This window comes from Proteus sp. LHD240705 (genome assembly GCF_047921555.1).
GTDB lineage: Bacteria > Pseudomonadota > Gammaproteobacteria > Enterobacterales > Enterobacteriaceae > Proteus.
On record NZ_JBLRMI010000006.1, the window covers coordinates 1 to 115,343 of the forward strand.

Annotated in this window: 108 protein-coding genes and 1 tRNA gene (1 of these 109 running past the window's edge); 51 read left to right on the forward strand and 58 right to left on the reverse strand. The window is 38.6% G+C overall.

Going from position 1 to position 115,343, the window contains the following annotated elements; genetic code table 11:
* Positions 1-68 precede the first annotated feature (68 nt).
* The 7 genes from fusA to ACNART_RS12120 all read right to left on the reverse strand — a co-directional run bounded on the left by fusA (position 69) and on the right by ACNART_RS12120 (position 5,136).
* Positions 69-2,183, reverse strand: a complete 2,115-nt coding sequence (gene fusA / locus ACNART_RS12090; protein WP_198620034.1) for an elongation factor G — start codon at positions 2,181-2,183, stop codon at positions 69-71.
* A gap of 78 nt (positions 2,184-2,261) precedes the next feature.
* Positions 2,262-2,732 carry a 30S ribosomal protein S7 gene (gene rpsG / locus ACNART_RS12095; protein ID WP_004246897.1) on the reverse strand — a complete coding sequence of 157 codons (471 nt, stop codon included), beginning with the start codon at positions 2,730-2,732 and terminating at the stop codon, positions 2,262-2,264.
* Positions 2,733-2,831: 99 nt separating this feature from the next.
* Positions 2,832-3,206: a 30S ribosomal protein S12 gene (rpsL, locus tag ACNART_RS12100; protein WP_004236497.1), complete on the reverse strand. Its 375-nt coding sequence runs from the start codon at positions 3,204-3,206 to the stop codon at positions 2,832-2,834.
* Positions 3,207-3,333: 127 nt separating this feature from the next.
* On the reverse strand, positions 3,334-3,627 hold the full coding sequence (gene tusB, locus ACNART_RS12105) for a sulfurtransferase complex subunit TusB (protein ID WP_198620035.1): 294 nt from the start codon (positions 3,625-3,627) through the stop codon (positions 3,334-3,336).
* A 31-nt stretch (positions 3,628-3,658) separates the two neighbouring features.
* Positions 3,659-4,027 (reverse strand): sulfurtransferase complex subunit TusC, encoded by a 369-nt coding sequence (gene tusC, locus ACNART_RS12110; protein WP_198620036.1) that lies wholly within the window; start codon positions 4,025-4,027, stop codon positions 3,659-3,661.
* On the reverse strand, positions 4,027-4,422 hold the full coding sequence (tusD, locus tag ACNART_RS12115; RefSeq protein WP_109374252.1) for a sulfurtransferase complex subunit TusD: 396 nt from the start codon (positions 4,420-4,422) through the stop codon (positions 4,027-4,029). The genes tusC and tusD overlap by 1 nt, the downstream gene beginning before the upstream one ends.
* A gap of 9 nt (positions 4,423-4,431) precedes the next feature.
* A complete protein-coding gene (locus tag ACNART_RS12120; protein ID WP_069369616.1) occupies positions 4,432-5,136 on the reverse strand; it encodes a helix-turn-helix transcriptional regulator in 705 nt (234 codons plus the stop codon).
* A 347-nt stretch (positions 5,137-5,483) separates the two neighbouring features.
* Between ACNART_RS12120 and ACNART_RS12125 the strand changes: the two genes are divergently transcribed.
* Together ACNART_RS12125 and ACNART_RS12130 are read left to right on the forward strand one after the other, a co-directional pair.
* On the forward strand, positions 5,484-5,642 hold the full coding sequence (locus tag ACNART_RS12125; RefSeq protein WP_198620037.1) for a hypothetical protein: 159 nt from the start codon (positions 5,484-5,486) through the stop codon (positions 5,640-5,642).
* Between the two features lie 146 nt (positions 5,643-5,788).
* On the forward strand, positions 5,789-6,670 hold the full coding sequence (locus ACNART_RS12130; protein ID WP_198630390.1) for a DMT family transporter: 882 nt from the start codon (positions 5,789-5,791) through the stop codon (positions 6,668-6,670).
* 112 nt (positions 6,671-6,782) lie between these two features.
* Here ACNART_RS12130 and fkpA read toward each other — a convergent pair whose 3' ends face one another.
* Complete coding sequence (gene fkpA / locus ACNART_RS12135) at positions 6,783-7,535, reverse strand: FKBP-type peptidyl-prolyl cis-trans isomerase (protein WP_198626321.1); 753 nt, start codon at positions 7,533-7,535, stop codon at positions 6,783-6,785.
* Between the two features lie 333 nt (positions 7,536-7,868).
* Between fkpA and ACNART_RS12140 the strand changes: the two genes are divergently transcribed.
* Positions 7,869-8,087, forward strand: coding sequence for a SlyX family protein (locus ACNART_RS12140; RefSeq protein WP_023583298.1), 219 nt, complete (start codon positions 7,869-7,871; stop codon positions 8,085-8,087).
* Between the two features lie 80 nt (positions 8,088-8,167).
* Here the strand turns inward: ACNART_RS12140 and slyD are convergent, their stop codons facing one another.
* The 4 genes from slyD to kefG form a co-directional block, all read right to left on the reverse strand.
* Positions 8,168-8,803, reverse strand: coding sequence for a peptidylprolyl isomerase (gene slyD / locus ACNART_RS12145; RefSeq protein WP_109401561.1), 636 nt, complete (start codon positions 8,801-8,803; stop codon positions 8,168-8,170).
* Positions 8,804-8,891: 88 nt separating this feature from the next.
* Entirely contained in the window at positions 8,892-9,095 is a 204-nt protein-coding gene (locus ACNART_RS12150; protein ID WP_109374248.1) for a YheV family putative zinc ribbon protein, read from the reverse strand.
* A gap of 13 nt (positions 9,096-9,108) precedes the next feature.
* Positions 9,109-10,962 carry a glutathione-regulated potassium-efflux system protein KefB gene (kefB, locus tag ACNART_RS12155; RefSeq protein WP_198620040.1) on the reverse strand — a complete coding sequence of 618 codons (1,854 nt, stop codon included), beginning with the start codon at positions 10,960-10,962 and terminating at the stop codon, positions 9,109-9,111.
* On the reverse strand, positions 10,962-11,513 hold the full coding sequence (gene kefG, locus ACNART_RS12160) for a glutathione-regulated potassium-efflux system ancillary protein KefG (RefSeq protein ID WP_109374247.1): 552 nt from the start codon (positions 11,511-11,513) through the stop codon (positions 10,962-10,964). The genes kefB and kefG overlap by 1 nt, the downstream gene beginning before the upstream one ends.
* A 121-nt stretch (positions 11,514-11,634) precedes the next feature.
* Between kefG and ACNART_RS12165 the strand changes: the two genes are divergently transcribed.
* The 3 genes from ACNART_RS12165 (at position 11,635) to ACNART_RS12175 (ending at position 17,875) form a co-directional block, all read left to right on the forward strand.
* Entirely contained in the window at positions 11,635-13,569 is a 1,935-nt protein-coding gene (locus ACNART_RS12165) for an ABC transporter ATP-binding protein (protein ID WP_196534030.1), read from the forward strand.
* 331 nt (positions 13,570-13,900) lie between these two features.
* Complete coding sequence (locus ACNART_RS12170) at positions 13,901-15,589, forward strand: methyl-accepting chemotaxis protein (protein WP_198620041.1); 1,689 nt, start codon at positions 13,901-13,903, stop codon at positions 15,587-15,589.
* A 540-nt stretch (positions 15,590-16,129) separates the two neighbouring features.
* Positions 16,130-17,875 carry a methyl-accepting chemotaxis protein gene (locus tag ACNART_RS12175; protein WP_368927579.1) on the forward strand — a complete coding sequence of 582 codons (1,746 nt, stop codon included), beginning with the start codon at positions 16,130-16,132 and terminating at the stop codon, positions 17,873-17,875.
* Positions 17,876-17,974: 99 nt separating this feature from the next.
* Here the strand turns inward: ACNART_RS12175 and ACNART_RS12180 are convergent, their stop codons facing one another.
* The 3 genes from ACNART_RS12180 to ACNART_RS12190 all read right to left on the reverse strand — a co-directional run bounded on the left by ACNART_RS12180 (position 17,975) and on the right by ACNART_RS12190 (position 21,860).
* Entirely contained in the window at positions 17,975-19,519 is a 1,545-nt protein-coding gene (locus ACNART_RS12180; RefSeq protein WP_198626320.1) for a methyl-accepting chemotaxis protein, read from the reverse strand.
* Positions 19,520-19,668: 149 nt separating this feature from the next.
* Positions 19,669-20,529, reverse strand: coding sequence for an SIS domain-containing protein (locus ACNART_RS12185; RefSeq protein WP_109374242.1), 861 nt, complete (start codon positions 20,527-20,529; stop codon positions 19,669-19,671).
* Positions 20,530-21,254: 725 nt separating this feature from the next.
* Positions 21,255-21,860, reverse strand: coding sequence for a LysE family translocator (locus ACNART_RS12190; protein WP_198620044.1), 606 nt, complete (start codon positions 21,858-21,860; stop codon positions 21,255-21,257).
* Positions 21,861-21,959: 99 nt separating this feature from the next.
* Between ACNART_RS12190 and ACNART_RS12195 the strand changes: the two genes are divergently transcribed.
* From ACNART_RS12195 to ACNART_RS12205, 3 genes are all read left to right on the forward strand, one after another.
* Positions 21,960-22,940 (forward strand): hydrolase, encoded by a 981-nt coding sequence (locus ACNART_RS12195; protein WP_109374240.1) that lies wholly within the window; start codon positions 21,960-21,962, stop codon positions 22,938-22,940.
* Positions 22,937-23,158 (forward strand): YheU family protein, encoded by a 222-nt coding sequence (locus ACNART_RS12200; protein WP_023583288.1) that lies wholly within the window; start codon positions 22,937-22,939, stop codon positions 23,156-23,158. The genes ACNART_RS12195 and ACNART_RS12200 overlap by 4 nt, the downstream gene beginning before the upstream one ends.
* A gap of 65 nt (positions 23,159-23,223) precedes the next feature.
* Positions 23,224-24,093, forward strand: a complete 870-nt coding sequence (locus ACNART_RS12205) for a phosphoribulokinase (protein WP_198626319.1) — start codon at positions 23,224-23,226, stop codon at positions 24,091-24,093.
* 89 nt (positions 24,094-24,182) lie between these two features.
* Here ACNART_RS12205 and ACNART_RS12210 read toward each other — a convergent pair whose 3' ends face one another.
* A complete protein-coding gene (locus ACNART_RS12210) occupies positions 24,183-24,590 on the reverse strand; it encodes an OsmC family protein (protein ID WP_023583286.1) in 408 nt (135 codons plus the stop codon).
* A gap of 312 nt (positions 24,591-24,902) precedes the next feature.
* On the opposite strand from ACNART_RS12210, the gene crp reads away from it, so the two are divergent.
* The gene (gene crp, locus ACNART_RS12215; protein ID WP_004246872.1) at positions 24,903-25,535 is read left to right on the forward strand and encodes a cAMP-activated global transcriptional regulator CRP; all 633 of its coding nucleotides are present in this window, start codon (positions 24,903-24,905) and stop codon (positions 25,533-25,535) included.
* Positions 25,536-25,632: 97 nt separating this feature from the next.
* Here the strand turns inward: crp and argD are convergent, their stop codons facing one another.
* The 3 genes from argD to ppiA all read right to left on the reverse strand — a co-directional run bounded on the left by argD (position 25,633) and on the right by ppiA (position 28,484).
* Positions 25,633-26,847 (reverse strand): bifunctional acetylornithine/succinyldiaminopimelate transaminase, encoded by a 1,215-nt coding sequence (argD, locus tag ACNART_RS12220; protein WP_198620046.1) that lies wholly within the window; start codon positions 26,845-26,847, stop codon positions 25,633-25,635.
* Between the two features lie 117 nt (positions 26,848-26,964).
* A complete protein-coding gene (locus ACNART_RS12225; protein ID WP_100159719.1) occupies positions 26,965-27,540 on the reverse strand; it encodes an aminodeoxychorismate synthase component II in 576 nt (191 codons plus the stop codon).
* Between the two features lie 374 nt (positions 27,541-27,914).
* On the reverse strand, positions 27,915-28,484 hold the full coding sequence (gene ppiA, locus ACNART_RS12230) for a peptidylprolyl isomerase A (RefSeq protein WP_069369599.1): 570 nt from the start codon (positions 28,482-28,484) through the stop codon (positions 27,915-27,917).
* A gap of 270 nt (positions 28,485-28,754) precedes the next feature.
* Between ppiA and yihA the strand changes: the two genes are divergently transcribed.
* Positions 28,755-29,387, forward strand: a complete 633-nt coding sequence (gene yihA / locus ACNART_RS12235) for a ribosome biogenesis GTP-binding protein YihA/YsxC (protein WP_099075959.1) — start codon at positions 28,755-28,757, stop codon at positions 29,385-29,387.
* A gap of 485 nt (positions 29,388-29,872) precedes the next feature.
* Positions 29,873-30,391 carry a peptide deformylase gene (gene def / locus ACNART_RS12240; RefSeq protein ID WP_151436305.1) on the forward strand — a complete coding sequence of 173 codons (519 nt, stop codon included), beginning with the start codon at positions 29,873-29,875 and terminating at the stop codon, positions 30,389-30,391.
* Positions 30,392-30,498: 107 nt separating this feature from the next.
* On the opposite strand, the gene polA is transcribed toward def, so the two are convergent.
* The 4 genes from polA to ACNART_RS12260 all read right to left on the reverse strand — a co-directional run bounded on the left by polA (position 30,499) and on the right by ACNART_RS12260 (position 35,858).
* Entirely contained in the window at positions 30,499-33,297 is a 2,799-nt protein-coding gene (polA, locus tag ACNART_RS12245) for a DNA polymerase I (RefSeq protein WP_234980093.1), read from the reverse strand.
* Positions 33,298-33,934: 637 nt separating this feature from the next.
* The gene (gene dsbA, locus ACNART_RS12250) at positions 33,935-34,558 is read right to left on the reverse strand and encodes a thiol:disulfide interchange protein DsbA (protein WP_109374234.1); all 624 of its coding nucleotides are present in this window, start codon (positions 34,556-34,558) and stop codon (positions 33,935-33,937) included.
* A gap of 20 nt (positions 34,559-34,578) precedes the next feature.
* Complete coding sequence (locus tag ACNART_RS12255; RefSeq protein ID WP_109374233.1) at positions 34,579-35,574, reverse strand: serine/threonine protein kinase; 996 nt, start codon at positions 35,572-35,574, stop codon at positions 34,579-34,581.
* Positions 35,575-35,588: 14 nt separating this feature from the next.
* Entirely contained in the window at positions 35,589-35,858 is a 270-nt protein-coding gene (locus ACNART_RS12260) for a YihD family protein (protein ID WP_023583277.1), read from the reverse strand.
* A gap of 220 nt (positions 35,859-36,078) precedes the next feature.
* Between ACNART_RS12260 and mobA the strand changes: the two genes are divergently transcribed.
* Positions 36,079-36,663 carry a molybdenum cofactor guanylyltransferase MobA gene (mobA, locus tag ACNART_RS12265; protein WP_198620050.1) on the forward strand — a complete coding sequence of 195 codons (585 nt, stop codon included), beginning with the start codon at positions 36,079-36,081 and terminating at the stop codon, positions 36,661-36,663.
* An 11-nt stretch (positions 36,664-36,674) separates the two neighbouring features.
* Positions 36,675-37,193, forward strand: a complete 519-nt coding sequence (mobB, locus tag ACNART_RS12270; protein ID WP_198632400.1) for a molybdopterin-guanine dinucleotide biosynthesis protein MobB — start codon at positions 36,675-36,677, stop codon at positions 37,191-37,193.
* 59 nt (positions 37,194-37,252) lie between these two features.
* Here mobB and ACNART_RS12275 read toward each other — a convergent pair whose 3' ends face one another.
* Complete coding sequence (locus ACNART_RS12275; protein WP_368927573.1) at positions 37,253-38,911, reverse strand: alpha-glucosidase; 1,659 nt, start codon at positions 38,909-38,911, stop codon at positions 37,253-37,255.
* Between the two features lie 216 nt (positions 38,912-39,127).
* Between ACNART_RS12275 and ACNART_RS12280 the strand changes: the two genes are divergently transcribed.
* Positions 39,128-40,108, forward strand: a complete 981-nt coding sequence (locus ACNART_RS12280) for a LacI family DNA-binding transcriptional regulator (protein WP_198632402.1) — start codon at positions 39,128-39,130, stop codon at positions 40,106-40,108.
* 215 nt (positions 40,109-40,323) lie between these two features.
* Here ACNART_RS12280 and ACNART_RS12285 read toward each other — a convergent pair whose 3' ends face one another.
* The 4 genes from ACNART_RS12285 to ACNART_RS12300 all read right to left on the reverse strand — a co-directional run bounded on the left by ACNART_RS12285 (position 40,324) and on the right by ACNART_RS12300 (position 45,247).
* Positions 40,324-40,818, reverse strand: coding sequence for a RidA family protein (locus tag ACNART_RS12285; RefSeq protein WP_198620055.1), 495 nt, complete (start codon positions 40,816-40,818; stop codon positions 40,324-40,326).
* Between the two features lie 45 nt (positions 40,819-40,863).
* Positions 40,864-42,285 carry an NAD(P)/FAD-dependent oxidoreductase gene (locus ACNART_RS12290; RefSeq protein WP_100159709.1) on the reverse strand — a complete coding sequence of 474 codons (1,422 nt, stop codon included), beginning with the start codon at positions 42,283-42,285 and terminating at the stop codon, positions 40,864-40,866.
* 619 nt (positions 42,286-42,904) lie between these two features.
* The gene (gene gorA / locus ACNART_RS12295; protein WP_099075969.1) at positions 42,905-44,260 is read right to left on the reverse strand and encodes a glutathione-disulfide reductase; all 1,356 of its coding nucleotides are present in this window, start codon (positions 44,258-44,260) and stop codon (positions 42,905-42,907) included.
* Positions 44,261-44,404: 144 nt separating this feature from the next.
* Positions 44,405-45,247: a 23S rRNA (adenine(2030)-N(6))-methyltransferase RlmJ gene (locus ACNART_RS12300; protein WP_109374314.1), complete on the reverse strand. Its 843-nt coding sequence runs from the start codon at positions 45,245-45,247 to the stop codon at positions 44,405-44,407.
* A 180-nt stretch (positions 45,248-45,427) separates the two neighbouring features.
* On the opposite strand from ACNART_RS12300, the gene ACNART_RS12305 reads away from it, so the two are divergent.
* The 4 genes from ACNART_RS12305 (at position 45,428) to ACNART_RS12320 (ending at position 48,536) form a co-directional block, all read left to right on the forward strand.
* Positions 45,428-45,817: a DUF1090 domain-containing protein gene (locus ACNART_RS12305; RefSeq protein ID WP_198620057.1), complete on the forward strand. Its 390-nt coding sequence runs from the start codon at positions 45,428-45,430 to the stop codon at positions 45,815-45,817.
* A 330-nt stretch (positions 45,818-46,147) separates the two neighbouring features.
* The gene (yhjD, locus tag ACNART_RS12310) at positions 46,148-47,167 is read left to right on the forward strand and encodes an inner membrane protein YhjD (protein WP_196534050.1); all 1,020 of its coding nucleotides are present in this window, start codon (positions 46,148-46,150) and stop codon (positions 47,165-47,167) included.
* A gap of 69 nt (positions 47,168-47,236) precedes the next feature.
* Complete coding sequence (locus ACNART_RS12315) at positions 47,237-47,446, forward strand: 2-hydroxymuconate tautomerase family protein (protein ID WP_006534633.1); 210 nt, start codon at positions 47,237-47,239, stop codon at positions 47,444-47,446.
* A gap of 79 nt (positions 47,447-47,525) precedes the next feature.
* Positions 47,526-48,536, forward strand: a complete 1,011-nt coding sequence (locus ACNART_RS12320) for a serine hydrolase domain-containing protein (RefSeq protein WP_198620058.1) — start codon at positions 47,526-47,528, stop codon at positions 48,534-48,536.
* Positions 48,537-48,642: 106 nt separating this feature from the next.
* On the opposite strand, the gene ACNART_RS12325 is transcribed toward ACNART_RS12320, so the two are convergent.
* The 8 genes from ACNART_RS12325 to ACNART_RS12360 form a co-directional block, all read right to left on the reverse strand.
* Entirely contained in the window at positions 48,643-50,178 is a 1,536-nt protein-coding gene (locus ACNART_RS12325; protein ID WP_368927568.1) for an insulinase family protein, read from the reverse strand.
* Between the two features lie 173 nt (positions 50,179-50,351).
* Positions 50,352-51,062, reverse strand: coding sequence for a HAMP domain-containing protein (locus tag ACNART_RS12330; RefSeq protein WP_196534052.1), 711 nt, complete (start codon positions 51,060-51,062; stop codon positions 50,352-50,354).
* 519 nt (positions 51,063-51,581) lie between these two features.
* The gene (gene dppF, locus ACNART_RS12335) at positions 51,582-52,583 is read right to left on the reverse strand and encodes a dipeptide ABC transporter ATP-binding subunit DppF (protein ID WP_368927566.1); all 1,002 of its coding nucleotides are present in this window, start codon (positions 52,581-52,583) and stop codon (positions 51,582-51,584) included.
* Positions 52,576-53,559, reverse strand: a complete 984-nt coding sequence (dppD, locus tag ACNART_RS12340) for a dipeptide ABC transporter ATP-binding protein (protein WP_368927564.1) — start codon at positions 53,557-53,559, stop codon at positions 52,576-52,578. Before dppD ends, dppF begins: the two co-directional genes overlap by 8 nt.
* 12 nt (positions 53,560-53,571) lie before the next feature.
* Complete coding sequence (gene dppC, locus ACNART_RS12345; protein WP_160230778.1) at positions 53,572-54,474, reverse strand: dipeptide ABC transporter permease DppC; 903 nt, start codon at positions 54,472-54,474, stop codon at positions 53,572-53,574.
* Positions 54,475-54,484: 10 nt separating this feature from the next.
* The gene (gene dppB, locus ACNART_RS12350) at positions 54,485-55,504 is read right to left on the reverse strand and encodes a dipeptide ABC transporter permease DppB (RefSeq protein ID WP_198632405.1); all 1,020 of its coding nucleotides are present in this window, start codon (positions 55,502-55,504) and stop codon (positions 54,485-54,487) included.
* Between the two features lie 165 nt (positions 55,505-55,669).
* Positions 55,670-57,277 (reverse strand): dipeptide ABC transporter periplasmic-binding protein DppA, encoded by a 1,608-nt coding sequence (dppA, locus tag ACNART_RS12355; RefSeq protein ID WP_100159698.1) that lies wholly within the window; start codon positions 57,275-57,277, stop codon positions 55,670-55,672.
* An 862-nt stretch (positions 57,278-58,139) separates the two neighbouring features.
* Positions 58,140-58,216: transfer RNA gene (locus ACNART_RS12360), tRNA-Pro, on the reverse strand.
* 299 nt (positions 58,217-58,515) lie between these two features.
* On the opposite strand from ACNART_RS12360, the gene ACNART_RS12365 reads away from it, so the two are divergent.
* Positions 58,516-58,821, forward strand: a complete 306-nt coding sequence (locus tag ACNART_RS12365; protein ID WP_198620060.1) for a DUF5339 family protein — start codon at positions 58,516-58,518, stop codon at positions 58,819-58,821.
* Positions 58,822-58,883: 62 nt separating this feature from the next.
* Here the strand turns inward: ACNART_RS12365 and ACNART_RS12370 are convergent, their stop codons facing one another.
* Positions 58,884-59,207: a YceK/YidQ family lipoprotein gene (locus ACNART_RS12370; protein ID WP_198620061.1), complete on the reverse strand. Its 324-nt coding sequence runs from the start codon at positions 59,205-59,207 to the stop codon at positions 58,884-58,886.
* Between the two features lie 402 nt (positions 59,208-59,609).
* Here ACNART_RS12370 and ACNART_RS12375 point away from each other — a divergent pair, with 402 nt between their 5' ends.
* On the forward strand, positions 59,610-61,268 hold the full coding sequence (locus ACNART_RS12375) for a putative transporter (RefSeq protein WP_368887932.1): 1,659 nt from the start codon (positions 59,610-59,612) through the stop codon (positions 61,266-61,268).
* 265 nt (positions 61,269-61,533) lie between these two features.
* Here ACNART_RS12375 and ACNART_RS12380 read toward each other — a convergent pair whose 3' ends face one another.
* Together ACNART_RS12380 and ACNART_RS12385 are read right to left on the reverse strand one after the other, a co-directional pair.
* Complete coding sequence (locus ACNART_RS12380; protein WP_198630379.1) at positions 61,534-62,793, reverse strand: valine--pyruvate transaminase; 1,260 nt, start codon at positions 62,791-62,793, stop codon at positions 61,534-61,536.
* Positions 62,794-62,963: 170 nt separating this feature from the next.
* On the reverse strand, positions 62,964-63,548 hold the full coding sequence (locus ACNART_RS12385; RefSeq protein WP_198620064.1) for a DNA-3-methyladenine glycosylase I: 585 nt from the start codon (positions 63,546-63,548) through the stop codon (positions 62,964-62,966).
* 238 nt (positions 63,549-63,786) lie between these two features.
* Between ACNART_RS12385 and glyQ the strand changes: the two genes are divergently transcribed.
* From glyQ to ACNART_RS12405, 4 genes are all read left to right on the forward strand, one after another.
* Positions 63,787-64,692, forward strand: a complete 906-nt coding sequence (gene glyQ, locus ACNART_RS12390) for a glycine--tRNA ligase subunit alpha (RefSeq protein WP_004246832.1) — start codon at positions 63,787-63,789, stop codon at positions 64,690-64,692.
* A 9-nt stretch (positions 64,693-64,701) separates the two neighbouring features.
* On the forward strand, positions 64,702-66,774 hold the full coding sequence (gene glyS, locus ACNART_RS12395) for a glycine--tRNA ligase subunit beta (protein WP_368927559.1): 2,073 nt from the start codon (positions 64,702-64,704) through the stop codon (positions 66,772-66,774).
* A 151-nt stretch (positions 66,775-66,925) separates the two neighbouring features.
* A complete protein-coding gene (locus ACNART_RS12400; protein WP_198620066.1) occupies positions 66,926-67,312 on the forward strand; it encodes a type II toxin-antitoxin system RelE/ParE family toxin in 387 nt (128 codons plus the stop codon).
* Positions 67,305-67,625 carry a helix-turn-helix domain-containing protein gene (locus ACNART_RS12405; protein WP_198620067.1) on the forward strand — a complete coding sequence of 107 codons (321 nt, stop codon included), beginning with the start codon at positions 67,305-67,307 and terminating at the stop codon, positions 67,623-67,625. The genes ACNART_RS12400 and ACNART_RS12405 overlap by 8 nt, the downstream gene beginning before the upstream one ends.
* Before the next feature lie 65 nt (positions 67,626-67,690).
* Here the strand turns inward: ACNART_RS12405 and ACNART_RS12410 are convergent, their stop codons facing one another.
* The 3 genes from ACNART_RS12410 to ACNART_RS12420 all read right to left on the reverse strand — a co-directional run bounded on the left by ACNART_RS12410 (position 67,691) and on the right by ACNART_RS12420 (position 70,511).
* Positions 67,691-68,131 carry a hypothetical protein gene (locus tag ACNART_RS12410; protein ID WP_198620068.1) on the reverse strand — a complete coding sequence of 147 codons (441 nt, stop codon included), beginning with the start codon at positions 68,129-68,131 and terminating at the stop codon, positions 67,691-67,693.
* Positions 68,121-69,008 (reverse strand): endonuclease/exonuclease/phosphatase family protein, encoded by an 888-nt coding sequence (locus ACNART_RS12415; RefSeq protein WP_198620069.1) that lies wholly within the window; start codon positions 69,006-69,008, stop codon positions 68,121-68,123. Before ACNART_RS12415 ends, ACNART_RS12410 begins: the two co-directional genes overlap by 11 nt.
* 216 nt (positions 69,009-69,224) lie before the next feature.
* Complete coding sequence (locus ACNART_RS12420; RefSeq protein ID WP_368927556.1) at positions 69,225-70,511, reverse strand: DUF3748 domain-containing protein; 1,287 nt, start codon at positions 70,509-70,511, stop codon at positions 69,225-69,227.
* A gap of 136 nt (positions 70,512-70,647) precedes the next feature.
* Here ACNART_RS12420 and ACNART_RS12425 point away from each other — a divergent pair, with 136 nt between their 5' ends.
* From ACNART_RS12425 to recG, 6 genes are all read left to right on the forward strand, one after another.
* Entirely contained in the window at positions 70,648-71,265 is a 618-nt protein-coding gene (locus ACNART_RS12425) for a trimeric intracellular cation channel family protein (protein ID WP_088494339.1), read from the forward strand.
* Between the two features lie 305 nt (positions 71,266-71,570).
* Entirely contained in the window at positions 71,571-72,194 is a 624-nt protein-coding gene (gmk, locus tag ACNART_RS12430; protein ID WP_006534608.1) for a guanylate kinase, read from the forward strand.
* 54 nt (positions 72,195-72,248) lie between these two features.
* The gene (rpoZ, locus tag ACNART_RS12435; protein ID WP_006534607.1) at positions 72,249-72,524 is read left to right on the forward strand and encodes a DNA-directed RNA polymerase subunit omega; all 276 of its coding nucleotides are present in this window, start codon (positions 72,249-72,251) and stop codon (positions 72,522-72,524) included.
* A gap of 29 nt (positions 72,525-72,553) precedes the next feature.
* Positions 72,554-74,680, forward strand: a complete 2,127-nt coding sequence (spoT, locus tag ACNART_RS12440; RefSeq protein ID WP_196534064.1) for a bifunctional GTP diphosphokinase/guanosine-3',5'-bis pyrophosphate 3'-pyrophosphohydrolase — start codon at positions 72,554-72,556, stop codon at positions 74,678-74,680.
* A gap of 2 nt (positions 74,681-74,682) precedes the next feature.
* Positions 74,683-75,405 carry a tRNA (guanosine(18)-2'-O)-methyltransferase TrmH gene (trmH, locus tag ACNART_RS12445; protein WP_368927553.1) on the forward strand — a complete coding sequence of 241 codons (723 nt, stop codon included), beginning with the start codon at positions 74,683-74,685 and terminating at the stop codon, positions 75,403-75,405.
* A gap of 4 nt (positions 75,406-75,409) precedes the next feature.
* Positions 75,410-77,497: an ATP-dependent DNA helicase RecG gene (recG, locus tag ACNART_RS12450; RefSeq protein ID WP_368927550.1), complete on the forward strand. Its 2,088-nt coding sequence runs from the start codon at positions 75,410-75,412 to the stop codon at positions 77,495-77,497.
* Positions 77,498-77,658: 161 nt separating this feature from the next.
* Here recG and gltS read toward each other — a convergent pair whose 3' ends face one another.
* Complete coding sequence (gene gltS, locus ACNART_RS12455) at positions 77,659-78,876, reverse strand: sodium/glutamate symporter (RefSeq protein WP_109374336.1); 1,218 nt, start codon at positions 78,874-78,876, stop codon at positions 77,659-77,661.
* Positions 78,877-79,117: 241 nt separating this feature from the next.
* On the opposite strand from gltS, the gene ACNART_RS12460 reads away from it, so the two are divergent.
* The 4 genes from ACNART_RS12460 to ACNART_RS12475 all read left to right on the forward strand — a co-directional run bounded on the left by ACNART_RS12460 (position 79,118) and on the right by ACNART_RS12475 (position 83,325).
* Positions 79,118-80,509, forward strand: a complete 1,392-nt coding sequence (locus tag ACNART_RS12460; protein ID WP_349443205.1) for a uracil-xanthine permease family protein — start codon at positions 79,118-79,120, stop codon at positions 80,507-80,509.
* Between the two features lie 157 nt (positions 80,510-80,666).
* Positions 80,667-81,221: a hypothetical protein gene (locus tag ACNART_RS12465; protein ID WP_368927547.1), complete on the forward strand. Its 555-nt coding sequence runs from the start codon at positions 80,667-80,669 to the stop codon at positions 81,219-81,221.
* 100 nt (positions 81,222-81,321) lie between these two features.
* A complete protein-coding gene (locus ACNART_RS12470; RefSeq protein WP_198626302.1) occupies positions 81,322-82,998 on the forward strand; it encodes an AsmA family protein in 1,677 nt (558 codons plus the stop codon).
* An 87-nt stretch (positions 82,999-83,085) separates the two neighbouring features.
* A complete protein-coding gene (locus ACNART_RS12475) occupies positions 83,086-83,325 on the forward strand; it encodes a hypothetical protein (protein WP_198620076.1) in 240 nt (79 codons plus the stop codon).
* An 88-nt stretch (positions 83,326-83,413) separates the two neighbouring features.
* Here the strand turns inward: ACNART_RS12475 and rluF are convergent, their stop codons facing one another.
* The 8 genes from rluF to typA all read right to left on the reverse strand — a co-directional run bounded on the left by rluF (position 83,414) and on the right by typA (position 90,548).
* Complete coding sequence (gene rluF, locus ACNART_RS12480; protein ID WP_098941675.1) at positions 83,414-84,295, reverse strand: 23S rRNA pseudouridine(2604) synthase RluF; 882 nt, start codon at positions 84,293-84,295, stop codon at positions 83,414-83,416.
* Positions 84,296-84,478: 183 nt separating this feature from the next.
* Positions 84,479-85,393 carry a fatty acid biosynthesis protein FabY gene (gene fabY, locus ACNART_RS12485; RefSeq protein ID WP_100159682.1) on the reverse strand — a complete coding sequence of 305 codons (915 nt, stop codon included), beginning with the start codon at positions 85,391-85,393 and terminating at the stop codon, positions 84,479-84,481.
* Positions 85,394-85,429: 36 nt separating this feature from the next.
* Positions 85,430-85,867 (reverse strand): D-aminoacyl-tRNA deacylase, encoded by a 438-nt coding sequence (gene dtd / locus ACNART_RS12490; protein WP_072064855.1) that lies wholly within the window; start codon positions 85,865-85,867, stop codon positions 85,430-85,432.
* Positions 85,868-85,934: 67 nt separating this feature from the next.
* Positions 85,935-86,552, reverse strand: coding sequence for a glucose-1-phosphatase (yihX, locus tag ACNART_RS12495; RefSeq protein ID WP_109373676.1), 618 nt, complete (start codon positions 86,550-86,552; stop codon positions 85,935-85,937).
* Between the two features lie 210 nt (positions 86,553-86,762).
* Positions 86,763-87,428, reverse strand: a complete 666-nt coding sequence (locus ACNART_RS12500) for a type II toxin-antitoxin system HipA family toxin (RefSeq protein ID WP_368927544.1) — start codon at positions 87,426-87,428, stop codon at positions 86,763-86,765.
* A 57-nt stretch (positions 87,429-87,485) separates the two neighbouring features.
* Positions 87,486-87,896, reverse strand: coding sequence for a HipA N-terminal domain-containing protein (locus tag ACNART_RS12505; RefSeq protein WP_368927543.1), 411 nt, complete (start codon positions 87,894-87,896; stop codon positions 87,486-87,488).
* 119 nt (positions 87,897-88,015) lie between these two features.
* Positions 88,016-88,324 (reverse strand): helix-turn-helix domain-containing protein, encoded by a 309-nt coding sequence (locus ACNART_RS12510; RefSeq protein ID WP_198626301.1) that lies wholly within the window; start codon positions 88,322-88,324, stop codon positions 88,016-88,018.
* 388 nt (positions 88,325-88,712) lie between these two features.
* Complete coding sequence (typA, locus tag ACNART_RS12515) at positions 88,713-90,548, reverse strand: ribosome-dependent GTPase TypA (protein WP_198620077.1); 1,836 nt, start codon at positions 90,546-90,548, stop codon at positions 88,713-88,715.
* A 360-nt stretch (positions 90,549-90,908) separates the two neighbouring features.
* Here typA and glnA point away from each other — a divergent pair, with 360 nt between their 5' ends.
* The 3 genes from glnA (at position 90,909) to glnG (ending at position 94,982) form a co-directional block, all read left to right on the forward strand.
* Positions 90,909-92,318, forward strand: coding sequence for a glutamate--ammonia ligase (gene glnA, locus ACNART_RS12520; protein WP_088494326.1), 1,410 nt, complete (start codon positions 90,909-90,911; stop codon positions 92,316-92,318).
* Between the two features lie 182 nt (positions 92,319-92,500).
* On the forward strand, positions 92,501-93,547 hold the full coding sequence (gene glnL / locus ACNART_RS12525; protein WP_109373678.1) for a nitrogen regulation protein NR(II): 1,047 nt from the start codon (positions 92,501-92,503) through the stop codon (positions 93,545-93,547).
* Between the two features lie 10 nt (positions 93,548-93,557).
* Positions 93,558-94,982, forward strand: a complete 1,425-nt coding sequence (glnG, locus tag ACNART_RS12530) for a nitrogen regulation protein NR(I) (protein ID WP_196534075.1) — start codon at positions 93,558-93,560, stop codon at positions 94,980-94,982.
* Between the two features lie 19 nt (positions 94,983-95,001).
* Here the strand turns inward: glnG and hemN are convergent, their stop codons facing one another.
* The 5 genes from hemN to ACNART_RS12555 form a co-directional block, all read right to left on the reverse strand.
* A complete protein-coding gene (hemN, locus tag ACNART_RS12535) occupies positions 95,002-96,375 on the reverse strand; it encodes an oxygen-independent coproporphyrinogen III oxidase (protein WP_198626298.1) in 1,374 nt (457 codons plus the stop codon).
* An 853-nt stretch (positions 96,376-97,228) separates the two neighbouring features.
* Positions 97,229-97,885 (reverse strand): DUF799 domain-containing protein, encoded by a 657-nt coding sequence (locus ACNART_RS12540; RefSeq protein WP_198620081.1) that lies wholly within the window; start codon positions 97,883-97,885, stop codon positions 97,229-97,231.
* Entirely contained in the window at positions 97,882-98,235 is a 354-nt protein-coding gene (locus ACNART_RS12545) for a DUF4810 domain-containing protein (RefSeq protein WP_198620082.1), read from the reverse strand. The genes ACNART_RS12540 and ACNART_RS12545 overlap by 4 nt, the downstream gene beginning before the upstream one ends.
* Before the next feature lie 23 nt (positions 98,236-98,258).
* A complete protein-coding gene (locus ACNART_RS12550; RefSeq protein ID WP_349443207.1) occupies positions 98,259-98,933 on the reverse strand; it encodes a CsgG/HfaB family protein in 675 nt (224 codons plus the stop codon).
* Positions 98,934-99,420: 487 nt separating this feature from the next.
* Positions 99,421-101,760: a Tex family protein gene (locus ACNART_RS12555; RefSeq protein ID WP_198632409.1), complete on the reverse strand. Its 2,340-nt coding sequence runs from the start codon at positions 101,758-101,760 to the stop codon at positions 99,421-99,423.
* Positions 101,761-101,941: 181 nt separating this feature from the next.
* On the opposite strand from ACNART_RS12555, the gene greB reads away from it, so the two are divergent.
* The 13 genes from greB (at position 101,942) to ACNART_RS12620 (ending at position 113,911) form a co-directional block, all read left to right on the forward strand.
* Positions 101,942-102,421 (forward strand): transcription elongation factor GreB, encoded by a 480-nt coding sequence (greB, locus tag ACNART_RS12560; RefSeq protein ID WP_416303608.1) that lies wholly within the window; start codon positions 101,942-101,944, stop codon positions 102,419-102,421.
* 149 nt (positions 102,422-102,570) lie between these two features.
* Positions 102,571-103,293 (forward strand): two-component system response regulator OmpR, encoded by a 723-nt coding sequence (gene ompR / locus ACNART_RS12565; RefSeq protein WP_198620084.1) that lies wholly within the window; start codon positions 102,571-102,573, stop codon positions 103,291-103,293.
* Positions 103,290-104,630 carry a two-component system sensor histidine kinase EnvZ gene (gene envZ, locus ACNART_RS12570; protein WP_198626295.1) on the forward strand — a complete coding sequence of 447 codons (1,341 nt, stop codon included), beginning with the start codon at positions 103,290-103,292 and terminating at the stop codon, positions 104,628-104,630. Before ompR ends, envZ begins: the two co-directional genes overlap by 4 nt.
* 213 nt (positions 104,631-104,843) lie before the next feature.
* Positions 104,844-105,884 (forward strand): phosphate ABC transporter substrate-binding protein PstS, encoded by a 1,041-nt coding sequence (pstS, locus tag ACNART_RS12575; RefSeq protein ID WP_109373686.1) that lies wholly within the window; start codon positions 104,844-104,846, stop codon positions 105,882-105,884.
* Between the two features lie 76 nt (positions 105,885-105,960).
* Positions 105,961-106,920 carry a phosphate ABC transporter permease PstC gene (pstC, locus tag ACNART_RS12580; protein WP_109373687.1) on the forward strand — a complete coding sequence of 320 codons (960 nt, stop codon included), beginning with the start codon at positions 105,961-105,963 and terminating at the stop codon, positions 106,918-106,920.
* 1 nt (position 106,921) lies between these two features.
* Positions 106,922-107,824 (forward strand): phosphate ABC transporter permease PstA, encoded by a 903-nt coding sequence (gene pstA, locus ACNART_RS12585; protein ID WP_109373688.1) that lies wholly within the window; start codon positions 106,922-106,924, stop codon positions 107,822-107,824.
* A gap of 29 nt (positions 107,825-107,853) precedes the next feature.
* Positions 107,854-108,630 carry a phosphate ABC transporter ATP-binding protein PstB gene (gene pstB / locus ACNART_RS12590; protein ID WP_006534565.1) on the forward strand — a complete coding sequence of 259 codons (777 nt, stop codon included), beginning with the start codon at positions 107,854-107,856 and terminating at the stop codon, positions 108,628-108,630.
* Positions 108,631-108,644: 14 nt separating this feature from the next.
* On the forward strand, positions 108,645-109,379 hold the full coding sequence (gene phoU, locus ACNART_RS12595) for a phosphate signaling complex protein PhoU (RefSeq protein WP_198620087.1): 735 nt from the start codon (positions 108,645-108,647) through the stop codon (positions 109,377-109,379).
* A 214-nt stretch (positions 109,380-109,593) separates the two neighbouring features.
* A complete protein-coding gene (locus ACNART_RS12600) occupies positions 109,594-110,433 on the forward strand; it encodes an ABC transporter substrate-binding protein (RefSeq protein ID WP_198620088.1) in 840 nt (279 codons plus the stop codon).
* Positions 110,434-110,540: 107 nt separating this feature from the next.
* The gene (locus ACNART_RS12605; protein ID WP_198620089.1) at positions 110,541-111,278 is read left to right on the forward strand and encodes an amino acid ABC transporter permease; all 738 of its coding nucleotides are present in this window, start codon (positions 110,541-110,543) and stop codon (positions 111,276-111,278) included.
* A 2-nt stretch (positions 111,279-111,280) separates the two neighbouring features.
* Positions 111,281-112,033, forward strand: a complete 753-nt coding sequence (locus ACNART_RS12610) for an amino acid ABC transporter permease (protein ID WP_198620090.1) — start codon at positions 111,281-111,283, stop codon at positions 112,031-112,033.
* 127 nt (positions 112,034-112,160) lie between these two features.
* Entirely contained in the window at positions 112,161-113,519 is a 1,359-nt protein-coding gene (locus ACNART_RS12615) for an NCS2 family permease (protein ID WP_368927538.1), read from the forward strand.
* Between the two features lie 80 nt (positions 113,520-113,599).
* Positions 113,600-113,911: a monooxygenase gene (locus ACNART_RS12620; protein WP_198620091.1), complete on the forward strand. Its 312-nt coding sequence runs from the start codon at positions 113,600-113,602 to the stop codon at positions 113,909-113,911.
* A gap of 49 nt (positions 113,912-113,960) precedes the next feature.
* On the opposite strand, the gene ACNART_RS12625 is transcribed toward ACNART_RS12620, so the two are convergent.
* Positions 113,961-114,509 (reverse strand): GNAT family N-acetyltransferase, encoded by a 549-nt coding sequence (locus ACNART_RS12625; protein WP_416303609.1) that lies wholly within the window; start codon positions 114,507-114,509, stop codon positions 113,961-113,963.
* A 2-nt stretch (positions 114,510-114,511) separates the two neighbouring features.
* A protein-coding gene (locus tag ACNART_RS12630) for a glycosyltransferase family 39 protein (protein ID WP_198620093.1) crosses the window boundary here: on the reverse strand, positions 114,512-115,343 show its 3' portion. The gene runs 641 nt beyond the window's last position; the window shows 832 of its 1,473 coding nt (coding positions 642-1,473); the start codon falls outside the window, past its right edge; its stop codon occupies positions 114,512-114,514.

The following is a 115,343-nucleotide window of genomic DNA, read 5'->3' on the forward strand; positions in this document are numbered from 1 at the left end:
CGACTATATTCCTTAATATCGCTCCCTCAAATAGAGGGAGCGTAAACTAAATTGAACTCGAAAGGATCTTATTTCGCTTTACGAGCTTCGATAATAGCCTGAGCGACGTTGCTAGGCGCTTCGTTGTACTTCAAGAACTCCATAGAGTAAGAAGCACGACCCTGAGTTTGTGAACGCAGGTCAGTTGCATAACCGAACATCTCAGCCAGTGGTACTTGAGCACGGATGATCTTACCGGTAGGCAGATCGTCCATACCTTCAACCATACCACGACGACGGTTTAAGTCACCGATAACGTCGCCCATGTAATCTTCTGGCGTTTCAATCTCAACTTTCATGACTGGCTCAAGCAGAATTGGCTTAGCTTTCATGAAGCCATCTTTAAATGCCATTGATGCGGCAATTTTAAACGCGATTTCTGAGGAGTCAACATCATGGTAAGAACCATAATGTAAACGAGCCTGAATATCCACAACAGGGTAACCTGCTAATGGACCAGATTTCAGCTGTTCTTGAATACCTTTATCAACAGCTGGGATGAATTCTTTAGGAATTACACCACCAACGATATCGTTGATAAATACGTAGTTCTCTTCACCACCTGCTGGTAATGGAGACAGGTCGATAACAACATGACCATACTGACCACGACCACCAGATTGTTTCGCGTGCTTACCTTCGATATCAGTTACTGTATCACGAATAGTTTCACGGTAAGCAACCTGTGGTTTACCTACGTTCGCTTCAACTTTAAATTCACGACGCATACGGTCAACTAACACGTCTAAGTGCAGTTCACCCATACCAGCAATGATAGTTTGACCAGTTTCTTCGTCGCTTGATACGCGGAAAGATGGATCTTCTTGAGCCAGACGGTTCAGAGCGATACCCATTTTTTCTTGGTCAACTTTAGTCTTAGGTTCGATAGCAACAGAGATTACTGGCTCTGGGAATTCCATACGTTCTAAGATGATTGGTGCATCAATCGCACACAGAGTATCACCAGTAGTTACGTCTTTCAGACCGATAGCAGCAGCGATGTCGCCCGCACGAACTTCTTTAATTTCTTCACGCTTATTAGCATGCATCTGAACAATACGGCCAAAACGTTCTTTTTTGTCTTTAACCGGGTTCAGAACTGTGTCACCTGAGTTAATCACACCAGAGTACACACGGAAGAATGTTAAGTTACCAACAAATGGGTCAGTTGCGATTTTGAATGCCAGAGATGAGAATGGCTCTTCGTCGCTTGAATGACGTTCTGCTGGAGTATCTTTACCGTCTGGTAAGATACCCTTGATTGCAGGTACATCTGTTGGTGCTGGCAGGTATTCAATTACCGCATCCAGCATTGCCTGAACACCTTTGTTCTTAAATGCAGAACCACAGGTAACCAGGATAATTTCGTTATCTAGAACGCGTTTACGCAGAGCAGCTTTAATTTCTGCTTCTGTCAGTTCTTCACCGCCCAGATATTTGTCCATCAGTTCTTCTGATGCTTCAGCAGCAGATTCAACCAGGTTGTTGTGCCATTCTTCAGCTAAATCTTGCAGATTTGCAGGAATGTCTTCGTATTCGAAAGTAACACCTTGGTCTTCTTCATTCCAACGGATTGCTTTCATTTTAATTAAGTCAACAACACCGGTGAAATCTTCTTCAGCGCCTACTGGGATTTGCAGTGGAACTGGGTTTGCTGCCAGACGTGTTTTGATTTGTTCAACAACACGCAGGAAGTTTGCACCCATACGGTCCATTTTGTTAACGAACGCGATACGTGGTACATGATATTTGTTAGCCTGGCGCCATACTGTTTCTGACTGAGGCTGAACACCACCAACTGCACAGTAAACCATAACCGCGCCATCAAGAACACGCATAGAACGTTCTACTTCGATTGTGAAGTCAACGTGACCTGGGGTGTCGATGATGTTTACACGGTGAGGCTCGAACTGTTTAGCCATACCAGACCAGAATGCAGTAGTTGCTGCGGATGTGATAGTAATACCACGTTCCTGCTCCTGCTCCATCCAGTCCATTGTTGCTGAACCTTCGTGAGTTTCACCAATTTTATGGTTTACACCGGTATAAAACAGAATACGTTCACTTGTAGTGGTTTTACCGGCATCGATGTGCGCACTGATACCGATATTACGGTAGCGTGCTATGGGGGTTTGACGAGCCATTTTTTCCTCTCTCGTGGGCGTTCAATTCAGGTAAAGGACAGCAGAGCTGTCCTGAAAAGAGTTGCAATACTCCGTGGATTACCAACGGTAGTGTGCGAACGCCTTGTTTGCATCTGCCATACGGTGAACGTCTTCACGTTTCTTAACAGCAGCGCCTTTGTTTTCAGCCGCATCAGATAATTCATTTGCCAGGCGAAGAGCCATGGATTTATCACCGCGTTTACGAGCAGCTTCAACAATCCAACGCATTGCTAATGCATTACGACGAACTGGGCGTACTTCAACTGGAACTTGGTAAGTTGAACCACCAACACGGCGGGATTTAACTTCCACAGTAGGACGTACGTTATCTAATGCGATTTCGAACGCTTCCAGTTCAGTTTTGCCTGAACGCTGAGCCAGGGTCTCAAGCGCATTATATACGATAGATTCTGCAGTAGATTTTTTACCGTCTACCATCAGAATGTTTACAAATTTAGCCAGCAGTTCTGATCCGAACTTAGGATCTGGCAGAATTTTACGTTGACCAATTACACGACGACGTGGCATGGAAATACTCCGTTTAAAATTCAGGGTTGTCCAAAACTCAATGAGTTTATTTTGACATTATTTGTGAAAAAATGTTTGGCCTTACTTAACGGAGAACCATTAAGCCTTTGGCTTCTTCACACCGTACTTAGAACGAGCTTGTTTACGGTCTTTAACACCAGAACAGTCCAGCGCGCCGCGAACAGTGTGGTAACGCACACCTGGTAAGTCTTTAACACGACCACCACGGATTAAGATTACGGAGTGCTCCTGCAAGTTGTGGCCTTCACCACCGATGTAGGAAGAAACTTCGAAACCGTTAGTCAAACGCACACGGCATACTTTACGCAGTGCTGAGTTTGGTTTTTTTGGAGTGGTAGTATATACACGAGTACATACGCCACGTTTTTGCGGGCAAGCTTCCAGAGCTGGAACGTTGCTTTTAACAACTTTCGAGCTACGAGATTTGCGTACCAGCTGATTAATAGTTGCCATTTAAAAAAAGCTCCTGGTTTTTGCTTCGTAAACACGGATTTGAACTCTGTCTTGTCAACAAGACAAAACATGAGGACGCAGAATTTTATTGCTGACGGGCTCATGTGTCAAGAATTATACAGCAATTCTACGCTCCCCAATGAATTTGTTGGGGGTGTTTTACCGTTAAATCGACAAAATCACTATAATTGATGAGTTTAATATGATGAGATACTTGATCTTTTAAGCCTCTTGCCAAAACATCATCAATTAATGCGTAAACTGAAATTTGCTGTTGAAGACAATGTTTTAATAAGGGATTGTCTTCAAGGACTGCCAGTACACCATCTTGTATTAACAAAACATCATCTTCTTTTGTCAATAAAGATAAAAAAGCCTCTAAATCACTTTGATAAATAGAGACAGAATAAGTATACAACATAACCGTTCAACCTTCCTGACTAACTTCTGTATTAAAAGCGCAATACCACATCATATTCACTCAATTTTTGAGTAATATCTTGTTGGGATATCACCTGTGCATCCAACACAAAAGAAGTTTGAGAGGATAATCCACGATGAGCCATGTCTTTCTGTGATATATAGACGTTTGTCACATCATACAAGGGTAGCACTTTAAATGTTGCAGCATGATGACGTGACAAAATCCCTTCAGGCTGTTGATTTTCAACGAGTTGAAACACACCATCAGAGATAAAAAAAACACCAATATCTTCTGTTAATGCAGAGGTTGCGAGTAATGCATCTAAACCTTCTCGCCCTGCACTATTACCATGAGGTGCTTGAGTAAAAAGGAATGCGATCGAATTCATTTTCTTCATTAAAATTGCACCACTCGGGAACAGGTCAACATCGCTTGAGCCAGTGAACCCAAACCACTTAACTCAAATTCGGGCGCCATGTTATAGCTATCCATTTCCTGCTCTTTGGCCTGCTGCTCATCGATAATTCCTCTACGTAATGCGGCAGCAACACAAACATGCAAGGGGATTTGATGTTTTTTCGCCAAGGTAACCCACGCTTTAGGAAGATCAAATTCATCATTTGCAGGCGATACCAATTTATTAGCGTTCACAACACCTTCCCGATAGAAGAAGATTTGTGCAATCTGATGTCCTTTTTCAATAAGGGCATTGGCGAATAAATAGGCACTTGAAGCTTGTTCAGTTCCGTAATGAGGCCCTGTAACCACTAAACAATATGTCAAGGAACTCATAATGTTGCCTTATTCTCCATTTTTAAACTGGCGAATATAGAGATACACAGTATGTTTTGAGATATTTAAGCGGTCTGCAACCTGATTAATGGCATCTTTAATATCAAAAATACCTTTCTCATAAAGGCTTAACACGACTTGTTTATTCTTGGCATTATTCGCGACTTCACGATCATTATTTACTTCTTCAATCGTGAACTCTAATGTTTGAGCCACTAAATCATCAACAGATGAGGCAAAGTTAACATCCGATGCAACTTCATGTGTTTCTTCAGGAATAAAGGTTTTGATTATTTCAGAGAATGGAACATCAAGGTTCATATTAATACACAATAAACCAATGACACGACGTTCACGATTACGAATGGCAATCGTGATTGACTTCATCAATGCACCACTTTTTGCCCTAGTAAAATAAGCCTTTGAAAAACTTGAATCTTCATCTGTGATGTCATGTAACATTTGTAATGCCAAATCGGTAATTGGAGAACCAATCTTACGACCAGTATGTTCTCCATTCGCGATTTTAACCGCTGAACATTTCAAATCTTCCAGAGAGTGCAATACGATTTCGCAATGATTGCCGATGAGCATTGCCAAACCATCCACGGCAGCTTCATAGGACTTTAGTACTTCGTGATCAGTTTGAGTAAAAGGTCGGCTATCTAGTTTTTCAAACTCGCTGCTGTCACCATTAAATAACGGGCTAGACATTTGATTATATAATCCTTAAAGGCTTTAATTATGATAATGACTTGAGGTTCTATTTTTTATAACGATTCGTCATTGCGGATCAATTCAATATTAAAAAAATTTAAATATAAAAACAGAATTAAGAACAATTCTGACGTTAGATCGCCAGAAGATCTACGTCAAGTGACTTAGAATAAGAGCTTTGTGATAGGTCACAGCTTTTTTCATTTTTCTTTATATTTTGTACTCATTCCCACCTTTTATTTTTGCAAACTTCCCTTCTTAGGTGTGGTTAGGATAAAAATTGACACTATTGAATAGATTACCTATATTCCAAATCATTATTATTTTAACGAGTGATTAATCCCATGAATATACTGATGATATGCCAATCTCAGCAAACTTCATCAATAATAGGATTAATTTCTGTTGCTTCTATACCTATTGAGATCCTCGCTTCACCACCTCCGCCTGTGAAAGTGGTTGTAGTCAATACAACGGTTGTTGTTGCAACTCACATCGCTTGATTAACTTGCTTAGCTTAAGAACCTACTTAACCAACATCTATATAATGATATGTTATTTACGTTTATTCATTGATACTTTATCAATTCGCTAATAATCATTAAAAATAATCAAGCTCTCTTATTGCTTGTTTTACAGGTATATCATCATGTACTTAGGTCAATATTGGGCAAAATTCGGCCCGACGACATTATTCGTTTTATTATGGAGCAGTGGTGCTATTTTTTCTCGCTGGGGATTAGATAATGGTAGCTCATTTGCTATTTTAACTTGGCGCTTTATTATCGCTTTAGCATTTCTCTCTTTTTTGTGTATTCAACGCCATCGCTTTTTGCCACCAAAAGGAAGTCGTTTAAAAACGGCATGGGTCGGCTTATTGATTATTGGTGGTTATTCCATCTGTTATCTTTTAGCACTCGCTAATAGCATTACACCAGGAATGTTAGCCACAATTATGGGCGTTCAGCCGATTATTACACTATGGATAATAGAACGTAATTTTACCGCGACACGGCTATTAGGGCTTTTAATCGCCCTGGCAGGATTAGTGTTAGTGGTTGCCCAAAGTCTATTTAATACAGCCCTTTCATTAAAGGGAATGATTTACGCGTTAGTTGCACTACTTTGTATGAGCTTCGGTGCAATCTCACAGAAAAAACTGCAATTAGCACCAATGGATGCCCTACCGCTACAATATGTTGTTAGCCTTGTATTGTGCTTGTTATTTGTGCCATTCCAGCCTTTTCACGCCTCATTCGACATTGGCTTTATCATTCCTGTGCTTTGGCTTGCCGTGATTATTTCTGTTGTTGCTCAACTACTACTATACCGCTTACTCACAACAGGTAATTTAGTTAACGTCACGAGCTTATTTTATTTAGTCCCTGGCGTGACAGCATTGATGGATTACATCTTCTTAGGTAATAAAATGTCTTGGCTGAGTTTAGCGGGAATGGGTGCAATCATTGTGGGCTTACTGTTTGTTTTTAAAAAGCCCAAAACCATTATTATAGAAGAGACAGTAGACTAACTCTATGTTCACTATGCGCACTATGCATTAATAAGTGGTGAGCTATACATTAGAAATAAAAATGCTGACATCAATGTCAGCATTTTTTTAGTGATATTTAGAGATAAGTAAATTACTTATCGCTTTCAACACTCAGTAATTCAACTTCAAAGACTAATGTTGAGTTAGCTGGAATACCACTTGTTGCACGTTGTCCGTAGCCTAATTCTGGTGGAATAACTAACTTGATTTTACCGCCTTCTTTGATGTACTTCATACCTTCAGTCCAGCCAGGAATAACGCTTTTCAGGCTAATTGTCAGAGGTTCGTTACGATCATAAGAGCTATCAAATTGTTTACCATCAATCAGCATGCCTTTGTAGTTTACAGTAACGCGATCAGCATCTGTTGGTGTCTTACCTTTACCAGGATTTTCAACTAAATACAGTAAACCTGATTTGGTTTTTACCACACCTTTTTCCGCAGCAAACTCTGTACGGAATTTATCACCCGCAGTTTTATTCTCAGTCGCTTCTTTTTCCATTTTTGCTGTTGCAGCAGTACGGACTTGATCTTCAAAAGCAGCTAACGTTAATTCAATTTCAGAGTCTGATAATTTTGATTTACTATTAAATGCATCCTGAACACCTGCTAACAGTTGTTTAGAATCTAAAGTAATACCAATATTTTTTTGTTCTTGTAATGCAGCTTCCATATAGCGACCCATCGACGCGCCTAACGCATAGGCATTTTGCTCATTTTGAGTTTTAAATGCGCTATTTAGTGTTGGCACTTTAGCTGCTGCTTCTTCAGCGAATGCATGAGGTGCACTGAATGCGAAAGCTAAACTGGTTGCCAGCAACGTCGTTTTTAATAAAGATTTCATCCCATTCTCCAGTATATGTTAGTGAGTCGCTACGTTTTGCAAACGATCATCATAGATCTTCGCCAAAACATTTTGCATCACTTCTTGCTGTCGTTGCGGTATATACTCATCCGCGGGTAGCAATTTTATATGAATTTAAAAAATTTGCCGACACTCTTAACAGTTAATGTTAGGATTTTTGTCAGCACAGAGTGTTATCACATTAGCAAAATAGTCTTTTATCTCAAACCAGATTTATGTCTTCCTGTGTATATATCAGTAAATAAGATTAAATTTTACGAGTTTGTTAATCATATTCGTCGTAATAAGACATTTTAAAGGAGGAAAAACACAATGGATATTAAGGAAGTAGAGCGATTGCTCATTCAATTAGAAAGCAAAGTTGCTTTCCAAGACGCGACTATTGAAGAATTAAATCAGGTGGTCACACAGCAGCAAATTGAAATCAGCCGCTTTAAAGAAGCCTTAAAAATTGTTTCTGAGCGCCTAAAAAATTCTCAAACCTCAATACTTGCTAGACCCGAGGATGAAACGCCCCCACCTCACTATTAAGTCGCCATTCGCTGTTAATATCAAAAATGAAAACAAAAAAGGAGCGCTTAAACGCTCCTTTTGATCTTTTCAAAAAAAGATTAGTGCTGGCAACCACAACCGCCATTGCCGTGACCGTGACCACCGTGACCATGACCGCCACCACCGCAGCATCCACCTTCTTCACCGTGTGAATGACCATGACCGTGACCACCGCCACAGCATCCGCCTTCTTCACCGTGACCGTGGCCACCACAACATTCGTGCTCTTCTTCACCGTGTACGTGACCGTGAGCTAATTCTTCTTCAGTCGCTTCACGAATTGCAACGATTTCAACATGAAACTTCAGGTTTTGACCTGCTAACATGTGGTTACCATCAACGATAACTTCGTCACCTTCAATACCTGTGATTTCTACTGGTACTGGACCTTGATCGGTATCAGCAAGAAAACGCATACCAACTTCTAACTCATCAACACCCACAAAAACATCTTTCGGTACGCGTTGAACTAAGTTTTCGTCGTATTGACCATATGCATCATCAGAAGCAACTTCTACGTCGAATTTTTCACCGACTTCGCGACCTGTTAATGCATTTTCTAAACCACTGATTAAAGAACCACGGCCATGCAGATAGTCTAACGGTGCGCTCACCGTGGACTCATCAACTAAAACACCGTCTTCTGATCTTACTTGATAAGCCAGACTAACTACCAAGTCGTTTGCTACTTTCATGACATCTCCTACATACCCGTGGGCAAAATTTTCCCGATTGTAACGAAAAATAAATCTTCTGTATCGGGTTATATCAAAAAACCTACAATTATTGTGGTGTAAAGATCCCAATGACTTGTTCATTTTCACGAACAAGTGAGTTAACTTCACCCTCTGTTTGCCGTTGCTGGTGGCCACATTTTGCACATTCCACAATATCCACTTTATCTTCACGCCACATTTTGAGTGTATCTTGAGCTTTACAGTGTGGACACACGGCTCCTGCGATAAAGCGTTTACGGGTTGCAGACATGGGGTCAATTCTCCTATTTATCAATAGATTTTTTTTCTTTATGCATTTGAGGAATATCTTCTGTTAAAGATTCATCCCAAATATCAGGCTGATGGTGCTCTTGACGAATTTCTTCACTAAAGAGCTCCTCAAGTTCTCGTCTCGCTTCTTTCACTCGTGAAACGTTAGAGACTTCTTCAGGAGATTCATCCACCAGCTTTCTCAATAAGTTAATATCCAGACGACGGAAATGCTGTTGTGCCCGATAAGCTTGATGAGGATGCATGCCTAATTCAATTAACGTTTTACGTCCTAATTCTAAGGCGCTAGAAAATGTTTCACGACTAAAATCTGTCACACCCGCTTTGAGCAACTCATGAGCTTCAACACGCCCTCTTGCCCTTGCAATAATATGCAAATTAGGAAAATGGTGTTGGCAAAGATGAACGATTTCCATCGTAGCTTCGGGCTCATTGCAGGTGATAACAATAGTTTTAGCATGCTCAGCACCAGCAGCGCGCAATAGATTGAGATCAGTTGCATCACCGTAATAAACTTTATAGCCATATTTACGCATGGTGCTTATGCTTCCGACATCATGCTCTAATACCGTGACATTAATCTTATTCGCCATTAATAAGCGCCCTACAACCTGCCCCATTCGACCAAATCCAACAAGAATGACCTCTGGGTGGTTATTTTCAACAAAGGGCTGTTCGTCCGTTTTAGCTTCATTATAACGACGAGCAAACACAGCGTCTGTCATTTGCATCACAAGAGGTGTTGTCATCATAGAAAGTGTGACAACAACCAACAATAACGCCATTTGCTGACTATCTAATACGCCCATTGCCATAGATGTTGAGAAAACAACAAACGCAAATTCCCCACCTTGGCTTAACACCGCTGAGAATTGTAAACGCGTGGAAAAGCGCAATCTAGCTAACCAAGCAATACTATAAAGTATCAACGCTTTCACAATAACCAGAACTAAGACGCCCAATAATACTTGTGGAAGATAACGCCATAAGATGCCGATATCTAAAGACATACCAACAGAGATAAAAAATAGTCCTAAAAGTAGACCTTTAAAAGGTTCAATGGAGATCTCTAATTCATGTCGATATTCTGAATCTGCCAATAACACTCCCGCAATAAAGGTTCCCATAGCCATTGAAAAGCCTAGGGTTTCCATAAAAATAGCAGCACCCAATACCACAAGTAACGCAGCAGCTGTAAAAACTTCTCTTACGCCTGATTTCACAACTAAGCGTAAGAATGGGCGTAATAAATAACGACCACAAATCAGTAACCCAGCAAAAGCAGCCACCTTCACGCCAATACGATACCAATCACTGCTTGCCGTTTCTCCGGCTAACAAAGGAATAACGGCAAGGATAGGAATAACCGCCATATCTTGGAAAAGTAAAACAGCAAAACCTAATTGCCCACCTTCATTATGGTTCATTCCTTTCTCGTTCATAAGTTGCAATGCCATCGCAGTAGAAGACATCGCAATACCTAATCCACCAATAACGGCTGCCTGCCACGAGAAAGAAGTGAAAACGAGAATGAGTCCTGAAAAAATAGAGGCGGTTAATACCACCTGCATTGAACCAACACCAAAAATGGCACGCCTCAATTCCCATAATTTGGCTGGATTTAATTCCAAACCAATAAGGAACATTAAAAAGACCACACCTAATTCAGCGAAATGTAAGATGTTATCGACATCTTTAAACAGCCCTAAACCCCAAGGACCAATGGCAATACCAGCAATTAAATAACCGAGTACCGCACCAATTTTAAGGCGCTGTGCAATAGGCACCATAACCACGGCCGCACACAGGAAAAAGAGCACAGCTTTAATCATCCAATTATCTTCCATTAAGCTTGCTCCCCTTCAAGTGGCGCACTTAACCAATGGCGATAAGCTTCACTGATATGAGTCAGTGTTGTTTTAGATTGTTGTCTTGCTGAATACACAATCATTGGTGATAACCAGCGCATACCACACATTTCTGCCATTAATTCAAAGGGGCGTAATAATTCTGTGAGTGTATAGTGATTTTTCCCATCATGTTGATAAGCCTGCTCAGGCTCTCCCGTTGTAATAACACAACGAAATGACTTACCCTTTAATTGTGCTCTACCTGCTTTGTTAGCAAATGGGCGAGTTAACACTCTATCTTGCCACTCTTTTAATAACGCAGGGCAACTATATGTTTGCAATGGAAATTGAAAAACGATCACTTGATGTTTACACAGCAAAGATTGTTCATGGTGTATATCAATAAAAAAATCAGGATAAATAGCATATAAATCATGGATAGTTATATTCTCTAAATCCCTCACCGCATTTAATAACGCTTTATTGGCGATTGATTGGCGCGGTTCGGGATGAACATACACCAGTAATACATTTGATGCGTTTGACATCATTCCTCCTTACAAAACGTGTCAGAAACCATTTTTTCCGTTACCATGCACGCATTGTGACCAACAGTTACGAACAACTTACTCTATATATTAATTTACATACTCTTAATAGACGATATTTATGATTGTTTTTTCTTCTTTGCAAATTCGCCGTGGTGTCAGAGTGTTACTGGACAATGCCAGTGCAACCATTAATCCAGGGCAAAAAATTGGTCTAGTTGGTAAAAATGGCTGTGGCAAAACCACATTACTTTCTTTATTAAAAGGTGAACTTCAAGCTGAAGCAGGCAATGTCACCTATCCTAGTACATGGTCAATGGCATGGGTTAACCAAGAAACACCTGCACTTGATGTACCAGCTATTGATTATGTTATTGATGGTGATAGAGAATACCGTCAGTTAGAACAACGATTACAAAAAGCTAACGAAATAAACGATGGTCACGCTATTGCACTGATACACGGGCAATTAGATGCAATTAATGCATGGACAATACAATCTCGTGCAGCGACCTTACTGAATGGTTTAGGTTTTAGCCAACAGCAACTTAATGAACCTGTAAAATCATTTTCAGGTGGCTGGAGGATGCGTTTAAACTTAGCACAAGCGCTGATTTGTCGATCTGATTTACTGCTACTCGATGAACCCACCAACCACTTAGATTTAGATGCTGTAATTTGGCTAGAAAAATGGCTAAAAAGCTACACAGGCACACTTATTTTAATTTCCCATGACCGTGATTTTCTTGATCCGATCGTGGATAAAATCTTGCATATTGAGCAAGAAAGAATCTTTGAATATTCAGGTAACTACTCTTCATTTGAAATGCAGCGTGCAACCAAACTCGCGCAACAACAAGCTTTGTTTGAGAATCAACAAGCCAAAATTGCACACTTACAGAGTTTTATAGATAGATTTAAAGCGAAAGCGACAAAAGCAAAACAAGCTCAAAGCCGTGTAAAAATGCTTGAACGAATGGAACGCGTTGCTCCTGCACATTCAGATAACCCATTCCAATTTAGTTTCCGCCAACCTGAAAGCTTACCTAATCCTCTTTTATCAATGGAGAAAGTCAGCGCGGGTTATGGTGAAAAAGTTATTCTTAATGACATCAAACTCAATTTAGTTCCCGGCTCACGCATTGGATTATTAGGGCGCAATGGTGCAGGTAAATCGACACTGATAAAATTACTTGCAGGCGAAATTCAACCGTTACAGGGGAAATTGGCTCTTTCTAAAGGCATTAAACTTGGTTATTTTGCCCAGCATCAATTGGAGTTTTTACGCTCTGATGAATCGGCACTACAGCATTTAGCTCGTTTGGCGCCCAAAGAAACTGAACAAAAACTACGTGATTACTTGGGCGGTTTCGGTTTTCATGGCGATAAAGTCACGGATGCTTGTGGTCAATTTTCTGGCGGTGAAAAGGCACGTTTAGTCTTATCACTCTTAGTTTGGCAACGTCCTAACTTGCTATTAATGGATGAACCAACAAACCACCTTGATTTAGATATGCGCCAAGCACTAACCCAAGCTCTAATTAGCTTTGAAGGGGCAATTGTTGTTGTATCGCATGATAGGCATTTATTACGCTCTACCACTGACGATCTCTATCTTGTACACGATGGTCAAGTTGAACCATTTGATGGCGATCTTGATGATTACCAACAATGGTTAGTTGATCAAAATCGTCAAGAGACACAGGCAAATAAAAGCCAACAAGATAACGACAATACTACGACAACCACCAATTTAAGTGCTCAAGATAAAAAAGAGCAAAAACGTAAAGAAGCTGAGTTTAGACAACAAACCCAGCCTTTACGCAAGAAACTCACAACATTAGAAAGCAAGATGGATAAATTAAGCCAAGAACTTAGTGATATCGAAACTGCTCTTTCTGATAGTGGTATTTATGATACTAGCCGTAAAAATGAGCTTTCTGATTGCTTAAGCCGACAAGGTGTTGCGAAATCTGCACTAGAAGAAGTGGAAATGGAGTGGATGGAGTTACAAGAAACACTGGAAGAAATGACAAACACATTTGAAGCCCAGTAATACAACCCGATTCATTAAAAAAGGAACTATTTTAAGCGAAATAGTTCCTTTCTTTTTGCTCTTCAATTCATTCTGAAAATTTATACAATTCATTTCACTTACAGTATTTATATCATTTTACAATAGCACGATTTACACAAAACATAATCTCACTCTATCTAAAAATAACCCAATCAAAATAATTATCTAACGTTTATTTTCTACCTATTTATATTAAGTAAGGGAAATAAATTCTTTCACGCTAAAGTTTTTAACATTCCAGCCGAATTAATCATTCTGCTAAGTGGACCTCCCACTTACCAACGAAAAGGCAAAGCTAATAGGTAGGGTTATGTTAAAACGAATTAAAATCTCTCAAGGTTTAATGTGTGTCCTGACTCTGTTTTGTATTATTCAGATCATTTCTGGAGTACAAAGCATTCACGATGCCTACCAGACTCAAAATACTCTTAAAAGAATTTCATACAGTTTCGATCAACTACGTACCATGGATAATACCTATGCGGAGTTGAATACATTACGTACTGATATTATTGCACAAGCATTTAGTTATATTTCAAACCCTCAAGCCGAGGATGCGAATATCACTGCATTTATGCAAACTATGCCTGCACGTAAAGCGCAAGTTGATGCATTGATGAATGAATATGTTGAGCTATCTGCGCAAACAGGTTTCGATCAGCAACGTATGGCGCAAATCAAACAGCTCTATCAAAAAAGCCGAGCTGATCTTGATTTACTGGCGCAGTATTTAAGTGAACGTAACACTAACGCGGTTCGTTTAATTTTAAAAAGCCCAGCAAACACTAACTTCACGAATTCCCTGTATGAAGCCACAGACTTTATTACCGATGAAGTTGTTAACCCTTCAGTCATTGAAGCAGAAGATAATTACCACAGCATGTTGTGGGTAGCATCACTCTTTATGGGTATCTTCCTCATCTTTACCACCTTAGTTCTTATTTGGATCCGCAAATACATTATTGTGCGCATTAACCAAATGATCACCTATCAAGAAACGATTGCTAAAGGTGATTTAGTCAGTCGCATTGATAGCGATATTTCAGGTAAGACTGAAATCGATCAGCTCATGCTTGGCTTACAGCAAATGCGTGCTCAATTAAAAGAGATGGTAAGCTCTATTCGCAATACTAGTGCAACTATTTACACTGGCGTACAAGAGATTGCTGCGGGTAATAATGACTTATCAAGCCGAACTGAAGAGCAAGCCAGCGCATTAGAAGAAACGGCATCCAGCATGGAGCAAATGACCGCAACTATTCGTAATAACACGGAAAGCGCTCGTGAAGTAACAGAGCTCGTTATGAGCACTGCTGATATTGCCGTACAAGGCGGTGAGCATAGTAATAAGATGGTTATGACAATGACCGACATTGCCGATCGCTCACAAAAAATTGGTGAAATCACTGCGGTTATTGATGATATTGCTTTCCAAACCAATATATTAGCCCTTAACGCTGCTGTTGAAGCGGCAAGAGCGGGCGAACAAGGTCGTGGTTTCTCTGTTGTTGCCAGTGAAGTTCGCAACTTAGCACAGCGCAGTGCAGAAGCGGCGAAAGAGATCAAAGAGCTTATTGAATCGACAATATTACGTGTTAGACAAGGTAATGATCTCGTCGAACAAGTTAGTTTATCAATGGGGGAGATTGTTACATCTGTTAATCATGTTTCAGGTTCGATGAAGGAAATTTTATCTGCATCAGAAGAGCAAACGCGTGGTATTGCACAAATCAGCCTTGCTGTTAATGAGATGGATAAAGCAACTCAGCAAAATGCGGCGATGGTTGAACAATCAACGGCTGCTTCTGCCACATTAAGTGAACAAGCGAGTATGTTGGATACGATTGTGAATACGTTTAAAGTGGAACACGAAAAAGTCGCACCCGCTAAAGCTAAATTGCCCGCATTTTCAGCTAAATCGCAAGACACTGAAACACTTAAAACCCCCACAATCAAAACCAATAATCACGAAACAGACGATAATTGGGAAAGCTTTTAATTATCTTTCTCACCCAACATCGAGAGAGATAGCGGTGTAAAAAATAGTCCAGAACATATAACAAAACCTCACCCTCCCCTACTCCCAGTCATTTTTCTGGGAGTATTTCTGATCTCACCGCACATAAACACAAAAAAACAGTTCGTTTTTCATACGAAATAAAAGCATTTTTTAAGAAATATTAAGAGTATTTATGAAAGCGATAATTTTATTGTGCTTATCATAAGACAAAAAGATAAATAAAAATAAAATACTGCTTATTATCATTTTAATGCTTAATAAATCATTATTAATATTTATATTTTAACAATTAACACAAAAAATAAGTAAGTTAATATACTTATAGTTTTTTCTATTAATCATTAGAAAATTTTAGCCATTAGCTGACAATTAAAGCTAAAAAAAGAAATATAAGTCGTTTTTACTATCAAACAGAGTAGAAAAGGTAAAGTTTTTAAACATTGAGCCGAATAAGTTTAATTGATAAATAGTTATCGCTCCTTGCTGTGTGTCCTACAAACCAATTAAATAGGTAAGGCTATGCTGAAACGAATAAAAATATCTAATGGTTTAATGTTTATCTTAATACTGTTTTGCGCCATTCAACTTTTTTCTGGTGCAATGAGTATCCGTGACGCGAGTTTAACAAATAAGCGGATCTCACAATTAGCAAATGGCTTTGAACAGATAAAAACGATGGATTATGGTTATGCTGAGTTAAATAAATTACGTGAAGATATGCTAAATGTTATGTTTGACGCTCATCTCACACCCGATATTGCAGAAAATAAGATCTCTGACTTTCTTTCCTCTTATCCAAAAAGAAAACAAGAAGTTATACGTATTATTACCGAGTACTTCACTGCTACTGAAGAAGCTAATTTTGATCCCGAAAAAATAGAGGGTATGAAAAAGCTCTTTAATCGTGTGCTTTACGATCTTGACCAACTTGCATCATGTCTAGAGATACGCGATTACTACGGTTTTCAATCTCTTTATGCACATAATACCAATGAACGCTTCACTCAATCCCTTTATGAAGCAACAGATTACCTCAGTGATAACGTTGTTACTCACGCAATAAAAGCAGCTCAAGGTAATTATGAACGTACCTTGGTGTTAGCTTTTGTCTTTATGTTTGTTTTTATTCTTTTCACTGTCCTTGTTGTACTTTGGATACGTCGAAATATTGTTTTACGTATCAATCAAATTGTCGATTATATGTCGGAAATTTCACAAGGAAATTTATTAGAAAATAAAGATGTCACAGCAAAAGGAAATAATGAAATCGACCAATTAATTACAGGTATTCAATATATGCGTACCGAACTGTCATTAATTGTGAATGCGATCCGAGGAACAAGTCATCATATTTATACTGGTGTTCAAGAGTTATCCGCAGGGAATACCGATCTTTCTTGTCGTACCGAAGAGCAAGCGAGCGCATTAGAAGAAACAGCATCAAGTATGGAACAACTCACAGCAACAGTGAGAAATAATACAGAAAGTGCTCGTGAAGTTTCACACCTTATCAGCCAAACTTCCAATATTGCCAGTAAAGGGGGCGATGTCACCAATAGAATGGTGAAAACGATGACTGACATTGCTGATAGCTCACAAAAAATTGGTGAAATCACTGCTGTTATCAATAGCATCGCTTTTCAAACCAATATTTTATCATTAAATGCTGCGGTTGAAGCCGCCAGAGCAGGTGAACAAGGTCGAGGTTTCTCGGTAGTGGCAACAGAAGTAAGAGAATTGGCACAACGTAGTGCCGAAGCTGCAAAGGAAATTAAAGAGTTAATTGATGCCTCTATTAGCCGTGTTCGCCATGGTAATGATCTTGTTGAGCAAGTCAGTATTTCTATGTGCGAAATACTGACATCCGTAAAACATGTTGAAGATTCAATGACTGAAATTTTATCTGCATCAGAAGAACAAACTCGAGGCATTACTCAAGTCTCTCTTGCAGTCACTGAAATGGATAAGGCAACACAGCAAAATGCGGCGATGGTTGAGCAATCTTCCTCTGTTGCCAGCTTATTGACTGAAGAAGCAGGTAATCTTGAACAAATTGTTGAACAGTTTAAAACGGCTGAAAGTGAACAGTTCAATAAAAAGGCACAACACAAAGTCATAGAAAAACCGTTCTCATCTGAAACATCACTACATACAAAAAATGAGAAGATAAAAAATACAGTCAAAGATGAAGTGAAAGAGAAAAAATCGGCAAAAGGAACCGCAACTGTAAATAACGATGAAGATGATGATTGGACAAGCTTTTAATCCATTGATTTGATCATGATAAAAACGTGATTTAGATAAACACAAAGACACCTATTTTTAGTAGGTGTCTTTTTCTTTTACTTCTTAAATAATGACAAATTAATGGAATACATTGATTGCACTAACTAAGTAGTTAGTTTGTACTTTCATTTCACCTGAAATCATTGAAGCTTTCGAAACATAATTCGCATTTTCATGCGTTATCGATTCCAATTTTTCAACAGCGCGACCAAGCTCTTTTAAACCTGCACTTTGCTCTGTGGATGCGAGACTGATTTCACCAATTAAATCGGTCACATTTTTAACATGTACCACAATATCTTCCATTGTTCCGACAGTTTCATTGACCTGCTTTGAACCAACTTTGATATTGCTACTTGAGGCATTGATCAATGCTTTGATCTCTTTCGCTGCTTCGGCACTACGCTGTGCCAATTCTCTTACTTCTGTTGCCACTACCGAGAAACCTCGACCTTGCTCACCCGCTCTTGCCGCTTCTACAGATGCATTAAGTGCAAGGATATTCGTTTGGAAGGCAATGCTATCAATAACACCAATGATATTACTAATACGATCAGAGCTTTTCGCAATATCATTCATTGTAGTAACGATATTATCCATTGCACTACCTCCTTTTATCGCTGCCTCACAAGTGATATTAGAAAGATTGTTTGCCTGCCCTGCCGTTTCACTATTACTGCTTACCGCCGTGGTTAATTCATTCATTGTTGAAGCGGTTGCTTCAACATTGCTGGCGGTTTGCTCTGTTCTCACATACAGATCGCGATTACCTGCGGCTAATTGATCACAAGAGATATCGACTTGATGAATTTGATGACTCACATCACTAACCAGCCAACGGAACATACGTCCTAATTGATTAACTGAACGCTGTGTCATGCCGACTTCATCGATGCGATTTATATATGTAACATTATGTTCATCGCCAGTTGCAACTCGATTCGCTTGCTCATTAAGTAGTCTAATTGGCTTAACAATTTGAAAATAGAGAACGCGTTCATTAACCATCAGTAATATCAGCAAAATCGCGATATGAATAAAAAGCGCATTACCTGATAAGCCTGCAAACCATGCACTTAACAACATAAAAGGTAAGGGTAAGAGGATAAAAAGACGGAGTCGTTTTTTTAATGAAATTGTTTGATTCCATGAGCGCCAACGTTGCCATCCTTTATAAACAAAAGCGCCTTTTAAAAACGTGTGTGAAGGATATTTACCTTGATTAAATGCGGCATAAAGTGCTGAGGCTTGTGCTATTTCCTCTTTTTTTGCCGCCGTCCTTACTGACATAAAACTTTGAATTTTACCCTGACGTATAATGGGAGTGACGTTTGCCCTTACCCAATAGTGATCCCCATTTTTACGCCGATTTTTAACGATCCCAGTCCAAACCTCGCCTTGCTTTAAAGTTCTCCACATATCCTTAAAGACTTCTGAAGGTATATCTGGATGCCGGACAATATTATGGGGTTTCCCCACCAACTCTTCGACTGAAAACCCACTGGCTTCGACGAAATCCTCGTTGGCATAAATAATATTGCCATCAAGATCTGTCGTCGACATCAGTGTTGCGTTTTCAGATACCGGGTATTCTCGCTGTGTCACCGGTTGATTGTTACGCATTAGTTACTCTCCTCGACATTGAAATTAAAATATCTCAACAAAAAAAGACTGCCTAAATAACTATCGTTTCGGCCGTTAGGAGAATAACTTTAGTAATAAGTGTAAATACCTACATTTAAATATTAGTTTTTTGAATCAGTTCAAAATTTTTAATTATCAAGGCTATTAATTAATGCCTGTGAACTTAGCACTAATGTCTTCGCACACTCATCACGTTTCTTTAATAACGCCATAAAAATAAGGTCAGTGATCGTATTTTGTGCTGTACGTGAAGAGATTGAAGCGCTTCGCCACTCACCTTCATCCGCAATTGTTTCTAATATATAATCAGAAATTCTTCCTAATGGAGAGTGTTTTTCTCCTGTAATAGCAATGATTTTTGCTCCCTGTTTTTTAGCCACAGAGGCCGCAACTAACATATCTTTTCTTTTGCCACTATAAGAAATAACTATCTGTAAATCCTTTGAACTTAACATTTGAGCAACAGATATCTGAACATGATGATCTGTTTCAATCAGAGTGGTTATTCCTATTTTCTGTAATTTATAACTTAAGTCTCTTGCGACTAACCCTGAACCACCAATACCAATAATCTGAACGCGCTGAGCTTCATCAATAAGCTGGATCACCTTTTCAAAATGAAGGTAATTAATTTGGCGAGTGGTATCACTGATAGAATTATTCTTCTCTTGAGCAAGTTTTTGAGCTATTACAACTAAGCTATCTTCAGAGCCAATCTGATTATGTAATATGCTAGGATCCTGCCCAGTATTTGCATTTTTTCGCCCAAGATCTTCGCTAATTGCAAGCTTCAAAGAAGGAAAACCTTTGAATCCAATTTTTTGGCTAAATTTAACAATAGCTGATTGACTCACACCCATTGTTTCAGCAAGTTGCTGTGATGAAAGAGTGACCGTTTTTTCTGGGTTCTCTAAAATATAATCCGCTATTTTACGTTGATTTGTCGCCATACCAGGCTTGATCCACGCAATTTTCGTTAATGTTGGCATAATGACAATATCCACTTCGAGTACAATATAGTTATATATGGAATAATTTTGATAAAACGTTTAATACCTAAAGTAATTAAGTTTTTAGAATAAAATCAATTAGAAACAAAATATGAGATACAATAAATCATAAAAAAAGTAATATTATTATCGAAATACTTGTTCTTATAATAACGTTATATTGACTCTTTTTATTCAATCTCTCACGCATTAACCTCTATATTTTATAATACTTAATTTAATTTTTTCCAATTTTAAATAATAATTTATTCTTCTTAGTCAACAACACGATATAAACTGAATATACTTATATTCAGCAAAATTGCGTTTTTAAACATAATAATTAACTAAATGACAATATAAAACACATTTTAAAAACATTAACACAATAAAAAACCTTTAATTACAAACAGTAATAAGGAATAAATAATTCCTTCATAGCGGAATTATTTTTATTTTTAATGATATAAAAATAGGTTAAACAACATATTTAAATAAAAAGACGGATATTAAAAAGAGTAAAACCCCAAAACCAATAAGCCTTTTATATGATTGACACTGTAACATACATAATAAAGATGGCAGATGATCGCAGCTCTCTCTTTTGATAGATTAATGCTCTTTTTTTGATACACATTCAGAAAGATCATTTCAACCAAACTTAAAAAAACATCACTTTAATCAAGAAAGTTAATTTATCTATTGATTTATAAATATTTTTTAATTTACCCTATCCAAATCAAAGGTACACAAAGTGCCGTTAATAATCCCATCGAGATATTAAAAATAAACCAAGACTGTCTGCTTTGTAAAAATAGACTAATTAATGTTCCGCCTAATATCCAAACAATACCGGCAACGAAATTAACAATAACCATAACAATACTAATAGCAATAACAGAGCTAAAATAAGCATCGCCCGATAAACTGAAGCTTCCTACTGCACCTAATCCCATCATCCACGCTTTTGGATTTAGAAATTGCAATAATCCGCCTTGAAACCAGCTTACTGCTTGGGGCGTTTTTGCTGGAATATCTAAACGCTGATAAGATGATGTTGCTGTTTTCCAAGCAAGCCAAAGCAGATACGCACTCCCGACTACCTTCAATCCAATATGCAGTGCAGGATAAATTATCAATAATGTGGCAACACCAAATGCAGAACTCAGCAAAACACATTGCATACCTAGCATAATGCCAGCCATCAGCTTTAATGAGCTTTTAAAACCTACATTAGCACCTGATGAAGTAAGCAATAAGTTGTTGGGTCCAGGCGTGATAGCAGCAATAAATAGGAAAATAGCTAACGATGAAATCAGACTAATTGTCATTATAAGTGCTCAAAGATGTGACAGATGTTTTATTTTCACCGAAAATAGCAGTATGTTATTTAGCAAACAAGTGTTAATTCATTTTGATAGACGGAAAATATGTCTCAATACTTTAATCCAATGCGTTGGGCTAAAAATCCACATTTACAAACGCTCTTACCAAGAATTGTACGTAGGACGCCACAACTTACGCCACATTGGCAACGACTCAATCTCCCAGACAACGATTTTGTCGATTTAGCGTGGAGTGAAGATCCGACAACGGCACTCAATAAACCGCGCTTAGTCATTTTTCATGGCTTAGAAGGTGGATTTAGTAGCCCTTATGCTCACGGCATGTTGGCCGCAGCAAAAGAGAGAGGCTGGCTAAGCGTTGTGATGCACTTTAGAGGATGTAGTGGTGAACCCAATAGACAAAAGCGCATTTATCACTCAGGTGAAACGGAAGATGCTCGCTACTTCTTAAATTGGTTGAAAAAGGAATTTGGTGAGCAACCAACAGCCGCCGTTGGCTACTCTCTTGGTGGAAATATGCTTGCCTATTATCTCGCAGAAAGCGGTGAAAATGCGGTTGTAGATGCTGCCGTTATTGTCTCTGCACCATTGATGCTAGAACCATGCTCAACAAAAATTGAACATGGCTTTTCTCGTTTTTATCAATGGTATCTGTTAAAAGAGCTGAAAAATAACGCGACACGCAAGCTTATTCGCTATCCTGAATCATTACCAATCAGCTTATTGACGATAAAATCCATTAAAAAACTACGTCAATTTGACGATCTTATCACGTCTAAAATTCACGGGTTTAAAGATGCGTTGGATTATTATCGCCAATGCAGTGCATTACCTTTATTAAATAAAATAAAGAAAACAACACTGATTATTCACGCGAAAGATGATCCTTTTATGTCTGCGGATGTTATTCCTGATATCACGACCTTACCAAATAACATTGAATATCAACTCACCGAGTTTGGTGGGCATGTCGGTTTTGTAAGTGGAAAACTGTCTAAACCCGTGATGTGGCTTGAAAGCCGAATACCTGACTGGTTATCCGCTTATTTGGAGAAAACCAAATGATAATTCCTTGGAATGAGCTTTCTACAGAGACACTTGATAATCTTATTGAAAGTTTTGTTTTACGAGAAGGCACTGATTATGGTATCCAAGAGAAAACGCTTGAACAAAAAGTCGCCGACGTAAAAAAACAACTTAAATCCGGTGAAGCCGTATTGGTTTGGTCAGAACTTCATGAGAGCGTCAATATTATGCCGGCATCGCAGTTTCGCTCTGGTTAGTTATTCAAAGCAAGCGATGTATCGCCGTCAATAAGGGCCAACCTTATTTAGCAAAAGGATAACCTATGTCAATCAAGCATCCTATCATCGCAGTGACTGGCTCAAGTGGTGCAGGAACTACCACAACAAGCCAAGCTTTTCGTAAGATATTCCAACAACTCAATACAAATGCTGCATTGATTGATGGAGATAGTTTCCATCGCTATACCCGTCCTGAAATGGATATGGCGATAAGAAAAGCCAGAGAACAAGGTAGACATATCAGTTATTTTGGCCCTGAAGCAAATGATTTTAGCTTACTGAGTAAGACCTTAAGTCAGTATAGTGATACAGGACAAGGCCAATCTCGCAAGTATCTACACTCTTATGATGAAGCCACTCCCTACAACCAATTACCGGGTACATTTACACCTTGGGAGCCTTTGCCAAATAATACCGATGTTCTCTTTTATGAAGGGTTACACGGGGGCGTTGTCACCAATGAGCACAATGTCGCACAACATGTTGATTTACTAGTGGGTGTTGTCCCTATCGTAAACCTAGAGTGGATACAAAAGCTTATTCGAGACACCACAGAAAGAGGACACTCACAAGAGGCGGTAAGAGATTCGGTTGTACGTTCAATGGATGATTATATTAGCTATATTATTCCTCAATTCTCACGCACTCACATTAACTTCCAACGAGTTCCAACGGTTGATACTTCAAACCCTTTTTCTGCCAAAGCAATCCCCACTCTCGATGAAAGCTTTATTGTTATTCGTTTTCGAGGCTTAACCGATATTGATTTTCCCTATTTGCTTGCGATGTTGCATGGCTCATTTATGTCAACAATAAATACTATTGTTGTACCGGGCGGGAAATTAGGATTAGCGATGGAATTAATTATGGCGCCATTAGTCAAAAAATTATTAAATGGCGAAAAGATAAGTTAACCAAAATAAAATTTATCTCTATAAAAATAATATCCCATTAATTAAGGGATATTATTTTTCGAATTAAACTTTATTTTAAAATATCAAAATTAGTCAGCATCTTTTATTTCAAATGAATGCGTAATATTGGCTGCTTTTCCTAGCATTAAAGAAACAGAACAATATTTTTCTGCGGATAATTGAACAGCTCGTTCTACGATTTTATCCGTTAATTCTTTACCTGAAACAATAAAATGTAAATTAATATCAGTAAATAGACGAGGGGCTTCTTCGCGTCTTTCTGATGTTAATTTCACTTCACAATCAGTCACTTGGTGACGACCTTTACGTAAAATGCTCACAACATCAATAGCGCTACACCCACCCGCAGCAATTAATACCATTTCCATTGGGCTTGGTGCTTTATCACCTGAATTTCCATCCATCATGATTTGATGGCCAGAAGAAGACTCACCGACAAAAGATAAATCTTCTACCCACTTAACTCTCGCTTCCATTTATTTTCCCCTAAAGATGACAGAAACTAAAAGAGTACATTCTCATAATTCAACTAGCAATTAGCAAATAGGTTTATTATGCTGACTGCGTAAAACGAGACTTAATGCACTAATTGTGTTAAAAACAATATCTGCTTGATGATAGTGGTTAAGATCAATGCATTATTTTCTCATTTATTATAATCTACTCCATATTAACTTACCGTGTTCTCAGGAAGTTAATAGGTAAAGATAGGATTTTTAAGCACGCTGTATCAAAAGGGAACCTATCCGTTTTGAAAGGCTGCATTTAACGTACAGAGGATAACGCGAATGGTTCTCGGCAAGCCGCAAACAGACCCGACTCTTGAATGGTTTTTGTCACACTGCCATATTCACAAATATCCATCCAAGAGCACGCTGATCCACCAAGGTGAGAAAGCGGAAACACTTTATTATATTGTTAAAGGTTCCGTGGCTGTTCTTATTAAAGATGAAGAAGGAAAAGAAATGATCCTCTCCTACCTAAATCAGGGGGATTTCATCGGTGAACTTGGATTATTTGAAGAAGATCAAGAACGTAGTGCATGGGTTAGAGCAAAAACAGCCTGTGAAGTAGCAGAAATTTCCTATAAAAAATTCCGTCAATTAATTCAGGTTAACCCTGATATTCTGATGCGCCTTTCTGCTCAAATGGCGAACAGATTACAAACAACATCAGAAAAAGTAGGTAACCTTGCTTTCCTTGATGTTACAGGCCGTATTGCACAAACCTTACTAAACTTAGCAAAACAACCCGATGCCATGACGCATCCTGATGGCATGCAAATTAAAATTACACGTCAGGAAATTGGTCAAATCGTTGGTTGTTCACGCGAAACTGTAGGCCGTATTCTCAAAATGCTAGAAGATCAAAACCTGATCTCAGCACACGGTAAAACTATCGTCGTTTACGGGACTCGCTAAGTTTCCCTATCCCGAACAAACAATAGCCCAATAAAAGGGCTATTGATGATACAATCTGTATAAACCCCATCCTTATAGATGGGGTTTATAGTCCGCACTACCCTTTTACAAATTCCGCAATAGCCGCTTTTAATGCCACCATTCCTTCTTGTAATTCTTCTTGGGTAATAATTAACGATGGTGTAAAACGCATCACATCTGCTCCTGCGTTTAACATCATTAAGCCATGTTTGGCAGCAAGACCGAGTAACTCTTTGGCTTTACCTTTATATTGTGGTGCCAATTGCGCACCGATCAATAAACCTTGTCCACGGATTTGCGAAAAGACATCGTACGTTTGATTAATTGCCACCAGTTCATCCACAATCCATTGATAGCGCTTTTCTACACCCTCAAGTACCTCAGGTGTATTAATTAAATCAAATGCGACATTACCCACTGCACAAGCTAATGGATTGCCACCATAAGTTGTACCATGAGTCCCTACGCCCATTACAGAAGCTATTTCATGTGTTGTTAACATCGCACTGAGTGGAAAACCACCTCCTAGCGCTTTTGCAGTGGTAATAATGTCTGGTGTCACATCATAGTTCATATAGGCGAAAAGCTTGCCTGTACGTCCCATACCTGTTTGTACTTCATCAAAGACAAGCAGAGCTTGATGCTTATCGCACAATTCACGTAACCCTCTCATAAACTCAGGTGTTGCTGCCGTGACACCACCTTCACCTTGCACAGGTTCCAATACGACAGCACAAGTATGGTCGTCAATAACCGCTTTAACCGCCTCTAAATCATTGAAAGGAATATGCACGATATCTGCTGGCTTAGGGCCAAAACCATCTGCATATTTAGGTTGCCCACCAACAGATACTGTAAACAGTGTTCTGCCGTGGAATGCATGGTGAAAAGCAATAATTTTAGTTTTATAAGGACTATGGCGAGTGATGGCATAATGGCGAGCCAACTTAAATGCTGCCTCATTCGCTTCTGCGCCTGAATTGGCAAAAAAGACACGTTCTGCAAATGTGTTATCTATTAATTTTTGTGCTAAACGCAATGCTGGTTCATTAGTAAAAATATTACTAACATGCCAAAGTTGTTCGCTTTGTTCTTTCAAGGCTTGATTAAGAGCAGGATGAGCATGCCCCAGTGCTAAAACAGCAATACCACCAGCAAAATCAATATACGATTTTCCCTGCTGATCCCAAACACGGCTACCCATCCCTTTGACAGGAATAAATTCTGCGGGTGAATAAATTGGCAACATTACTTGATCGTAAGTTGCCCGGTTGATGCTTTGCTTTGTCATTACCCCACCTGATCGTTATTCATATTCAATATGAAAATATAATCACTAAATATGAATAAAAAATCAAATGTGGTTTTGTATAAAAAGGCTTTATTTCGCTATTTAAATGCTATCCATTTAATATTTAAGGAAATTATTTAATAGCTCATGTCCTTGTTCACTTAAAATACTTTCTGGGTGAAATTGAACCCCTTCAATTGGCAGAGTACGATGGCGAATTCCCATAATTTCATCAACATTTCCATCATGTTGGCTCCATGCCGTCACTTCAAAGGGAACCGGTAATGTCGTCGCATCAATCACTAAAGAGTGGTAACGCGTCACATTTAAAGGCCGATTAAGTCCCTTAAAAACACCTTGTTGATTATGATGTATTAATGAATTTTTACCATGCATCACTTCTCGTGCTCTGATAACTGATGCACCAAAAGCTTGTCCTATCGCTTGATGTCCAAGACAAACGCCAAGAATAGGAATTTCACCGGCAAACCGCTGTATAGCCTCAAGAGAGATCCCAGCTTCATCAGGAGTACAAGGTCCTGGCGAGATAACAAGATGTGCTGGCATCATCTTTTCTATCTCTTTAAGTCCGATCTCATCGTTACGCTTAACAACAACCTCAGCACCCAATTCACAGAAATACTGATAGAGGTTGTAGGTAAACGAGTCGTAATTATCAATAAGTAACAGCATATTAGCCTATCCGACTGATTTTCTTATCATTATCTATTTTATTACTATTTTAAAGCGAGTGTAGATTTGCCAAAATAGCTCGTTGTTTAACCGACTTGGGTACAACAAAGCCGATTATCATAGCACAGGTGTAAAATATGAATAGTAAGCAAGAAAACCTGCTGATTTATTGCGCAATAACAAGAATGACGGTAATTGATGATGAATAGAGTGATTAATAGCGTAGTGAATACTTATTGCAGGAGATCACACGAAAAAAGGAAGGATAAAAAAGATTTTTTTGTACTAAAAATCCCCGGAATGAAAATATTCATTCCGGTTTATATGCATTTTATCTTATTAGAATAAGTAAATATCCTATCCTAATAATGCGTTTATTGTTTTACGACTTCCGCAGATAAAATAGTGACCGTTTTTACTGGCACATTTTGGTAAGGTCCAATATTACGAGTTGGAGCTTGTGAAATTTTATCAACTACATCCATTCCTTTCACAACTTTACCAAATACGGCATAGCCAAAATCACGTTGACCGTGATCTAAAAATGCATTGTCAGCCACATTAATAAAGAATTGGCTGGTTGCGCTGTCTTTATCTGATGTGCGAGCCATGGCAATAGAACCTTTTACATTGCGTAATCCATTGTCGGCTTCATTTTTAATTGGCGCTCTGGTTTGTTTTTGCTGTAAATCAGCAGTAAAACCACCGCCTTGAACCATAAAGCCAGGAATAACACGATGAAAAGTGGTGCCGTTATAGTACCCATCTTCGACATACTGAATAAAATTTTTCGTTGTAATTGGGGCTTTTTTATTATCCAGTGATATTTCAATATTGCCTTCAGAGGTGACTAATTTAACGAAGGTTTCTCCCGTTGCCATTGCAAAAGTCGCTGTTGTTAAAGTGCAAGCGGTAACGAAGGTGACAAGAAAACGTTTTAACATGCAGGGATCCTTTACTTTAATAGTCTACAACTTACTTAATATGCAGCGATTCTAATTCGCTGAGGTAAATAGTGCCAATCATTTACCTTTATTTACGCTCAATAAGTCTAATTACGTTATAACAGGGTAAATTTTAATTTTTAAGCACTGTTATAAGTCATTAAATTGCGCCAAAATAGAGCAAATAAATATTTTAGATATTCATTTTCATGCAAAATTGAAATGAGTATGCATGAAAAGCCGCATTATTTCAGAGAGGTTTATACCATAATGACCCAATTTAATTACCAAAAAGCACATTTCATCATCAGTGCACCTGATATCCGTCATTTACCACCAGATACAGGAATTGAAATTGCCTTTGCGGGTCGCTCTAATGCCGGTAAATCCAGTGCTTTAAATGCGTTAACCCAACAAAATGGATTAGCCAGAACCAGTAAAACTCCAGGCCGTACGCAATTAATCAACCTTTTTCAAATTGAAGAAGGCTTACGCTTAGTCGATTTACCAGGCTACGGCTATGCCCAAGTTCCTGAAGAAATGAAGCGTAAATGGCAACGCTCTTTAGGTGAATACCTACAAAAAAGAGAGTGCTTAAAAGGTGTGGTTATTTTAATGGATATTCGTCATCCATTAAAAGATCTCGATATGCAAATGATTGACTGGGCTGTGGGCTCAGAGCTTCCTACTCTCGTTTTACTGACTAAAGCGGATAAACTCGCATCAGGCGCGCGTAAAAAGCAGTTAATGAGCGTACGTGAAGAGCTGGCAAATAAAGTAGGCGATATCCGCGTAGAATACTTTTCATCATTGAAAAAAATTGGCATTGATAAGCTACGTAACACACTTAATGAATGGTTTTCAGGCTCAGAAGAACAGCCTACAAATGATGACAACGCTTAATTATCTTCTTTTTTCTCAACGATAGCGTTCTGATCTTCTATTGATAAAAGGGAAATCACTTTTCCCTTTCACTTCTCGCACAAACCACTTCAGTGAATTTTAGATAAAAAAATGCCCCAGTCGAAATAAAGTCGACTGGGGCAGCTAATATTCAGCTAAATCCGATTACGTGAAGTAAAAGGTCTGAAAGATAGAACATCTTACCTCTGTACCCTACGAGAGATAATGTACTCTATTTTATTGGTTAATAAAAGCCCTTTTGTAATTTTTTTTCACGTGCAGACACGATTCAGCTATGTGTTTATGTATTCAAACCATAAATAAATGTAGTTTAATTACATAATTATGAGACTTTAATCACTTACGTGAATATGATTAAAAATAGAACAAATCACACAAAAGGTGCGGTTTATCCTTAATGATTTTGTGATACGCTTATTGCGAGACCGTAGTAAATATGTAATTAGCGATAAAATGAGGTATCCATGGCTGTATTAACGCTCCTGCGTTTTCCAGATGAGCGTCTGCGCAGAGTCGCAGTACCAGTGGAAAAAGTAGATGACGAAATACGCACATTAATCGATGACATGATTGAAACCATGTACGCAGAACGAGGTATTGGCTTAGCAGCACCTCAGGTTAATGTATCTAAACGCATTGTTGTAATTGATGTTTCTGAAAACCGAGATCAACCGATTGCACTTATCAATCCTGAAATTATCAGCACTGAAGATGAAGTGATGGATATGATGGATGGGTGTCTATCTATTCCAGATTCTTTTGCCCCAACAGAGCGTTACCGCTTCTTAAAGGTTAAGGCATTGGATAGAAATGGTGATGAAATTGAATTTGAAGCCGCTGATTTGTTTGCAGGCTGCATTCAGCATGAGTTAGACCATCTTGATGGCAAACTTTTTATTGACCATTTATCTCCGTTAAAACGCCAACGGATTGAGAAAAAACAGAAGAAATTAAGCAAGCTGATAGACTCGCAAGTTGCTTAATTATTCACTTATCTCTTTTTCACATATTGATAAGTTTTGACATAAAAAATAAAGGGCACAATGTATTTCATTGTGCCCTTTTAATATTTAAAAACGATACTTAAAAACTAGTGTGCTTCATCCCAGTTATTACCAATACCTACTTCCACTTTCAACGGAATAGCTAATTCCATACTGCTTTCCATCAATTTATGGATCATGATATTTGCGTTCTCTAGGTAAGACTCTCGCACTTCAAACACTAATTCATCGTGTACTTGCATAATCATATGCACATCAGCAGGACATTCATTGCAAATCCAATTATCCACAGCAATCATAGCTTTTTTGATAATATCCGCAGCGGTACCCTGCATTGGCGCATTAATCGCCTCACGCTCTGAAGCTTTACGACGAATTGCATTCTTTGAATTAATTTCTGGTAAATAGAGGCGACGACCATCTAACGTTTCAACATAGCCTTGTTCAGAAGCTTGTTTACGTGTGCGCTCCATATAGTCCAAGACACCTGGATAACGTTCAAAATAGAGATCCATATAACGCTGAGCTTCTCTTCTCTCAACACCAATCTGTTGCGATAAGCCAAATGCGCTCATGCCATAAATAAGACCAAAGTTGATCGCTTTCGCACTACGACGTTGCTCAGAGGTGACGTCTTCTAAAGGTATACCAAACACTTCAGATGCAGTTGCACGGTGAATATCTTTACCTTGAGCAAAGGCATCTAACAAACCTTTATCTTGCGATAAATGTGCCATGATCCGTAATTCAATTTGTGAATAGTCGGCAGCAACAATTTTAAAACCTTCACGCGCAATAAATGCTTGGCGAATTCGACGCCCTTCTTCATTTCTCACTGGAATATTTTGAAGATTCGGATCACGAGAAGATAAACGCCCCGTTGCCGTCACTGCTTGATGATATGAAGTATGTACACGCTTCGTCTTACTATTTACCATCAATGGTAATTTATCAGTATAGGTAGATTTCAGTTTCGCAAGACCACGATGCTCTAAGATTAAGCGAGGCAATTCATGGCTATGTGCTAATTCTTCTAATACTTCTTCATTGGTAGATGGCGCCCCTTTCGGGGTTTTCTTGATAACTGGCAATTGCAATTTATCAAATAAAATTTCTTGTAACTGCTTAGGTGAAGAGAGATTAAACTCTTGTCCAGCTAACGCAAACGTCTCTTTTTCAATTTCAGCCAAACGTTGTGTAATTTCTTGAGATTGAACAGCTAACACTTGAGCATCAATTAATACTCCCTTGCGTTCCATTCTAGAAAGCACAGGAACTAATGGCATTTCGATATCGCGGTAAACATGCTTAAGAGGCTCAATAGCGTCTATTTGAGGATATAGCGCTTGATGGAGTAATAAAGTGATATCGGCATCTTCAGCCGCATATAACGTCGCTTGCTCAACCTCAATTTGGTTAAAGGTAAGTTGACCTTTACCTTTACCCGCGATCTCTTCAAATGTCGTGGTTTTATGGTTTAAATGTTTTTCAGCCAAAGTATCCATATCATGTCGATTACTCACGCTATTTAATACGTAAGACTCCAACATCGTATCAAAATGAATACCGTTTAATTCGATACCTTCATTTTCCATAATGCCACGATCAAACTTCAAGTTTTGCCCAATTTTTAAAATATTTTTATCTTCTAAAATGGGTTTTAATGCCGCTAGCACTTCATTAACAGGAAGTTGGTCTGGCGCATCTAAATACTCATGACGTAGTGGAATATAAGCGGCTTTACCCGGCTCAATAGCAAATGATAATCCCACTAAACGAGCATCAATATTATTTAAACTATCCGTTTCTGTATCGAATGCAAATGCAGGTGCTTTTTTGAGAAGCTCAACCCATCGCGCCAGACTTTCATGCGTTAAGACAGCTTCATAATTCTCTTGTGTAATAACAGGAAAATTAGCTGATACAGGTGCTTCTTTGGGTTTAACAGCTTCTGAGGTGTAAGGCACTGCAACTTTGTGTGTACTGCGTTGTGCTAACCAGCCACCATTTTGAAGATCACTTATCCAGCGTTTAAATTCATAACGCGTGAACATCTCTAATAATTGATCTAAATTTGGCTCATTAACCACTAAATCATCAAACGTTTTATCGAGTTCAACATCAGTTTTAATCGTTGCCAGCTTATAAGAAAGTTTTGCCACTTTCTCATGCTCGGCCATTTTAGCGCCAAGTGTTTTAGCGCCACGGAAACTCAATGTTGCAATATTATCAAGCTGTTGATAGATATCATCTAAACTACCAAGCCCTTGTAGAAGACCTAGTGCGGTTTTTTCACCAACACCGGGGACACCAGGGATGTTATCCGATGAATCGCCCATCAATGCGAGGAAATCAATAATCAGTTCAGGAGGAACGCCATATTTTTCTTTAACTTCATCAGGACCCAAAATAACGTTGGTCATGGTGTTAATCAGCGTGATCTTTGGCGTCACTAATTGCGCCATATCTTTATCACCAGTGCTTATTAGGACATCACGCCCATCAGCCGCCGCTTTTAGTGCCAATGTTCCAATAACATCATCCGCTTCCACACCTGAAATAGATAACAAGGGTAAACCCATTGCTTGCACCATCTCATGTAAAGGCGCTATTTGTTCACGCAGATCATCTGGCATTGGAGGACGATTAGATTTGTATTCCTCATACAACTCATCACGGAATGTTTTACCTTTAGCGTCAAACACAACCGCAACATGGCTTGGCTTATACTGTATTATCAAGCTACGCAGCATGTTCAACACACCATACATCGCACCCGTTGGCTCACCTTGGCTATTGGTTAGCGGTGGAAAGGCATGATAGGCACGATAAAGGTATGAAGAGCCATCTACAAGGATAAAGGGGTTTTCTGCTATCTGGACCATAATCTGTTCATCATTGTTCTGAGGTTCGTTGATATGACTAGAATGCCACATCACAGCCCAATAGACGAATTTTACCTGTTCTTAAATGCAGAAATTCGGCTTAAATACTCAATTATTTATTATTAACCGAACTTAACAGAAAGAATAAGTATGAATGATAACTTAATATTAATTAAAGTACTTTTTTATCAGAAGCCATATCCATTAATCTGATTTCAATTAAAAACAAAGAATAAAAAGTAAACTTACTGTGTAAATTAGAAAGTATTTAAGATAGAGCTATTTATTCATCATAAATATTAACGTTCATATTAGTATCATCTTTTTTATTAAGGATTTATTTTTTAGACAACACCAGAACAACCTGTGGATAACTCTGTGAGTAGTTTTGTAACTCTCTCTATATTAATAAGTTAGCTTCCTTTTAAATTTATTAACACAATTAAAAAATCAATCACTTAGCGAAATCATTAAGATATTATAAATTAATCTCAATATTTTTTATTAATGTGGATAGTTATATTATGACAAAAATATGAAAGTAAAAAAAATAGCACTCCTATGTCTTGAGTGCTATTTTTCATATAAGAATCTATATACTTTTACTTAGTCTATATAGGAAAAAATTAAGCCTATATTATTTTTTCAGCAATAATTGATTCACAATATCAGAATATGTTTTTGCATACTCTTCTGGTGATTTTGCGCTGATACCATCATTTTTCATTTTATATTTACCACCAATGATCATGGCAGGAACACCATTGATTTGGAAATCAGCGACAGCATTTTGTTGTTGGCTAACTAAAGAATTCACCACAAAGCTATTCATTGCAGCATCATAATCTTCGCCTTTAACGCCAGCCTTAATAAAGGCATTACGGATATCGTCAACAGAGCGAATAGATTGCGTTTCTTGAATACCTTTAAATAAAACTGGAGAAACTTGATCTTCAACACCTAAGGCCATTGCTACAGCCCAAGAACGTGTTAAGTCTTTACCTAAAGGTCCTAAGAAATCAACGTGGTAGCGGACAATATTAGTATTTTCTGGTACATTCTTTTCAACAGTACTATTGACTTTATACACTTCAGAAAATTGATAACAATGTGGGCAATAAAAAGAGAAAAACTCAACAACATCAGGCGCTGATGCAACAGGTTTAGAAAGGTTCGTATACTGTTTTCCTTCAGAAAAATCAGCAGCAGAAACACTGAATGCTAACACCATACTTGCTAACGCCAGCCAAATCTTTTTCATTTCTCATCGTCTCCTAAGAATTAATACATTGGACTAAGTTGTAAAGGAGGCTCATTTAACTGCTCCACTTGTCCCTTGAATAAGGCTAATTGCTTAAACCAAAAATCTTGCTCTTGAAACCAAATAAAAGCACGAGGGAAAGCAGGATCATTCCAGCGTTTTAATACCCACGCGAGATAATGCACCATTCTCATTGCTCTTAGTGGTTCAATTAATGACAATTCACGTAAATCAAAATCTTGGTATTCATAATAAGACTCAAGGATCGTATCTAACTGTATAACCTGCTCTTGCCGTGAGCCATTCAATAACATCCAAAAGTCTTGTACCGCAGATCCCATTCGGGAATCATCAAAGTCAACCATTACAACTTCATCACGCCACAATATATTACCGGGATGGCAATCACCATGTAGCCGTAATATTTGCCATGCAGAGTCCTCTATTCTAGGACGCACATCATGAATAAGTTTATCTATAACCTCTATAAATTGAGGTTTGAGGTTATTAGGAATTAACGCACTACTTTCAAATTCTAATTTTGGCGCTATCAGATATTCTGCAATAGAAACTGTCGGTCGGTACTCATAACTCTTTTTTCTGCCTATTTGATGAATGCGCCCTAATGTGCGTCCTACTTCTTCTAGCTGAAATAAATTATCAGTTTCATATGCTCTTCCCCCTATGCTAGGGAATATTGCAAAATAAAAGCCATTATCAGAAAAATGAACTGTCTCACTATTAATCATTAAAGGGGCAGCAACGGATACCTCTGCCTCCTTTAATGCTAAAACGAATTCATGTTCTTCTTTTATTTGTTCATACGACCAGCGTTGAGGGCGATAAAATTTCACCACATAACGTTGTCGATGCTCATCCATAAATTGAAAAACACGATTTTCATAGCTATTTAATTCCGTTAACCCTGACTCAGGATAAAAACCGATTTTAACTAACGCGTCCCAAATGTTATCAGGTGAAAGTCCCTGAAAATTAAATGAGGCAGACATTTCCATTTTCTATCCTGAATTTAATCTTTAATCACGCCACGAGCACGTAAAATGGCGGTTTTAAAATCTTCTTCGTAATCTTTTTTCAGTCCTGGTATCACATCTGTTGGCGCTGAACCGCGCATTTTCAGATGGTAAATCAAAATATCATCAGTCAGATCAGATAATTGACCTTTAAAACCCGCTTCATCAGCCAGTTTCTGCAATAATTGAATTAAGTTTAAATCAGAATTTTCTTCCCAAACTGGGTGCAATAATTCCATAACTTCATTAAGACGGTGACATTTCATACAAAAAATCCTTATTATTAATTACAACAACAAAGTACCAATTATTATCCGATAGAAAAAGGAAACCTCTGTCAATATGCGTAAAGATTACGCTTTTTTGATAAAAATTGCTGTCGCTTTACATGAAATCTCATTAAGTCGATATTTTTTATTAGTATATCGTCTTTCCTTGATAAAAATCGTTCGGAAAATTTAGCCAATTTATTCACAAATATTGAATATGAAAATGAAGAATATTACAGGCGGTATACTTGCGGGTGGCCAAGCAACACGAATGGGAGGGGCTGATAAAGGGCTTCAAATTCTACATGGACAGCCTTTATACCGCCATATTGCCCAAAAACTAGCACCTCAAGTTGATAGCATACTGATTAGTGCTAACCGAAATTTAGAACAATATCGCCAAAGCCAATATCCTGTTATTACAGATGAAATAGAAGGATTTTCAGGGCCTTTAGCTGGCATGCTCACGTTATTAAAGCAAGCTTCAACACCTTGGGTTGCTTTTGTACCTTGCGATGTCCCCTATTTCCCTCTTAATTTAGTTGAAAAACTCTATGAGCAAAGAGGCGATGCATTAGCCGTTTATGTTGATGATGGTGAAAGAGAACATCCTACCTTAGCACTGCTAAATCGTCGTATTATTCCTATGCTAGAAACTTATTTAGCACAAGGTGATCGAAAATTAATGTTGTTTATGAAACAGATAAATGCGCATTCTGTTTTATTTGCGGATCAAGCAAGTGCTTTTATTAATTTAAATACCCCTGACGATATTGAAAAAGCCAACAAATTAAAAAAATAGGAATGAAAAATATGGCACAAGTAGATTTACCCCTTTTAGGGATCACGGCGTGGAGTGGAACGGGTAAAACGACACTACTAAAACAACTTATTCCAGAATTACGCAAAAGAGAAATTCGTGTAGGCATGATCAAGCACACTCATCATGATATGGATGTGGATAAGCCCGGAAAAGACAGTTACGAACTCAGAAAAGCAGGAGCAGATCAGACATTAGTCGCAAGCCAACAACGTTGGGCATTAATGACAGAGACGCCAGAACTACCAGAATTAGATTTGTATTACCTCGCATCTCGTTTTGATACGAGTAAGCTAGATTTAATCTTAGTCGAAGGCTTTAAAGGCGAAGCTATTCCTAAAATTGCGCTCTATCGCCATATCAACGAACGTAATTTTAATGACTTACTTGATGAGCACGTTATTGCCGTCGCCAGTGATTGTGATTTAAACGTAGATTTCCCACTACTAGATATCAATGCACCCGAGGCTATTGCAGAATTTATTGCAGATTGGCTGAAGCTGACGAAATAAAAATTGCAAAGACTAAAGCGCCTTATAAAGGCGCTTTAGCTTCAATTAAATAGAAAAAATTAAACAAAAATAATTGCTTGATAAGGTTGAAGAATAAGACCACCTTGTGCATCTTCCACTATTGGGCTGTTATGCAAATAAATATCTTTAGCTTTAATGGTAAGTGCTTTTTCTTCACCACTAAAATTACAGTAAATATTGACTGAGTTACCATCATAAGTACGCTTAAAAGCAATCACGTTTTCTGGTGAAACCAATGGCGAGAATTCACCATAGACCAAAATATCACTGATCTTTGAATGTCGTCTTAATGCAATTAATTGTTGATAATAAGCGAAAAGAGAATGTTTATCTTGTGTCTCTTGCTCTGCATTAATATCCACATAATTAGGGTTAACTTTTAGCCATGGCTTTCCAGTACTAAAACCACCATTTATTTCACGATCCCATTGAAAAGGTGTTCTTGAATTATCACGGCTACGGTCATTAAAGTATTCAATTATTTGCTCGTCGCTATAACCTAATTTTTTACCCCATTCATATAATTTAAAAACATGCAAATCATCATGTTCTTCTAATGTCATTGGGCAATTAGTCATGCCAATTTCTTGCCCTTGATAAATAAAAGGAGTTCCTCGTTGAGTTAATAAAAATGTCGCTAACATTTTGGCACTAGTTACATTAATCGCCCCTTTAGGAAGAAATTTATTTAATGAACGAGGCTGATCATGATTTTCTAAATAAGGTGCTCCCCAACCTACGCGTTGAGTATCTAGCTGACTTTTAATAAATACAGGTTTTAATCTTTCACCTGTGATTGGATTAATGGTAAATGGTTTCTCATTACGAATATCTAAATCAGCGATACTAAAATCAAATACCATGGAAAAATAACCATTCTCGCCAACATAAGCGCGTAAATCTTTTTCAGGTACATCAATTTCTGCAACCGTCATACTATTTGCAGGCTTAAAAGTATTCTCGACTAATTCAGTTAAAAACTTATCAATACCAGGTTGATTTAATACCCAAGGCACTAAAGACGCTGAACCATCATCTTTATCAGGTTCAAATTGATATTCAGATAAGGCTTCAGGTGATTTTTTTAAATTACCAATCGCATCAATACGAAATCCTGCAACACCTTTTTTGATCCAGACATTTATCATGTTGATAATATCTTTACGTAATTGTGGGTTTTCCCAGTTTAAATCCGGTTGTTCAGGGCCAAAGGAATTGAAATACCAACGATTAGTTTCTCCAACGCGACTCCAAACGGAACAATCAAAATAAGTGCGTAAATTATTAGGAGGAGTCGGCTTATCCCATTGTTTAAAAATATAATAATCGCTATATGGGCTATTAGGATCTTCAATTGCCGCTTTAAACCAAGGATGCTCATCAGAAGAGTGATTTAATACTAAATCTAATAGAATTTTAATATCATGTTTTTTAGCTTCGCTAATAAGTTTATCTAACGCGTTATTATCGCCAAAGATAGGATCGACAACAGAATAATCAGCAATATCATAACCATTGTCTTTCATTGGTGATTTAAAAATCGGACATAACCAAATAACGTTTGTACCAAGTGACTGAATATAATCTAATTTCTCCGTGATCCCAGCTAAATCACCGACTCCATCCCCGTTACTATCATAATAACTCTTGGGATAAATTTGATAGACCACGGCATCTTTCCACCAAGTATTAGACATATTCACCTCACTAAGGTAATTAGCACATATGGAACTGTTCCATGATTAATATAAGATACTATAGGCACTAAAAGAGAGGGTAAGGTAATTAACATACTAAAATGTGAAATAGCTCATACTAAAAAAACACAATTACCTCAATAAAGATGGGTTTGTCATAATCATATTAAGATATATTAGGTCATCAACTAATTGAAAGGAGCAACAGCATATTCAATGGCCGGGATCCGTGATGTCGCAAAAAAAGCCAATGTCGCAGCAAGCACTGTTTCCAGAGCATTAAATAACAGTGGCTATGTGTCTCAAGCTGCACGAGAAAAAATAAAAAAAGCGGTTGAGGAATTAGATTATATTCCAGATACTTGGCTAAGAAATTTATATCAACAAAAGAGTGCTGTTGTTGGTGTCATTATTAATAGCCTTGAATACCCTTATTTTGCGACAGTGACACGTTTTATTGAAAATAAGCTCGCTGAAAATGGCTATAGCATGATGTTATGTGCAACACAAAATAGCAAAGTACGTGAACGTATATTTTTTGATATGCTTAAACGCGGTCAGATCGACGGTATTATTGCAGAATATCTGTTATTGGATGATAGTGAATATCAGCATATTCAAAGACCGGTGGTAACGCTAGATCGTCATCTTCGTGATATTCCACTAGTGTGTTCCGATCACCATACTGGTGGTCGATTAGCAGCAGAACACCTTATTCAAAAAGGTTGCCAAAAAATCCTCTATATTGAAGATAATTCAAGTTATTTATCATCAACCCCTTCATATCAAAGCTGTTTAGCTTTTAAAGAAACGCTTATTCAGGCAGGTATTAAACCTATTCCTTGTAAAGTAAATTGGAAAGAAGAAGAGAAAGACTATTTTCACTCTTTTGCAACAAAAATACTTTCTTTGCATTCAGAGATCGATGCTATTTTTGCTGCTGATATTCCCGCCATGGCATTATTTAATGAAGCAACAAGACGAAATATTGCCATTCCAGAACAATTAAAAATAGTTGCTTACGATGGCAGTCCTTGGTTAAACCAAACACTGCGCCAATTAACCTGTATTGAACAACCCTTTGAAAAACTGGCTGAAAAAAGCGTAGAAGTGATTAGCGCATTAATTGAAAATAAAGAAACAACAGATAACATCTCTGTTATTCCAGTGAAGTTTATTCAAGGTGAAAGTAGCTAATTATTGATTCAATTCTTATGACAGTTTTGTGTTGAGATATCGCCATAACATGTCGATACCATAAACATGTCTCGCTATTATGTTTATAAAAACGCATTTTATCGACATATCGCCATAATATGTCGATACTATAAAAAAACGCCAAAGAAAGTTACCCTTCTCTAGCGTTTTATTTGATTATGTTTTACTTCAAAATTGAGTAAAAGCTATCGTTCTTATTTTGCAGGACGAACTGCGATAACTTCAATTTCTACACGCCATGCTGGATTAGCCAGTTTTGCGATTTGGAAAGTTGAACGAGCTGGCAGTTGGTCAGTTTTAGAAGCATCAAAGTACTTAGAATAACCGTTCATAAAGCCTTTAAAGTCCATCTCGCCTTTAGTTTCTTCGCCACCAACTAGGAAGACTTGCATTTTCACAACGTCTTTCATGTCTAGGCCAAGTTCATTTAAGTGAGTTTTAATTTGTTCTAATACACTAATAGTTTGTTCTTCAGTATTACCATAAGACGCTAATACGCCTTCTGGTGCATCTGCTGATTTCTTAGCTGGTACTTTACCGCTTAAGAAAACAAGGTTGTTACCTGCACTTACTTCAACAGACTCAGAAATAGGCATACCGTTTAGTTTATGGTGTACAACACCTTCCGCATTCGCGCTTGCTACACCAAAAATAAAAGGCAGAGCAACAAGTAAACTTTTATAACGCATGAAAACTCCTTAACATGTTTAATTTACAGTAAAACAAGGGGTTATTTACTTCTTAAAGCGATCCATACTAAATGGTGTTGGATCAATAACAGGTTTCTTACCTGTAACGATATCAGCAGTCACTTCACCAGCAGCAGGGCCTTCGGTCATACCCCATACGGTTGCAGTATTGATAACTAGGCCTGGGTATTCTTTGACTTCAGAAATAATAGGTAATTCATCAAATGTTGGACTAACTACTGCGCCCCAACGTTCAACAACTTGTGATTTTTCAAATACTGGGAATTCAGCTTTCATTCTTTGGAATACAGCATCCAAGTGCTCAGTATTTTGCGTTGCTGTTGCAACACGATATTGTTCAAACGGTGTTTTTTCATCTAATTTCCAAGATGTTGCCATCTTGAATGAGTTAAATAAATCTTCACCGATAGAGAATTCTAATGGCAGCTCACCACCACCTAATAGGTGCATGAACTTAGGCCCTAACAAGAAGCTATCTTTCACGATAGAGCTTGTGAAAATACGAGGTGCGACAGCATAAGTACCATCGGCTTGCTCACGGAAATGGATACCGTTTGGTAAATGCACGTTACCACGAGGTGCACCCGGAACACCTGATACACGTTGCTGTGATAAGTAAACATTCAGCGTTGGAATATCAATGCCCATGTTACCCATAAATAAACGTGACCAAATACCACCAGCAAGAACAACGTGAGATGTTCTAATTGCACCTTTTTCTGTTACAACATCAGAAATTTTACCACCAGCAGTTTCGATGCCTCTTACCGCGCAGTTGGTATAGATTTTTACGCCAATTTGTTTAGCGTAGCGTGCTAATGCAGGTGTGCCTGTTTCTGGATCAACTGAGCCTGAGTCTTCTTCAAAAGCGGCCACAGTCCATGGTGTTTGAGCACCAACAAGACGGTTTGATAACTCTTCACCTTTAATAATGCGCGTATTTAATGGTGTATCAAATCCAGCCGTTTCTTTTGCTGTTTTGATCCACGCTTGCGCTTTATCAAATGCTTTTTCATCTGCAAGGGCTTCTACTCGACCTTGTGTACGATAACTGGTATCAGCACCAATCTTTTCGTTCATTCCACGCCATAAGATTTTCCCGTAATGGTGTAATGGGAAAATTTCTGGTGATGTTTGATAACTAATAATTTGGCTGTATGCTCGGCCTGATTGTTCACCGCCAATCTCGCCTTTTTCTAAAATAGTGACACTCATGCCACGTTCTGCAAGGTTGATAGCCGTCATGATACCTTGGATACCACCACCAATAATCACTGCATCAGACTCTTTAGGCAGCGCACCCTCTGTACCTTCAACAAATGATGCTCTAGATTTAGCTTCAACGAATTTGCCATCACGGCGAACCATTGGAACTAACGCAGCACCACCGGCTAAAACACCCGCAGCACCAACACCTAAAAGCAGCTTTCTCCTTGAAATTTTCATCTTCTACCTCAGTAATGGATTTACTATTTATATTTATAATGTTGTTCATTTATTTCTTTAAAACTGAATAATACCATAGTTCATTATATTGTTAATAATTATAATTATTTGTTAACCATTTCTTAGAACAACAATATCCATAGATACAATATGGTTACTTTAACCATTTTTTTTCATAGAAAATCATCATTTAATGAGCTAGAGATGAAAACCTTGCGTTTATTATCAATTGATAAATAATAAGATATTTAGAATGGGATAAATTTTTAATAGAAAAAGCAATTGTTTAAATAATTAACATTTTGATACAAATGACGAGGAGGGCTGTAAAATATTGTTTACAAAACAAGCAAAATCTATCGCACAATTGCATAAAATAAAAAGATGATCTGACTATCTAATAGCCTTATTTTTACAAAATAAGTAACTTTACCTAGTAACTGGTTTATGGGTCAGTTAGTAGACGAATATACTTTTTGGAAAATACGTAGAAAAGAGGATATTCGAGTTCGAAATAAAACTGGGGTAAGTACAAATTCTCAATAAAAAAAGCCAGAGGGTTAACTCTAGCTTTTTACATAATAATAAAAATACGCTTAAGCGATAAAATGAAAATAGCTTATCTCATCGTAACAAATTCTTCTGCTGCAGTTGGGTGGATTGCCACAGTATCATCAAAGTCTTTTTTCGTTGCGCCCATTTTCAGAGCCACAGCAAAACCTTGTAGCATTTCATCCATACCAAACCCAATACCATGAATACCAACAATTTTTTCGTCTGCACCAACACAAACTAACTTCATACGACACGGTTGGCGATGACGAGTCACAGCACTATACATTGCTGTGAAAGACGATTTGTACACTTTAACTTGATCAGCACCGTACTGCTCAACCGCTTGAGGCTCTGTTAAACCAACAGTACCAATAGCTGGATGACTAAATACCACTGTTGGGATATTTGAATAGTCTAAATGTTCGTTAGGTTTGTTGTTAAATAAACGCTCTGACAAACGACGCCCTGCGGCAACAGCAACAGGCGTTAATTCAACTGCACCTGTATTATCGCCAACAGCATAAATTCCTTTTACATTGGTATTTTGGAATTTATCGACTTTGATATAGCCTTTTTCATTTAACTCGACACCCGTTACCGCCAGATTCAGGTTATCCGTTGCTGGCTCACGACCAATTGCCCAGATTAATGTATCAACTGTCTGCTCTGTGCCGTTTTCCAGTTGTAACGTTAAACTTCCATCCGCATTCTTAATTACAGCTTTAGGAATAGCGTGTGTATGTAATTTAGGCCCTTCGGTTTCCATCACTTCTAACAGTGTTTCAACGATTAATGGGTCAAAATTACGCAGTGGCGCATGTTTACGCACAAATAGGTGCGTTTCACTACCTAAAGCATTTAACACACCGGCAAGTTCAACAGCGATATAACCAGCACCAACAACAGCAACACGTTTTGGTAAGGCTTTTAATTCAAAAAAGCCATCAGAATTAATACCATACTCAGCACCTGGAATATTAGGTTGAACAGGACGACCGCCTGTTGCAATCAGAATATTATCAGCCGTGATCTTTTCGCCATTAACTTCAATCGTATTGGCATCAACAAAACGAGCAAACCCTTGGATAACATCAACTTTGTTATTACCTAAGACACGGTCATAAGATTGATGAATACGGTCAATATAAGCAGAACGGCTACTAATTAGCGTATCCCAATCAAAACGGTTCACTGTGGTATCAAAACCATAATCAGGACCGTATTGATGAATAGCTTCAGCAATTTGCGCTGCATGCCACATCACTTTTTTAGGTACACAACCCACGTTAACACAAGTGCCACCTAACGCTTTCGCTTCAATTAATGCACATTTTTGGCCATACATTGCCGCTCTATTAATTGATGCAATACCGCCACTACCGCCACCGATGGCGATGTAATCGTAATGTTTGCTCGTCATTTCTCTGATCCATTTATCTGTAGAAAAATAGGTAACTCACAGGCTAAGTCTTTCATATCATGATGTCTATTATGACAAAATTTAAAACATAGCACGTCAGATTTTAGCTTTTACAGTAATAGGCAAAAACAATAATAAAGATGCTTATTCTGGTACAACCCACTCAACTAATGTATGTCCAATACCCTCAGGAACTAAGGTTTTATGTAACCAAGGGAGTATTGATTTCATTTGTGATTCTAATTTCCAAGGTGGATTAATCACAATCATGCCTGATGCAGTCATCCCTAGTTGATCACTATCGGGTTTTACTGCTAATTCAATTTGTAAAATCTTACGGATCCCTGTTGCTTCAAGCTCTTTTAACATGCGTTTGATTTGCTGACGGTGAACAACGGGATACCAAATCGCATAAGTTCCTGTCGCAAAGCGCTTATGGCCTTCAACAACACCTTTAACAACAGCAGAATAGTCTTGTTTGAGTTCATAAGGTGGATCAATTAATGCGAATCCACGACGACTTGGCGGAGGTAACTTAGATTTTAATTGGCCAAAACCATCTTCACGAGAAACTCTAACTCGCTCGTCACGAGAGAATTCGGTACGTAATAAAGGAAAATCCGTTGGATGTAATTCTGTTAGCGCTAAGGAATCTTGTTCTCTTAGTAATTTGCTCGCTAATAGAGGTGATCCCGGATAATAACGCAGTTCCCCACTTGCGTTTAATTCTCCAACCGCTTCAAGGTAAGGCAAAATAAGCTCAGGCACTTCTTCTTGCTGCCATAAGCGTGCGATCCCTTCTAAATATTCGCCAGTGCGAGTCGCATGAGCATTGGTTAATTGATAACGTCCAGCGCCAGCATGAGTATCAAGATAAAGAAAAGGTTTCTCTTTCTCTTTTAAAGACTCAATGATGAGTGTTTGAACAATATGTTTTAAAACATCGGCGTGGTTGCCAGCATGGAAACTATGGCGATAGCTCAGCATTCTTTATCTTCCGTTAGAAATAAGTATAGCTTAGTAATTAATTTACTCAGAAATAGTGATTAAACTCAGTGTATCAGAAAAAGCCGAACTTCTTCATTGAAAGCGAAAGAAACGTTGTGTCTTAGTATTCAGCCGTTATGATAAGCCCATATTTCACTTAAGTTTAAATAGGATAGAAAGATGAAAAAATTACTTTTTACTGCCATAACCTTAAGCTTACTCGCAAGTAATGCTTATGCCGATAGATCAACCAATGGTTGTGAAATAAAAAAACAGAATATCCAAAAGCAGATGGAATATGCAAAAGCACATGGTAATCAATATCGTATCCAAGGCTTGGAGCGAGCATTACAAAATGTTGAACGCTATTGCACACCTGAAAAAGTGGTTGAAAACACACGCCTTGAATTACGTGAAAAACAACTTGACGTTAAAGAGCGTGAGCTCGAATTAAAAGAAGCACAACTTAAAGGTGATGCAGATAAAATTGCTAAACAAGAAAGAAAGCTAGCTGAAGAAAAAGCTGATTTAAAAGCAATTGAAGAAGAATTAAATCTACTGACAAAGTAGTTATCATCAATAATTAATGCCTACTCCTTATTTGACTGTGAAATACAGACTAAAACAATAAGTGAGTAGCCATTCTCTTATTAAACTAAACTTAATTTCAGAATTGCTGTATTGGTTTTTTATCCTTTATTAAGTACAAGATTATCTACACCTTTTAATAGAGCATCATCTACACTTAAGCCAGAACAAACAAATACATCTCCTAAATCAGTGGCTAATTACAATAAGCATAAGGTGTGTAATAGAAATTAAGCTATGATATTTTTGAGTGAAAACTATAGTAGTAACATTAATTTATTGAAAATGGACTGATCTAATTAAAGAGGATATATGTCAGAAGAGCAGCAACAAAAAACAGTAAGTGAAAAAACTCAACTGACTCAGCCACTAAAAAAAGGGCTGGAAAAAGGGCTTCATGGTGGGAAAAAAGCCATTGGAATTGGGATAAAAATCAGTAACTTCATCACCAATATCCCTTTTATTGCACACCTTATTCGTGCAGCAGAACGTTTCACTGACAGAATGGGAAATCAGTTCGGCGCAGCTATTACTTACTTTTCATTTTTATCATTAATCCCAGTATTAATGCTTTCTTTTGCCTGTGCGGGTTTTGTTTTGGCCTCAAATCCAGATTTACTCGCTAAATTAATTACAGGTGTCGCAAATAGCATTGACGATCCAACGCTTGCATCCACAGTTCAACAAAGTATTGATACCGCAGTTCGCCAGCGTACAACCGTTGGTTTAACTGGTTTAGCAATTGCACTTTATTCTGGTGTTAATTGGGTGGGTAATTTACGCCAAGCCATTTTGGCTCAATCACGCCCCGTTTGGGAAAGAAATAAAGAAGAGCAAGAGAAAATCTATTTCCGCTACTTTCGCGACTTTTTAGCGCTAATTGGCTTACTTTTTGCGTTAATTGTCACTATTACGCTAACTTCTGTGGCAGGTTCAGCCCAAAGAATGATTGTTCACACATTGGGATTAGACGGTATTGAATGGCTAACGCCAGCATGGACAACCATCGGCTTAACTATTTCCATTACTGCAAACTATTTACTATTTTTATGGATATTGTGGATCTTACCTCGCCATCAACCAAAACGAATTTCGCTTATTAAAGGCACACTTATCGCTGCCATTGGTTTTGAAATATTGAAATCCGTTATGACATGGATGCTACCCAAAATCGCAAGCTCACCTTCAGGTGCCGCATTTGGTTCAGTGATAGGTTTAATGGCTTTCTTCTACTTTTTTGCCCGATTAACACTCTTTTGTGCCGCGTGGATCGCCACTGATGGCCCAAATATGCGCAAAGAACAGTTGTCTGAAACGCAATCAACATCTTAACTTTATGATAAAACTATATGGTTAATTCCCTGCATTAACCGCCTATAAATAACGTAATAAGGAAAAACAATGCCATACGTTAATATTAAAATTACACGCGAAGGTGCAACCGCAGAGCAAAAAGAGCAGCTCATTGCGGGAGCAACACAACTTTTGGTTGATGTATTAGGCAAAAATCCAGCAACCACGGTTGTGGTAATTGATGAAGTTGAAACAGATAACTGGGGAATAGGTGGTAAAACAGTAACAGAATTACGAGCAGCAACAAAAAGTAAATAAAAAATTTCTGCAATATAATAAAGGGTGCAAAGTACACCCTTTTTGCTGATTTATTTTCCTGACAGATAAGGAAGTAACTATGGTTCAATCAATGACTGATGCTTTTCATGCCTTACCTTCAGCAAGTGCTATCTATATTACAGGTGCAGGCATTCAGTACCCTTTTGGTATGGCGCACGGATTTGCCGATGAAAGTACCCAGAAAAAATTAACTGTAGATACACCTTTTCGAATCGCTAGTAATACAAAAACCTTTCTCGCAGCCGCTTTTTTACGTTTATGGGAACAAGATGCTCTATCCCTTGATGATGATATAACTAAATATTTAAGTGCTCATTATCAACAGACATTATTAGAGCTAGGGTATGATCTTAAAGCCATTACACTACGCCATTTATTAAGCCATAGCAGTGGTTTATTCGATCATGCAAATGAAGCTTATCTTGAAGATGTGATTAAAGATCCCTCTCATAAATGGACACGAGAAGAACAAATAGCGCGCTATGCTCAACAAGGCTTTCCCATTATTCCAGCTGGAAAACGCTTCATTTATTCAGATACAGGATACATCTTGTTAGGTGATATCCTCTCTCAGTTTATGAGAAAAAATATGGCCACCAGCGTTCGTGAATTATTGCATTTCCAAGACTTAGATTTACCACAAACGTGGTGGGAAGATTTAGAACTACAACCTAAGCATCCTAAAGCGCGTGCTAGACAGTTTACAGGTGAGCACGAAGGTACTCATATTGATGCTTCAATGGATGCTTTTGGCGGTGGCGGGCTTGTGATGACAACCCTTGAGTTAGCTAAATTTACAGCTGACCTCTTCGAAGATAGAGTTTACTTGCATCCATCAACCTTAAAAGAGATGAAATGGCAAGGATCACATACAGGTGCTGCAAATTATCGTTTAGGTTTAATGGCCGAAGAAACTGACCTAGGCACACTTTACTATCATCTTGGTTATTGGGGGTCAGTAGCTTATTACTTACCTGAAAAACAAATTGCTATTGCCGGTTTTACAACCCAAAAAAATAACCGTGAAGATCTGATAACCATTGTTAAAGAAGCATTTAAACGCCTTTAAAATCAAAAATCAAAAATCAAAAAGCCAAAAATGTATCAATAACACTTTTGGCTTTTTGTTTATTTTACGGCTGATAAATTTCTAATATCAGCCTATCTCTGTTTTATTACGGTTTCTTCGTCGGTGTTGTGGCTACCGCTGGAGTTGTTACAGCCGGAGTTTCAATTGCTTTATTTGGTGTAGTATTAGTTGCAACAGGCGCAGGTGTATTTGCCGTTTCTGGATGAACTTGCTTTTCAAATTGAATACGCAATTCACCTAAATTCACCGTTGGTGTTTCACCACTTTGCGTTAATACAAAAGTAATATCTTCAGATAAAACTCTTGAAAGCTCCTGATTTAATGTCTCTTTTGTTAAACCAGCTAAAAATGCTTGGCGTAAACGCTGATATTGTTCAGGTGGAATATCAATAATATTGCTTTGTTGTGATAACAGACGCTGATTAATTAAAATTGCCGTACTGGTTTTTGCATAACGGGCAAACAACTGAGTTAATTGAAGTTGTTTTTCTTGTTGAAGCTCTTGGTATAGTTCATCACTAATACCTTGATTACGTAAACGACCTAACTCTTCTCCCACCCATGATGCTAATGCAGGAATATGAGCCGTTGCGGTATCAATATTTAAAGAACAACTTGCACGCTGATATTGTACCCGGCAATCAATGTTAATTTGAGTACTGTCGTTTTCCTTACGTTGTTCAAGGCTACGACCCAAATGCACAAAAATGACTTCACGAGCTAAATCACTTAACCAATATTTATTTAATGTGTCAGAGTCTTTTACTGGCGACCAGTCTAAATCCCAAATTAAAGCAATTTGGTCTTTTGCACGCATAGGCTCTTGCACATATAACGTTTCAGGTTTCATATCGGCAAGAACAGGCACTGGAACAGGTGTTACACGCTTTCCTGATAGAGTTGAAAATGCCTGATTAATACTTTCAGTCAATACTCGATTATCAACATTACCTGCAACATAAAGTGTCATCATATCTGGGGTATACCAACGTTGTTGGTAATCTGACAGCTCTTTAGTATTTACAGATTGATTAACCGGTTTTCCTGGATTGTGGCCTTTTAGATTTGAGCCTTCAAGGCGTGAGCGCCAAATAGGATCTTCAATATTGAGAGGAAATGTTGCAATAGGAAGCGGTGATTGAACCGCATTACGAACCGCATCTTCGGTATATTCAGCAGGTTTAGCAATACCTGCTAATAATGCAAAAGCATCCTTTAATAGCTCAGGCTGGTTGTTCGGTAAACTTAGATTATAAACAGTAAAATCGTATGAAACGATCATTGGAGGTAACGGATAGTCAGGATCTAACGCATTTTTCCATAGATTATCGCGTTTCTCTGGCGTTAAGCCTGTATTTTCCAAAACGTTGAGTTTGGACACTAAGGATGAAAAACCCGTTTCACTACTTTTTTCTGATAAAGAACCTGTATTGACTAATAAACGGATCTGTATTCTATCATTTGGGCGTTGCGGTGTTTGTAAGATTTGCCACTGAAAACCATTTGCTAGTCGCCCTTCTTGCCAAGCCGGATCAGGCTGCAAAGCTTCCGCTTGAACTTGGCAAATAACAGCGCCGAACATAACGCTTCCCAATAAAATTCGTGTCATTACACCCTGCATGTGAACCTCTGTTGTATTAATCCTTGGTATTAAACCACTTATGAGGTTTAACAATAAGTGCCAAAAGACATGTTAGATGTTGGATGTCTATTTTTTGTATTATCATCTTTATCACCACAGAAACATGAAATGAAATCACTATAGTGATTAGACTCATTATGGCGTAAGAAGGTTCAGACCTTCGGCAATTTTTGATCAGATTTTTGATGATTATATCCTTTAACCAGCAAACCAATCTCATCATCACAATGTGATTTTGGACAAGATAACGCTGAAACTTGGCTATCTTTATTGAGGGTGACGGCGATTTGGCGTAAAGGTTTTACAACAATACGATTAATACACCAGCTAATAGCAACCGTCAGAATAAGCCCCATCAACAGATATGTTGTTAGCATCAAGGCAACAGTATTACTGGCAAAACGATAAAAACGATTTGTGTCAGCCTGTAAAATGAGATGACCACTATAGGACTTATCATCTGTTGAAGTAATACCTAATGGCTGTAAAGGAATAACAGCTTCAACGGGAATACCAAAAAGCCAACTTGAGAATTCAGAGACTTCTTTCTTAGGTGCGAAATCTAAACTCATCACTTGTACATTTTCGGGTTGCATGACAATCGCTTTACCTAAAATACCCGTCGCTTTTAGTGTAACAATCTGTTGTTTAGCATCGTTCAAATCTGATCGTAACAATGCATCAGCGAGTGGTTGCTGGATACTTACACCAGCATTAAAAAGCTGATTTTGATAATCTTCACGGCGTTGATCTATCAAATAAACAAGTTGAATACTGATAAAAATAGCAATAGTCACCAACGTAACGCCCGCAACAGCGGCCATCTGTTTTATTGTTAATGAATGTTTAAGATGAGGTTTCATCGTTGCTATTTCCAATATACATGTCTGATCAGAGCGATTATACTGTATTTTTGTGATTATGTATCACTCTCAATAAAGAAAATAGCGTTATAAAAAGCGCTTATCCATTAAAATGAAAGTAGATAAATATATAACTATTATTATTTGAGTATAGTTATAAGATAAAAATAGTAAAATAAAAATTAAATATTATTTTTTCTTGGTTATCTACAATAAATCTACTTTATTTTAATAAAAAGATACAATTCACTAAAAAATATAAAATTAAATGCCATTAAAACCTTAACTTCAAGTTAAAGTGCAATGCTAACCGCAGTATATTTCTTAGTAAAAAATATTATTTTCCTTTAATATCATTGAAGTTTATATTTTAAAAAACTCATATAAATATAATATTTGATATCTATAAAATCATTATTAGATTATTTAGTTAAGATTAATTAAATATTATTAATAAAAAAAATAAGAACAATATAAATCAGTATATTGTTCTTATTTTATGAGATAAATTTATTTTATTTAAACTATCGCGTTATCTTGCTCCACCGCAAAACAAGCAATAAGCTGACCATTATACTCTTTTAATGTTGGCTGTAATTGACTACATGGCCCAAATGCACGACGGCAACGAGCAGCGAAAGCACAACCCGGTGGCGGATTTAATGGGCTCGGTAATTCTCCCGTTAATTTAATACGCTCTCGTCTTAATTCAGGTGTCAATCTTGGTGTGGCTGATAATAATGCCTGTGTATAAGGATGTTGTGGATTTTCAAAAATTTGAGCTTTTGTTCCTTTTTCTACACAACGCCCTAAATACATTACAATAACTTCATCTGCAATATGCTCAACAACCGAGAGATCATGAGAAATAAAAACATAAGAGAGCCCCATATCTTGTTGTAGATCCATCATCAAATTCAGTACTTGGGCACGAACGGATACATCCAGCGCAGAAACAGGCTCATCGGCTACCACAATGTCTGGATCAAGCATCAAGCCTCGTGCAATAGCAATACGCTGACGTTGACCACCAGAAAACATATGAGGATATCGGCTATAGTGCTCTGTTTTTAACCCCACTTTTGCCATCATTGATAATACTTTTTCTTTACGCTCAGAGGCATTCAGTGTTGTATTAATCAATAAAGGCTCTTCTAAAATTTGCCCTACTTTTTTACGCGGATTCAATGATCCATAAGGATTTTGAAACACAATTTGGATCTTTTGGCGACGTAGCTTCTCAGCCGATTTATCTTTAATTAACAGATTTTGCCCACGATAAGCAAGCTCGCCTGAAGTAGGAACCTCAATCATCGTGAGTAATCGACCTAATGTGGATTTACCGCATCCTGACTCACCAACAACAGCCAAAGTTTTACCACGTTCTAACTCAAAAGAGACACCATCAAGGGCTTTAACTGTTCTCTCTTTTGAAAAAAACCCGCCTTTTACGCTGTAATACTTCGCTAAATTAACCGCTTTTAATAAAGGAGTTGATACATTTGGATTAACTTCAGCCATGGGTAGGTTCCCCTGCATTATCTAACGGTGTATGACACTTCACACGATGCGTTCCTAGTTCTCTTAATTCAGGCTCAACCTTATAACATTCATCATGAGCATATGGGCAACGAGGATTGAGTAAGCAACCTGTTGGTCGATCATAGCGCCCTGGTACAATGCCCGGTAGCGATGCTAGTCGCGCTTTATTACTCGCGAACTCAGGGAGTGCTCTTAATAATGCTTGAGTATAAGGATGACGAGGCGCTTTAAAAATTTCTGATGATTTTCCAGATTCCACCACTTGCCCCGCATACATCACAATAATGGTGTCTGCGGCTTCTGCCACTAATGCAAGATCATGGGTAATCAACACTAGCGCCATATTTTCTTGTTTTTGTAAATCGAGCAAAAGCTCTATGATTTGAGCCTGAATAGTCACATCCAGTGCTGTGGTAGGTTCATCTGCAATCAATAATTTAGGGCGACAAGCGATCGCCATTGCGATCATCACACGCTGGCTCATTCCCCCTGAAAGCTGGTGTGGATAGACATCTAAACGAGAAGCGGGATCAGGAATACCCACCAGCGTCAAGAGATCGATAGCACGTTGTTTACGTGTTTTACGACTTCCTCCCTGATGGACTTTTAATGCTTCCATAATTTGATAGCCAACCGTAAAACAAGGATTCAAGCTTGTCATCGGATCTTGGAAAATCATTGCAACCTCTGCACCCACCAAATTTCGTCGCTCTGATTCAGAGATTTTCATCAGATCTCTGCCATCAAAATAAAGCTCTTGTGCTGTCACTCGTCCTGGAAAATCAATAAGTCCCATAATTGCCAATGAACTGACTGATTTACCAGAGCCAGACTCACCGACAATACCCACAACTTGCCCTTCTTCAACCTGATAGCTTATTCGGTCTACCGCTTTAAACGGAGTATCTTCATCACCAAAGTGAACAGATAATTGATTAATATTTAGTAATGCCATGTTCTTACTCCGTTACTGCTTTAATTTCGGATCAAGTGCATCTCGTAAACCATCACCCATTAAGTTAAAGGCTAATACGGTAAACAAAATAGCAAGACCAGGAAACGTCACAACCCACCACGCACTCTGTGTAAACTGCAATACATCAGATAACATGGTTCCCCATTCAGGTGTCGGTGGCTGCGCGCCCATTCCTAAAAAGCCTAATGCTGCCATATCTAAGATGGCATTAGAAAAACCTAAAGAGGCTTGAACAATTAAAGGGGCAAGACAGTTAGGTAAGATATTGATAAACATTTGACGCATTGAGCCCGCCCCCGCAACACGAGAAGCAATAACGTAATCGCGGTTAACTTCAATTAAAACAGCGGCTCGCGTTAATCGAACATAGTGAGGTAAAGCAACAAAGGTCAGTGCGATAGAAGCATTAACAATAGAAGGACCAAAAATAGCCACCAACACTAATGCCAATAATAAACTTGGTAATGCCAACATGATATCGACGACACGCATAATGCCGATATCCACAAGACCACCGAAATAACCCGCGGCCAATCCTAGAATAATTCCTAAGATAAGTGATAGCACGACAACAATACAGCCCACCAATAATGAAAGTCGAGCACCAAACATTAAGCGAGAAAGAATATCGCGACCAACATCATCAGTACCGAGAATAAATTGCCAGCTTCCCCCTTCTTGCCAAACAGGAGGCACTAATAAGAAATCACGAAATTGCTCATTAGGGGCATGAGGTGCAAGAAAGCCCGCTAGTAATGCAATAAGCAACATAATTACAATATAGATTAACCCAACAACAGCACCTTTATTTTGTTTAAAGTAGTGCCAAAATTCTTGGAAGGGCGTCATGGGAGCCGGTGCACTGATGACCGGTGTTACTTTATTTTCAGTCATTATGCATTCCTTATTTTTTATGGCGAATACGAGGATTCACAATGCCATAAAGAACATCAACCAACAGATTGACAAAGATAATCATCGTTGCAATTAAAAGCACACCACCTTGAACAACTGGGTAATCGCGTCGCTGTAAGGCATCAATCAACCAGCGTCCTAATCCCGGCCATGAGAAAATAGTTTCTGTTAAAATTGCACCAGCCAGCATTGTTCCAACTTGTAATCCAATAACGGTGACAACAGGCAACATCGCATTGCGTAATGCGTGGATAAGAATGACGCGAACACGGCTCAAACCTTTTGCTCTAGCAGTACGAATATAATCTTCGCCTAATACTTCAAGCATCGAAGAACGCGTCATACGCACGATAACAGCTAAAGGAATGGTTCCTAATACAATAGCAGGTAAAATGATGTGGTGAACTGCATCTAAGAAATCCCCTTCCTCCCCCCAAATAAAGGTATCAATCAGCATAAATCCAGTGAGTGGGTTGCTGTCATCTAAAAAGACACTATCAGCCAAGCGCCCAGAGACTGGGGTTAGGTCTAATTTTACAGACACTAGCATGATTAACATGATCCCCCACCAGAAAATTGGCATGGAGTAACCTGCTAATGACACACTAATCGCGGTATGATCAAAAATAGAACCACGTTTTACCGCAGCCAAAACACCAACAGGGATCCCAACTGAAACCGCAAAAATCATGGCGCAAACGCCAAGTTCTAAAGTAGCTTTAAAGCGAGGTAAAAATTCATCCCATACAGGAATGCGGCTTTTTAATGAGATACCTAAATCACCGTGGAGAATACCATTTAGATAATTGAGATATTGTTGCCATAAAGGCTTATCCAGTCCCAATTCAGCCATTAAATAAGCATGTCGTTCTGGAGAAAGTCCACGCTCACCCGCCATAATCATTACCGGATCACCGGGAATAAGATGAACGAAAATAAACGTCAGTAATGTAATTCCGATAAACGTAGGGATCACAAGTCCCAAACGTTGAAGGATAAATTGCAGCATATCCTAATTCTCTTTTCAAACATCAGCTAAAAGATAGCGCTGATAAATCAGGGGAAAGTCCCCTGCGCCCACAGTGTACTGAATGTATTCGTTATTATTGAATAGCGGTGCCTTTCATAAAGAAAGACACCGTACTTAAGACAACCCAACGATTAGGTATTGCTATTATTTAAGAGAGACATTCTCGAAGTGATGTTTACCTAATGGGTCAACCACGTAGTTTTCTACTTTTTTACTCACAGGCTCATAAACAGTCGAGTGAGCAATAATCAGAGCAGGCGCTTGATCATGCATAACAACTTGAGCTTGTTTGTAGAGTTCAACACGTTTTTCGTGATCAGCGGCTACTCGTGCAGGCTGGATCAGATCTTCAAATGGCTTATAGCACCATTTTGAATAGTTCGATCCTTGCTCTTTTGCCGCACAACTAAATAGCGTAGCGAAGAAGTTATCAGGGTCCCCGTTATCACCAGTCCAACCCATCATGACTGCTTGGTGTTCGCCAGATTTAGCGCGCTTGAGATATTCGCCCCACTCGTAACTTACAATTTTGGTTTTAACGCCAATTTTTTCCCAATCCGCTTGTACCATTTCAGCCATACGGCGGGCATTTGGGTTATAAGGACGCTGTACTGGCATTGCCCATAAATCGATAGTAAAACCATCTGCAAGACCAGCTTCTTTTAGCAATGCTTTCGCTTTTTCAGGGTTATATTCGTAATCAACGATGTCATCGTTATAACCCCACATTGTAGGAGGGATGAGGTTTTTCGCCTTCTGACCTGCACCTTGATAAACCGCTTCAATAATGGCGTCTTTATTCACCGCCATACTTAATGCTTGGCGAACTTTTTGGTTATCCAATGGTTTTTTCTCAACGTTAAAAGAGATATAACCCACGTTTAAGCCTGGTTGTTCTAATAGATTGATATCGCTATTTTGTTTCATCTTCGCAATATCAGCAGGATTTGGGAAAGGCATTGCCTGACACTCACCTTTTTGCAGTTTTGCATATCGTACAGAGGCATCAGGTGTGATAGAGAAGACTAAACGGTCAATATCTGGTTTTTTACCCCAATATTGGTCATTGGCTTTATAAAGAATACGAGAATCTTTTTGATATTGCTGTAATTGAAAAGGCCCTGTACCGATAGGATCTAGATCTACTTTCTCAGGTGTACCTGCTTTCATCATATTATCCGCATATTCAGCAGATAATATGGATGCAAAGTCCATTGCCATATCAGCAATAAAAGGTGCTTCTGAACGAGTTAAAACAAAACGAACGGTATGATCATCAACTTTCTCGATTTTCTCGATCATGTTGTTCATATCCATGCCGGAGAAGTATTCATAACTTCCGCCAGAGACTTTATGGTAAGGATGTTTTGGATCCATTTGACGCATAAACGTGTACATCACGTCATCCGCATTAAATTCACGCGTTGGCTTAAAGGTTTTACTACTATGCCAATTCACGCCTTTACGTAAATGAAAGGTATACACTTTGCCATCATCGCTTACATCCCAGCTTTCAGCTAAGCCCGGAATAATTTCTGTTGTACCCAGTTTAAATTCAACTAAACGGTCATAGATAGGCACTGAACTTGCGTCGTAGGTTGTTCCAGAGGTAAATAACTGAGGGTTAAATCCTTCAGGCGAACCTTCAGAGCAATACACCAATGTTTTGGCCTGCACACCCGCAGAAACAGCTAATGCGAGCAATCCAATTGTAGCGGTCAAAATTCCTGTCTGTTTTTTGGAGCTTTTCATCATTACTCTCCGAAATTGTTCTGTTGTGTTTTGGTTTCCTGTTTAAAAACGGAATACCTTTTTATTTTGTCATTGTTCAATTAACCAACTGTATTCCCTTACGTCAATAAGGTGTTAGAAGGTAAAAAGAACCTGTTATAAACACAAATGAAACAAATATCGAACAAACTCAGAATAAAAAAATAAGTCTCTGACTAATATCTAGTCAATAAAACCACACATTAAGAAATCCTTAAGTGAAATGACTATTTTAAAAAAAGCCATAATTTGTGATTAACCGCTTAAATATTGAACGAATATTTTGAAATGAAACAAAGAACTTGGTGCTTTATTCTGTTATGGAAGAAAAATAATCACCTTGCTAGACGATCCTGATTTTAGTTTTAATCAGGCAAATAGAGTGAAAAGTATCAATTTTTGGCTCTTAACAAACCACTTAACTAGATAAGCCGATTAGATTCAGTCTGTTATTAATGATTTTCATGCTTTTATAGTGAAAAATTTATGTTCGTTCAACATTCTCAGACGTTCCATCCTCAATAAAAAGAGAGTTGAACGAAAAACTGAGAGGTTTCTTTAGATTATTAATAGGGTTTTTATAAAATCATTTAAGGATAAAACAACTTTATTGAGCTGGATAAATCCAAAGCTATTTCTAGCCAATATTTCTCTTAATTTGGAAAATATTTCCACGGTTCTCTGCTTCTGAGCAGAATGCGTGTTTGGAATGCAAGATAGAGATGAGATAGAAGTGAGATGATCGAGAGAAAACACCATTTATGGCGAAATCAAAAATAAGAGCAAGGTATTTTGGTAAGACTAAAACGACAAAACCCCGCTTTAAAAGCGGGGTTTCTTAATATGGTCGGCGAGAGAGGATTCGAACCTCCGACCCACTGGTCCCAAACCAGTTGCGCTACCAGGCTGCGCTACTCGCCGAAAACGAGGTGCATCTTACTGCCAGAAACCCACTCCGTCAATACTTTTTTAGTATCTCCTGACTGTTCGTATGGTTTTCAACCAAAACGGTTGATTTTTAACTTTTTTATCATAAAAACGAGGTGAGTTTTAGCTTTATTGTAACAAGCTCACCTTTCTTTCCTCGTTTTACTATGGCTTTCTTTACGTTGTCCATAAAACATGAAAAAAAATAACAAATTTATTCTTAATTATTGTCGTCTAATTAGTGTGCTTTTTATATAATTACCTTATGTCAAATAAGGTAGGTAGTTTAGAGAATGAAACAATGTTGGTGGGGTGTCGCACTACTTTTATTGTCAACCACACTTCCAGCTCAAGCATCTACAGCTCATGCTTGCCGAGTGTACTTTAAAGAAGCGGATAAATTTATTCAGTACATTTCTCAAAGAGAAGATCTAAAACATAATATACCGGAGATTAAGGCTAACTTCGAGCAAAGCAAAAAGCAGATAATGACAGCGCCTTTGGCAAACCAAAAAGTAATATGTGACAAGGAAATGCAAGAGCTTAATAGTTTGAATAAGATGTTTGGCCCTAAAGAAGAAACAGTGCTAAATAAATAATTAAATAAACAGATAATGACTAAATATAACTACTTATTTATTATTTAGTCATTAACTTGATATTAATTCTTATTTTCATGACGATTATTCACAGTTGTGCTTTCCAATCTTTTTATGCGCTCTTTAGGTGAATTATCACTTTTATCATCACCCTGAGTATAATAATCATAAGGTAATAATAAAGTATCTAATACGGCACTAAAAGGGAGATCGAGAATAACCAATGGTTTCATTGCCCATCCAGTTTCATCATCTTTTAGCATTGTCATGTTATTTTTTGTCCCTGAATAAAGTTCTTTATTCGGGCCTGCATGAGTCATAACACTTGAGCAACCTGTCAGTAATGTCGTCAAAAATGTGACTAATGTTAAATTTTTACTTGTCATTCTGAATATCATAGGGCACCTATAAAACGAGATTTGTAGTCAACGCTTTTTATCATATAGTTAAACCTGTTTTCTCTTATAGGACAAGAGAAAGATGATATAAAAAAGCTTAATTTTTCAGTCATTAAATAAATAATTCTAGTATAAGAAAGTTTCACTTTATCCAATAAAAAAAAGCATAATAATATTATTAATTATTATGTTTCGATGATATTAAAATTCAACCTTCATTATTTTAAATAAATACTTTCACTCTATATTTATCTTTCTTGTTTTTTTGATCTCTATATATGTTGAATCTGTGCGATAAGACACAGCGACTTTCATCGTTTTTTGCCAAAATAGGTTTATCGTTTTAGCTCAAATTTTCTCATTTTTGTTTTTGGGTACAGGATCTTTTTTATGAGTGATATTGCATTAACAATGGTGATGTTGTCATTAGCAGGCGCTCTAGGTCTTTGGATTGGCAATATCAAAATTTATCGGGTCAGCCTAGGGATAGGTGGTGTTCTTTTCGGTGGAATTATTATTGGCCACTTTGCTCAACACTATAACTTATCTCTTAATGCACAGACCCTTCATTTTATTCAAGAATTTGGGCTTATTCTTTTCGTTTATACTATTGGTATCCAAGTCGGCCCTGGTTTTTTTTCCTCACTACGTGTTTCGGGCTTAAAACTAAACGCCTTTGCCATATTAATTATTCTTCTTGGCTCAATCATAACCGCGTCTATTTATCGTCTATTTGAGGTTCCTTTGCCTATTATTTTGGGTATTTTCTCGGGCGCTGTTACCAACACCCCTTCTTTAGGTGCAGGACAACAAATACTGACAGATCTACATGTTGACCCAACATCTGTGGGGCAAATGGGGATGGGCTATGCTATGGCTTATCCTATGGGGATCTGTGGCATTCTGCTAGTAATGTGGCTTATTCGTGTGTTCTTTAAAATCAACATTGATGAAGAAGCAAAAGCTTTTAGCAACCAACAACACAGCACTAAAGATGCACTACATACCATTAATATTGCGATTAAAAACCCCAATTTAGATGGCTTATTAATGCAAGATATTCCTCTGCTCAATGAGGACGCCATCGTCTGCTCCCGTTTAAAGCGTGGAGATAACATTATGGTACCTATGCCATCAACGATTATTCAGTTGGGAGATTTACTGCATATTGTGGGTTCAAAAGAAGATCTCAATAAAGTACGCCTAGTACTTGGTGAAGAGGTCGATGCTTCACTTTCAACATCAACAAATTTACTGCAATCAGTGCGGGTCGTTGTAACGAATGATTCTGTACTCAGTAAGCGTTTAAAAGATCTGGATCTGAAAAGAAAATACGATGTTGTAGTGACTCGATTGAACCGCGCAGGTATCGAACTTATTCCAAGCAATAATAGTATGTTGCAATTCGGGGATATTCTTAATGTCGTTGGACGTCCTGAATCTATTGAAGCTATTACAGTCCTGTTAGGTAACGCTCGTCAGAAATTAGAACAAGTTCAAATGCTCCCTGTCTTTATTGGTATCGGCTTAGGGGTTTTACTTGGCTCTATTCCTATTTTTATTCCCGGCATTCCTGTGGCACTTAAACTGGGATTAGCCGGTGGTCCCCTTGTTGTTGCCTTAATTTTAGGGCGTATTGGTACATTTGGTAAGCTCTATTGGTTTATGCCTCCAAGTGCAAACTTGGCATTGCGAGAACTGGGTATTGTCATGTTTCTTGCGGTGGTAGGGCTAAACTCTGGCGGTGAATTTGTTGAAACGTTAATTAATGGTCAAGGCTTGAGTTGGATTGGCTACGGTATTTTGATTACATTATTACCGTTATTAATTGTTGGTGTGCTCGCCAGAGTCTTCTTTAAGCTTAATTATTTAAGTCTCTGCGGAATGTTAGCAGGCTCAATGACCGATCCCCCTGCATTAGCCTTCGCAAACTCAATTCATAGCTCAAGTGGAGCTGCCGCGCTTTCCTATGCCACAGTTTACCCTTTAGCCATGTTTTTACGCATCATAACACCACAATTGATGGCACTTATCATATGGACTTTGTAGTAAAAATAATAAATATATTAAATAGTTGAGCCAAGTTTGTTATCAAAATCCACATTTAGCTTAGCAGAGGGATAATTAAGGCAATGAATGGCTCTTATTTAAGCCATAGATTTTATAAATATCTGTTTTAATAATTCTCGTGCTAAGAAATTTAGATTGAGACGGATTGCTAAATTTTTAGTAATCAATTTCTTTCCGTCAAACTTATGCTCAAAAGTCCTCGTTATTGTCTTTGCCCCTTCTTCTCGCTGAAGGGGCATTTTTATTAGATATTCACTGGCTGATAGATATTCTCGATTTCTTCAGCCAGAATTTTTATTCCTTCCTCAATCAATTCAGGCTCAGGTACGTAATTCATTCGCATACATTGATGAGCGTGATCCCATGAATCTTCTAATCCTGGAAAGAAGTAATGTCCCGGCACCATTAATACGCCACGTTTTTTCAAACGACGATAAAGCTCTTCACAAGAAACGGGTAAGTCTTTAAACCAAAGCCATAAAAAGATTGCACCTTCAGGCTTATGAATAAGACAACGTTCTTCAGGTAAATAGCGGCGAATAATATGAATAGTTTCAAGTACTCGTTGATGATAGAAAGGCCCTATCACGTCTTGGGATAACCGCATTAAATCATCGCGTTTTAGCATTTCTAATGCCATTGCAGGCCCAATTCCACCGGGTGCGAGGCTAATAATGCCGTTAACATTTGTAATGGCTGAAATCAGCTCTTCACTGGCAATAATAATGCCACAACGCGCTCCTGGTAAGCCTAACTTAGATAGACTCATGCAAAGGATAGTGTTGTCATTCCAACGAGGTGTTGCTTGAGTAAAAATAATACCTGGAAAAGGAACACCATAAGCATTATCTATAATCAGAGGGATATTGTGCCGTTTAGCTAAAGCCTCTAGCTTTTCAACTTCGTCATCTGTAATAACATTACCCGTTGGGTTTGTTGGTCTCGAAACACAAATAGCCGCAATATCATCACTGATTTCAAGATGAGCAAAATCAACATGATATTTAAATTGCCCATTCGGCAACATTTCTATTGTTGGCTTATTCGCAACAAACAGATCTTCTTCTAATCCAGAATCAGTATAACCAATGTATTCAGGGGCGATTGGGAAAAGAATTTTACGTTTTTTCCCATCCTTGGTTGTGCCACCTAATAAATTAAACAGATAGAAAAAAGCACTTTGGCTGCCATTAGTTAGTGCAATATTTTTCGCCGAAATATTCCAGCCTAGCTTCTCTTTTAAACATGCCGCCAGCGCTTGTAACATGGCATCTTTACCTTGCGGGCCATCATAGTTACAAACCGCATCACTTAATGAGCCATTTTCTGTCATCTCTTTAAGTAATTGACGAAAATAATTATCCATTTCAGGAATATGAGCAGGATTTCCCCCCCCGAGCATCACTGCGCCAGGTGTGCGAATACCTTCATTTAAGTCTTGCATCAAGCGAGCAATGCCTGAATGCTGGGCAAACTTTTGCCCAAATTGTGATAGTTGAGTCATCTTTGCAGGTATCTTCTATGTTGTTTTCTCGTTAAGAAACACCATACCGCGAGCTTTAATCTGCATCAATAGTTATAATCAAAATCATAAAACAACAATATTAATACAGATGAAAATATTGAAATATAAATCCAATTACATCTCAAATTAAAGATAACTCAACTCATATTTTACTTTTTATTGGTGTTTTTATTCTCTTCTTGGCGACAAAAACAAGAGAGAATATGGTCATTTACCATACCAACGGCTTGCATAAAAGCGTAGCAAGTTGTTGTGCCAACAAATTTGAAGCCTTTTTTCTTTAAGGCTTTAGCCATTTTATCTGAGATGTCAGTTGATGCGGGTACCTGAGAAATATCGTTCCACTGATTAATAATGGGTTTATTATCAATAAATTGCCAAATAAACTGACTAAAGTCTTCACCTTGTTCTTCCATTGCCATAAAAATACGTGCGTTATTAATAATGGCGTTAATTTTTCCTTGATGACGAATAATTGCGGGATTTTGTAATAAGGTCTCAACATCCTTATCTGTCATTTTGGCAATTTTTTCAGGCGAAAAATCAAAAAAACAACGACGAAAACCTTCTCTTTTCTTAAGCACGGTATACCAAGATAGCCCTGCTTGTTGACCTTCAAGGCAGATCATTTCAAAAAGCTTGTACTTATCTCGTTCAGGTTTACCCCATTCTTCGTCATGATATGCCAAATATTCAGGATCACTGGTTACCCAATCGCAACGCCGCTTATTCATTTTTTCATTCCTTGTTACCAATAACTTTTAATAGTACCATTTTATATACTGTATAAATATACATGTAAATAGGTGAAAAAAAATTCAATCTAATTCTTTGAGCATAGTCATAAACTCAATTAAGGGATTATTTTTTTGATCGAGGGAAAATTGCCCGCATTCCTTGCTGTATATCTTTCGTCTAGAAGGTATACTGAAACCTTTCTTTTTATTCTATGTATCGCCATGCGGATATAACATGCAAAAGTTTGATACCAAAACCTTTCAAGGTCTTATCCTGACACTGCAGGATTACTGGGCTCGCCAGGGCTGTACCATTGTCCAACCATTAGATATGGAAGTGGGCGCAGGCACATCGCACCCAATGACTTGTTTACGAGCATTAGGTCCAGAGCCTATCGCTGCGGCTTATGTACAGCCTTCTCGTCGTCCAACAGATGGACGTTACGGTGAAAACCCTAACCGCTTACAGCACTATTACCAATTCCAAGTTATCATTAAGCCATCACCTGATAATATTCAGGAACTTTATCTTGGCTCATTAAGAGAATTAGGTTTAGACCCAACAATTCATGATATTCGTTTTGTTGAAGATAACTGGGAAAACCCAACTTTAGGTGCTTGGGGCTTAGGCTGGGAAGTTTGGCTCAACGGCATGGAAGTGACGCAGTTTACCTATTTCCAACAAGTTGGTGGATTAGAGTGCAAACCTGTTACGGGTGAAATCACTTACGGTTTAGAACGTCTTGCCATGTATATTCAAGGTGTTGATAGCGTTTATGACTTAGTTTGGTGTGATGGCCCATTAGGTAAAACCACCTATGGTGATATCTATCATCAAAACGAAGTTGAGCAATCAACCTATAACTTTGAATACGCAGACGTAGACTTCCTGTTCTCTTGCTTTGAGCAATATGAAAAAGAAGCTCGTGAGTTGTTAGAGTTAGAAAAACCTCTGCCTTTACCTGCCTATGAACGTATTTTAAAAGCAGGACACACCTTTAACCTATTGGATGCACGTAAAGCTATCTCTGTGACAGAGCGCCAGCGTTATATTTTACGTATCCGTACTTTAACCAAAGCAGTTGCTGAAGCATATTATGCTTCTCGTGAAGCGCTTGGTTTCCCTATGTGTAAAAAGTAAGAGGCTATCATGACAACTGAGACTTTCCTCGTGGAAATCGGCACAGAAGAATTACCGCCGAAAGCGCTTCGTTCTTTAGCCGAATCTTTTGCTGCTAATTTTACTGCTGAACTGGATAACGCAAATATCACTCATGGTGATGTATCTTGGTTTGCAGCTCCTCGCCGTTTAGCCATTAAAGTGGCCAATATGGCAAAATCACAAGCAGATAGAACCATTGAAAAACGTGGTCCTGCGATTGCTCAAGCATTTGATGCTGATGGTAAACCAACAAAAGCAGCTGAAGGTTGGGCAAGAGGTAATGGCATTACTGTTGATCAAGCAGAGCGCTTATCAACAGATAAAGGCGAATGGTTATTTTATCGTGCAGAAGTAAAAGGTGAAGCAGTTAACCAATTACTGATTGGCATGGTAAGCAATGCGTTATCAAAATTACCAATTCCAAAATTAATGCGCTGGGGCGATAAAGAAACTCACTTTGTACGCCCTGTTCATACTGTCACCTTATTATTAGGTGATACTGTTATTGATGGTGAAATTTTAGGTATCCAAAGCGATCGCGTTATTCGTGGTCACCGCTTTATGGGTGAAGCTGAATTCACTATTGATAATGCGGATCAATATCCTGAAATTCTGTATGAGCGCGGAAAAGTGATTGCTGATTACGAAACGCGTAAATCAATTATTCTTCATGATGCTCGCCTTGCGGCTGAAAAACTTGGCGGTATTGCAGATTTAAGCGATAGCTTAGTCGAAGAAGTCACTTCATTGGTTGAATGGCCGGTTGTGTTAACAGCAAAATTTGAGGAAAAATTCCTTGAAGTTCCTGCTGAAGCACTGGTTTATACCATGAAAGGTGACCAAAAATACTTCCCTGTTTATGACAAACAAGGTGGATTATTACCAAACTTTATTTTCGTCACTAATATTGAATCTTCTGATCCACAGCAGATCATTAGCGGTAACGAAAAAGTGGTACGTCCTCGCTTAGCTGATGCCGAGTTCTTCTTTAAAACTGACCGTAAACAACGTTTAGAAGATAACTTACCACGCCTTGAAACCGTATTATTCCAAAAAGATTTAGGCACACTGCGTGATAAAACTGACCGTATTCAAGCATTAGCTGGCTTTATTGCGGGCAAAATGGGTGCTGATGTTAATAAAGCAACCCGTGCAGGTTTACTGTCAAAATGTGACTTAATGACCAATATGGTGTTCGAATTCACAGATACCCAAGGTGTTATGGGTATGCATTATGCGCGTCATGATGGTGAAGCCGAAGAAGTCGCAGTTGCATTGAAAGAACAATATCAGCCTCGTTTCGCGGGTGATGAATTACCTTCTAATCCTGTTGCTAGCGCCCTCGCTATTGCAGAGAAGATGGATACACTTGCGGGTATTTTCGGTATTGGTCAACATCCTAAAGGGGATAAAGACCCATTTGCTCTACGTCGTGCATCACTGGGTGTTTTACGTATTATCGTTGAGCAAGATTTACCGTTAGATATTGAAGCGCTGACTCAAGAAGCGGTTCGCCTTTACGGTGACAAACTGACTAATAAAAATGTGGTCAGTGATGTGGTCGAATTTATGTTAGGTCGTTTCCGTTCTTGGTATCAAGAACTGGGTTACAGCATTGACACTATTCAAGCTGTATTGGCACGTCGTCCAACACAGCCAGCTGACTTCAATGCTCGCGTTAAAGCAGTAACTTATTTCCGCACATTAGAGGAAGCCTCTGCATTAGCAGAAGCCAATAAACGTGTTTCCAATATCTTAGCTAAATCAGCTGATGTAAAACTAAATGACACCGTTTTAGCTTCCGTCTTAAAAGCACCAGAAGAAGTTCAATTAGCGGCTAATCTTTCTGTATTACAAGATAAATTGGCACCTTTATTTGCAGAACGCCAATATCAAGAAGCATTAGTTGAACTGGCCTCATTACGTGATGTGGTCAATAACTTCTTTGATAAAGTCATGGTAATGGATGAAGACGAGGCTGTTCGTATCAACCGTTTAACCATGTTAAGTCAATTGCGTGAACTGTTCTTAAAAGTCGCAGATATTTCTGTTTTACAATAAGTTGTAAAGCTCAGAAAGTGTAAACCGGCATTGTGAAAACAATGCCGTTTTTTTTGTTCATTTCTAATAGAAGTAGTATAAAAAATATTCATTTACACAGAAGAATATAGTGGTAATATTTACCATAGTAAAAACTACCACAGAGGAAGTGATGGTTATCTATAAAACAAAGATGTTTAAAAATAGCTTCAAAAAAATGCCTATAAATGATGCTGATTTAATAGATATCGCCAACGAGGTACACGCAGGGTATTTTGAAGCTGATTTAGGTGGTGGAATTATCAAAAAACGGATCTGTATCCAAGGAAAAGGAAAGAGTAGTGGAATTAGAACAATTATATTTTATAAACAAGGAAATAATTTATTTTTTGCCGATGGATGGAAAAAATCTAACCTAAGCTCTAAAAAAGCGAAAGAAATTACAGATGATGAGTTAGAATCCTATAAAGATCTGGCAAAAGATCTCTTCAGTGCAACTAAAAATAAAATAGATAAGATGATTGCACTTGGCCTTTTAACGGAGGTTAAACATGACTGATAAAATGAAAGAAATGCTGAAATTTGCACAAGAATTGGAAGTTGCGGGAATAACTGATGGAGGATCAGCGAAACGAATTGCTGCAAGAATAAAAGCCAAAGAATTAAAAGAAAAATATGCTCATCTGACTCCAATGAATGGTGAAGATATAAAAAGAATTCGTGAACAAAATAATATTTCACAATCTTCTCTTGCTTTAATACTAAATATGACAAAAGAGAGTGTATCAAAATGGGAGCGAAATGAAATTAAACCCAACGGGGCTGCTCTGAGACTCTTGAATTTAATAGACAATAAAGCAATTTCAATCTGAAGTTATTTCTACTACTATTTATTAATTGATAAACCGGCATTGTGAAAACAATGCCGGTTTTTTTATCAAATATCATTATTTTTACTTGAGTTATCTTTGAGCGGATGATGAACAAGCTCCATAATTCTTATCGATTCTCTATCAATGATATTCACAATAATATGTAATAAATCATCGATATCTTCCGCATGAAAAGATTCCATTTCAGTTTCTATTTCAATAGGAAAACCATTAATTTTACTAAAACTATAACCAAATAGTATAAATCCAGACTCATCACTTACATTTACTTTATCGATATAAATAAGCCTTTCACTATTAATAAATTTAGGGCAATAATGATGATTATCTTTAAATAATATTTTAATTTTATTATTAGTGATCATTTCTAGTTTTTCGATAACTATGCTTATTTTATTTTCTATTTGTTTTTTTATATCAATGATAGATGATGCCCTATCCAATGAAGCCTTTATCTTTTCAAAAAAATTATTTTCATCGTTCATGTGAAATCCTACAAAATATTGGATAATGATCAAACTTTTTAAAGAAAATATCATCAAGGCAGTGATTGTCATCATTGAGTATCCGATAAAAATCAATCTGCTCGAGATCTAACTTAAAACAATCTTCTTTTCCATATAAAAATGATGAAGAGAAGATCATTTGATCAAAAACATACCATCGACTCATTGAAGCTGAATTATAATAATACGTACCTAAATTATTTGTTTTCTTATCAGACAAAAGATACCAAAATGGATTAAATAATAACTCTCTTTTCTTTTTTATTATGTGGTAATCTCTCGTTGCATATAATGTATTAATCATCGAATCAGAATAAGGCTCTGTATTATAATCTCCCATACAAATAATTTGAGCATCTTTTCCTTGGTTTTCAAATAGCTTATCAATACTATTCCTCAACTCTTGGGCGGCTATACGCCTGATTTTATCATCAGCACTAAGTACTGATGGCCAGTGAGATAAAAAGAATGTGATTATTTTTTGATTTTCAATCTCTTTAAATACAACACTTACACCTACTCTTATTGTTCTATTATCAGGTTGAAGCTTAGTTAAAAATTTACTTGAGATAAACTCTAATTTACTCATCTTATACATTATAGATATATCAATAAATATACGCCCTATTCTTCCTGATAAATCAATGTATTCCATATTTAATTCACAAGCTAATTGTTTAAAATCTAGGTTTTCTTTTTTAGAAATCTCACAAAGTGCAACTATATCCAGTGCTCTTTTTTTTATCATTTTTCCAAGGTATTGTTTTGCTAATCCAATATCTTCTATATTTATTTTCTTACTTGATCTTATTGGTGGAGATAATCCCATATTCCACCAGCATAAATTCAATTCCATTTTATATATCATTCCATTAATAATAAATTACTTTTAAATATTACTAGTTATTATCTCACTAAAGTTTATTAACTTAGCACAACAAATAAAAATAGGAAAAACAATAAAATAAATCAAAACAAATAAATATTTTAATTCATGTTTAAATTATTAGTTTTTTATTAAATACGAAGGTATCTTATTATTTAAGATACCTTCTCAATATATTGTAAAGTTTTACAACCCAGTCTCTACTGTAAATATCTGACGATAACCATCAACATCACGCATAAATGCAATATATTGGTCATTTGGAGAGAATACGACAGCATCACTACTCGGTGCTTGTGCTGTTTTTTCTGTTAATCGAGTTAACTCACCCGTTTTCGCATTACATAGCATCACGCTATTATCACAAATAAAAGTGAGATATTGTCCGTTACTATTCCACGTAAAGGCAGACTGAATATCCCATGGTTGTGAGGTGATTTGTTTCACTTCCTTGGTACTTGGCGAAACAGTATATAACTGCACAATACCGTTATCATCTTTCATTAAAAAAGCAATCGCATCGCCTTGTGGCGAGCTTCTTAACCAGTGACGAGGCTGATTTAAAACACCTGCATATTTTCTATTTGCGGTATTTGTTAGGCGAACTTGGTAAATATCTTTAGCCACTGCTGGCATTGTTGTGTCGGTTCCTGCTAGTGGTTTATCACCTTCAATACTAAAAGCATGATTATCATCGGGTAAATCCACTAAGAAAATATCAGAAACTTTATCACCATTTTCACTCACGGTATCGCCGATAAATGCAATAGCCCAACGTTGTTGTGAACCATCCGCTTTTGTATAACCTTGAGTACCAATCCAACACTCTTCATAAGCTTTATTAATTTCGTCGCTTCCCTTTTGTGGATGCGCCACGGTTTGGCTTATCACTGTACAGAAGTATTCACCATCATATTCACGAGGGTGTTTCTTAATGACGTTAACCGCTTTGAGAGGCACAGCGACAGCTACATTACGTTGATCATATTCACTACCAAGTTCGTGCATAATATGATCATTGTAAGTAAAGCTTAAACGAGTGCCATCAGGGCTAAAAACATGAACATGCGTACCGCCACGCAATGCACCCGCTTGATAAGGTGAAGTCAATGAACACGCATCAATATTAAATGCACGATTATTTTCTGACTCATCAACAATCACACCACGACGATGATGGAAGTCATAATGCCATTCATTATCTGGATTTTCTGGCCCATGAATAAAGGCATAACGTACGGGCTCTGTTGGGCTTACTGTCGCAACCCCTGCATGTGCCCCTTGTGTTGCTGTGTAAATGATCTGTTGCTGTTTTGTTTTCGCATGAATTTTTTCTATGGTTAGACCTGTAAAAGATCCCCCATTGGGACGTACATCATAGACTAACCACTGGCTATCTGGCGTCCAAACATTTATATTAGTTAGCTGATGGTGACGGCTATCAAACGTAATCTGGTGTTCCTGAAAAGACATATTTATCCTTATCGGGAAATAAATTTCCACATTATAAAAACTAATTAATTTTACCTGGCACTAAAAAAATTCAGTCGAGACTTTTTCGCAAGGTAATTATTCTATCCTCACTAAATAGTCAGAAAATTAGAAAATCATGTTACTTAGTGTTCTCTATATTATTGGTATTACAGCAGAAGCCATGACGGGTGCACTCGCTGCTGGTCGTCGTAAAATGGATGTTTTTGGCGTAATTATTATCGCCTCTGCAACAGCCATTGGTGGTGGATCTGTCAGAGACATTCTACTCGGCCATTACCCGCTGGGTTGGGTAAAACACCCCGAATATATCGTCACTGTTGCATGTGCTGCTGTTATCACCATGTGGGTTGCACCTATGATGAAACACTTACAGCGACTCTTTCTTATCTTAGATGCCATTGGCCTAATGGTTTTCTCTATTATCGGCGCACAAATCGCACTCGATATGGACTATGGCCCAATTATTGCTGCTATTGCTGCGGTGATTACGGGTGCTTTTGGTGGTGTATTAAGAGATATGCTTTGTAATACCATTCCTCTGGTTTTCCAAAAAGAGATTTATGCCGGTATCGCTTTTGGTGCTGCGTGGCTTTATATGGGATTACTGTTTTATACACCGTTACCAAGAGACGTCATTATCATCATTACCCTAATTGCTGGGTTAACAGCTCGACTTCTCGCTATTCGTTATAAATTGGGCTTACCTGTCTTTAATTACGAGAATCAAGATTAACGAATCGCTGTTTTAACGACAGCGGTTCTTTTTGATTCTGTGGGGTATCTCAAAATATAATCTCTTTTCGCTATTGTGATAAAAGGTAATTCCTATCACTGAGCCTTTAATTGTATGTTAATATTGACATAGTTTAATTTTTCTCTTGTTTCTATATTAAGAAAATAGAATGTAATAAGAAAAAAATGGCTCTGTATTAAACATGGGCACTGTATGTCATTCATTGTATGTGTATACTATATGGGGGATTTGCTCCCTAAACATATATTTATACTTAATTCTCCAGTCAAATTCAGAAAGTCATCATGATCCAAGGAACACTTTATATTGTTTCCGCTCCAAGCGGTGCGGGTAAATCAAGTCTTATTCAAGCGCTGTTAAAAACACAGCCTTTATATGACACGCAGGTTTCTGTCTCTCATACAACCCGCCCAATGCGACCGGGAGAGAGCCATGGTGAACATTACTTCTTTGTTACTGAAGAAGAATTTAAAAGCATGATAGACAGCGGGGATTTCCTCGAACATGCTTGTGTTTTTGGTAATTATTACGGAACTTCCGGCAAAGTTATCAAAGAAATCTTAGCCAGTGGTGTCGATGTCTTTTTAGATATTGACTGGCAAGGCGCACAGCAAGTGCGTAAAGCGATGCCTGAAGCTCGCAGTATTTTTATTCTGCCACCGTCAAAAGAAGAGCTTTACCGCCGACTTCGTGGACGTGGGCAAGATAGCGAAGAAGTGATTACAAAACGTATGTCACAAGCTGTATCGGAAATGGAACATTTTAATGAGTATGATTATTTGCTGATTAATGATGATTTCAATACCGCGCTTGCTGATTTACAATCAATTATTCGTTCAGAAAAATTACGCCTTGATCGTCAAACGCTACGACATGGTGATTTAATCAGCAAATTATTGGCAGACTGAGTTAACTTTCAGTATTATGCCCAGTCATTTCGTTAATGGTGGAGTAACACAAATATGGCACGCGTAACCGTTCAAGACGCTGTAGAGAAAATTGGTAACCGTTTTGACCTCGTTCTGGTCGCAGCACGTCGTGCGCGTCAGTTACAAGTTGGCGCTAAAGATCCTTTAGTTCCAGAAGAAAATGATAAAATGACTGTTGTCGCGCTACGTGAAATCGAAGAAGGCCTGATTAACGGTAAAATTCTTGATGCTCGTGAACGTCAAGAGCAGCAAGAGCAAGAAGCAGCAGAATTACAAGCTGTTTCAGCGATTGCGGAAGGTCGTCGTTAATCGTTTTATAAAATAGGGGTAGGTCTGCCTTGTACCTGTTTGAAAGCCTGAATCAAATCGTTCAAAAATACTTGCCATCGGAGCAAGTCGAACAACTTAAAAAAGCCTTTATCGTCGCCCGAAATGCCCACGAGGGGCAAACTCGTTCAAGTGGTGAGCCTTATATTACTCACCCTGTTGCGGTTGCGTGTATTCTTGCAGATATGCGATTAGACCACCAAACGCTGATGGCGGCGCTGTTGCATGATGTTATCGAAGATACACCTGCAACCTTCCAAGATATCGAAAGCCTCTTTGGTAGTACGGTCGCCGATCTTGTTGAAGGAGTCTCTAAACTTGATAAATTGAAGTTTAGAGATAAAAAAGAGGCTCAGGCTGAAAACTTCCGTAAGATGATTATGGCGATGGTAAAAGATATCCGCGTCATTTTGATCAAGCTGGCAGACCGAACTCACAATATGCGCACACTGGGATCATTACGCCCAGATAAACGTCGCCGTATTGCTCGAGAAACACTCGAAATTTACAGTCCTCTTGCACACCGTTTAGGTATACACCATATCAAAACAGAGCTTGAAGAGCTGGGTTTCGAGGCGCTACATCCTAATCGCTACCGTGTAATCAAAGAAGTCGTTAAAGCAGCTCGAGGCAACCGTAAAGAGATGATTAATAAAATCCTCTCTGAAATTGAAGGTCGCCTGACAGAAGCGCATATCGAATGCAAAGTTAACGGTCGCGAAAAACACCTTTACTCTATCTATCGGAAAATGTTGTTAAAAGAGCAACGTTTTCACTCGATCATGGATATTTACGCCTTTCGCGTTATCGTGAAAGAAGTCGATACCTGTTATCGCGTTTTAGGTCAAATGCACAGTCTTTATAAGCCTCGTCCCGGTCGAGTTAAAGACTATATTGCAATCCCAAAAGCCAACGGCTATCAATCTCTTCATACCTCACTAATTGGCCCTCATGGAGTGCCAGTTGAAGTACAAATTCGTACTGAAGATATGGATCAAATGGCAGAAATGGGGGTTGCAGCACATTGGGCTTATAAAGAGCAAGGTGAACAACCGGGTACAACTGCACAAGTTAGAGCCCAACGCTGGATGCAAAGTTTACTTGAATTGCAACAAAGCGCAGGTAGCTCATTTGAATTTATTGAGAACGTAAAATCAGATCTCTTTCCTGATGAAATCTACGTTTTCACGCCAGAAGGTCGCATTGTTGAATTACCAACAAGTGCAACCCCTGTCGATTTTGCTTATGCCGTACACACAGATATCGGTCATGCCTGTGTGGGTGCTAGGGTTGATAGACAACCTTATCCACTTTCACAATCGCTACGTACTGGACAAACGGTTGAAATTATTACTGCTCCGGGTGCAAGACCGAATGCAGCTTGGCTAAACTTTGTCGTCAGTTCAAGAGCTCGCTCTAAAATCCGACAACTTCTAAAAAACCTAAAACGTGAAGACTCTATTAATTTAGGTCGTCGTTTACTCAATCACGCATTAGGTGAGCACAAGCTTGCTGATATTTCAGCTGAAAATATTGAGCGCGAGTTGAAGCGTATGAAGCTTCATTCAATCGACGACTTAATGGCTGAAATTGGTTTAGGTAATACTATGAGCGTTGTTGTTGCGCGTAATTTATTGATTGATAGTCAAAATCAAGATGAGAACGCACCAACAGAAACATCTAATGATGAAACACCTAAACTCCCAATTAAAGGTGCTGATGGTGTATTGATCTCCTTCGCTAAATGTTGTCGCCCTATTCCGGGTGATCCTATCATTGCACATATTAGCCCAGGTAAAGGTTTGGTTATTCACCATGAATCTTGTCGTAATATTCGTGGTTACCAAAAAGAGCCTGAAAAATTCATGCCTGTCGAGTGGGATAAAGAGATCAACAGTGATTTCATCACTGAAATTAAAGTTGATATGATTAACCACCAAGGCGCTTTAGCAAACTTAACCGCAGCTATTAATGATGCAAACTCGAGTATTCAAAGTATGAATACCGAAGAGAAAGATGGTCGCGTGTATTGTGCTTTTATTCGCTTAACCGCGAAAGACAGAATTCAATTAGCCAATATCATGCGTAAACTTCGCATCATGCCAGACGTTCTGCGCGTTAGCCGTAATAAAAACTAGTCATGAATTCAATTCGATATGCCCGCATCTGCCAAATGATGGCGATGCGGCAGCCTGATCTTACCGTTTGCCTTGAAGAAGTGCATAAATCCCATAATGTTGCTGCTGTTATAAGAACAGCTGATGCTGTGGGTATTCCTAAAATTCATGCTATTTGGCCTGAAGAAAAAATGCGGATGTTAGTTTCACCTGCGGCTGGGAGTAACAGTTGGGTCAATGTAGAAACTCATCTTACGATTACAGATGCAGTTAGCGCCTTTCGCACCCAAGGTATGCAAGTTCTTGCGACTCATCTCTCAGATAAAGCGGTTGATTTCCGTGAGATTGATTACACACGCCCGACTTGTATTATTATGGGGCAAGAAAAAACGGGTATCTCACAAGATGCTATCGCGCTTGCAGATCAAGATATTATTGTGCCGATGATGGGAATGGTACAATCCCTAAATGTTTCTGTCGCCAGTGCACTAATTTTATATGAAGCACAACGCCAACGTCAGGCTGCGGGTATGTATAATCGAACAGAAAGCACCTTAACGGAAGAAGAACAACAAATTCTTCTCTTTGAAGGCGGATACCCAGTATTGGCAGAAGTTTCTCGTCGAAAAGGACTGCCTCGCCCTTATATTAATGGTAACGGTGAGATTGAAGCACCTGAGTCATGGTGGGCAGAAATGCAAATGACGCAAAAACAACTTAGGAAATTAAAAAAGACGGAGTATTGATCCCATGAAAGGAAAACTGCTTGATGCAATCCCCTTAACCACTCTTCACGGCGTAGGTGCAAGTCAGGCAGACAAGCTGGCAAAAATAGGGCTTGTGACTATTGAGGATTTGTTACTCCACCTTCCTTTGCGTTATGAAGATCAAACACACCTCTATGCTATCAGCGATCTGCTTCCCGGCATTCCGGCCACTGTTTCAGGTGAAATACTAAGAACCGAAGTCACTTTTGGTCGACGAAAAATGATGACCTGCCAAATTTCTGATGGCTCTGGCATTTTAACCCTTCGCTTTTTTAACTTTACTGCCGCAATGAAAAATAACCTTGCTCAAGGTAAACAAGTCACTGCTTATGGCGAAGTTAAACGGGGAAGCCGTGGACCAGAAATTATTCACCCTGAATACAAAATCAAAGTTGCAGGTTCGGAAGTTAAACTGCAAGAAACGCTCACGCCCATCTATTCAACAACAGAAGGCTTACGCCAAACATCACTACGCAAATTAATAGAGCAAGCCTTAGAATTACTCGATACCTGTGCTATTAACGAATTATTGCCCGAACAATTTATTCATGGTTTACCTCCGTTAGCCACGGCATTACGCACTCTGCATAATCCTCCACCTGATATCGCTTTTGCGGAGCTTGAGAAAGGACAGCACCCTGCGCAAAAAAGGCTAATTATTGAAGAATTACTCGCCCACAATCTAGGTATGCTCAATGCAAGAGCTGGCGCACAATCTTATCGTGCAGAGCCATTGTTTATGCCAAGTACCTCTACGTTACGCCAACAATTTCTATCGTCACTCCCCTTTACCCCTACGAATGCACAACAACGTGTCGTCCATGAAATAGAAACAGATTTAGAAAAAGACTATCCGATGATGCGGTTGATCCAAGGGGATGTAGGTTCAGGTAAGACTTTAGTTGCAGCACTAAGTGCATTGCGTGCTGTTGCTAATGGCAAACAAGTGGCTTTAATGGCACCAACAGAATTGTTGGCAGAGCAACACGCATTAACCTTTAAAAAATGGTTTGAGCCTTTTGGTATTCAAGTGGGTTGGTTAGCAGGAAAACAGAAAGGAAAAGCGCGTGAAACACAGCAAAATGCCATTGCTAATGGTGACGTTTCCATCATTATTGGAACGCATGCTATATTCCAAGAACAAGTTAAGTTTCACGCTCTAGCCTTAGTGATTATTGATGAGCAACACCGCTTTGGCGTACATCAACGTCTCGCGTTGTGGAAAAAAGGCGAAGAGCAAGGCTTTCATCCCCATCAATTAGTGATGACAGCAACGCCGATCCCTCGAACATTAGCGATGACAGCCTACGCTGATATGGACACGTCTATCATCGACGAATTACCGCCAGGGCGCACACCTGTTACTACTGTCGCTATCCCTGATACTCGCCGTAATGACATTATTGAACGCATCAGGCTGTCTTGCACAGAAGAAAAGCGACAAGCCTATTGGGTATGTACCTTAATTGAAGATTCTGATGTTCTTGAAGCGCAAGCAGCCCAAGTTATCTATGATGAGCTTACAATCGCACTCCCTGAAATCAAAGTGGGATTGGTACACGGGCGAATGAAACCCGCAGAGAAACAAGCTGTAATGGCCGCATTTAAAGAAAATGAGCTTCAACTTTTAGTCGCGACAACAGTGATTGAAGTCGGTGTTGACGTACCTAATGCAAGTTTAATGATCATTGATAACCCAGAACGACTGGGACTCGCACAGTTACACCAATTACGTGGACGTGTAGGCCGAGGCGCTATCGCCTCTCATTGTGTCTTGTTATATAAAACACCACTCACTCAAACAGCACGTTTGCGATTGCAGGTATTAAGAGATAGCAATGATGGTTTTGTGATTGCACAAAAAGATCTCGAAATTCGTGGTCCTGGTGAGCTTTTAGGCACTAAGCAAACGGGTAATGCACAATTTAAAGTCGCTGACTTGTTACGCGACCAAGGACTTGTTCCTGAAGTTCAACGTATCGCTCGTTACCTGCATCAACACTACCCTAAGCATTCTCAAGCCTTAATCGAACGCTGGCTGCCTGCCAAGACACAATATAGCCAAGCTTAAGGTTACTTTTTTGCATGGCTTAGCGTGCGTTTCATCTCGCTTTGGGTCGATCTTGAAATATTCGTAAGTTAAATACACATAGAAAAACACCTCAATGTCGATATTCAACATTGAGGTGCTCTTTAACGTTTTTGAAACTCTTTTAATTTATAGCAACCAAACTACCCTGCAACTATAGGCGTAAAAAACGGTAGCATCAGATACAGTTTAATCACTATTGCATTCACAATATCAATAAAGAATGCACCGACCATAGGTACGACCAAGAACGCAAGATGAGACGGTCCAAAACGGTCTGTTACAGCTTGCATATTTGCAATCGCCGTTGGTGTAGCACCTAAACCAAAGCCACAGTGACCTGCTGCTAAAATCGCGGCATCGTAGTTTTTTCCCATGACACGGAAAGTTACAAAAATGGCATACAGTGCCATTACACCTGCTTGAACACCAAGGATAACCAGCATTGGTATCGCCAGTGACGCAAGCTCCCATAATTTCAAGCTCATTAATGCCATCGCTAAGAATAACGATAAACTCACGTTACCTAAGACTGATACCGCTCTATCAAAAACACGGTAGAACCCAAGCATTGAAAGGCTATTGCTTAAAATAACACCAATAAACAGAACGCACACAAAGGTCGGTAATGAGAATGCTGTACCTTCTAACAGTTGAGAAAGGAACGTACCTGCCATTAAACAGATAGAGATCATCGCAATAGTTTCTAATAAAACCATTGAAGTGATCATTCGGCCTGTTGTCGGCTTCTCAAACGCTGTTGGCATTTCATGGTCGTCAGCACCTAATCCTGGCGTTGGGATATTTTTGATTAAGTAGCGTGCAACTGGGCCACCAATCAATCCACCTAACACTAAACCAAAAGTAGCACAAGCCATCGCCACTTCAGACGCGCTCATAAAACCATAATTTTCAACAAAGGTTTTACCCCAAGCAGCCCCTGTACCATGACCACCCGATAATGTAATCGAGCCAGCAAGTAATCCCATTAATGGATCAAGACCTAACATTTCTGCTAATGCAATACCGACTGTGTTTTGTACTAACAACAGTCCAACAACAACAAAGATGAAAATAAAAAGCGCTTTTCCTCCCGCTTTTAAGCTTGCGAGGTTTGCGTTTAAACCAATTGTTGCAAAGAATGCCAGCATTAATGGATCTTTTAATGAGAGGTCAAAACTCACTTCCCAGTCCATAAAAGATTTGAATGCTAATAGAAGAACAGCAACAAGTAGCCCACCTGCAACGGGTTCTGGGATCGTATACCGTTCTAAAAAAGGAACAGATTTCACTAACTTACGTCCGATCAAGAGAACCAAAGTGGCCGCAACCAGCGTGCCATAAACATCAAGATGATACATTTATGTACCCCGTCTTATTTGTTAATTTTATATAAAAATACTACGACGCTAAGTTCATCCATAAACAACGCCAAAAGCAGGTATCCCCGATTAGAAAAAAAAACGGAGACAAACACAAGTTAAAACATATAAAAATGTGAGCACCTCTTATGCATTTTGATAACATCATTTTTACGCAAACGATTGCTTTTGTGGCGCAGATCATTAAAATACCGTTTTTGTCGAATAAGAAATTCACACCATGGTTACTTCAGAAAATCAAAATTTGCCTAAAAATAGTGACGTTTCAGTTAAAAAAAATAGCGAACTTCTTTTTGCTTTAGAAGAGAAACCGCCATTACCACAAACACTTTTTGCTGCTTGCCAACATCTCTTAGCCATGTTTGTTGCGGTTATCACACCTGCGATCCTCATTTGCCAAGCATTAGGATTACCTGCACATGATACTCAACGCATTATCAGCATGTCTTTATTTGCATCAGGCATTGCCTCTCTTATTCAAATTCGGGCATGGGGACCGATAGGTTCAGGATTGTTATCAATTCAAGGTACTAGCTTTAATTTTGTCGCACCTTTGATTATGGGCGGATTAGCGCTAAAAAATGGAGGGGCGGATATTCCAACAATGATGGCGGCACTTTTTGGTACATTAATGGTTGCCTCATTAACCGAAATCGTCCTTTCTCGCGTCCTTCATTTAGCAAGACGCATCATTACACCGTTAGTTTCAGGTGTCGTAGTGATGATAATCGGTCTCTCTTTAATTCAAGTTGGATTAACCTCTATTGGTGGTGGTTATGCAGCCATTGAAAATAATACCTTCGGTTCACCACAAAACCTGTTATTAGCAGGCTCTGTACTTATTGTTATTATTTTACTTAATCGACAAAAAAATCCTTATTTACGCGTTGCTTCTTTGGTCATTGCAATGGCTGTGGGTTATGTTCTTGCTTGGGCTTTAGATATGTTGCCCACACCAGCAGAACATCAAGAAACACCTTTCATGACTATTCCTGAACCCTTTTATTATGGGTTGTCATTTGATTGGCATTTGCTTATTCCTTTAATGCTGGTGTTTATGATCACATCACTAGAAACCATTGGGGATATTACAGCAACTTCAGATGTTTCAGAGCAACCCGTTAGTGGTCCTTTGTATATGAAACGTATTAAAGGGGGCGTATTGGCTAATGGAATTAACTCTATGGTTTCGGCATTTTTCAATACCTTCCCAAATTCTTGTTTTGGTCAAAATAATGGCGTTATTCAATTAACAGGCGTTGCAAGTCGCTATGTAGGTTATGTTGTTGCCGCAATGCTCGTTATCTTAGGCTTATTTCCATTCGTTGCAGAATTTGTGCAAAGAATTCCTGAACCCGTATTAGGTGGAGCCACATTAGTTATGTTCGGTACGATAGCTGCATCTGGTGTACGTATTGTTTCCAAAGAAGCACTAAACCGCCGAGCCATCATGATCCTTGCGATTTCACTTGCAGTAGGATTGGGCGTTTCACAGCAGCCTCAAATCTTGCAGTTTGCACCTGATTGGCTAAAAACATTGCTGTCCTCAGGTATTGCTGCTGGTGGTTTAACTGCCATTATTTTAAATCTTATTTTTCCACCAGAAAAATAATCATTAATTAGCAACATAATAATAAAGCGCTATCTTCATAATAAAAAATAGCGCTTTATTTATTACTTTTAGGCTAATGGCATTTTTATAAAAGCCTTTTCCTTTTAATTACAGTAATTAATATTCATCTTCTTACTAAAATTCAAAGGAAAATAAGATGCCAATACCTCTTACCCCAATGACAAACACTGCACTTGAATACTTAAAAAATCACCCATCTACTAAAGATTTTCATATACAAACTATTGGGCAATTTTTTACTTATCTCAAAGATTCCATTCTTTCATTGTTTAATAGTGACCATAAATTTGCTTATTTAGGAAATAAGTCTGTTGCTGAATTTAACTTAAAGCATATCAACATAGATTTACACACGTTTTTAATAAATCCATGCCTGAATAATCCTGCCAATAAAGACAAAGCAGATGCCCTTCAATATTCATTTAATTACTTACAAAATCAATCCAGTACTACACCTAATCTCTACGATGTTTATCGCTCCGGAAATATCGAGCCTAATGAGTTAATATCTCAACTTATTAATTACGGTAATAAGTTACATCAAAGAAAATTAACCGTCGAAGAAACCCAGTACTCTCAATCCGTTATAGAAATACTTAAAGAAGTGAATAAGTGTTTAGAAAAATTACCTAAGCCGTCACCACATACACAAAGCTTGATCACGAGGATATCCGAGATAACTAATGAGTAGGCAAAATCTCTTTGATTTATCCGATGATGACTTGAGCATCGCTCAGTTTTCAGGCATAACTGTATACTGTTTTGATGGAGTATAAAACAGGAGAAAGGTTATGCGCTGGCTGATGAAAAGTTTGGTATCTCTGATACTTATCGTTATTTTATTTATTATTATAATTTACGCTTTTATTCAGACTCAGTGGGGCGCGCAAAAAACCAGTGAATGGCTGACACAATACACTGACTATGATATTCGTTTCTCCGGTATTGAACATGATCTTATGCAACCCGAACAAGTCATTGTTCATGACCTCCTCGTTAATCCTAAACAAGATAAAGCCACAGTATCGGCAAAATCAGCGCAAATTAGATTGAATTGGCAATTTTTTACCACACCATCTCATCTACAAAAAATCACCTTAGAAAACGGTTCAATTAAGCTCACTGGTAAATCGCCAGCCATGCCACTAAGTGCTGATATTTTGCAATTTAAAAATATGGCATTGAGCAACAATACTGTGGATATCACGTTTAATGCTGACAAAATAACAGGTGGTATTACACCTTGGAAACCAACATTAAATGATGTTATTGGTGCGGGTCATTTCCAATTTTCGATTGCAGAAGGCTCAATAAACAACAATCATTTTAGTAACTTTATTATTTCCGGTGAATACCAACCCGATAATATTCAAATAGAGAAACTAGGCACCCGCTTACTCAGTGGTTCACTTTCATTAAGTGGTCAATATCAAGATAATCAATGGAAATTTGATGAAGTTTATATGAATGGCTTGCGCTGGCAATCCTCGCAAACCTTTAACGAATTAATTCAGTCTCTCTCTGAATATCCCCGTATTAGCATAAGAGCACTCAATATTGTTGATTTTACTGCTGAAGGAAAACAGTGGGCAATCAGTGGTTTTGATGGGCAATTTTCTCAGTTTAGTTGGGATAACGCTCTTTCATTTACAACTGGTGAACTCAATACAAATGACGTTGTTTTTCAAGATGAACACTTCACTGATCTTATCGCAAAACTCAACCAGCAAAACAATCAACTTAATCTAGATAACCTCAGTCTACGCTATGAAAAAGGCTTAATTAAGCTTGCTGGTCATTGGAATAAAGACAATAAAACCATCACTATCCAAGACGCCACACTATCAGGCATTTTATATACGCTACCTGAAAATTGGCTCAACTTTTTAGCTAAACCAATAGATAACAAGAGTAATATTCAAAATATCACTATCGAACAGTTATCTATCAATCAATCTATCTTGATTGATATCACACCAGAATTTCCATTCCAATTCACCAACTTAACAGGAAAACTGCGAAATTTAGTGGTTGCAAAAGAAGGTGAATGGGGATTATGGCAAGGTTCAGCCATATTAAATGCCGATAGTGGTACGTTAAATCGCATTGAATTACGTCGCCCTGATTTAAAAATTGTCACTCAACAAGATAACGCTATTGTTGAGCAATATTCAGCATTTATTGGTAATGGCATTGTTCGAGGTTCAGCAGGTTTAGTGCAATCTAACCAACAGCGCCAATTTTCACTTATTGCTAATGGTCTAAATGTACCTTTATCAACGCCTTATACATTAGGTTTAAAAACAACCTACTCTGATGAAATAGGCCAGTTCACACTAAAATTGAAAGGTGATTTACGTTCAAACCCAGTGGCATCAACACTTAATGGCACATTAACGGGAAGTAAAGATGAACAACAAATACTCAACTCAGTGATACAAAATGGCGAGATAATTAATCACCTATAATATTGATCTTTCGCAGGAGCACGGATTGCTCCCTTTATAAAAAGCGTTACAATGCGCTAATGCCCTTTTCTTTATTGTGGAGTTTTCATGTCTGACGAAGATTTTTCCCCTGAAAAAATATCTTTAAATATGTTTCAACAATCTCCTTTAACTGCACTTGAAGACAACAGCACACTGCTTGTGTGTGATGACAATAAAACTCCGTTGTTCTATTGCCTTTCTAAAGAAGACTATGATGTATTAATTGAGCGAGTTATGGATGCAGAGCTTGCAGCGATCGTACTTGAACGTCGCCAAAATAAATTAAATGAGCTTAATTTAGACTAATTTTATCGATGCAATAATTTGTCTTAAATAGAACAAACAAAAAACACCCTTTCAGGTGTTTTTTTTTATCGCATTTTCACAGATAAAATTAACGTTTTTTCTTTTTACGACCAGGCTGAACAAAACGCTTACGGGAATTATTTTCCGTTTCTTTGGTTTTTGTTTGAGGAATATGAATACCCAATGCTTTCGCATTACTACTAATTTGTTTTTTCGGCTTATTTTGCTTTGGTTTTGGTGGCGCTTCAGAAGTCGATTTTTCAATCGCTTCAAATAAGGTAATGAGTTCATCATCGGTCAGATCACGCCATTCGCCAACAGGTAATCCCGATAAGCTTACATTCATAATGCGAATGCGTTCAAGCTTAGTGACTTCATAACCAAAATATTCACACATACGGCGAATTTGGCGATTTAATCCTTGAACTAAGGTAATACGAAACACCATCGGCGCTTCTTTCTTGACCTTACATTTCTTGGTTTTTTGTCCCATGATAGGAACACCCGCACCCATTCCATGAATAAATTCATCTGTGATCGGCTTATTCACTGTCACAAGGTACTCTTTTTCGTGATCATTACCTGCACGTAGGATTTTATTGACTAAATCACCGTGGTTGGTCAGAAAAATCAATCCTTGTGAATCTTTATCTAAACGCCCAATTGGGAAAATACGGGTACTGTGGTTAACATAGTCAACAATATTATCTTTTTCGCCATCATCTGTGGTACTCACAATACCCACAGGCTTATTCAGCGCAATCAAAACCAGCTCAGAGTTATCCTGTGCTTCAATCAATCGACCATTGACTTTGACTTCATCGCCAGCAAATACTTGATCGCCAATACCAGCGCGTTTGCCATTAATAAGGACAAGTCCTTGCTCAATATAACGGTCAGCCTCACGACGTGAGCAGATCCCGCTTTCACTGATATATTTATTAAGACGAGTAGATAAATTGGTGTCCATGCTTCCCTCCGTAAACTGCGAAATATACATCAATTGGATAGCGATAGAAACTCTATAACACCAGCATTCAAGAATAGATTTTTTATACTCTGTTTTTTTAATAAAAAACGCAGAAAATAGAAAAGGTAACCCAAAAGAAAATAGTGATTTCCCTTTAAGTTACTCTAAAGATAGATAGCTGAATTAGCACTGCTTATTTTGTGAAGGTAAAACAATATAAGTGCCGCTAAAAACAGCACCAACACCTTCATCACCACAAATATCGACGTCCAACTTAATACGTGCCTTGCTTCCCTTCGCTAGTCGCCCTAAATCCCCACTTAAATTTTCCATATCAGCAACGGCAGCAGGACGCCCTGATACAGGTTTGCGGTAACGAATATGTGCATCCACCAGCACAATATCACCTTGCAATTTATGTTCTTGCATTAATAGCCAAATCAATCCCCAACCTGTTAATGTTGCGAGTGAAAATTGGCTACCTGCAAAAATAGTGTGATGAGGATTTTGATTTCCTGCTTCAGGGATAGTGGTATAAAAACGGGTTCCTGTGTATTGAGTAATACGTAATCCCATTTTTTCACTTAAAGGAATATGTTGATGCCATTGTTTTTGTAATTCTGCACACCAATCTGGTCGATGAAGAATATCATCCAAAGACTCAATACTTTTTTTCATAAAAAAGTGCTTAATGGGTGTCGTTTGAGGACCTGTCACTAAACCACAATTTTCATAACCTAACTTTTCAAAGAAGCTTACAGACTCTTCTCGTGCACTACACACGATCCGTTTTATACCTTCTTGGCGAGCAAGCGACTCTAGCGCCATAGCCACTAATGTGCCTAAACCTTTACCTTGTGCATCTGTACGCACCGCCATAAAGCGAATAGCACCTTCATTGTCGGCATTAATATAGAGTCGCCCAATCGCAACGGGTTGTCCTGTTTCATCAACAACCATTTGATGATGAGCAAGAGTGTCATAACCGTCTTTTTCAGAGCCTTCAGGTTGATGTAGAGGTTTACGAAGCATTTCCCAGCGAAAAGCATAATAGGCATCAAATTCTGCCTCTGTCTTTGGGGTTCGTAAATGGTACATATCTGAGCTCCTTTTAACACGACTGTACGTTTGACGTTATACTTGCAGCCAAAAGGTGACTGGGCCGTCATTCGTCAGTGTGATTTGCATATCAGCAGCAAATTGACCTGTTTGCGTTTCTAAGCCTTGTTGCTGACATTGTTCAATAAAGTAGTGATAGAGATTTTTCGCTAATTCTGGGGGTGCACCGTTCGAAAACCCTGGACGCATTCCTTTTTGTGTTTCCGCGGCAAGTGTGAATTGAGATACAACTAATAGACTACCACCTGCTTGTTGCACATTTAGGTTCATTTTGTCGTTTTCATCACTAAATATACGATAGCCGCATACTTTCTCACATAATCTTTTGGCTTTCTGTTCGTTGTCGTCTTTCTCTACACCTAATAAAACCAATAAACCTTGATTAATAGCGCCGACAGTTTCACCTGCAATATCCACTTTTGCCTGTGTCACTCGTTGAATTAACGCGATCATGCTCTCTCCAAAATAAATCAATAAAAAAGGATAACAAATTCAATCTATTGTTATCCTTACAATAGCATTATTCTTCTACTGGGAGAGAAAAATCATAATCTTTGAAGTAGTCAATGATGGTCTGTTTATCAATGACATGTACACCCTTTATACCCACAGCAATAGCAGCATCAACATTGGCTTTTACATCATCAAAGAAAACGGCATCTTGTGCTTCAACATCTTCAGATTCTAAAACATACTTAAAGAGTTCAGGATCGGGTTTTCTCATGCCAAGATCTTGCGACAAGTAGAGAAAATCAGCAGAAGCCGCGATTTCAGGATAGTGTTCTGGCCAGTAATCTTGGTGTAAACGATTAGTATTTGATAACACCACAACCCGATGTCCTTGTTCTCTTAATTTGTTCATTATATCAATGACTTCAGGTCTTACTGCGATAAAAATAGCCTGCCATCCTTCAGCGAATTGCTCAAAGCTTAAGCTCATGCCAAGTTCTGAGTTAATTTCTTCAGCAAATTCGATATCTGTAATATTACCGCGCTCATGTAATTTAAAAACTTCACCGGCGGTGAAATCCTTTTTTATGCTTGCTAATGGAACACCACTCAGCTTACTCCATACTGCGAATACTCGGTTAAAATCGATATCAATAATCACATTACCCATATCAAAGATATAAAGCATAAATCCTCTCCATAATAGAAAACTCATTTTACTTTAATCATAAATCGCTTTACTGAACAGGCTTAAACACCAAAAAAGTACAATAATCACACTTAATTTTTTTGTAAAACAGAAAACCAGAAGAGGGAGAACGGAAAAATGAGACTAGAAGCATCATTATCTAGAATGGAATTATGAGGTGATGATAAAACGTTCTCTCCTCGTTTATGTTTATACAATTTTAAAATCATCATGCAACTGCGCCCAATGTAATGATAATTTTTCTTTATGCTCATCAAGCATTGGAAGCTGTTGTAATAATGAAGGCCATTGCGTTCTTGCTGTTATAACAACATCAAGTAAATGAGGCTTAATAGCGACCCAAGGTAAATCGGCTTTTTCAGCCCAACGCTCAAAATGCCCCATTGATATATCAAACCAGTGCTTTGTTCCGGCCATATTCAAAGCTAGTTTATCCTCTTTGATATAGGGTTCTGTAAATACAACATCATATAAAGGTGATAACTGAGGTGAAATGCGATTGTGATAGATTAATGTCCAGTTTTTTAAATGAGCATCACCATTACCCAATAAAATATTAATGAGTAATCTTCTAGCCATTTGCTGAATATCTTTTAAACGTTCCGAGCTTGTTTCATAAATAACTTTGCCTATTTGCTCATAATTAATTTTTTGATATTTATCTGACGGAAATAACCCGAATACTTGAGCAAAATCTTCTGTATGAATACGCCCTTCTCCACTACGGTCAAAACGTTTAATGCCATAGGCATATGGCTCATTTGGTAATTGAATATCAGGTAAGTTTTTTAACTGATTTAATTCAATAAGCCTTATTTCAGGGATATCAGCACCGACACTTTCCGCTAATTTCATACAAGTATATTCATTAACAGGAACACCTTTATGAATGGTAGGCGGTGTTTTTATAATTCACATATCTTGTAAAGTATCTTCATCAATATGGTATCGACCTTTAATGAAAGATGAAGAGAATTTAACCTGTACTCCCGCTAATGAAAATTTTTTATCAACATGTTTAATATCGATTTGTAGAGGTTCTGTCGATAAACGATGCTCAAGTGCCCAATCAGGCACACCACCTGCTTTTATAGGAGTTACTAAAATGGCTCCTGGTAAATTTGCACCTAAATAAGCAAGAATAGCAAACTCATTATCAACGTGGCATTTTAATGCATTCGCGGTGTATTCCCTTAATACACCTTCAGGTAACAAATTAGATAGTACAGGCGAGATTTTCTGTGTTCGAATTTGAGGCTTATTTAAATAATCAGGATCAGATAGCTGCCTTAATGTGAAAGTCGGTCGAGTTTCTTTTGGCATCCTGACAAAATGGGGATTAAATGTCAGTATATTTTTACATAATGAGCAATAACCGCAACATCAATTCCATACAGCTGAATCTTAAGACCTTCCACTTTCTCTATCTGCTTATTCATACCTTATTCCTTTGTTTTAAACCAAAAGTCGAGATCATCCCCATCATCTTTCAAATCAATTTCGCTTTTATTCGCTATTGCAGTACTTGCAATCATAGGGTTTACATGAGAATTTTTAGTTCTGATTGATAACTCTAAATCTAGTCCTTCTAATACTCTTAGTAAGGTTGATAGTTTTAAATCACTTCCTGATTCTATACGTTGGTATTGCTGCTGTTTCATACCGATACGTAAATACATATCTTTTTGTTCAATACCTAATTTTTTACGTTGCTCTGTAATTAAATTAGCAATTTCATTAATAGTTTTCATGATTAGCTCTAAACCATTTTAGTGATTACATTGGCAATGTATACAACACTCTAGTTGTATGACAACCAAAAAACAACTCATAAATTGTATGTAGCAACAAAAACAACTTTAAAGTTGTATTTAAGGCAATAAACAATACTTAAGTTGTAAATAAAAAGAGTGGGATACAAAGGGGAAATAAAGGCGTGATTAAGAGAAAACTTATGCGGTGGCAAATTTCCCACCGCATTCGTCTGATAGTACAACTAGTACCACATACTCTAAATAATTTAAGTTACAGATAGGCGACTAGTTGAACGCAGTCAACCCTGTAACTTAAAGTATGACGAGTATAAACTCAGGGCGCTAAACGCGCCCTAAGAATTATGTTATCAGAATAAATAACGAATTAGTCTTTGCTACGGTAAGCACGACGACGATCGTTTTCTGACAGATAACGCTTACGCAGACGAATAGACTGCGGAGTTACTTCAACTAACTCATCGTCATCAATAAATTCTAATGCTTGTTCTAATGTTTGTTTCAGGTGTGGAGTCAGCGTTGTCGCCTCATCTGTACCAGAAGCACGCATGTTAGTCAGCTTTTTACCCGTTAAACAGTTTACTGTTAAGTCATTAGAGCGAGTATGAATACCAATCACTTGGCCTTCGTAAACTTCTGCACCATGAGTCACAAATAATTTACCGCGGTCTTGTAAGCTATACAGTGCGTAAGCAACGGCTTTACCTTGGCCATTAGAGATCATAACACCGTTATTACGGCGACCGATTTCACCTGGACGAACATCATCATAGTGACTGAATGTTGCATACAGTAAACCAGTACCTGATGTCATGGTCATAAATTCAGTACGGAAACCAATCAGACCACGGCTAGGGATAATGTAGTCTAAACGTACACGTCCTTTACCATCTGGTTGCATATCACGCATTTCGCCTTTACGTTCACCCATCGCTTGCATCACATCACCTTGGTGCTGTTCTTCAATATCGATAGTGACTTGTTCGAAAGGCTCTTGTTTACGGCCGTCAATATCACGGAAGATAACTTTAGGACGAGATACACCTAATTCGTAACCTTCACGACGCATATTTTCGATCAGAACTGACAGGTGAAGCTCACCACGACCTGATACACGGAATGCATCTGGATCTTCAGTTTCTTCTACACGTAATGCTACGTTATGGACTAACTCTTTTTTCAGACGATCTAAAATCTGACGAGAAGTCACAAACTTACCTTCACGACCACAGAAAGGTGAAGTATTAACACAGAAATACATGCTAACAGTTGGTTCATCAACGGCTAATGCAGGTAATGCTTCAACAGCACCTGTTTCGCAGATCGTATCAGAAATATTCAGTTCGCCTAAACCTGTGATTGCGATGATATCGCCAGCTTCTGCGACTTCAACTTCAATACGTTCTAAGCCTAAGTGACCTAACACTTTACCGACTTTACCGTTACGAGTTTTACCTTCACTATCGATGATAGTCACTTGCTGGTTAGGTTTAACCTTACCACGCTTAATACGACCGATACCGATAACACCTAGGTAGTTGTTGTAGTCCAACTGAGAAATTTGCATCTGGAATGTGCCGTCCAGATCAACTTTTGGTGGCTCTACATATTTGACAATAGCTTCATATAACGGAGTCATATCTTCAGCCATGTCATTGTAATCTGTTCCCGCAATACCGTTTAATGCAGATGCATAGATAATTGGGAAATCAAGTTGTTCGTCAGTTGCGCCTAAGTTTACGAACAGGTCAAATACCTGATCAACAACCCAGTCTGGACGCGCACCAGGGCGGTCAACTTTATTGATAACAACAATTGGTTTTAAGTTGTTAGCAAACGCTTTTTGTGTCACAAAACGAGTTTGTGGCATTGGGCCATCCATCGCGTCAACCAGCAATAGAACACTGTCTACCATAGACATAACGCGTTCTACCTCACCACCGAAGTCGGCGTGTCCTGGGGTATCTACGATATTGATACGATAGTCATTCCATTTAATCGCTGTATTTTTCGCAAGAATAGTAATTCCGCGCTCTCTTTCGAGATCATTTGAGTCCATCACGCGCTCAGCAACGGTTTCACGTTCGCCGAACGTACCAGATTGCTGTAGTAATTTATCGACGATAGTTGTTTTACCATGGTCAACGTGGGCGATGATGGCGATATTACGCAAGTTTTCGATCACAAAATTTGCCTCAGGCATTGTAGAAATAAGCGCAGTATTGTACACGCTTTAGACGAGAGACTAAACAAGATCACAATAATGATTGCTTAACAATATGCAATTAATTGAATTGTGATCCTTTTCACGCCTCAGAATTTAGTAGTATCCGTTCGCTTGCACCAAAACAGTGCAATTAATTAGGCTTAATTTGCACCAACTTTGTGCAATAATTAAAAAATCACAGGAGATATTCTACACTAAACTTCATCAATACAGTATATATCCCTTTTTAGATAAGTTGGCATGCTTTTCGCAATAGAATTTAGGTGAGCAAAAAATTCACCGAAAAAATGTGTAAGGCCACTGCACTCAATAAAACCATTCGCCAGGAGAGTTCCTATGTCCCTTGAACATGTATTATCCATGATTGAAGAACATAAAGTTAGATATATTGACTTACGTTTCACTGATACCCGCGGTAAAGAACAACATCTTACTATTCCGGCTCATCAGGTTAACGATGATTTCTTTGAAGAAGGAAAAATGTTCGATGGCTCTTCTATTGGTGGCTGGAAAGGCATTAACGAATCAGATATGGTGCTGATGCCAGATGCAACAACCGCAATGCTTGATCCATTTTTCCAAGATCCAACCCTGATTATTCGTTGTGACGTTTTAGAACCAGGCACAATGCAAGGTTATGATCGCGACCCACGCTCTATCTCAAAACGTGCTGAAGACTATTTAAAATCAAGTGGTATCGCAGACACAGTACTGTTTGGACCTGAGCCAGAGTTCTTCCTATTTGATGATATTCGTTTCAAAAACGATATTTCTGGCGCATCTTACGCTATCAACGATATTGAAGCGGCATGGAACACCAATACCAAATATGAAGACGGCAACAAAGGTCACCGCCCGATGGTTAAAGGTGGTTACTTCCCATTGCCACCCGTCGATTCATCACAAGATATTCGTTCTACTATGTGTAACATCATGGAAGAAATGGGCTTAGTCGTTGAAGCTCATCACCATGAAGTCGCAACTGCGGGTCAAAATGAAGTGGCTACTCGCTTTAATACCATGACCAAAAAAGCAGATGAAACCCAAATTTATAAATACGTGGTACAAAACGTAGCTCACGTATTTGGCAAAACAGCGACCTTTATGCCAAAACCATTAGTGGGTGATAACGGCTCAGGTATGCACTGCCATATGTCACTGTCTAAAAACGGTGTAAACCTATTTGCAGGTGACAAATACGGCGGATTATCTGAAATGGCGCTGTATTACATCGGCGGTATTATCAAACACGCTCGTGCGCTAAATGCATTTACTAACCCAACGACTAACTCTTACAAACGTTTAGTCCCAGGTTTTGAAGCACCTGTAATGCTTGCTTACTCTGCACGTAACCGCTCAGCGTCAATTCGTATTCCTGTGGTTGCCAGCATGAAAGCGCGCCGTATAGAAGTCCGTTTCCCAGATCCTTTAGCAAACCCTTATTTAGCGTTTGCGGCTCAGTTAATGGCTGGTCTTGATGGCATTATCAATAAAATTCACCCAGGTGATGCTATGGATAAAAACCTCTATGACTTACCGCCAGAAGAAGCAAAAGAGATCCCAACTGTCGCAGGTTCATTAGAAGAAGCATTAAATACATTAAATGCAGATCGTGAATTCTTAACCCGCGGTGGTGTATTTACTGATGATGCTATTGATGCTTATTTAGAATTATTACGTGCTGATGTTCAACGTGTACGTATGGCTCCGCATCCTCTTGAATTTGAAATGTATTACAGCGCTTAAGACCTTTTATTGATAAAAACTTAAGCCTAGATGTAAAACTGTTTTTTTGCCGTGAAGCTATTTTGCCCATCTTCGGATGGGCACTTTTCTCCCCTTTAAGGAGTCAGTCTTTTCACTTACGCATTGGTTCATTAATGTAATAAAGGTAAGATGCACTAAAATGGTGCAACGGGGTATTGAATATGGAAACGGCAGACTTACCTGACAACACATTAATTTTAGACTCATTGATACACTCTGTATTGGTTATCAACAAAGAGTTTATTATTTGCTACGCAAATCATTCTGCGTTACAGGTTTTAGCACAAAGCCGTCGAAAATTATTTGAAACGCCTTTCACTGCCCTTTTCAGCTATTACTCTTTTGATGCTGATTTAATGCGTGAAACATTAGCGAATGGACAAAGCTTTACCGACAATGAAGTGATATTGGTTGTAAATAACCAATCACACACAATGTCGCTCAGTGCCCAACCTATTTCCGAGCAACACATTTTGCTGGAGCTGGCGCCTATGGATAGTCAACGCCGGTTAAGCCAAGAGCAGATACAACAAGCACAGCAAATGGCAGCGAGGGAATTGGTTAGGGGGCTGGCACATGAAATTAAAAATCCGTTGGGAGGATTACGGGGCGCGGCTCAATTGCTAGCAAAATCCTTACCTGATCCAGCTTTAACGGAATATACACAAGTCATTATTGAACAAGCTGATCGCCTACGTGTGCTGGTAGACAGATTACTCGGTCCCCAACATCCAGGGACAAAAATACATCAGAGTATTCACCATGTTGTTGAGCGTGTTGCTCAGCTTATTTCGCTCGAATGCCCTGAAAATGTCACCTTACTAAAAGACTACGATCCCAGCTTACCTGAGTTATCACATTACCCAGATCAAATAGAACAAGTACTCCTAAATATTACACGCAACGCCTTACAAGCCGTCGAAAAAACAGGGGGAACGATTATTTTGCGTACCCGTACGGCTTTTCAAATCACACTTCATGGCGAACGTCACCGCCTTGCTGCGCGTATAGATGTGATTGATACCGGTGATGGCATTCCTCCTCATCTACAAGATACGCTTTTTTACCCCATGGTTAGTGGTAGAGAAGGTGGTAATGGATTAGGGCTCTCTATTGCGCGTAATTTAGTGGATCAACATGCAGGTAAAATTGAATTTACCAGTTGGCCCGGAAATACTGAATTTTCTATTTATTTACCAATTAAGTAGGAGATAACCAATGCAAAAAGGAAATGTATGGGTTGTTGATGATGACAGCTCCATTCGCTGGGTACTTGAACGTGCCATTTCTCGTGAAGGTATGTCTTGTAAAGCCTTTGAACATGCGAATGATGTGCTTAATGCACTCAATACAGAACAACCTGATGTATTGTTATCAGACATTCGTATGCCTGATATCGACGGTTTATCTCTTTTAAAAATAATTAAAGAACAATATCCAACTCTGCCCGTTATTATTATGACGGCACATTCTGATCTCGACGCTGCCGTTAATGCCTATCAACAAGGGGCATTTGATTACTTACCAAAACCGTTCGATATCGACGAAACATTGGCATTAATTGACCGCGCCATTACTCATTATCGCGAACAAAAACAACCGAATACCGATGAAACATTGCTACAATCAGTTACAGATATGATTGGTGAAGCACCTGCAATGCAAGAGGTTTACCGTATTATTGGTCGGCTTTCTCGCTCCTCAATTAGTGTACTTATTAATGGAGAATCGGGTACAGGCAAAGAGTTAGTGGCACATGCATTACATCGCCACAGTCCAAGAGCGTCCTCTCCTTTTATCGCGCTAAATATGGCGGCAATTCCTAAAGACTTGATTGAATCAGAGCTTTTTGGTCACGAAAAAGGGGCATTTACAGGCGCCTCTCAAGTACGCCAAGGTCGATTTGAACAAGCAAATGGCGGTTCACTGTTTCTTGATGAAATTGGTGATATGCCTCTTGATATTCAAACACGTTTACTGCGAGTCCTTGCTGAAGGGCAATTTTATCGAGTAGGCGGTTATGCCCCAGTAAAAGTCGATGTACGTATTATTGCCGCAACTCATCAAGACTTAGAAAGGCGAGTTCAAGCCGGTGATTTTCGTGAAGATCTCTATCATCGCCTCAATGTCATACGCATTCAGTTACCACCATTACGCGATAGAACCGAAGATATTCCTAGCTTAGCACGCTATTTTCTGCAAAAAACAGCAAAAGAATTGGGTGTCGAAGCCAAAGTTCTTCATCAGCAAAGTTTACAAATAATGATGGAATACAACTGGTCAGGTAACGTCAGGCAATTAGAAAATGTGTGTCGCTGGTTAACGGTAATGACGGCAAGCCAAGAGATTATGCCTCAAGATTTACCACAAGAAATTCGCCAACCTGATGAGAAAGCAAAAAATATCAGTCGAATTGCTGCTTCTCAACATTGGTCACAGCATCTTTCATTATGGGCAGATGAAGCATTAGGAGAAGGGAAAGAAAACATCTTAACAGATGCATTACCTCAATTTGAACGTACTCTTTTACTAAGCGCCTTAGCATATACGCAAGGGCATAAACAAGATGCAGCACGATTATTAGGTTGGGGCAGAAATACATTAACCCGTAAATTAAAAGAGTTAGGGATAGAGGAATATTGATCCCCTAACCCTTCATCAATTAAATTACACGCGAGAATTGACGTTGGCGCATTTGATTTCGTAAATACGTATCGAAACACATACAAATATTACGAATAAGCAGGCGCCCTCTTGGTGTTACTTGAATACCATCTTTTGTTATTTCAACTAAACCGTCATTCTTCATTGGCACAAGTAATTCTAAATCTTCTTTAAAATAGTCATGGAAGACAATATTGTGCATTTTTTCAATATCAGAAAAACGCAGACTAAAATTACAAATTAAGGTTTTAATCACATCGCGGCGAATACAATCATCATTAGTCAGAGATAAACCTCGCCATAGTGCATTTCCTTCACTATTAACGCGCGCATAATACTCTTTCAATACTTTTTCATTTTGCGCATAGTTATCACCTAACATACTTATTGCAGAAACTCCCATGCCTAATAAATCACACTCTTCATGAGTGGTATAGCCTTGGAAATTACGGTGTAAAATACCTTTACGCTGAGCAACCGCTAATTCATCATCCGGTTTAGCAAAGTGATCCATACCAATAAACTGATAGCCGTTTGTTGTCAGCGTAGAAATTGTCTCTTGTAATATTTCTAACTTCTCTTCTGCTAAAGGGAGATCTTCATCTTTAATTTTACGCTGAGCCGCGAATAAATTAGGTAAGTGCGCATAATTGAAAACACTCAATCTATCTGGTGATAGTTCAATAACGCGTTTTAATGTAAAGGCAAAACTCTCTTTGGTTTGCTTAGGTAAGCCGTAAATTAAGTCAATGCTGGTGGAGTGAAAACCCACTTCACGCGCACGCTCTACCAATGCAAAAATAAATGCTTCGTCTTGCTCACGATTTACTTTTTGTTGCACTTCTTTATTGAAATCTTGCACCCCCATACTCAGGCGATTAAATCCTTCATAACGTAGATGGTCGATAACATCTAGCTCAATTTCACGAGGATCAATCTCAATAGAGAGTTCTGCATTATCAACAAAATGAAAATGGTGACGTAATAGCGAAACCAATCGACTAATCTGTTGCTTATCCAGAAAAGTAGGTGTACCCCCGCCCCAATGCATTTGAGTCACTTTTCTGTCTTTAAAATAGCGTGCTCTGTTAATAATTTCTTTTTCTAAAACATCAAGATATTCATCTGCTTTATGTTTATGGCGCGTAATAATTTTATTACAGCCGCAGAAATAGCACAGCTTATGGCAGAAAGGAATATGAACATAAAGCGATAAAGGGCGCTCATGATAGCGTTGAGTCGCTTTGATAAAATCATCATCGCCATATTGCTGATTAAACTCTAATGCTGTTGGGTATGATGTATAGCGAGGACCTGAATAGTTATACTTATGGATCAGGTCAAGATCCCAAATAATTGTTTGTTCTGACATGCCTCTACCTTCCAAAAGTGAACCGCTGATATCTCATACCAGCAAACAGACATTATGAATATCTGAAAGAATAGTGTAACCAATAAATCGGGAACTGAATATGATCGAAAGAGGTATCGAATAAATCCCTATCTTCTTATTGATAGGCAATAACACTCAAATATATGACGTGATGCAAATCACATTATGTAAAAATAGTCTTATCCATTAAAGATATTCATAAATAAATTAAGTTTATTCAATATGTTAGTGGTTTTAATTCATCGTGAAATATCAGAGGAGAACTTTTACGCCGAGTTTAAAACGATATATTACTCAAAATACGATTTAAATTAATTAAATATCTCGTTATATTAGTTTTATTATTCTTTTATTCCCTCTTAATTCGATGATTATAATAATAGTAACAATTATATCTTTACCTAAATTATAATATTACATATCCTAGAGACAAACATTGATTAATATCCAACTAGGTCGTGTTTTGATTTAAATTTGAGGACTATTTAAAGAATAAAGGTCGCTATATTACAAGGAAAGATAGCATCCCCCATACCTTATCTTATTCTCTTTGACGTTTCTCTTATTTAATCAGTCTCTTTTATATACCCGAATTATGGATTATTAACCACGGAAGGAAACGGACTGGCAACCAAGGATGGTTTATCCTTTCAATGACAACTCCTCTTTTTTATTTACTCTCTATTTCATACTTATTCTGTGATAAATATAGGTAGTATTACCCAACATCAAATAAGAATAATTATTATTTCGCAAATAAAATAAGGCTCTGCTTATTTTAAATTAATTAAACAGAGCCTTTTCATTCTTATGCTTATTTTATTGCATTTGCTTATTCTGCTTCTTTACCATAACTAGGAGAGCGAGGACCATATAGAATACCGTTCGCATTTCCTGCTGAAAGTAAACGTACACTTGTTATACCTGCAATTTGGTAGCTTTTGTCTGATACTGTATTCACAATTTGATTCACAACAGCTGAGACCAACATCCCTACTAAACTACCTGATGAACCGTCTGTTTCCGTACTTGATGCCGTTGCAGAACTACTCCACAACACACCACCATTACGAAGGTCAACAAGCTTAGCAGTAACGGTAACTCGCGTATCACTAGAAATAATTTGATATGTCGTTCCGAACTCTGTGATATCTAAGTATAAAACAGCATCAGCACCAAAGATTTCACGTAGTTTATTAGGACTTACTGCATGAATATCCCCAGCCATGGATAAACCATTTTGCTTAAATGTCTCTTCAACGACAGCAACAGGGAAAACATAATATCCCGCTTCTGCCAAAGGATATGTTACTTGAGATAAGAAACTGTGCCCCGCTCCAACTTCCGTTGTATGGTTTTGAGGTACTAATACAAGAATACTTTTTGGCTTACTCTGTTTAAAGGCAGTGTAATCTGTTTTGATAGGTTGGGCGCAACCCGTTAATACCAACGCAAAAGCCAAGCATATTAAAGCGAATAAGCGACTCATTTTTGCATTCCTTTGTTTTTCATCAGACGATCCATAAATTCCGCTGATTCAGGGTAAAGTACTTTTTCTTCATTAAATTCGGCCATTGCTAAATCTAATGCACCCGTCGCACCATATAACATCCCTAAATGTGCATGTAATCCTGGCGGAATACCCAATGATTTAGCACGAGAAAGCTCAATACTTTTCTTCAATGCATCAATTTGCGCTTGAGGATCACTTTCACTTTGTTGGTAGTGCTGATATACCACTTGTTGATAACTGTCCCAGTTATAAAGTGGTTTAGGGCCACTTGCACAGCCCGTCAGTAATAAAGCCCCAAAAATAAGGCCTATTAATGATTTAGACATCGTTATATCCTTATAAAAGCGTATTATTTTGAAGGCTGCCAAGCATTGCTCTCAATACCTGCAACTAAGTTATTAACTGCTTCACGAATAGCTAAATCAAGCACTTTACCGTTCAGTGTTGAGTCATAGCTTGCTGTTCCACCAAACCCAATGATTTCACGGTTAGAAAGCTCGTATTCACCCGCACCTTGAGATGAGAACACGACTTCTGATGTATTCACATTCACAACGTTTAAATTCACTTTTGCGTAAGCAACCTGTGTTTTACCGCGACCTAAAATACCGAATAATTGACGATCACCGACTTCTTTACGACCAAATTCTGTCACATCGCCAGTGATCACATAAGTAGCGCCTTTCAATTGTTGGCTTTGCCCTTTAATGCCGGCTTCTTCTTTTAATTCAGATAAATTGGCTCGGTCTAATACATTAAAACGCCCTGTTTGTTGTAAGTGCGTCATTAAAATAGTTTTGGATTGATTTCCTAATCTATCAACTCCATCAGAGAAGATCCCATTCATATAACTAGAACGGTTATCAAACTTACCGATAGAAATCGCGCTTTTTGCACCTGTGTAAGTCGTGTTATAGGTTGCTACTTTAGCCACTTCTAAAGAGCGTGAAGATTCTGATGTACACCCTGCTAGTAATGAAGCAGAAATCATGATCAAACCAAACGATAATTTATTTAAATTCATATTAATAACCCAATAAAGGTGAAATAAACCCATAGATATTCATTCTATTAATTGAAGTGGAGTTGATATAAACGGAAATAATACTTTTCAGTTTTAGCTCAAGGAGTCACCCTTAAAAACCTCAGTAATAATAAGGTTAAAAGGTTATCAACCCTTATTTGATAATATAAAGGCAATCAGCGATGGGGAGAATAGAAGATGGATGATAAAAATAATAACAAATAAATATAGAGATAAAACAGAGAATGCTTTATCTATTATTTTTTCAATATCCCTTAAGTCAGTTTAAAATTAAACCTATAAAAAAATGGAAGAGAATTTATATTACTTTGCTATTTAATTAGTTCTTATAAATATTTTCATCTAAAGAAAACATCTAAATCATATGTAATAAAAAACGCGATATAACCAATATTGATTATATCACGCTCATTATTTTCGTTCTTTTTACTCACTAATGCGATAGCAATAAATGCACTATTAGCGATTAGCGTTTTTTCCCAAAAGCTGCTGCTAAAGCATCACCCATTGCGCTATTTCCTGCATTATTACCATTATTCATTGGCTGACGGTTATTACGAGCTGGTTTTTGCCCTTTGTTATTTCTAACAGAATTCGTGGTATTTGATGATGATGGTTTTTTATCACTATCACCCGCGACTTCATCTAAACGCATAGTCAGTGCGATGCGCTTACGAGCTAAATCAACCTCAAGAACTTTAACTTTAACAATATCTCCAGTTTTCACCACAGTATGTGGATCTTCAATAAATCGATCTGCTAAAGAAGAGATATGAACCAAGCCATCTTGGTGTACACCGATATCAACGAATGCACCGAAATTAGTCACGTTGGTCACAGTCCCTTCAAGGATCATGCCACTAACTAAGTCATTCATCGTTTCGACACCTTCAGCGAAAGTCGCCGTTTTAAACTCTGGACGTGGGTCGCGCCCTGGTTTTGCTAACTCTTTTAAAATATCATTAATCGTTGGCAGACCAAACTGCTCTGTAATAAATGCTCTTGCATCTATTTGTGAAATTAAAGCGCTATTACCCATTAAATCATCAATTTTCTGATGGGTAGATTGCAGAATATTTTCAACAATAGGATACGCTTCAGGGTGAACCGTTGAAGCATCAAGCGGGTTTTTACCATCTCGAATACGTAGGAAACCGGCACATTGTTCAAAGGCTTTCGGCCCTAAACGTGCCACTTTGAGTAACTGTTTTCTATCAACAAAACGACCGTTTTCATCGCGCCAGCTAATAATATTTTGAGCAATAGATTGGCTAAGCCCTGCAACACGCGTTAGTAACGGTACTGATGCTGTATTTAAGTCAACACCAACACCATTCACACAGTCTTCAACGACAGTATCAAGTTTTCTCGCTAATAATGTTTGGCTAACATCATGCTGATATTGACCCACACCAATTGACTTAGGATCAATTTTTACAAGTTCAGCCAGAGGATCTTGTAAGCGACGCGCGATAGAAACCGCACCACGGATAGAAACATCTAAATCAGGGAATTCATTAGCAGCAAGCTCTGACGCTGAATATACCGATGCGCCCGCTTCACTAACAATCACTTTTTGCGCTTTCACTTCTGGATAGCGTTTTACTGTTTCAGCAAAAAATCGCTCTGTTTCACGAGACGCCGTACCATTACCAATCGCCACTAATTCAACATTATGCTTAATACATAACGCAGCTACACTTGCCGCCGCTTTATCCGCTTGTCCTGTATGTGGATAAATTGTATCTGTAGCAATTAATTTGCCGGTGCTATCAACAACTGCAACTTTAACACCTGTACGTAAACCTGGATCAAGCCCCATTGTGGCACGCATGCCAGCAGGCGCTGCCATCAACAAATCATTAAGATTACGTGCAAAAACATTAATTGCTTCTTCTTCCGCTTTTTCGCGTAGTTGGCTCATTAATTCGGTTTCAATATGCATTAAAACTTTTATACGCCAAGTCCAGCTTACGACAGCTTTACGCCAACTATCCGCAGGTTGATTATTTAAACGTAACCCTAAATGCTCTGTAACCAGTTGTTCACCGTAGCTCTCTTTGGGTGCTTCTTCAAATTGCGGATCTGGATTAAGTGATAATTGAAGAATACCTTCGTTACGACCACGAAACATAGCTAATGCGCGGTGAGAGGGAACATTAGCGATAGGCTCATGGTGATCAAAATAATCACTAAACTTCGCCCCTTCAGCTTCTTTACCCTCAATCACTTTGGCAACAAGATGCGCATTTTTCCATAAATATTGGCGAACTTTTGCTAATAATCCCGCATCTTCTGAAAAACGTTCCATCAAAATATAACGTGCGCCATCTAAAGCGGCTTTGGTGTCATCAATACCTTTTTCTGCGTTGATATAAGCGGTTGCCGCTTCTTCTGGATTATTTTGTGGTTCATTCCACAGTAAATCCGCTAAGGGTTCTAATCCATTTTCAATCGCTATCTGACCACGAGTACGGCGCTTAGGCTTATAAGGAAGATAGAGATCTTCCAGTTCTGTTTTACTTTGAGTTTCATTAATTGAAGAGCGCAGTTCTGGTGTCAGTTTTCCTTGTTCTTCAATTGATTTTAAAATTGTTTGGCGGCGATCGTTGAGTTCCCGTAAGTAACTGAGGCGAGTTTCTAATTGACGTAATTGCGTATCATCTAATCCGCCTGTGACCTCTTTACGATAACGGGCAACAAATGGCACCGTATTCCCTTCATCCAGTAACGTTATAGCCGAAAGGACTTGCTGGGGCTTAACAGAGAGCTCATCTGCAATAATTCGGCTTAATGATTCATTCATAAAATATTTACCTACCGAGAGGAATAGTTAAAAAAGATGGCTATTATACACGCAGAGCATTAAAAAAATTTGGCAAATTTCCTATCTAGCTCGACAATTATGAGGAAATTAACAGATTATTTTAACATTCACGCTATAGTACCTTTATGAAATTCAATGTTGATGATAGTTTTTATTCGTAATGGCAAAAAGTAACTATATTACTCGTGATGGCTGGTATGCCTTAGATAAAGAGCTAAAATATCTTTGGAAAGAAGAGCGCCCGCGTGTCACACAATCGGTTTCAGAAGCAGCGGCACAAGGTGACCGTTCAGAAAATGCTGAATATATTTATGGAAAGAAGCGATTACGTGAAATTGATAGGCGTGTTCGTTTTTTATCAAAGCGTCTTGATGAACTAAAAATTGTTGACCCAGATCCTCGCCAAGAAGGAAAAGTCTATTTCGGTGCTTGGGTCACGCTTGAAGATAATGACGAAAATATCAAAACCTTTAGGCTTGTGGGCCCCGATGAATTTGATCCAGCAAAACAGTGGATTTCTATTGATTCCCCTGTTGCCAGAGCGCTTATTGGTAAGCAAGTTGATGATGAAATTAGCGTGCAGACACCAGGTGGTGAAGTTAATTACTGCGTATTATCTATCAAATATCATTCAGAATAAGATAAATAAATAGTTTTATCCCCTTTACTAGAGCTAATGAACAAGTTTTATCTATAAATTATTAACATTTATTCTTTGGTTTTGGTTTAATATTCTTATCAATGATAGAATTCGCTAATAAAAGCATTTGCACTTCGGGAGCTTAAAAAATGCAAGAAAGTTATAAAGTGCTAATCGTGGATGATGATTTACGTCTGCGTTCACTCTTAGAGCGCTATTTGACAGAGCAGGGTTTTCAAATCCGTACTGCTGCAAACGCCGATCAGATGGATCGTCTGCTCACTCGCGAATCTATCCATCTTATTGTGCTCGATTTAATGCTTCCTGGTGAAGATGGCCTATCTATTTGCCGCCGCTTAAGAAGCCAAAACAACCCTATTCCTATTATTATGGTTACTGCGAAAGGGGAAGAGGTTGATAGAATTGTTGGACTTGAAATCGGTGCTGATGATTACATCTCAAAACCCTTTAATCCAAGAGAACTACTAGCACGTATTCGCGCAGTTCTTCGTCGTCAAGCAAATGAATTGCCTGGCGCACCTTCACAAGATAACACCATTATCTCTTTTGGTAAGTTCAAGCTAAACCTTGGTACGCGTGAAATGTTCCACGAAGAAGAGCATATGCCTCTGACAAGTGGTGAATTCGCCGTATTGAAAGTACTGGTATCTCACCCTCGTGAACCACTTTCTCGTGATAAATTAATGAGCCTTGCGCGTGGTCGTGAATACAGTGCGATGGAGCGTTCAATCGATGTCCAAATTTCACGTTTACGTCGCATGATTGAAGAGGACCCAACACATCCTCGCTATATTCAAACAGTTTGGGGACTCGGCTACGTCTTCGTTCCTGATGGAACCAGCGTTCAATGAGAAGGCTGAGGCTTTCACCCCACAATAAACTGACACGCTCGTTATTTCTGGTTATCTCGCTACTTTTTTTTAGCTTGATAGCCAGTTATATCGTTGTGCAACACCTTATTGTTGGGCCAAGCCTTCAGCAATTTAATAAAGTTTTAGCGTATGAAATACGCACTTTAATGCCTGAAGAACTGATCCTAGTAGACGGCACCCCGCTAAAAATCTCCCCTGCTTTACGCAATAAAATCTATACCGAACTCGGTATCTCTTTTTTTGATAAAGAAGCCGCGCTTGAGGAAGGACTCTATTGGGCCAAAATCAATGATGAATTAAGTGAACAGATGTCTGAATATCTGGGAGGAAAAACAGAGATCTGGGTTGAAAACACGCTAGAATACCCTGTGCTATGGGTTAATACGCATATGTCCCCCTCACTTTGGATCCGTGTTCCACTCACTGAATTAGGGCAAAACTTCTTACTGCCTGTTTACCGACAAGCGATTATTTTCATTATTATCGTTGTCGCTTTTTTCTGGCTTTATAATCGTTTTCAAAATCGCCCACTTAATGAAGTAGAGTACGCTGCGCGTCGTATCGGAAAAGGCGTTATTCCTCCTCCTATTCCTGAATCTGGCTCTTCTGAAATGCGCTCAATTATTCGTGCTTTTAACCAGATGTCATCAGGTATTCGCTCGCTGGATAATGATAGAACGCTTGTTATGGCAGGTGTTAGCCATGACTTACGTACACCACTGACTCGAATTCGTCTAGCAACTGAAATGATGAGTCCCGAAGATAGTTACCTCGCAGACTCTATCAATAAAGATATCGAAGATTGTGATGCCATTATTGGGCAATTCTTAGACTATATGCGCACAGGTAAAGAGATGTCTTTAGAACTGTGTGATATGAATAATCTATTACAAGAAGTCATTTCAGCTGAATCTAATTTAGGAAAAATCAGTGAAGAACATCTTCATCCTGAACCCATTAATATCACCGCCAACCCTATTGCAGTAAAACGCGCCCTTGCCAATATGATTGTCAATGCCAATCGCTATGGTAATGGTTGGGTCAGTGTTTCGAGTGGGAAAAATGAAGAATATGCATGGTTTCAAGTAGAAGATGATGGCCCAGGTATTCCACAAGAAGATAGACAACGTCTTTTCCAACCTTTTGTTCAGGGCGAACAAGCTCGAAGCTCAACGGGTGCGGGTTTAGGATTATCCATTATTCGCCGTATCATGGATGCCCACGGTGGCTATGTTGAACTTGATGATAGCGTTAAAGGCGGATTATTAATTCGAGCTAACTTCCCATTAAAAGAACGTGAAGACGAGAATGATTAGCCCACTCTATTTCAAATATTGAAGTGCATTTTATTACACCATTTCTATTCTCATTTCTCTCCTCCTATAAATATTTCATCATTTTTTCGCTTTGTCATAAAACTGTCACAATTAAGACATTTAATTGTCATCAAACTGACCTATTGTCTGTGCGTACCGTAACCGAAGTTGATAGATGTCGAAAATTATTCTACCTATCCCACAGGAGGGATTATGAAACTGATGCGTACCACCCTGACTAGTGTCATTGCCGCTGCGTTTTCAATGACCGCTCTTTCTGCACAGGCAACGACCTCACTGACTGGTGCTGGCGCAACGTTCCCTGCCCCAGTTTATGCTAAATGGGCAGATTCCTATCAGAAAGAAACGGGTAACAAAATTAACTACCAAGGCATTGGCTCCTCTGGTGGTGTTAAACAAATCATTGCAAATACTGTTGATTTTGGTGCTTCTGATGCGCCATTAGCAGACGACAAATTACAAGCTGACGGTTTATTCCAATTCCCTACCGTGATTGGTGGCGTTGTTATGGCAGTCAATATTCCTGGTATCAAATCAGGTGAACTGACCTTAGATGGCGACACTATCGGTAATATCTATCTAGGCAAGATCCAGAAATGGAATGACCCTGCCATTACAAAACTCAATCCAGGCGTAAAATTACCAGACCAAAATATCGCGGTTATTCGCCGTGCTGATGGTTCAGGTACATCATTCGTTTTCACTAGCTACTTATCAAAAGTAAATAGTGCATGGAAAGATGAAGTCGGCGCAGGCTCTACCGTAAAATGGCCGACAGGCTTAGGTGGAAAAGGGAATGATGGTATCGCGGCATTCGTTCAACGTGTACCAGGTTCAATTGGTTATGTTGAATATGCTTACGCGAAACAAAACAATCTTGCTTATACTAAATTAGTCACAGCTGATGGCGAGGCAATCGCACCAACAGCTGACAGTTTTAGTGCCGCAGCAAGAAAAATTGATTGGAGCAAAAGCTTTGCACAAGACCTGACTAACCAGAAAGGTGAAAACGCATGGCCGATTACTTCAACCACCTTTATCTTAGTGCATCAAACACAAAAAGATGCCGTAAAAGGTAAAGAAGTACTGAATTTCTTCAACTGGGCTTACGACAAAGGTAATCAGGAAGCGAAAAACCTAGATTACGCAGTATTGCCAACCGAAGTTGTAGAGCAAATTCGTGCAGCATGGAAAACAAGTATCAAAGACAGTAATGGTAAACCGATTTACTAATAAAACGGCAACCATTAAGAGATAAGTTAACGTTCACCCCCTGACAAACAGGGGGTAATAAATTAAAAGAGGCTTTATGGCCGAGCACACAACGGTAATAAAGGCCCCTAGTAAACGAGGGGACGTTATTTTCAGCGCACTAGTTCGCCTAGCTGCGTTGATTACGCTTTTGCTTTTAACAGGTATCATTGTTTCACTGATTTTCGCCTCATGGCCAAGTATTCAACAATTCGGCCTTTCATTCTTATGGTCGAAAGAGTGGGATCCTCCTGCACAGGAATTTGGTGCATTAGTGCCTATTTACGGCACCATTGTGACCTCGATAATCGCATTGGTTATTGCGGTGCCTGTCAGTTTTGGTATCGCCCTTTTCTTAACCGAATTAGCGCCTAACTGGTTAAAACGCCCATTAGGTATTGCTATCGAGTTACTCGCCGCTATTCCTAGTATTGTTTATGGTATGTGGGGGCTGTTTGTCTTCGCACCACTCTTTGCAACCTATTTCCAAGAGCCTGTAGGTAATGTGATGTCCTCCATTCCTATCGTTGGCGAGCTTTTCTCTGGCCCTGCTTTTGGTATTGGTATCTTAGCTGCGGGTGTTATCCTCGCTATCATGATCATTCCTTATATTGCTTCTGTGATGCGTGATGTGTTTGAACAGACTCCCGTTATGATGAAAGAATCTGCCTACGGCATTGGCTGTACAACATGGGAAGTGATTTGGAATATCGTTCTGCCTTATACCCGTAATGGGGTGATTGGTGGTGTTATGTTGGGATTAGGTCGCGCCTTAGGTGAAACCATGGCGGTAACCTTTATCATCGGTAATACCTACCAATTAGATTCAGCCTCACTGTTTATGCCAGGTAACAGTATTACCTCTGCATTAGCCAACGAATTTGCGGAAGCCGAAACGGGGTTACATACTGCGGCATTGATGGAATTAGGGCTTATCTTGTTTGTCATTACCTTTATCGTCCTTGCGATTTCTAAGTTTATGACATTACGTTTATCTAAGAATGAAGGAGCGCGTTAATATGTCCAAAACATCCTCTTCTTCATTACAAGTTCAAACAGAAAGTGAATTGCGTGTACGCCATAAACGCCAACTTTGGCGCCGTCAAAAAAACCGTATCGCGCTGTTTTTATCAGTCTCTACCATGGCATTTGGTCTTTTTTGGTTAACGTGGATTTTATTCTCTACGTTCACAAAAGGCTTTGATGGCATGTCGTTAGCCCTTTTTACTGAAATGACGCCTCCGCCAAATACTGATGGTGGTGGATTGGCGAACGCCATTGTCGGTAGTGGATTACTGATTTTATGGGCGACAGTTATTGGAACACCGTTAGGTATTCTTGCAGGGATTTATCTTGCTGAATATGGTCGTCGTTCATGGCTTGCTGAAACTACCCGTTTTATTAACGATATTTTGCTGTCAGCACCATCAATCGTTGTCGGACTCTTTGTCTACACCATTGTTGTTGCACAGATGCAGCACTTTTCAGGATGGGCTGGAATTATCGCATTAGCGTTACTGCAAATTCCTATTGTTATTCGTACCACTGAAAATATGTTGAAGTTAGTGCCAGATAGCTTGCGTGAAGCCGCTTACGCATTAGGCACACCAAAGTGGAAGATGATCTCTAAAATCACCTTAAAAGCCTCGGTATCAGGCATTATCACAGGTGTGTTATTAGCGATTGCACGTATTGCAGGTGAAACTGCCCCACTGTTATTTACTTCACTATCAAATCAATTCTGGAGCACAGACTTAAACGAACCGATAGCTAACTTACCTGTGACTATCTTTAAGTTCGCCATGAGTCCTTTTGCACAATGGCAAGAGCTTGCTTGGGCTGGCGTATTACTTATCACCCTCTGTGTTCTATTTATCAATATTATTGCGCGCGTGCTGTTTGCTAAACGCAAGCACGGTTAACGCAGAAAGTTAAGCAAGAGAGACGTTGAATGATTATGGCTAATGATAACGCAGGAAATAAAATTCAAGTTCGTGATTTGAACTTCTACTACGGTAAATTCCATGCGCTGAAAAATATCTCTTTAGATATTGCCAAAAATAAGGTGACGGCATTTATCGGCCCTTCTGGCTGTGGTAAATCGACCTTACTGCGTACTTTTAATAAAATGTATGAGCTTTATGGTGAACAACGTGCTGAAGGTGAAATTCTGTTAGATGGCAACAATATCCTGACAGATAAGCAAGATATCGCACTATTACGCGCCAAAGTTGGGATGGTATTCCAAAAGCCAACACCATTCCCAATGTCGATTTATGACAATATTGCCTTTGGTGTCCGCTTATTTGAAAAGCTCTCTCGTGCTGATATGGATGAGCGCGTTCAATGGGCGTTGACCAAAGCCGCATTGTGGAACGAAACCAAAGATAAATTACATCAGAGTGGATATAGTCTCTCTGGTGGTCAGCAACAGCGTTTATGCATCGCTCGTGGTATCGCAATCCGTCCTGAAGTTTTATTACTGGATGAACCTTGTTCTGCTCTCGACCCTATCTCTACTGGTCGTATAGAGGAGCTGATTAGTGAACTCAAATCAGAATATACCGTGGTTATCGTGACACATAACATGCAACAAGCCGCACGTTGTTCTGATTACACTGCATTTATGTATTTAGGCGAATTAATCGAGTTTAGCGATACGGATACGTTATTTACGCGTCCTGCGAAAAAACAAACTGAAGATTACATCACTGGGCGTTATGGCTGATAACGAGGCAATTAATGGATAATTTAAATCACAATAAGCATATTTCTGGTCAATTTAATGCTGAGTTAGAGCATATCCGCACTGAGCTTATGGTTATGGGAGGGCTTGTTGAAGAGCAACTGAAAAAAGCCATTATGGCAATGCATAACCAAGACCAAGCCTTGGCAAATGAAGTGATCCAAGGTGACCATAACGTTAATATGATGGAAGTCGCCATTGATGATGCGTGTATGCGAATTATTGCTAAGCGTCAACCAACAGCGAGTGACTTACGTTTAATTATGGCAATATCAAAAACGATCGCTGAATTAGAACGTATTGGTGATGTTGCTGAAAAAATCTGTAAAACTGCGCTTGAAAAGTTTTCACACCAGCATCAACCTCTGCTTGTGAGCTTAGAATCGTTAGGTCAACACGCCATACAAATGCTGCACGATGTTCTTGATGCTTTTGCCCGTATGGATGTCGATGAAGCAGTGCGTATCTATCGTGAAGATGAAAAAATTGATAATGAGTATGAAGGTATCGTCCGCCAGTTAATGACTTATATGATGGAAGATCCTCGCACCATTCCAAGTGTGCTAACCGCTTTATTTTGTGCTCGTTCTATTGAACGTATTGGCGATCGTTGCCAGAACATTTGTGAATTTATTTTCTATTACGTGAAAGGTCATGATTTCCGCCATCTTGGTGGTGATCAAGTAGAAAGAATGCTGACAAAAAACGACGACAACAACACCTCTAAATAAATTTCTCTCTCTTTTTCTTCTCTTCAAAACAGCGACGTTTATGTCGCTGTTTTTTTATTCTCTCATAAATTAATACCGTTCTAGCTCAACGCTTTTTCTCACCTTATTCCTTAAAAGCATATCGATATCAATTTTTATTATTTTATGAACTTAGATCAACTTGATAGCGTGATATCCAACATAACGATGATAATTCTTTTTCTTTGGGGTGAATATGAAATTACGTGTTTTGGCAACTGCATTAATTGCAGGCTCTGTGCTTTTCTCTGGTATTGCAAAAGCAGATAAACTCGATGATATAAAAAAAGCAGGTGTAGTACGTATCGCGATTTTTGATAGCAATCCTCCTTTTGGCTTTATTGATCCTCAAACCAAAAAACTCGCAGGTTATGATGCGGATATCGCCAACGAGATCGCCAAAGATTTAGGTGTAAAACTGGAACTACGTCCAACTAATCCAGCAAACCGTATTCCACTGTTAAGCTCAAAAAAAGTCGATTTGATCGCGGCTAACTTCACCATCACGGATGAACGCGCTAAACAAGTCGATTTCTCTGTACCTTACTTTGCAACAGGGCAAAAATTCATTGCACGCAAAGGTGTTTTAACCAAACCTGAACAAATCCACTCACTGCGTATTGGTGCTGATAAAGGTACCGTACAAGAAATCACTTTACGTGAACGCTATCCTGACACCAAAGTTATCTCTTATGACGATACACCACTCGCTTTCGCTGCATTACGCAATGGTAACGTACAAGCTATCACGCAAGATGATGCAAAACTCGTGGGTTTATTAGCAAATTTACCTGATGCTGTAAAAACTGACTTTGAAATCTCACCGTTTAGCATTACGCGTGAATACCAAGCGGTAGCCGCCGCTAAAGGCGAAGATCGCTTAATCAACGAAATCAACAACACGCTATTAAGATTAGAAAAAGAAGGCAAAGCAGGCGAAATCTACAATCGTTGGTTTGGCCCTGAAACAAAATCAGCGCAACCTCGTGGCGATTTCAAATTTGCTCCATTATCAGAGCAAACACCACAATCTTGATCCTTAAAGCGTAATAACTTTCTTCTCTCATTAAAAACAAAGTTATTCCTTTATTAAAACACCTACCCCGCTTCTGCGGGGTTTGGTGTCTGCAATAGGTTTATTATATGTTTGAGCAATTTCTTTCACATTACCTTCTTGAGCCACACTATTTAAGCTGGCTTTGGAACGGTTTTCTAATCACCTTGCTTATCTCTTTTTGGACTATTGTCATTGCAACATTAATGAGCTTTGCCCTCAGTGCTGCAAGAGATAGCGCTTTTGTACCATTACGCTGGTTGGCCACTGCTTATACTTCACTGTTCCGTAATACACCACTGTTAGTGCAGTTGTTCTTCTGGTATTTCGCATCAGGAGAAATTCTGCCGCAAAGTGCCATGATGTGGCTAAATACGCCTCATGAAATTTCCTTTCTAGGATTAACGCTTGCTTGGCCTTCTTTTGAGTTTTTAGCTGGCATTGTAGGTCTGACATTTTACTCAACCCCATTTATTGCCGAAGAGCTAAGAGCCGGTATTCAAGGTGTTAAACAAGGGCAAAAATATGCCTCTTTAGCACTAGGGTTAACACAGTGGCAATCTATGCGTTATGTGATTTTACCTCAAGCCTTTCGTATTGCTCTGCCTCCTTTGCTGGGTCAATACATGAATGTGATAAAAAACTCATCACTGACTATGGCTATTGGTGTTGCGGAGCTTTCTTACGCATCAAGACAAGTTGAAACCGAATCATTACGTACCTTTGAAGCCTTTGGTGTCGCAACCATTCTTTATATTGCAGCAATAGCCTTGATGGAAGCGTGGGGACAATGGCATCAGCAACGTAAATTAGCACAAGGGTATTAAATATGGACTTTACTGTTATTGCTGATAACTGGCAGTACCTACTCTTCGGCGCTTATCCTGACGGGCCTTTAGAAGGCGCAGCGCTGACCGTCTTTATCAGTATCATTGCGGGTATTGCATCTATTATTTTGGGTACATTGGGTGGTATTGCACTGGCTATGCTCAGAGGTGTATGGGTTAACCTTTTTGCGGCTTTTTTAGGCTTTTTCCGTGCTATTCCTGTGATTATGTTGATATTTTGGGTCTATTTTCTATTGCCCGTTGTATTGGGAATGGAAATTCCTGAAATCACGACCGTGATTTGTGCTCTCACGTTGATTACATCGTCTTATATTGCGCACGGTGTCAAAGCGGGTATTTTGGCAATAGGGAAAGGGCAATGGCAGGCAGGATTATCTTTAGGATTTAATCGTTGGCAAGTCCTATGGCATATCGTATTACCGCAAGCATTGCGAATGATGGTGCCTTCATTTATAAATCAGTGGATAGCCTTAATTAAAGATACTTCATTAGCCTATGTGGTGGGTGTAGGTGAACTTTCTTTCTTAGCAACACAAGTTAATAATCGCAGCATGGTTTATCCAATGGAAGTCTTTCTATTTGTGGCCTTCATCTATTTTGTTCTCTGTTTCTCATTAGAAATTATTGCCAACAAAATAGCCAAATTATTTTCAACACAAAAAGAGAAACGTCCTTTTTGGCAAATAATCTTTCCTGTTAAAAAACAGAAATTCATTGAGAAACGTTTAGGTTAATCACTCAAAAGCACTCATTTTCTAGATTTCATCCCTTACAGACGCAATCGATTACTTTTTTAGGTGCGGTTCTGGTTTTATTTGTGTAGGATAAAGCGAAAAACATTTTTTTTGGGATCTTTTGTCTATGAGCATGTCATCACCAAATTCTGGTTCACAGGGTTTGCTCCAACGTGTGTTTAAGCTACAAGAACACGGTACAAACGCTCGCACTGAACTAATTGCGGGTATCACGACTTTCTTAACGATGGTTTATATTATCTTCGTTAACCCTCAAATCCTCGCTGCTGCGAATATGGATATCAAAGCCGTCTTCGTGACGACCTGCTTAATTGCAGCTTTCGGCAGTATTTTAATGGGACTCGTTGCAAATTTACCTATTGCGGTTGCCCCTGCAATGGGTCTAAACGCCTTCTTTGCCTTTGTCGTCGTTGGCGCAATGGGCTATTCATGGGAAGTCGCGATGGGTGCGATTTTCTGGGGTGCAGTAGGACTATTTTTACTGACCCTCTTTCGTATTCGTTATTGGATAATTGCCCATATCCCATTGAGTTTACGTGTTGGTATTACGAGCGGTATCGGGCTGTTTATCGCCATGATGGGGCTAAAAAACTCGGGTATTATTATTCCGAATAATGACACCATCGTCACTATTGGTAACTTTGCCTCTCATAACGTGTTATTAGGTGCCTTAGGCTTTTTTATTATCGCCATTCTTGCCGCACGTAATATTCACGCCGCAATTCTTATCTCAATTGTTATCACCACTGTTATTGGTCTTCTCTTAGGGGATGTTCAATATCAAGGCATCTTTGCTATGCCGCCTTCTATCACCACTGTTGTTGGCAAAGTGGATATTGTCGGTGCTTTAGATATTGGTCTTTCTGGTGTTATTTTTGCCTTTATGTTGGTTAACTTATTTGACTCATCAGGCACATTAATTGGTGTAACAGATAAAGCGGGTCTAACCGATGACAAAGGCAAATTTCCACGCATGAAACAAGCGTTATACGTCGATAGCTTAAGTTCTGTTGCAGGCTCTGCAATGGGTACATCTTCTGTCACTGCCTTTATCGAAAGCACTTCAGGGGTTTCTGTTGGTGGCCGTACAGGCTTAACCGCGGTTGTTGTTGGTATTCTTTTCCTACTCGCTATCTTCCTATCACCACTTGCAGGCATGGTGCCAAGCTACGCAACGGCTGGCGCATTGATTTATGTGGGTGTGTTAATGACATCAAGTTTAACGCGCGTGAAATGGGATGATTTAACAGAATCTGTTCCTGCCTTTATCACTGCGGTAATGATGCCATTTAGCTTCTCAATCACCGAAGGTATTGCGCTTGGTTTTATTGCCTATTGTGTGATGAAAATAGGGACTTTCCGCTGGAAAGAAATTAACCTGTGTGTTGTGATTGTTTCACTACTGTTTATTTTAAAAATATTACTGATTGATACTCATTTTATTGATTTGAATAATTTATTCTAATACTCAATAAATTAAGATCATTATGATACAGACAAAACGGCACCAATAACGTGCCATTTTTTATAAGAAAAGAGGTGATTATGCACGTGCTTCTACAAGTAGATTTCCCGTATCATGGCCCTTTCGGTGATGAAATGACACAAGCCATGGATACATTATCTGCATCAATCAACCAAGAGCCTGGCTTTATTTGGAAAATTTGGACTGAAAATAAAGAAACACAAAAAGCGGGAGGTATTTATCTTTTTGATTCAAAAGAAAACGCTCAAGCTTATTTAGATAAACACAGTGCTCGATTAAAATCTTTTGGTATTCCAGAAGTACGTGGTGATATTTTTTCAGTAAATCAGGCGTTAAGCTTAAAAAATCAAGCCTCTTTTTTGGCTAAGTAGCGACAAGCACAAGTGTTATATCTCACTTGTGCCTTTCTATTTTCTGCAATTACTCTACTTTGGGGGGCAATAACAACCCAAAAATAGCAGAATCAGACACTTCATCACCCACAATCCAACGCTGTTTAAGATACCCTTCTTGTTCAAAACCTAATTTCGCTAACAACGCAGCTGATGCTTTATTATCTGGGTGGATATCCGCTTCTAAACGGCGAACAGATAGATGTGTATGGAGATACTCAATAAACGCCACCATAGCTTCTTTCATCATGCCTTTTCCTTGATAAATTGTATCAAGGCAATACCCTATTTCACCACGTCGTGAATTAGGATAATGGTTAAAGAAAACACACATTCCCATTAATGTATGTGTTGCCTTATCAATTACCGCTAAGCGCAGATACTCTTTTCTTTCCATATGAGTGATATCTTGAATAATATCTTCCTGCGCTTCTTGCAGTGATTGCCAAGGGAGATGGCTCCAGTAGCGCGTCACTTCAGGTGAACTCATGATCTTAAACCAATCTTCAGCATCCCCCATTTCAAAGGGACGCAATATCAATCTTTCTGTTTCGACCCGAATATCAGCGTAACGCATCTCTACTTTTCCTTATGTGTTTTTGGAGCCACAAAAGCAATACAAACAGGCTCAGTAATGGCATCTGGTTCAGCACGGAACATTATCTCTTGAGTATCGGCTATTTTTAAACTCGGCCAGTGCTTTAATCCTTCATCAAAATGTGCTTTTTCACAGTAATAACCAACTTCACTCACCAATACGACACCTTTTTCTTCTAATTGTTGAAGTGTAATATGTCGATTATAAATATTAGGAGGTTGCACATTCTCTTCTAACACCCAAGGCTGTGAAGATAATGGTCTATCTTTACCATAAAAAGTCACCCATTCATGCATATACTCACCGCCCACATACGCAAGTGGCGTGTGATAATGTTGATGCCAAGCTTGTTCAACATCTTGCACAAAGTTTTTTACGCCAATAAATTTTTGTCCTGCATTACGCACATTAGCGGCTTGAACGACTGTATAACCAGAAACAACCAACATACCAAAAACACCTAAACCATACAGTGCGCCACGTAATGAACGTTTAGGCATTACACTAATTGAGCCCACAAAAAGTGCAGTCGCAATCGACATAAAGGGTTGTAACCACTCGCTGATACGCCCCCCTTCATGAAAACTAAACCAGATAAAAATAATCGTTAATGGAAACAGAAAAATAAAATTGAGTAATTGGCTATCTTTAGAAGCAGACCAACTTACACGTCCACCATAAAAACGTAAAATTCCCCACATTAAAACCACAGGGTAAAAAACGGTCAGCGCAGCACGCGTTGTACGTAAATTAAAACGATTTTCAATTTGTGAGTCGACCCACTTAAACGCTGCAAAGTCGGTTTGCCATAAC

What these genes read in the sequence shown, in the direction of transcription:
- fusA (WP_198620034.1), bottom strand. Translation starts at nt 2,183, where the DNA reads ATGGCTCGTCAAACCCCCATAGCACGCTACCGTAATATCGGTATCAGT.
- rpsG (WP_004246897.1), bottom strand. Translation starts at nt 2,732, where the DNA reads ATGCCACGTCGTCGTGTAATTGGTCAACGTAAAATTCTGCCAGATCCT.
- rpsL (WP_004236497.1), bottom strand. Translation starts at nt 3,206, where the DNA reads ATGGCAACTATTAATCAGCTGGTACGCAAATCTCGTAGCTCGAAAGTT.
- tusB (WP_198620035.1), bottom strand. Translation starts at nt 3,627, where the DNA reads ATGTTGTATACTTATTCTGTCTCTATTTATCAAAGTGATTTAGAGGCT.
- tusC (WP_198620036.1), bottom strand. Translation starts at nt 4,027, where the DNA reads ATGAAGAAAATGAATTCGATCGCATTCCTTTTTACTCAAGCACCTCAT.
- tusD (WP_109374252.1), bottom strand. Translation starts at nt 4,422, where the DNA reads ATGAGTTCCTTGACATATTGTTTAGTGGTTACAGGGCCTCATTACGGA.
- ACNART_RS12120 (WP_069369616.1), bottom strand. Translation starts at nt 5,136, where the DNA reads ATGTCTAGCCCGTTATTTAATGGTGACAGCAGCGAGTTTGAAAAACTA.
- ACNART_RS12125 (WP_198620037.1), top strand. Translation starts at nt 5,484, where the DNA reads ATGAATATACTGATGATATGCCAATCTCAGCAAACTTCATCAATAATA.
- ACNART_RS12130 (WP_198630390.1), top strand. Translation starts at nt 5,789, where the DNA reads ATGTACTTAGGTCAATATTGGGCAAAATTCGGCCCGACGACATTATTC.
- fkpA (WP_198626321.1), bottom strand. Translation starts at nt 7,535, where the DNA reads ATGAAATCTTTATTAAAAACGACGTTGCTGGCAACCAGTTTAGCTTTC.
- ACNART_RS12140 (WP_023583298.1), top strand. Translation starts at nt 7,869, where the DNA reads ATGGATATTAAGGAAGTAGAGCGATTGCTCATTCAATTAGAAAGCAAA.
- slyD (WP_109401561.1), bottom strand. Translation starts at nt 8,803, where the DNA reads ATGAAAGTAGCAAACGACTTGGTAGTTAGTCTGGCTTATCAAGTAAGA.
- ACNART_RS12150 (WP_109374248.1), bottom strand. Translation starts at nt 9,095, where the DNA reads ATGTCTGCAACCCGTAAACGCTTTATCGCAGGAGCCGTGTGTCCACAC.
- kefB (WP_198620040.1), bottom strand. Translation starts at nt 10,962, where the DNA reads ATGGAAGATAATTGGATGATTAAAGCTGTGCTCTTTTTCCTGTGTGCG.
- kefG (WP_109374247.1), bottom strand. Translation starts at nt 11,513, where the DNA reads ATGTCAAACGCATCAAATGTATTACTGGTGTATGTTCATCCCGAACCG.
- ACNART_RS12165 (WP_196534030.1), top strand. Translation starts at nt 11,635, where the DNA reads ATGATTGTTTTTTCTTCTTTGCAAATTCGCCGTGGTGTCAGAGTGTTA.
- ACNART_RS12170 (WP_198620041.1), top strand. Translation starts at nt 13,901, where the DNA reads ATGTTAAAACGAATTAAAATCTCTCAAGGTTTAATGTGTGTCCTGACT.
- ACNART_RS12175 (WP_368927579.1), top strand. Translation starts at nt 16,130, where the DNA reads ATGCTGAAACGAATAAAAATATCTAATGGTTTAATGTTTATCTTAATA.
- ACNART_RS12180 (WP_198626320.1), bottom strand. Translation starts at nt 19,519, where the DNA reads ATGCGTAACAATCAACCGGTGACACAGCGAGAATACCCGGTATCTGAA.
- ACNART_RS12185 (WP_109374242.1), bottom strand. Translation starts at nt 20,529, where the DNA reads ATGCCAACATTAACGAAAATTGCGTGGATCAAGCCTGGTATGGCGACA.
- ACNART_RS12190 (WP_198620044.1), bottom strand. Translation starts at nt 21,860, where the DNA reads ATGACAATTAGTCTGATTTCATCGTTAGCTATTTTCCTATTTATTGCT.
- ACNART_RS12195 (WP_109374240.1), top strand. Translation starts at nt 21,960, where the DNA reads ATGTCTCAATACTTTAATCCAATGCGTTGGGCTAAAAATCCACATTTA.
- ACNART_RS12200 (WP_023583288.1), top strand. Translation starts at nt 22,937, where the DNA reads ATGATAATTCCTTGGAATGAGCTTTCTACAGAGACACTTGATAATCTT.
- ACNART_RS12205 (WP_198626319.1), top strand. Translation starts at nt 23,224, where the DNA reads ATGTCAATCAAGCATCCTATCATCGCAGTGACTGGCTCAAGTGGTGCA.
- ACNART_RS12210 (WP_023583286.1), bottom strand. Translation starts at nt 24,590, where the DNA reads ATGGAAGCGAGAGTTAAGTGGGTAGAAGATTTATCTTTTGTCGGTGAG.
- crp (WP_004246872.1), top strand. Translation starts at nt 24,903, where the DNA reads ATGGTTCTCGGCAAGCCGCAAACAGACCCGACTCTTGAATGGTTTTTG.
- argD (WP_198620046.1), bottom strand. Translation starts at nt 26,847, where the DNA reads ATGACAAAGCAAAGCATCAACCGGGCAACTTACGATCAAGTAATGTTG.
- ACNART_RS12225 (WP_100159719.1), bottom strand. Translation starts at nt 27,540, where the DNA reads ATGCTGTTACTTATTGATAATTACGACTCGTTTACCTACAACCTCTAT.
- ppiA (WP_069369599.1), bottom strand. Translation starts at nt 28,484, where the DNA reads ATGTTAAAACGTTTTCTTGTCACCTTCGTTACCGCTTGCACTTTAACA.
- yihA (WP_099075959.1), top strand. Translation starts at nt 28,755, where the DNA reads ATGACCCAATTTAATTACCAAAAAGCACATTTCATCATCAGTGCACCT.
- def (WP_151436305.1), top strand. Translation starts at nt 29,873, where the DNA reads ATGGCTGTATTAACGCTCCTGCGTTTTCCAGATGAGCGTCTGCGCAGA.
- polA (WP_234980093.1), bottom strand. Translation starts at nt 33,297, where the DNA reads ATGGTCCAGATAGCAGAAAACCCCTTTATCCTTGTAGATGGCTCTTCA.
- dsbA (WP_109374234.1), bottom strand. Translation starts at nt 34,558, where the DNA reads ATGAAAAAGATTTGGCTGGCGTTAGCAAGTATGGTGTTAGCATTCAGT.
- ACNART_RS12255 (WP_109374233.1), bottom strand. Translation starts at nt 35,574, where the DNA reads ATGGAAATGTCTGCCTCATTTAATTTTCAGGGACTTTCACCTGATAAC.
- ACNART_RS12260 (WP_023583277.1), bottom strand. Translation starts at nt 35,858, where the DNA reads ATGAAATGTCACCGTCTTAATGAAGTTATGGAATTATTGCACCCAGTT.
- mobA (WP_198620050.1), top strand. Translation starts at nt 36,079, where the DNA reads ATGAAAATGAAGAATATTACAGGCGGTATACTTGCGGGTGGCCAAGCA.
- mobB (WP_198632400.1), top strand. Translation starts at nt 36,675, where the DNA reads ATGGCACAAGTAGATTTACCCCTTTTAGGGATCACGGCGTGGAGTGGA.
- ACNART_RS12275 (WP_368927573.1), bottom strand. Translation starts at nt 38,911, where the DNA reads ATGTCTAATACTTGGTGGAAAGATGCCGTGGTCTATCAAATTTATCCC.
- ACNART_RS12280 (WP_198632402.1), top strand. Translation starts at nt 39,128, where the DNA reads ATGGCCGGGATCCGTGATGTCGCAAAAAAAGCCAATGTCGCAGCAAGC.
- ACNART_RS12285 (WP_198620055.1), bottom strand. Translation starts at nt 40,818, where the DNA reads ATGCGTTATAAAAGTTTACTTGTTGCTCTGCCTTTTATTTTTGGTGTA.
- ACNART_RS12290 (WP_100159709.1), bottom strand. Translation starts at nt 42,285, where the DNA reads ATGAAAATTTCAAGGAGAAAGCTGCTTTTAGGTGTTGGTGCTGCGGGT.
- gorA (WP_099075969.1), bottom strand. Translation starts at nt 44,260, where the DNA reads ATGACGAGCAAACATTACGATTACATCGCCATCGGTGGCGGTAGTGGC.
- ACNART_RS12300 (WP_109374314.1), bottom strand. Translation starts at nt 45,247, where the DNA reads ATGCTGAGCTATCGCCATAGTTTCCATGCTGGCAACCACGCCGATGTT.
- ACNART_RS12305 (WP_198620057.1), top strand. Translation starts at nt 45,428, where the DNA reads ATGAAAAAATTACTTTTTACTGCCATAACCTTAAGCTTACTCGCAAGT.
- yhjD (WP_196534050.1), top strand. Translation starts at nt 46,148, where the DNA reads ATGTCAGAAGAGCAGCAACAAAAAACAGTAAGTGAAAAAACTCAACTG.
- ACNART_RS12315 (WP_006534633.1), top strand. Translation starts at nt 47,237, where the DNA reads ATGCCATACGTTAATATTAAAATTACACGCGAAGGTGCAACCGCAGAG.
- ACNART_RS12320 (WP_198620058.1), top strand. Translation starts at nt 47,526, where the DNA reads ATGGTTCAATCAATGACTGATGCTTTTCATGCCTTACCTTCAGCAAGT.
- ACNART_RS12325 (WP_368927568.1), bottom strand. Translation starts at nt 50,178, where the DNA reads ATGCAGGGTGTAATGACACGAATTTTATTGGGAAGCGTTATGTTCGGC.
- ACNART_RS12330 (WP_196534052.1), bottom strand. Translation starts at nt 51,062, where the DNA reads ATGAAACCTCATCTTAAACATTCATTAACAATAAAACAGATGGCCGCT.
- dppF (WP_368927566.1), bottom strand. Translation starts at nt 52,583, where the DNA reads ATGGCTGAAGTTAATCCAAATGTATCAACTCCTTTATTAAAAGCGGTT.
- dppD (WP_368927564.1), bottom strand. Translation starts at nt 53,559, where the DNA reads ATGGCATTACTAAATATTAATCAATTATCTGTTCACTTTGGTGATGAA.
- dppC (WP_160230778.1), bottom strand. Translation starts at nt 54,474, where the DNA reads ATGACTGAAAATAAAGTAACACCGGTCATCAGTGCACCGGCTCCCATG.
- dppB (WP_198632405.1), bottom strand. Translation starts at nt 55,504, where the DNA reads ATGCTGCAATTTATCCTTCAACGTTTGGGACTTGTGATCCCTACGTTT.
- dppA (WP_100159698.1), bottom strand. Translation starts at nt 57,277, where the DNA reads ATGAAAAGCTCCAAAAAACAGACAGGAATTTTGACCGCTACAATTGGA.
- ACNART_RS12365 (WP_198620060.1), top strand. Translation starts at nt 58,516, where the DNA reads ATGAAACAATGTTGGTGGGGTGTCGCACTACTTTTATTGTCAACCACA.
- ACNART_RS12370 (WP_198620061.1), bottom strand. Translation starts at nt 59,207, where the DNA reads ATGACAAGTAAAAATTTAACATTAGTCACATTTTTGACGACATTACTG.
- ACNART_RS12375 (WP_368887932.1), top strand. Translation starts at nt 59,610, where the DNA reads ATGAGTGATATTGCATTAACAATGGTGATGTTGTCATTAGCAGGCGCT.
- ACNART_RS12380 (WP_198630379.1), bottom strand. Translation starts at nt 62,793, where the DNA reads ATGACTCAACTATCACAATTTGGGCAAAAGTTTGCCCAGCATTCAGGC.
- ACNART_RS12385 (WP_198620064.1), bottom strand. Translation starts at nt 63,548, where the DNA reads ATGAATAAGCGGCGTTGCGATTGGGTAACCAGTGATCCTGAATATTTG.
- glyQ (WP_004246832.1), top strand. Translation starts at nt 63,787, where the DNA reads ATGCAAAAGTTTGATACCAAAACCTTTCAAGGTCTTATCCTGACACTG.
- glyS (WP_368927559.1), top strand. Translation starts at nt 64,702, where the DNA reads ATGACAACTGAGACTTTCCTCGTGGAAATCGGCACAGAAGAATTACCG.
- ACNART_RS12400 (WP_198620066.1), top strand. Translation starts at nt 66,926, where the DNA reads ATGGTTATCTATAAAACAAAGATGTTTAAAAATAGCTTCAAAAAAATG.
- ACNART_RS12405 (WP_198620067.1), top strand. Translation starts at nt 67,305, where the DNA reads ATGACTGATAAAATGAAAGAAATGCTGAAATTTGCACAAGAATTGGAA.
- ACNART_RS12410 (WP_198620068.1), bottom strand. Translation starts at nt 68,131, where the DNA reads ATGAACGATGAAAATAATTTTTTTGAAAAGATAAAGGCTTCATTGGAT.
- ACNART_RS12415 (WP_198620069.1), bottom strand. Translation starts at nt 69,008, where the DNA reads ATGGAATTGAATTTATGCTGGTGGAATATGGGATTATCTCCACCAATA.
- ACNART_RS12420 (WP_368927556.1), bottom strand. Translation starts at nt 70,511, where the DNA reads ATGTCTTTTCAGGAACACCAGATTACGTTTGATAGCCGTCACCATCAG.
- ACNART_RS12425 (WP_088494339.1), top strand. Translation starts at nt 70,648, where the DNA reads ATGTTACTTAGTGTTCTCTATATTATTGGTATTACAGCAGAAGCCATG.
- gmk (WP_006534608.1), top strand. Translation starts at nt 71,571, where the DNA reads ATGATCCAAGGAACACTTTATATTGTTTCCGCTCCAAGCGGTGCGGGT.
- rpoZ (WP_006534607.1), top strand. Translation starts at nt 72,249, where the DNA reads ATGGCACGCGTAACCGTTCAAGACGCTGTAGAGAAAATTGGTAACCGT.
- trmH (WP_368927553.1), top strand. Translation starts at nt 74,683, where the DNA reads ATGAATTCAATTCGATATGCCCGCATCTGCCAAATGATGGCGATGCGG.
- recG (WP_368927550.1), top strand. Translation starts at nt 75,410, where the DNA reads ATGAAAGGAAAACTGCTTGATGCAATCCCCTTAACCACTCTTCACGGC.
- gltS (WP_109374336.1), bottom strand. Translation starts at nt 78,876, where the DNA reads ATGTATCATCTTGATGTTTATGGCACGCTGGTTGCGGCCACTTTGGTT.
- ACNART_RS12460 (WP_349443205.1), top strand. Translation starts at nt 79,118, where the DNA reads ATGGTTACTTCAGAAAATCAAAATTTGCCTAAAAATAGTGACGTTTCA.
- ACNART_RS12465 (WP_368927547.1), top strand. Translation starts at nt 80,667, where the DNA reads ATGCCAATACCTCTTACCCCAATGACAAACACTGCACTTGAATACTTA.
- ACNART_RS12470 (WP_198626302.1), top strand. Translation starts at nt 81,322, where the DNA reads ATGCGCTGGCTGATGAAAAGTTTGGTATCTCTGATACTTATCGTTATT.
- ACNART_RS12475 (WP_198620076.1), top strand. Translation starts at nt 83,086, where the DNA reads ATGTCTGACGAAGATTTTTCCCCTGAAAAAATATCTTTAAATATGTTT.
- rluF (WP_098941675.1), bottom strand. Translation starts at nt 84,295, where the DNA reads ATGGACACCAATTTATCTACTCGTCTTAATAAATATATCAGTGAAAGC.
- fabY (WP_100159682.1), bottom strand. Translation starts at nt 85,393, where the DNA reads ATGTACCATTTACGAACCCCAAAGACAGAGGCAGAATTTGATGCCTAT.
- dtd (WP_072064855.1), bottom strand. Translation starts at nt 85,867, where the DNA reads ATGATCGCGTTAATTCAACGAGTGACACAGGCAAAAGTGGATATTGCA.
- yihX (WP_109373676.1), bottom strand. Translation starts at nt 86,552, where the DNA reads ATGCTTTATATCTTTGATATGGGTAATGTGATTATTGATATCGATTTT.
- ACNART_RS12500 (WP_368927544.1), bottom strand. Translation starts at nt 87,428, where the DNA reads ATGAAATTAGCGGAAAGTGTCGGTGCTGATATCCCTGAAATAAGGCTT.
- ACNART_RS12505 (WP_368927543.1), bottom strand. Translation starts at nt 87,896, where the DNA reads ATGCCAAAAGAAACTCGACCGACTTTCACATTAAGGCAGCTATCTGAT.
- ACNART_RS12510 (WP_198626301.1), bottom strand. Translation starts at nt 88,324, where the DNA reads ATGAAAACTATTAATGAAATTGCTAATTTAATTACAGAGCAACGTAAA.
- typA (WP_198620077.1), bottom strand. Translation starts at nt 90,548, where the DNA reads ATGCCTGAGGCAAATTTTGTGATCGAAAACTTGCGTAATATCGCCATC.
- glnA (WP_088494326.1), top strand. Translation starts at nt 90,909, where the DNA reads ATGTCCCTTGAACATGTATTATCCATGATTGAAGAACATAAAGTTAGA.
- glnL (WP_109373678.1), top strand. Translation starts at nt 92,501, where the DNA reads ATGGAAACGGCAGACTTACCTGACAACACATTAATTTTAGACTCATTG.
- glnG (WP_196534075.1), top strand. Translation starts at nt 93,558, where the DNA reads ATGCAAAAAGGAAATGTATGGGTTGTTGATGATGACAGCTCCATTCGC.
- hemN (WP_198626298.1), bottom strand. Translation starts at nt 96,375, where the DNA reads ATGTCAGAACAAACAATTATTTGGGATCTTGACCTGATCCATAAGTAT.
- ACNART_RS12540 (WP_198620081.1), bottom strand. Translation starts at nt 97,885, where the DNA reads ATGAGTCGCTTATTCGCTTTAATATGCTTGGCTTTTGCGTTGGTATTA.
- ACNART_RS12545 (WP_198620082.1), bottom strand. Translation starts at nt 98,235, where the DNA reads ATGTCTAAATCATTAATAGGCCTTATTTTTGGGGCTTTATTACTGACG.
- ACNART_RS12550 (WP_349443207.1), bottom strand. Translation starts at nt 98,933, where the DNA reads ATGAATTTAAATAAATTATCGTTTGGTTTGATCATGATTTCTGCTTCA.
- ACNART_RS12555 (WP_198632409.1), bottom strand. Translation starts at nt 101,760, where the DNA reads ATGAATGAATCATTAAGCCGAATTATTGCAGATGAGCTCTCTGTTAAG.
- greB (WP_416303608.1), top strand. Translation starts at nt 101,942, where the DNA reads ATGGCAAAAAGTAACTATATTACTCGTGATGGCTGGTATGCCTTAGAT.
- ompR (WP_198620084.1), top strand. Translation starts at nt 102,571, where the DNA reads ATGCAAGAAAGTTATAAAGTGCTAATCGTGGATGATGATTTACGTCTG.
- envZ (WP_198626295.1), top strand. Translation starts at nt 103,290, where the DNA reads ATGAGAAGGCTGAGGCTTTCACCCCACAATAAACTGACACGCTCGTTA.
- pstS (WP_109373686.1), top strand. Translation starts at nt 104,844, where the DNA reads ATGAAACTGATGCGTACCACCCTGACTAGTGTCATTGCCGCTGCGTTT.
- pstC (WP_109373687.1), top strand. Translation starts at nt 105,961, where the DNA reads ATGGCCGAGCACACAACGGTAATAAAGGCCCCTAGTAAACGAGGGGAC.
- pstA (WP_109373688.1), top strand. Translation starts at nt 106,922, where the DNA reads ATGTCCAAAACATCCTCTTCTTCATTACAAGTTCAAACAGAAAGTGAA.
- pstB (WP_006534565.1), top strand. Translation starts at nt 107,854, where the DNA reads ATGATTATGGCTAATGATAACGCAGGAAATAAAATTCAAGTTCGTGAT.
- phoU (WP_198620087.1), top strand. Translation starts at nt 108,645, where the DNA reads ATGGATAATTTAAATCACAATAAGCATATTTCTGGTCAATTTAATGCT.
- ACNART_RS12600 (WP_198620088.1), top strand. Translation starts at nt 109,594, where the DNA reads ATGAAATTACGTGTTTTGGCAACTGCATTAATTGCAGGCTCTGTGCTT.
- ACNART_RS12605 (WP_198620089.1), top strand. Translation starts at nt 110,541, where the DNA reads ATGTTTGAGCAATTTCTTTCACATTACCTTCTTGAGCCACACTATTTA.
- ACNART_RS12610 (WP_198620090.1), top strand. Translation starts at nt 111,281, where the DNA reads ATGGACTTTACTGTTATTGCTGATAACTGGCAGTACCTACTCTTCGGC.
- ACNART_RS12615 (WP_368927538.1), top strand. Translation starts at nt 112,161, where the DNA reads ATGAGCATGTCATCACCAAATTCTGGTTCACAGGGTTTGCTCCAACGT.
- ACNART_RS12620 (WP_198620091.1), top strand. Translation starts at nt 113,600, where the DNA reads ATGCACGTGCTTCTACAAGTAGATTTCCCGTATCATGGCCCTTTCGGT.
- ACNART_RS12625 (WP_416303609.1), bottom strand. Translation starts at nt 114,509, where the DNA reads ATGCGTTACGCTGATATTCGGGTCGAAACAGAAAGATTGATATTGCGT.